Origin of the sequence: Nitrospira sp. CR1.1, from assembly GCA_014055465.1 — a bacterium.
In the GTDB taxonomy this organism is placed as follows: Bacteria; Nitrospirota; Nitrospiria; order Nitrospirales; family Nitrospiraceae; genus Nitrospira_A.
The window spans coordinates 1-115,343 of the sequence record WIAF01000004.1 but is presented as its reverse complement, the minus strand read 5'-3'; the positions used below and the strand labels follow the sequence as shown (position 1 = coordinate 115,343).

The 115,343-nt window shown below is 57.6% G+C and carries 96 protein-coding genes, 2 tRNA genes and 1 pseudogene (1 of these 99 running past the window's edge); 81 read left to right on the top strand and 18 right to left on the bottom strand.

Features of this window, described 5'->3' with window-relative positions; genetic code table 11:
* From xerD to GDA65_09460, 17 genes are all read left to right on the top strand, one after another.
* Positions 1-1,023: the 3' portion of a site-specific tyrosine recombinase XerD gene (gene xerD / locus GDA65_09540; protein MBA5862935.1), read on the top strand. 9 nt of this gene lie to the left of the window's left edge; only the last 1,023 of its 1,032 coding nucleotides appear in the window; the start codon falls outside the window, past its left edge; the stop codon is at positions 1,021-1,023.
* A 142-nt stretch (positions 1,024-1,165) separates the two neighbouring features.
* A tRNA-Val gene (locus GDA65_09535) sits at positions 1,166-1,241 on the top strand.
* Between the two features lie 133 nt (positions 1,242-1,374).
* Positions 1,375-1,452, top strand: a tRNA-Asp gene (locus GDA65_09530).
* Positions 1,453-1,524: 72 nt separating this feature from the next.
* The gene (locus tag GDA65_09525) at positions 1,525-2,244 is read left to right on the top strand and encodes a hypothetical protein (protein ID MBA5862934.1); all 720 of its coding nucleotides are present in this window, start codon (positions 1,525-1,527) and stop codon (positions 2,242-2,244) included.
* On the top strand, positions 2,244-2,696 hold the full coding sequence (locus GDA65_09520) for a protein TolR (protein ID MBA5862933.1): 453 nt from the start codon (positions 2,244-2,246) through the stop codon (positions 2,694-2,696). Before GDA65_09525 ends, GDA65_09520 begins: the two co-directional genes overlap by 1 nt.
* A gap of 92 nt (positions 2,697-2,788) precedes the next feature.
* Complete coding sequence (locus GDA65_09515) at positions 2,789-3,979, top strand: TonB family protein (GenBank protein MBA5862932.1); 1,191 nt, start codon at positions 2,789-2,791, stop codon at positions 3,977-3,979.
* Positions 3,976-5,307, top strand: a complete 1,332-nt coding sequence (gene tolB, locus GDA65_09510; protein MBA5862931.1) for a Tol-Pal system beta propeller repeat protein TolB — start codon at positions 3,976-3,978, stop codon at positions 5,305-5,307. The genes GDA65_09515 and tolB overlap by 4 nt, the downstream gene beginning before the upstream one ends.
* A gap of 52 nt (positions 5,308-5,359) precedes the next feature.
* The gene (locus tag GDA65_09505; GenBank protein ID MBA5862930.1) at positions 5,360-6,136 is read left to right on the top strand and encodes an OmpA family protein; all 777 of its coding nucleotides are present in this window, start codon (positions 5,360-5,362) and stop codon (positions 6,134-6,136) included.
* A gap of 25 nt (positions 6,137-6,161) precedes the next feature.
* Entirely contained in the window at positions 6,162-7,871 is a 1,710-nt protein-coding gene (gene ybgF, locus GDA65_09500) for a tol-pal system protein YbgF (GenBank protein MBA5862929.1), read from the top strand.
* 2 nt (positions 7,872-7,873) lie between these two features.
* Complete coding sequence (gene ybgF, locus GDA65_09495) at positions 7,874-8,653, top strand: tol-pal system protein YbgF (protein MBA5862928.1); 780 nt, start codon at positions 7,874-7,876, stop codon at positions 8,651-8,653.
* Positions 8,654-8,725: 72 nt separating this feature from the next.
* Positions 8,726-10,522, top strand: a complete 1,797-nt coding sequence (mutL, locus tag GDA65_09490; protein ID MBA5862927.1) for a DNA mismatch repair endonuclease MutL — start codon at positions 8,726-8,728, stop codon at positions 10,520-10,522.
* Between the two features lie 19 nt (positions 10,523-10,541).
* On the top strand, positions 10,542-11,570 hold the full coding sequence (gene miaA, locus GDA65_09485) for a tRNA (adenosine(37)-N6)-dimethylallyltransferase MiaA (protein ID MBA5862926.1): 1,029 nt from the start codon (positions 10,542-10,544) through the stop codon (positions 11,568-11,570).
* Positions 11,567-12,466: an S-methyl-5'-thioadenosine phosphorylase gene (gene mtnP / locus GDA65_09480; protein ID MBA5862925.1), complete on the top strand. Its 900-nt coding sequence runs from the start codon at positions 11,567-11,569 to the stop codon at positions 12,464-12,466. Before miaA ends, mtnP begins: the two co-directional genes overlap by 4 nt.
* A 3-nt stretch (positions 12,467-12,469) precedes the next feature.
* Positions 12,470-13,387, top strand: coding sequence for a sugar kinase (locus GDA65_09475; GenBank protein MBA5862924.1), 918 nt, complete (start codon positions 12,470-12,472; stop codon positions 13,385-13,387).
* Positions 13,384-14,082, top strand: coding sequence for a tetratricopeptide repeat protein (locus GDA65_09470; GenBank protein ID MBA5862923.1), 699 nt, complete (start codon positions 13,384-13,386; stop codon positions 14,080-14,082). Before GDA65_09475 ends, GDA65_09470 begins: the two co-directional genes overlap by 4 nt.
* Positions 14,083-14,091: 9 nt before the next feature.
* A complete protein-coding gene (locus GDA65_09465) occupies positions 14,092-15,039 on the top strand; it encodes a DUF4115 domain-containing protein (protein ID MBA5862922.1) in 948 nt (315 codons plus the stop codon).
* A gap of 571 nt (positions 15,040-15,610) precedes the next feature.
* Positions 15,611-15,949, top strand: a complete 339-nt coding sequence (locus tag GDA65_09460; GenBank protein MBA5862921.1) for a c-type cytochrome — start codon at positions 15,611-15,613, stop codon at positions 15,947-15,949.
* Between the two features lie 194 nt (positions 15,950-16,143).
* Here the strand turns inward: GDA65_09460 and GDA65_09455 are convergent, their stop codons facing one another.
* Positions 16,144-18,006, bottom strand: a complete 1,863-nt coding sequence (locus tag GDA65_09455) for a hypothetical protein (GenBank protein MBA5862920.1) — start codon at positions 18,004-18,006, stop codon at positions 16,144-16,146.
* Positions 18,007-18,161: 155 nt separating this feature from the next.
* Here GDA65_09455 and GDA65_09450 point away from each other — a divergent pair, with 155 nt between their 5' ends.
* Complete coding sequence (locus GDA65_09450; GenBank protein ID MBA5862919.1) at positions 18,162-19,886, top strand: carbamoyltransferase; 1,725 nt, start codon at positions 18,162-18,164, stop codon at positions 19,884-19,886.
* Positions 19,883-21,424, top strand: a complete 1,542-nt coding sequence (locus tag GDA65_09445; protein ID MBA5862918.1) for a hypothetical protein — start codon at positions 19,883-19,885, stop codon at positions 21,422-21,424. The genes GDA65_09450 and GDA65_09445 overlap by 4 nt, the downstream gene beginning before the upstream one ends.
* 16 nt (positions 21,425-21,440) lie before the next feature.
* Here the strand turns inward: GDA65_09445 and GDA65_09440 are convergent, their stop codons facing one another.
* Positions 21,441-22,256 carry a glycosyltransferase gene (locus GDA65_09440; protein MBA5862917.1) on the bottom strand — a complete coding sequence of 272 codons (816 nt, stop codon included), beginning with the start codon at positions 22,254-22,256 and terminating at the stop codon, positions 21,441-21,443.
* Between the two features lie 188 nt (positions 22,257-22,444).
* On the opposite strand from GDA65_09440, the gene GDA65_09435 reads away from it, so the two are divergent.
* From GDA65_09435 to GDA65_09385, 11 genes are all read left to right on the top strand, one after another.
* Complete coding sequence (locus GDA65_09435) at positions 22,445-23,218, top strand: hypothetical protein (protein MBA5862916.1); 774 nt, start codon at positions 22,445-22,447, stop codon at positions 23,216-23,218.
* A 162-nt stretch (positions 23,219-23,380) separates the two neighbouring features.
* On the top strand, positions 23,381-24,919 hold the full coding sequence (locus GDA65_09430) for a Do family serine endopeptidase (protein MBA5862915.1): 1,539 nt from the start codon (positions 23,381-23,383) through the stop codon (positions 24,917-24,919).
* 80 nt (positions 24,920-24,999) lie between these two features.
* The gene (gene tatC / locus GDA65_09425; protein ID MBA5862914.1) at positions 25,000-25,947 is read left to right on the top strand and encodes a twin-arginine translocase subunit TatC; all 948 of its coding nucleotides are present in this window, start codon (positions 25,000-25,002) and stop codon (positions 25,945-25,947) included.
* Positions 25,948-26,027: 80 nt separating this feature from the next.
* On the top strand, positions 26,028-26,984 hold the full coding sequence (locus tag GDA65_09420) for a P-loop NTPase (GenBank protein MBA5862913.1): 957 nt from the start codon (positions 26,028-26,030) through the stop codon (positions 26,982-26,984).
* Between the two features lie 14 nt (positions 26,985-26,998).
* The gene (locus tag GDA65_09415) at positions 26,999-28,297 is read left to right on the top strand and encodes a molybdopterin molybdenumtransferase MoeA (GenBank protein MBA5862912.1); all 1,299 of its coding nucleotides are present in this window, start codon (positions 26,999-27,001) and stop codon (positions 28,295-28,297) included.
* A gap of 21 nt (positions 28,298-28,318) precedes the next feature.
* Positions 28,319-28,828: a molybdopterin-guanine dinucleotide biosynthesis protein B gene (gene mobB, locus GDA65_09410; GenBank protein ID MBA5862911.1), complete on the top strand. Its 510-nt coding sequence runs from the start codon at positions 28,319-28,321 to the stop codon at positions 28,826-28,828.
* Positions 28,821-29,525, top strand: a complete 705-nt coding sequence (locus GDA65_09405) for a cytochrome C (protein MBA5862910.1) — start codon at positions 28,821-28,823, stop codon at positions 29,523-29,525. The genes mobB and GDA65_09405 overlap by 8 nt, the downstream gene beginning before the upstream one ends.
* Before the next feature lie 21 nt (positions 29,526-29,546).
* A complete protein-coding gene (locus GDA65_09400) occupies positions 29,547-30,275 on the top strand; it encodes an ATP-binding cassette domain-containing protein (protein ID MBA5862909.1) in 729 nt (242 codons plus the stop codon).
* 44 nt (positions 30,276-30,319) lie between these two features.
* Complete coding sequence (locus tag GDA65_09395) at positions 30,320-30,796, top strand: hypothetical protein (GenBank protein MBA5862908.1); 477 nt, start codon at positions 30,320-30,322, stop codon at positions 30,794-30,796.
* A complete protein-coding gene (locus GDA65_09390) occupies positions 30,797-31,594 on the top strand; it encodes an ABC transporter permease (protein ID MBA5862907.1) in 798 nt (265 codons plus the stop codon).
* Entirely contained in the window at positions 31,551-32,309 is a 759-nt protein-coding gene (locus GDA65_09385; GenBank protein MBA5862906.1) for a hypothetical protein, read from the top strand. Before GDA65_09390 ends, GDA65_09385 begins: the two co-directional genes overlap by 44 nt.
* A gap of 181 nt (positions 32,310-32,490) precedes the next feature.
* Here the strand turns inward: GDA65_09385 and GDA65_09380 are convergent.
* A pseudogene (locus tag GDA65_09380) lies at positions 32,491-33,190 on the bottom strand (ABC transporter ATP-binding protein).
* 1,048 nt (positions 33,191-34,238) lie between these two features.
* On the opposite strand from GDA65_09380, the gene GDA65_09375 reads away from it, so the two are divergent.
* Positions 34,239-34,559: an RNA-binding protein gene (locus GDA65_09375; protein ID MBA5862905.1), complete on the top strand. Its 321-nt coding sequence runs from the start codon at positions 34,239-34,241 to the stop codon at positions 34,557-34,559.
* A 204-nt stretch (positions 34,560-34,763) separates the two neighbouring features.
* Here GDA65_09375 and GDA65_09370 read toward each other — a convergent pair whose 3' ends face one another.
* The 9 genes from GDA65_09370 to GDA65_09330 all read right to left on the bottom strand — a co-directional run bounded on the left by GDA65_09370 (position 34,764) and on the right by GDA65_09330 (position 45,310).
* Positions 34,764-35,423: a hypothetical protein gene (locus tag GDA65_09370; protein MBA5862904.1), complete on the bottom strand. Its 660-nt coding sequence runs from the start codon at positions 35,421-35,423 to the stop codon at positions 34,764-34,766.
* A gap of 199 nt (positions 35,424-35,622) precedes the next feature.
* Positions 35,623-36,519 carry a tetratricopeptide repeat protein gene (locus GDA65_09365; GenBank protein MBA5862903.1) on the bottom strand — a complete coding sequence of 299 codons (897 nt, stop codon included), beginning with the start codon at positions 36,517-36,519 and terminating at the stop codon, positions 35,623-35,625.
* 191 nt (positions 36,520-36,710) lie between these two features.
* The gene (locus GDA65_09360) at positions 36,711-38,228 is read right to left on the bottom strand and encodes an efflux transporter outer membrane subunit (GenBank protein MBA5862902.1); all 1,518 of its coding nucleotides are present in this window, start codon (positions 38,226-38,228) and stop codon (positions 36,711-36,713) included.
* Entirely contained in the window at positions 38,225-39,217 is a 993-nt protein-coding gene (locus tag GDA65_09355; GenBank protein ID MBA5862901.1) for a biotin/lipoyl-binding protein, read from the bottom strand. Before GDA65_09355 ends, GDA65_09360 begins: the two co-directional genes overlap by 4 nt.
* Complete coding sequence (locus GDA65_09350; GenBank protein ID MBA5862900.1) at positions 39,214-39,966, bottom strand: ATP-binding cassette domain-containing protein; 753 nt, start codon at positions 39,964-39,966, stop codon at positions 39,214-39,216. Before GDA65_09350 ends, GDA65_09355 begins: the two co-directional genes overlap by 4 nt.
* A gap of 5 nt (positions 39,967-39,971) precedes the next feature.
* The gene (locus GDA65_09345) at positions 39,972-41,102 is read right to left on the bottom strand and encodes an FtsX-like permease family protein (protein MBA5862899.1); all 1,131 of its coding nucleotides are present in this window, start codon (positions 41,100-41,102) and stop codon (positions 39,972-39,974) included.
* Positions 41,099-41,506, bottom strand: a complete 408-nt coding sequence (locus tag GDA65_09340) for a hypothetical protein (GenBank protein MBA5862898.1) — start codon at positions 41,504-41,506, stop codon at positions 41,099-41,101. Before GDA65_09340 ends, GDA65_09345 begins: the two co-directional genes overlap by 4 nt.
* 183 nt (positions 41,507-41,689) lie before the next feature.
* The gene (locus GDA65_09335) at positions 41,690-43,750 is read right to left on the bottom strand and encodes a GAF domain-containing protein (GenBank protein ID MBA5862897.1); all 2,061 of its coding nucleotides are present in this window, start codon (positions 43,748-43,750) and stop codon (positions 41,690-41,692) included.
* A gap of 102 nt (positions 43,751-43,852) precedes the next feature.
* Entirely contained in the window at positions 43,853-45,310 is a 1,458-nt protein-coding gene (locus GDA65_09330) for a DUF814 domain-containing protein (GenBank protein ID MBA5862896.1), read from the bottom strand.
* A gap of 327 nt (positions 45,311-45,637) precedes the next feature.
* Here GDA65_09330 and GDA65_09325 point away from each other — a divergent pair, with 327 nt between their 5' ends.
* Entirely contained in the window at positions 45,638-45,865 is a 228-nt protein-coding gene (locus GDA65_09325) for a hypothetical protein (GenBank protein ID MBA5862895.1), read from the top strand.
* A gap of 242 nt (positions 45,866-46,107) precedes the next feature.
* The gene (locus GDA65_09320) at positions 46,108-47,655 is read left to right on the top strand and encodes a hypothetical protein (protein ID MBA5862894.1); all 1,548 of its coding nucleotides are present in this window, start codon (positions 46,108-46,110) and stop codon (positions 47,653-47,655) included.
* A 444-nt stretch (positions 47,656-48,099) separates the two neighbouring features.
* Here GDA65_09320 and GDA65_09315 read toward each other — a convergent pair whose 3' ends face one another.
* Positions 48,100-49,221 (bottom strand): hypothetical protein, encoded by a 1,122-nt coding sequence (locus GDA65_09315; protein MBA5862893.1) that lies wholly within the window; start codon positions 49,219-49,221, stop codon positions 48,100-48,102.
* A gap of 2 nt (positions 49,222-49,223) precedes the next feature.
* The gene (locus GDA65_09310) at positions 49,224-51,038 is read right to left on the bottom strand and encodes an amino acid permease (GenBank protein MBA5862892.1); all 1,815 of its coding nucleotides are present in this window, start codon (positions 51,036-51,038) and stop codon (positions 49,224-49,226) included.
* Positions 51,039-51,385: 347 nt separating this feature from the next.
* Between GDA65_09310 and GDA65_09305 the strand changes: the two genes are divergently transcribed.
* From GDA65_09305 to GDA65_09170, 28 genes are all read left to right on the top strand, one after another.
* Positions 51,386-56,251 carry a multicopper oxidase domain-containing protein gene (locus GDA65_09305; protein ID MBA5862891.1) on the top strand — a complete coding sequence of 1,622 codons (4,866 nt, stop codon included), beginning with the start codon at positions 51,386-51,388 and terminating at the stop codon, positions 56,249-56,251.
* Between the two features lie 154 nt (positions 56,252-56,405).
* Positions 56,406-57,314: a carboxypeptidase regulatory-like domain-containing protein gene (locus GDA65_09300; GenBank protein MBA5862890.1), complete on the top strand. Its 909-nt coding sequence runs from the start codon at positions 56,406-56,408 to the stop codon at positions 57,312-57,314.
* 80 nt (positions 57,315-57,394) lie between these two features.
* Positions 57,395-58,276 (top strand): carboxypeptidase regulatory-like domain-containing protein, encoded by an 882-nt coding sequence (locus tag GDA65_09295; protein MBA5862889.1) that lies wholly within the window; start codon positions 57,395-57,397, stop codon positions 58,274-58,276.
* 82 nt (positions 58,277-58,358) lie between these two features.
* Positions 58,359-58,922, top strand: a complete 564-nt coding sequence (locus GDA65_09290) for a hypothetical protein (protein MBA5862888.1) — start codon at positions 58,359-58,361, stop codon at positions 58,920-58,922.
* 30 nt (positions 58,923-58,952) lie between these two features.
* The gene (locus GDA65_09285) at positions 58,953-60,350 is read left to right on the top strand and encodes a hypothetical protein (GenBank protein MBA5862887.1); all 1,398 of its coding nucleotides are present in this window, start codon (positions 58,953-58,955) and stop codon (positions 60,348-60,350) included.
* 215 nt (positions 60,351-60,565) lie between these two features.
* Positions 60,566-61,363 carry a hypothetical protein gene (locus GDA65_09280; protein MBA5862886.1) on the top strand — a complete coding sequence of 266 codons (798 nt, stop codon included), beginning with the start codon at positions 60,566-60,568 and terminating at the stop codon, positions 61,361-61,363.
* Positions 61,364-61,638: 275 nt separating this feature from the next.
* On the top strand, positions 61,639-62,634 hold the full coding sequence (locus GDA65_09275; protein ID MBA5862885.1) for a methyltransferase: 996 nt from the start codon (positions 61,639-61,641) through the stop codon (positions 62,632-62,634).
* Positions 62,635-62,636: 2 nt separating this feature from the next.
* The gene (locus GDA65_09270; protein MBA5862884.1) at positions 62,637-63,353 is read left to right on the top strand and encodes a DUF420 domain-containing protein; all 717 of its coding nucleotides are present in this window, start codon (positions 62,637-62,639) and stop codon (positions 63,351-63,353) included.
* Between the two features lie 34 nt (positions 63,354-63,387).
* Positions 63,388-63,882 carry a hypothetical protein gene (locus GDA65_09265; protein ID MBA5862883.1) on the top strand — a complete coding sequence of 165 codons (495 nt, stop codon included), beginning with the start codon at positions 63,388-63,390 and terminating at the stop codon, positions 63,880-63,882.
* 80 nt (positions 63,883-63,962) lie between these two features.
* Positions 63,963-65,048: a hypothetical protein gene (locus tag GDA65_09260; GenBank protein MBA5862882.1), complete on the top strand. Its 1,086-nt coding sequence runs from the start codon at positions 63,963-63,965 to the stop codon at positions 65,046-65,048.
* A complete protein-coding gene (locus GDA65_09255; GenBank protein MBA5862881.1) occupies positions 65,045-66,913 on the top strand; it encodes a hypothetical protein in 1,869 nt (622 codons plus the stop codon). The genes GDA65_09260 and GDA65_09255 overlap by 4 nt, the downstream gene beginning before the upstream one ends.
* A gap of 25 nt (positions 66,914-66,938) precedes the next feature.
* Positions 66,939-67,601 (top strand): DUF3047 domain-containing protein, encoded by a 663-nt coding sequence (locus GDA65_09250; GenBank protein MBA5862880.1) that lies wholly within the window; start codon positions 66,939-66,941, stop codon positions 67,599-67,601.
* Positions 67,602-67,634: 33 nt separating this feature from the next.
* Positions 67,635-68,027 (top strand): hypothetical protein, encoded by a 393-nt coding sequence (locus tag GDA65_09245; protein ID MBA5862879.1) that lies wholly within the window; start codon positions 67,635-67,637, stop codon positions 68,025-68,027.
* A gap of 15 nt (positions 68,028-68,042) precedes the next feature.
* Positions 68,043-68,957 (top strand): SUMF1/EgtB/PvdO family nonheme iron enzyme, encoded by a 915-nt coding sequence (locus GDA65_09240; GenBank protein ID MBA5862878.1) that lies wholly within the window; start codon positions 68,043-68,045, stop codon positions 68,955-68,957.
* Between the two features lie 11 nt (positions 68,958-68,968).
* Positions 68,969-69,922 (top strand): SUMF1/EgtB/PvdO family nonheme iron enzyme, encoded by a 954-nt coding sequence (locus GDA65_09235; protein MBA5862877.1) that lies wholly within the window; start codon positions 68,969-68,971, stop codon positions 69,920-69,922.
* A gap of 511 nt (positions 69,923-70,433) precedes the next feature.
* Positions 70,434-72,353, top strand: a complete 1,920-nt coding sequence (locus GDA65_09230) for a hypothetical protein (GenBank protein MBA5862876.1) — start codon at positions 70,434-70,436, stop codon at positions 72,351-72,353.
* Between the two features lie 87 nt (positions 72,354-72,440).
* A complete protein-coding gene (locus tag GDA65_09225; protein MBA5862875.1) occupies positions 72,441-73,754 on the top strand; it encodes a nitric oxide reductase in 1,314 nt (437 codons plus the stop codon).
* 51 nt (positions 73,755-73,805) lie between these two features.
* Positions 73,806-74,843, top strand: a complete 1,038-nt coding sequence (locus GDA65_09220; GenBank protein MBA5862874.1) for a cytochrome c — start codon at positions 73,806-73,808, stop codon at positions 74,841-74,843.
* A gap of 47 nt (positions 74,844-74,890) precedes the next feature.
* Positions 74,891-76,675, top strand: coding sequence for a c-type cytochrome (locus GDA65_09215; protein MBA5862873.1), 1,785 nt, complete (start codon positions 74,891-74,893; stop codon positions 76,673-76,675).
* A 102-nt stretch (positions 76,676-76,777) separates the two neighbouring features.
* The gene (locus GDA65_09210; GenBank protein ID MBA5862872.1) at positions 76,778-77,386 is read left to right on the top strand and encodes an NTP transferase domain-containing protein; all 609 of its coding nucleotides are present in this window, start codon (positions 76,778-76,780) and stop codon (positions 77,384-77,386) included.
* 35 nt (positions 77,387-77,421) lie between these two features.
* On the top strand, positions 77,422-78,402 hold the full coding sequence (locus tag GDA65_09205) for a hypothetical protein (protein ID MBA5862871.1): 981 nt from the start codon (positions 77,422-77,424) through the stop codon (positions 78,400-78,402).
* Positions 78,403-78,499: 97 nt separating this feature from the next.
* Complete coding sequence (locus GDA65_09200) at positions 78,500-80,254, top strand: arginine--tRNA ligase (GenBank protein MBA5862870.1); 1,755 nt, start codon at positions 78,500-78,502, stop codon at positions 80,252-80,254.
* Between the two features lie 13 nt (positions 80,255-80,267).
* The gene (gene tgt / locus GDA65_09195) at positions 80,268-81,425 is read left to right on the top strand and encodes a tRNA guanosine(34) transglycosylase Tgt (protein MBA5862869.1); all 1,158 of its coding nucleotides are present in this window, start codon (positions 80,268-80,270) and stop codon (positions 81,423-81,425) included.
* Between the two features lie 20 nt (positions 81,426-81,445).
* Positions 81,446-81,766: a preprotein translocase subunit YajC gene (gene yajC, locus GDA65_09190; GenBank protein ID MBA5862868.1), complete on the top strand. Its 321-nt coding sequence runs from the start codon at positions 81,446-81,448 to the stop codon at positions 81,764-81,766.
* A gap of 35 nt (positions 81,767-81,801) precedes the next feature.
* The gene (gene secD / locus GDA65_09185) at positions 81,802-83,451 is read left to right on the top strand and encodes a protein translocase subunit SecD (GenBank protein ID MBA5862867.1); all 1,650 of its coding nucleotides are present in this window, start codon (positions 81,802-81,804) and stop codon (positions 83,449-83,451) included.
* Positions 83,452-83,463: 12 nt separating this feature from the next.
* The gene (gene secF, locus GDA65_09180) at positions 83,464-84,381 is read left to right on the top strand and encodes a protein translocase subunit SecF (GenBank protein MBA5862866.1); all 918 of its coding nucleotides are present in this window, start codon (positions 83,464-83,466) and stop codon (positions 84,379-84,381) included.
* 76 nt (positions 84,382-84,457) lie between these two features.
* Positions 84,458-87,634: a PAS domain S-box protein gene (locus tag GDA65_09175; GenBank protein ID MBA5862865.1), complete on the top strand. Its 3,177-nt coding sequence runs from the start codon at positions 84,458-84,460 to the stop codon at positions 87,632-87,634.
* Positions 87,631-89,082 (top strand): response regulator, encoded by a 1,452-nt coding sequence (locus GDA65_09170; protein ID MBA5862864.1) that lies wholly within the window; start codon positions 87,631-87,633, stop codon positions 89,080-89,082. The genes GDA65_09175 and GDA65_09170 overlap by 4 nt, the downstream gene beginning before the upstream one ends.
* 1 nt (position 89,083) lies before the next feature.
* Here GDA65_09170 and GDA65_09165 read toward each other — a convergent pair whose 3' ends face one another.
* Complete coding sequence (locus GDA65_09165) at positions 89,084-90,190, bottom strand: hypothetical protein (GenBank protein MBA5862863.1); 1,107 nt, start codon at positions 90,188-90,190, stop codon at positions 89,084-89,086.
* A 196-nt stretch (positions 90,191-90,386) separates the two neighbouring features.
* On the opposite strand from GDA65_09165, the gene GDA65_09160 reads away from it, so the two are divergent.
* The 13 genes from GDA65_09160 to GDA65_09100 all read left to right on the top strand — a co-directional run bounded on the left by GDA65_09160 (position 90,387) and on the right by GDA65_09100 (position 104,117).
* Positions 90,387-91,418: a hypothetical protein gene (locus tag GDA65_09160; GenBank protein ID MBA5862862.1), complete on the top strand. Its 1,032-nt coding sequence runs from the start codon at positions 90,387-90,389 to the stop codon at positions 91,416-91,418.
* Positions 91,419-91,430: 12 nt separating this feature from the next.
* Entirely contained in the window at positions 91,431-92,036 is a 606-nt protein-coding gene (locus GDA65_09155; GenBank protein ID MBA5862861.1) for a 4Fe-4S ferredoxin, read from the top strand.
* Positions 92,037-92,244: 208 nt separating this feature from the next.
* A complete protein-coding gene (locus GDA65_09150) occupies positions 92,245-93,222 on the top strand; it encodes a hypothetical protein (protein MBA5862860.1) in 978 nt (325 codons plus the stop codon).
* A gap of 98 nt (positions 93,223-93,320) precedes the next feature.
* Positions 93,321-94,274, top strand: coding sequence for a nitrite oxidoreductase, gamma subunit (locus GDA65_09145; protein ID MBA5862859.1), 954 nt, complete (start codon positions 93,321-93,323; stop codon positions 94,272-94,274).
* 275 nt (positions 94,275-94,549) lie between these two features.
* On the top strand, positions 94,550-96,331 hold the full coding sequence (locus GDA65_09140) for a radical SAM protein (protein ID MBA5862858.1): 1,782 nt from the start codon (positions 94,550-94,552) through the stop codon (positions 96,329-96,331).
* Between the two features lie 82 nt (positions 96,332-96,413).
* Positions 96,414-97,535 carry a hypothetical protein gene (locus tag GDA65_09135; protein MBA5862857.1) on the top strand — a complete coding sequence of 374 codons (1,122 nt, stop codon included), beginning with the start codon at positions 96,414-96,416 and terminating at the stop codon, positions 97,533-97,535.
* Positions 97,535-98,380: a tetratricopeptide repeat protein gene (locus GDA65_09130; protein MBA5862856.1), complete on the top strand. Its 846-nt coding sequence runs from the start codon at positions 97,535-97,537 to the stop codon at positions 98,378-98,380. The genes GDA65_09135 and GDA65_09130 overlap by 1 nt, the downstream gene beginning before the upstream one ends.
* A 24-nt stretch (positions 98,381-98,404) precedes the next feature.
* Positions 98,405-98,701, top strand: a complete 297-nt coding sequence (gene tatA, locus GDA65_09125) for a twin-arginine translocase TatA/TatE family subunit (protein ID MBA5862855.1) — start codon at positions 98,405-98,407, stop codon at positions 98,699-98,701.
* A 45-nt stretch (positions 98,702-98,746) separates the two neighbouring features.
* A complete protein-coding gene (locus tag GDA65_09120) occupies positions 98,747-100,000 on the top strand; it encodes a hypothetical protein (GenBank protein MBA5862854.1) in 1,254 nt (417 codons plus the stop codon).
* 78 nt (positions 100,001-100,078) lie between these two features.
* Entirely contained in the window at positions 100,079-100,921 is an 843-nt protein-coding gene (locus tag GDA65_09115) for a hypothetical protein (GenBank protein ID MBA5862853.1), read from the top strand.
* 144 nt (positions 100,922-101,065) lie between these two features.
* Positions 101,066-101,485 carry a hypothetical protein gene (locus GDA65_09110; protein ID MBA5862852.1) on the top strand — a complete coding sequence of 140 codons (420 nt, stop codon included), beginning with the start codon at positions 101,066-101,068 and terminating at the stop codon, positions 101,483-101,485.
* A gap of 15 nt (positions 101,486-101,500) precedes the next feature.
* Positions 101,501-102,811: a hypothetical protein gene (locus GDA65_09105; protein ID MBA5862851.1), complete on the top strand. Its 1,311-nt coding sequence runs from the start codon at positions 101,501-101,503 to the stop codon at positions 102,809-102,811.
* A gap of 58 nt (positions 102,812-102,869) precedes the next feature.
* Positions 102,870-104,117, top strand: a complete 1,248-nt coding sequence (locus tag GDA65_09100) for a hypothetical protein (protein MBA5862850.1) — start codon at positions 102,870-102,872, stop codon at positions 104,115-104,117.
* Positions 104,118-104,214: 97 nt separating this feature from the next.
* On the opposite strand, the gene GDA65_09095 is transcribed toward GDA65_09100, so the two are convergent.
* The gene (locus GDA65_09095; GenBank protein MBA5862849.1) at positions 104,215-104,469 is read right to left on the bottom strand and encodes a hypothetical protein; all 255 of its coding nucleotides are present in this window, start codon (positions 104,467-104,469) and stop codon (positions 104,215-104,217) included.
* Positions 104,470-104,813: 344 nt separating this feature from the next.
* Between GDA65_09095 and GDA65_09090 the strand changes: the two genes are divergently transcribed.
* From GDA65_09090 to GDA65_09070, 5 genes are all read left to right on the top strand, one after another.
* Positions 104,814-106,868, top strand: a complete 2,055-nt coding sequence (locus tag GDA65_09090) for a sodium-translocating pyrophosphatase (GenBank protein MBA5862848.1) — start codon at positions 104,814-104,816, stop codon at positions 106,866-106,868.
* A gap of 180 nt (positions 106,869-107,048) precedes the next feature.
* The gene (locus tag GDA65_09085; GenBank protein ID MBA5862847.1) at positions 107,049-107,246 is read left to right on the top strand and encodes a ubiquitin-like protein Pup; all 198 of its coding nucleotides are present in this window, start codon (positions 107,049-107,051) and stop codon (positions 107,244-107,246) included.
* Between the two features lie 203 nt (positions 107,247-107,449).
* Complete coding sequence (recJ, locus tag GDA65_09080; protein MBA5862846.1) at positions 107,450-109,156, top strand: single-stranded-DNA-specific exonuclease RecJ; 1,707 nt, start codon at positions 107,450-107,452, stop codon at positions 109,154-109,156.
* A 2-nt stretch (positions 109,157-109,158) separates the two neighbouring features.
* Positions 109,159-111,342 (top strand): RelA/SpoT family protein, encoded by a 2,184-nt coding sequence (locus tag GDA65_09075; GenBank protein MBA5862845.1) that lies wholly within the window; start codon positions 109,159-109,161, stop codon positions 111,340-111,342.
* Positions 111,343-111,390: 48 nt separating this feature from the next.
* The gene (locus GDA65_09070; GenBank protein ID MBA5862844.1) at positions 111,391-112,905 is read left to right on the top strand and encodes a mechanosensitive ion channel; all 1,515 of its coding nucleotides are present in this window, start codon (positions 111,391-111,393) and stop codon (positions 112,903-112,905) included.
* A 14-nt stretch (positions 112,906-112,919) separates the two neighbouring features.
* On the opposite strand, the gene GDA65_09065 is transcribed toward GDA65_09070, so the two are convergent.
* On the bottom strand, positions 112,920-113,429 hold the full coding sequence (locus GDA65_09065) for a hypothetical protein (protein ID MBA5862843.1): 510 nt from the start codon (positions 113,427-113,429) through the stop codon (positions 112,920-112,922).
* A 137-nt stretch (positions 113,430-113,566) separates the two neighbouring features.
* Here GDA65_09065 and GDA65_09060 point away from each other — a divergent pair, with 137 nt between their 5' ends.
* Both GDA65_09060 and GDA65_09055 read left to right on the top strand, forming a co-directional pair.
* On the top strand, positions 113,567-113,752 hold the full coding sequence (locus GDA65_09060; GenBank protein ID MBA5862842.1) for a hypothetical protein: 186 nt from the start codon (positions 113,567-113,569) through the stop codon (positions 113,750-113,752).
* Between the two features lie 140 nt (positions 113,753-113,892).
* On the top strand, positions 113,893-114,525 hold the full coding sequence (locus GDA65_09055; GenBank protein ID MBA5862841.1) for a flavodoxin family protein: 633 nt from the start codon (positions 113,893-113,895) through the stop codon (positions 114,523-114,525).
* 15 nt (positions 114,526-114,540) lie between these two features.
* Here GDA65_09055 and GDA65_09050 read toward each other — a convergent pair whose 3' ends face one another.
* Complete coding sequence (locus tag GDA65_09050) at positions 114,541-114,747, bottom strand: (2Fe-2S)-binding protein (GenBank protein MBA5862840.1); 207 nt, start codon at positions 114,745-114,747, stop codon at positions 114,541-114,543.
* Between the last annotated feature and the right edge of the window lie 596 nt (positions 114,748-115,343).

The following is a 115,343-nucleotide window of genomic DNA, read 5'->3' as shown; positions in this document are numbered from 1 at the left end:
TTGTGTTCAGATCGAGGCTTGGCTATAGTCGATCAAGCATGCTCCGAGCCATCCCTCATGAGGGCGTCCTTGAAGGACCGTGATGTGGCAGGCCGCGCTCCGCAGGAGTCGGAATCGCTTCCGTTGGAGCCGCTCGTCGCGCGTTATTGTGACGATGTGCGGATTGTGCGCGGACTCTCACGACATACCTTGTCGGCCTACCAACGGGATGTGAAAGTCTTTCAGCGCTATCTTCGCGATCAGCATGTCGATGATCCTTGCCATGTGTCTCCTCCGTTGCTCGCGGCGTTTCTCGAACAGTTGCATCGCGGCGGACTTGCCGCTTCCTCGCGCGCGCGGGCATTGGCGGCGGTGCGCGGCTTTTTCCGTTTTCTAAAGCAGGAAGGCATTGTCAGCGCGAATCCGACGGTCAGTCTACGGAGCACGTCGCGGGTGCGACGCTTGCCAAAAACATTGAGCCTGGAAGAGGTGACCAGGCTTCTGGATCTCCCGCATCGCCTGGCGCCCGAAGATCACCGTGATCGCGCAATGGTGGAAGTGCTCTATGCTGCGGGGCTGCGTGTGTCGGAGTTGATTGCCTTGCGGATGGATCAGTGCAATCTTGAGGTAGGGTATGTTGGCATTACGGGAAAAGGCGACAAGCAGCGGGTGGTACCGATCGGACGGCCGGCGGTGGCGGAGGTGCAGGCCTATGTGTTGGGTGCGAGGCCGATGCTGTTGAAGCAACGATCGTCACGATTTGTGTTCGTCACCCGCCGCGGCACGCCCTTGACCCGGCAGGCATTTTGGAAACTCTTGCGCGCGCGGGCTCAGCGGGCGGGAATTGCGCGCCTGCCATCACCGCACATGCTGCGCCATTCGTTTGCCACGCATCTTTTGCAGAGGGGGGCCGACTTGCGCTCTGTGCAGGCGATGTTGGGGCATGCCGACATTGCGACCACGCAAATTTATACCCATGTCGATGCGGCACAGTTGAAAAAAGTCCACACGGCGTGTTTTCCGCGCAACAAACCCCGTCGTTGAACGGGCGATGGGGCGATCAGTGTCCGTCAGAGGACATTCACTTGCGCAGGACAAAAATCGTGCAAGAATAATGCATGTCTTGGTTGACACTGCAAGGTGGAGTTGATAGCATCCCAAAAATCTGCCGGGAGCGAGAAAAAACGGGCGGATAGCTCAATTGGGAGAGCGCTGCCCTTACAAGGCAGAGGTCACAGGTTCGATCCCTGTTCCGCCTACCAATAAGAAATACAGGAAATTGCGTGCTGGGCATTGCCTTATCCATTAGTAGTGATGTACAAGAGTACGCGCTACAGTATTTAGACAGTTTGATTCTGAAGATCTGAATTCTTCTTCCGCCATCTTGGGTTGCGTGGGGCCGTCGTTCAGCCTGGTTAGGACGCCAGATTGTCAATCTGGAAGTCGCGGGTTCAAATCCCGTCGGCCCCGCCATTCCCCCAGCTTTTGGTACAATCCATGCTACCGTTTTCATGCGACGCCATGTGAAGGGAAAGGTCTAGGCTCATGTTCCAATCAGGCGTGATGGGGTTGCTGGGCTCGCTAGGAGCGGTGTCGAAAATCGTGCTCCTGCTCCTCTTGGTCGCCTCGATTCTTTCCTGGGGCGTGATTTTGTATAAATGGCGGACCTTCAAGGCGGCTGATCGTGAAGACCAGCGGTTTTTTAATGCGTTTACGAAGATCCGCGATCTGGATGAATTGTATCGGCAGTCCCAACGCGCGGAGGGTAGCCCGAGTGCGCGCGTGTTTCAGGGCATCATGGATCGTGTGGTGTCGACCTCGGGGGACGGCCTACTGAGCGCGTCCCACGCAGGGGCTGGATCGAAGGAGTCGGGGCCGGCTTTCGATCACCAGTACATGGATAAAACCGTCTCGTACCTCGTGCAGAATCAAGTCTCCCAATTGGAGTCTTACCTACCGGTGCTGGCGACCACGGGAAATATTACGCCCTTCATCGGCCTGCTCGGCACGGTGTTGGGCATCATTGATTCCTTCCGCGAGATCGGCATGCAGGGAACGGCCAGCATTGCGGCCGTGGCCCCGGGCGTGTCCGAAGCCTTGGTGGCGACGGCCGCCGGCTTGTTCACCGCCATCCCTGCGGTGATCTTCTACAACTATTACCTGACCCGTATTCGGAAGACGGTGTTTCGAATTGAGTCATTTACCGTTGAAGCCACGCGTTCGTTGCAGACTCGCTTGAAGCAGCCCCAGGCCGGAGTTCAGTAATGACGTCGGAAACCCGCCACCGCCGGTTCATGGCCGAGATCAACGTGATTCCGCTGGTGGATGTGGTGTTGGTGTTGCTCGTCATTTTCATGGTGACGGCGCCGATGTTGTATCGCGGGATGGACATCAATCTCCCCAAATCGGCGAGCAATACGATTAAGCCTGAAGCGAGAGCGGTTTTGTCCATTGAGCGCGATCAACGATTGTATTTGGATAAGGACCCGGTCAGTGTGGTGCAGTTGGAGCGAAAGCTTCGGGCGCTCAAGGATCAGAGTCCGGATGTTTCGCTGTATCTGCGGGCGGATCGAGATGTGCCGTACGGGATCGTGGTGCAAGTGATGGATAGTGTCAAAAAAGCCGGCATTGAAAAGCTTGGTATGGTGACGGAGCCCACGGGGGCCGAGCGGGTGAGTGACTCGGTCGCGACTCCCTCGCAGCCACGCAAGAAGTAGCGGCGCCGCGACTCGCGCGCCTCACAGTCGTATCGCAAGTCATGACGTTCCAAACCCTGCCAAGACATACCGCGCTGTCCCTGATCGGAGATATGGGTGATGCCGGAGGTGACCGTCTACGCAAGACGGTGGTCGTGTCCCTACTGCTGCACCTGTGTCTCCTCTCCATCATTATGGGCGCCAAGTTCTTGAAGAAAACAGAACGCCCTTTGTCGGCTGTGGAAGTCTCCCTGGTGACCCTTCCGCCGATGGAGGCGAAGCCTGAGCCCAAGGTCGAGAAGGTTGAAAAGCCCGTACCGAGACCGGCGCCGAAGCCGGTGCAGTCCGCTCCGATTCCCGTGCCCCCCAAACCTGTGCAGACTCCGCCTCCCCCGCCGGCTCCGACTCCCATGCCGGTTCAGGCGGCTCCGGTTGCCAAGGCTTCTCCACCAGCTCCTGCTCCGGTGCCTGCACCCCGATTGCAGGCTCCCGTGTTGGCGGCGCCGCAACCGATACCACAGGCAGCCAAATCGCCCTCTTCCGCTCCCGTCACCAAGAGGGCGGATGTGCTTCGAGATGTGATGAAGGATGTGGAATTGCCGACGGACGCGCCCAAGTATGGGGACCTCGCGCCCATGAAGCCGGCCGAGGTCAAAAAAACCGCCCAGCCGAAATTGGGCGCGCCTGAACGATCAGATCTGGATGCCATGTTAAAGAAGCTCAATGTGCCTGACATGGCCGCTCCTCAGGTTGCGCCCCCACAAGAGCCCCCGAAACCGAATGTCGCGCCCCCGAAGCGCGCATCACTGTCCGAGGAAATGACCAGTGATCTCGACCGCGAGCTCCAGGATCTGAAGAAACTTCAGGCGCCTCCGCCTGTCAAAGCGTCCGAGCCGGTGCGAGAGGTCAAGCCGATGTTCCGCGAGCCACAGCCTCCTGCGGCGGCGCCACCGGTCACGGCGAGTATTCCCCGAACCAAGCCCGTTCCCATGCTGCGGATGCCGGGAGTGTCCGGATCCAATCCGTACTTGGCCCGGGTTCAGGCGCGGATCAGCGCATTTTGGACGGCGCCGCCGGTTGATATTTCAGGCAAGGCGCTGACGGTGACCGTGCGATTTCGGTTGGAGCGAGATGGTCGGGTTGGAAGCGTGATCATCGAACAGTCTTCCGGCAATGACTACTACGACATGGCTGCGCAGCGCGCCGTGCAAAGCGCGATTCCGTTGCCGCCCTTTCCGCCTGATCTGACAGAATCGTATTTCGATGCCCACTTCACTTTTGCCGTAGGCGAGGCTGCAGGATGAATCGTGTGATCATCGGTCTTATGATTGCCCTTTGCGTCATGGTTGGAGCCGGCTTGTTCGGAATTCTGGACTCCCGCGCCACTGATGTCTTTCTTGAAGCGACCCGGCCGGATTTTCAAAAAATTCCCATCGGGGTGTTCGGGTTTCAGAACGGCGGCGGTCCGGAATGGCTCGGCGGCCGGCTCGAAGAAGTGTTGAAGGCCGACCTGCAACGATCCCTGGTGTTTTCACTCGTGGATTTGCCTGGAATCGGCGTCAAAACACGCGAGGTGACGACGACGGATAAGGCGGTGTTCAAACAAGCTGCCGAGAATGGGGTGTCAGTACTGGTATGGGGGAAATCCGGGCAGAAGAACGGCAGCAAAGACAGTGAGTTGCTGATGGACGGCTTTGTGTATGACAGCGGCAGCGATGAAGTCGTCGGAGGCAAGCGTTACGTCGGGTCCACGTCGGTGGTCCGGTTGATGGCGCATCGGTTTGCCGATGAGCTGGTCTTTCGTTATACCGGAGAACCGGGGATCGCCAGAACCAAGATCGTCTATGTCGCAGAGCACGGGAATGCCCGCGAATTATTTGTGATGGACTACGATGGTCACGAGCCCAAACAGATCACGGCGGACGGTTTTCTGAACCTCATGCCGAGGTGGTCGCCCGATCGCCGGTTTATTGTGTTTACGGCCTATCGGAGCCGGAATACCCAGGACATTGATATCCTGGAGCTTGCGACGGGCAAACGCTGGACGCTGGTGTCCATGGCGGGGCTGAACATCACCCCGGCCTTGTCGCCGGACGGGAACTATCTGGCATTTGCCAGCAGTCAGGACGGCAATTCGGAAATCTATAAGCTCGATACGAGAACCAAGGCCCCCCAGCGTCTGACGGTCAATCAGGGAGGCGATTTGTCACCAACCTGGTCTCCCACCGGACGGGAAATTGCGTTCACGTCTGATCGTGGCGGAGCCCCGCAGGTGTTCGTCATGAGCGCTGACGGTTCCAACGTGCGCCGTCTGACCTATGAAGGGGATTACAATGCCGCTCCGGCGTGGTCGCCGCGAGGAAACTGGCTCGCGTATGTCTGTCGAACGGCCCAGCGGTTATACAAGTTGTGCATCGTGTCGCCTGACGGTCAAAAACGGGTGCAGGTCACGACAGGCCCCGGGATCGACGACTCGCCGTCCTGGTCTCCTGACGGCCGGCACCTGACCTTCAGCTCGACCGTTGACGGCAAGAGCCACATTTACATGGTAGATACGGACGGAAAAAATCTGGAACGCATTACATTCGGCGGCACACACAATAGTTCGCCGTCCTGGTCTCCGGCACTTTAGGATTGAACACGCGATTGACAGGATCTACGGACATACTAACCATTCACCAGCGATGAGGAGTGACGATATGAGGATACGGGTAGCGACAATGGGCCTGACCATGGTAGTCGGGATGCTGTTGGTCATTCAGGGAGGGTGTTCCAAGAAATCGATTCAATCCGGCGGCGATGCCCAGTCCTCGGAGCGCGGGATGGCGAAGTCGGGCGGGCCTGCTCCAAGCGCGATGGGCTCGACGGGGTCAATGGGAGCAAGCCCGAACCTGGATGCTCCCAGCGCCACGTTCCCGGACTTGTCTCTCTCCACCAAGCCGGAAGACCCTGAGACCGGCGGCCTGCGCGGATTCGATTCCGTGTCGGGCGGCAAGGCCCCGTCCGAGGAACGGCTCGGCGGCGGCGGAACGATGTTGGCCAAGGTCGAACCGTCGGAAAGCACGGCGCGCCAGATCGAGGAAATTCGCCGGGAGCAGGCGAAGGAGCAGGCGGCATCGGTGGAAGCCGGATTGCGCGATGTGTTTTTCGGCTACGACAGCTGGACGATTACGGAAGATGGCCGGCAATCGTTGACGCAGGACGCTCAATGGATCAAGGCGAATGCCGGGGCGTTGGTCAAGATTGAAGGTCATTGTGACGAACGCGGCACGCTGGCCTATAATCTCGTATTGGGCGAAAAGCGAGCCAAGGCTGTGCGGAACTATCTGGTCGAACTCGGCATCGGCGCTAACCGGTTGTCGGTGGTGTCCTATGGAAAAGAACGGCCGTTCTGCAACGAGCGCAATGAAAGCTGCTATCAACAGAATCGTCGCGGGCATGTGGTGGTCCGCTCGAAATAACTGTTCCAATCATGGATGATGTGACATGATTCTCCGGAACAGACGCCGGTCAAGGAGACCTGTCATGAACAGTGAACGGCCTTATCGAAAGAAGATGACTGATCAACCGTCGAAGGCAAACCGTGCGGCGATTGGTCGCTATGCTGAGCCGGCGCGGCTCGGCATGTGTGCGTTGGTCGTGACCGGCTGCGCGTTGTTGTCGGGATGTGTGGCGCAGCAGGCTGACCTCAAACAGACCGAACGGGAGCTTCAACGTCGTATCAAGCAACAGACGGAGGAGCATGCCCAGAACAGGGCTCGCCAAAATCAGGAAATCGTTTCGCTGCGCGAGCAGGACATTCCGTCCCTGCGCGGCGACGTCGATAAGGCCCTCCACCGCGCGCAGAGCTTAGATGCGCGGCAGGATGATTTGCTGGCCAAGCTGGCCTCCCAGGAAGGGAAATTTGAGCGTCGTATCGGAGAAGCGGAAAAGCGGTCGACCGAGGAAGGGAAGCGCCTGGGCTGGGTGGAAAAACAGCTGGTCGATCAAGACGCCATGCTCAAGGGGGAACGGGACCGCAGCCGGGCGGAGCTTTCAACGGTCACGGCGCGTTTGGATCAAATCAACAGTCACATCGAGGCCATTCAGAAGAACGTCCTGGACGCGATGCAGAAAACCACGACGGGCCTCGCGCAAAAAGTCGATTCGCGCTTGGACGAACAGCAGAAATTGCTGCATGGGTTGGAAACTCGGTCGCAGAATATTGCCCAGCTCGACTCGCAAAACAAAGTTCTGGCTGATCAGGTCACCAGGTTCAATCAGGCGCTGGTGGACTTCAAGCAAGCGCTGGGCAGCCTGGGTGAACGCGTCGTGCAACAGGACCAGACGGTCAAGCATTTGGCCGCGACCCTGGAGCAGGATACGACCACGTTGAGCAAACGGACCGATGTGCTGGCCGGGAAAATCGATGCCGATAATAAAGTCACCGCGGACCACTTCAATGAGGTCAATCGGAGTGTCGCCTCGGTGGCCAAGGCGCTGGAAAACGCCGGCGGCAAATTCGTATCTCGCGAGGACGACCATGAGCGGCGTCTGGATGACACGACGCGCGAACTGACGCACGTCCAAGCGCAAATCCAGACGCTCGATAAGAATCTCGAAAATCAACATGCGTTCTTGAAGCAGGTCGAGCAGCACTTGTCCGCCCTGCGCGCGAGCGCCTCTCAGCGAACCGAACCGGCCCCGGCCATCGCCGAAGCGACTCCGCTTCCGCAAGCAGCCCCTGCCCCGGGTCCATCGCTGTCCCCGGCGCCGGACTTTGCGTCGGCCGCTGCCAGTACTCCCCGCGCAGAGAATCGTAGCGCGGCGTTAATGGCGGATCGGGAGTCGTACGAACGGACGTTGACTCGGTTCAAGGATGGTGATCTGGAAGGCGCTCGCCAGGGCTTTGCGGAGTTTCTCGTTCAGCATCCGCACTCTGACCTGGCTCCCAACGCCCGCTTTTGGTTGGGCGAATCGTTTTACGGCAAAAAGGATTATTCGCGCGCCATCGATGCCTATGATCAAGTGCAGTTGAATCATCCTGCCAGCGAAAAAGTGCCGGCGGCCCTCCTGAAAAAAGGGTATGCCTACCTGGCGCTGAAGGATCGGAAAAAAGCGGCTTCCGCTCTGAAACAGGTGATCGACCTCTATCCGAGATCTCCGGAGGCCAATAAGGCCATGGACAAATTGAATCAACTAAAGGAGTTGCACTAACGATGAAGCTCCGATTTGTGAGGGTAGTGCGGGTGAGTGCCACGCTGGCCTGCGGACTGGTGGTGGCGGGCTGTGCAAAACATGCCGATTTCCTAGAGATCCGGGATCAGATCTCCATCATTGCTCGGGCACAGGATCAGGAACAGAAGCGATTCGAGGCGATGCAGCGCCGGCTGGAATCGCTTGAGCGGGTGCGCGAGCCGGAAGGCGGGAAATTGCGTTTGGACGAGGCTCTGGCCCGACTTCAAAAGCTGGAGGGGCGGTTGGCCAAGATAGAGGAAGCGCAGTTGGCGCAAGCAGCGTCTATCCGGTCAGATGTGGCGCTCGCAGAAGCCAGCCGTCAGGCACGTACCTCGAAGCCATCGGGACCAATCGAAGTTCCATCCATCATACCGGGTGTCCCGTCGATCACTCCGACCTCGGCGTTCAACCTGGCGTATAACGACTACCTCAACGGGAAGTTTGATTTGGCGGTCGGCGGGTTTCAGCACTTCATCAAGGATTTTCCTTCGACCTCACTGACACCCAATGCGCATTATTGGCTGGGAGAATCGTATTACGGTCAGAAGGATTACATCCGTGCCATGCAGTCGTTTGAGCACGTGGTGAATGAGTATGCGGGCAATGAGAAGGTGCCGGCCGCGCTGTTTAAACTGGGCCTCTCAGCGGCTGAAACCGGAGATACCGCAAAATCTCGCAAGTATCTCAAGCGGGTCATTGAGGAGTATTCCACATCGGACGAAGCCAAGCTCGCGAAGACGAAGATGGCCGAGATTCGATGACCCTGCGGTTTTGGGCCGCTCTCCTCTCCGCTGAGCCATCCTCCACTCACCTCGCAGGGGGCGCTTCCTCCCATGGACATCGCCAGTAACGTGGGAAAGATTCGGGTTCTCCCAAGCGACGTCATCGGACGCATCGCGGCCGGCGAAGTCGTCGAACGCCCGGCCGCAGTGGTGAAAGAATTACTCGAAAACAGCCTCGATGCCGGCAGTAGCTCGATTACCGTTGAGATCAAAGACGGAGGCCTCGGGCTGATTCGGGTCAGCGACGACGGCGAGGGCATGTCGCGTGGTGATGCCTCTCTGGCCTTCGAGCGGCATGCCACGAGTAAACTCCAGTCGGATCAGCAGCTCGGCGCTGTTCGCACGATGGGATTTCGAGGGGAAGCCCTCCCGAGTATTGCCGCCGTCTCGAAAATCCGTCTGACCACAGTGGCCCGCAATGATCACGTGGGCGCCCAGCTCTGGCTCACGGGAGGAACCATCACCCGTGTAGAGGATGCGGCGGCGATCCCCGGCACCTCGATTGAAGTGTCGGAACTGTTCTTCAATACGCCGGCCCGCCGGAAGTTTCTCAAATCCACCACGACCGAGTTTTCGCATATCAGCCATGTGGTTCAGCAGGCCGCGTTAGCCTGGCCGCAGGTGTATATGCGCCTGGTACACAACGGATACGAAGTCTTTGCCCTGCCCGCCGTGTCCTCGCCGCGTGATCGAGTGCTGCAGGTGTACCGAGCCGCGTTTGGTGAGCGGGCCTTAGCCGTCGATGTCGAGCGCAACGGCCTGTCGCTGAAGGGGTTCATCGTCGATCCGGTCCGGGCCCGCGCTGGCCGGACGCCGCAGGAGTTATTCGTCAATCGTCGTCCCATCAAAAACAGCACGGTGCAACACGCCGTCGTTGATGGCTACAGCTCCTTTCTGGCCAAGGGCCATGCGCCGCTGTTTGTGTTGTTTCTGGATGTGGAACCCCACCGGGTGGATGTGAATGTGCATCCCACCAAACGCGAGGTTCGCTTCGCGGATACCGAGCAAATCCACCAGTTGGTCCGCTCCGCCGTGCGCCAGACGCTTGGCCGGGCACAGGTGGAATCGTCGATGGCAGGGGTTGTCCATGCTCAAATGACCGGAGTAGTCCCCTCGATCACATCGTTACCTGAAAGCGGACATACTGAATCCATCGGCACCCCCCATGAATCGATGGCGAGGCCACAGGCCTGTGTGACGCCGCCTGCCTCACGGGAGAGCCAAACCTCTTTTGTGGGAGAGGGGAGCACAGCGTACGCGTCGAGTGCCTCTTCGGATATTCTTGCCCTCGGGCAAATAAACCGTACGTATCTGATCGCGCAGGTCGGGAACGAGCTTCAAGTCGTCGATCAGCATACGGCGCATGAGCGCGTGCTGTTCGAGAGGCTCTGGCGAGCTTGGCAAGGGCGCACGGTCACTTCCCAACCGTTGCTGTTGCCGGAAACCCTGGAGTTGCCGGTGCAGCAAGCCGTCATTTTGCAGCGGCATGTGCCGGAACTGGAACGGCTCGGGTTGCTCATCGAGCCGTTCGGGCCCTCGTCGTTTCTGATCCGCAGTCTGCCGATCATGTTAGGACATCCCGATTTGGCCGCCTTAGTGCAAGACCTGATTGATGATCTCGAACAGTGGGATTCAATTTCCTCGCTCGAGACGAAGGTGAAACCGATCCTGGCATCGCTGGCGTGCCATGCGGCCGTTCGGGCCGGCCGATCCCTGGCGTTACCCGAAATCACACAGTTGGTGCGGGATTGGGTTGCAGAGGGACTGATCATGACCTGTCCGCATGGACGGCGTGTGGCGTTCCGGCTGTCAGGCGACGAACTGGCTCGGTTGTTCGATCGCGCCTAAGCGGAGGACGCAGAGACGTATGGTCCGGCTTACCGAATCCGTCCTGGCGTCGCGGCCGCTGGTGGTGCTGGTCGGGCCGACCGCCGTGGGGAAAAGCGAGATCGGGCTCCGGCTGGCCCGCAGCTTGGAGACGGATCTGTTGACGGCGGATTCGCGCCAGGTCTATCGCGGGATGGATGTTGCGACGGATAAGCCGACCGTGACGCAGCGGCAGGGGGTGCCGCATCGCCTCATCGATCTGGTCGATCCTGACGGGTCGTTTAATGCCGGGCAATATCGCCAGCTGGCCTTGCAGGAAATAGAACGGCTGTACGGGGAACGGCGGCTGCCATTGATCGTTGGCGGGACCGGGCTCTACGTGCGGACGTTGATTCACGGACTCTGTGATGCGCCGCGGGCGGACCAGGCGTTTCGCGCCTCCCTGTTGCAGAGGGCCCAGGGGCAGGGACGATCCTTCCTGCATGCCGAATTGGCGCGGGTCGATCCCGAACTGGCAGCGCGGCTGCATCCCCACGACGAGGTGAAAATCGTGCGGGCGCTTGAAGTGTTTCATCTGTCGGGACGACGGCTGTCGGATGTTCAGCAGGAACATCGGTTTGCCGAACAACCGTTCTCCGTGCTCATGATCGGATTGAACCGCGAGCGCGCACAGCTGTACCGGCGGATCGACGAGCGGGTGGAGGCGATGTTTGCGCGAGGAGTCGTGGAAGAAACCGCGCAGTTGCTCGCTAAGGGATACAGGCGTGAGACGGGCGCCATGAAGGGGTTGGGGTACCAGCAGGTCGCGGGGTATCTGGCCGGCGACTATGGTCGCGCCGAAGCGTTGCGTCTATTGAAGCGCGATACCAGACATTACGCCAAACGTCAGTTGACGTGGTTCCGGAAGGAGCCGGGTCTGCAGTGGTGGTTGCTGAGTGAGCAGGAGGCACCGGAGGACGTGGCCGGGCGTCTCATGGAAACCGTTCATTCATTTGTCCAGAAATTAGATCAGCGGCGCTCGCCGGATAGGCACGCGTCGCTGACCATAGAAATGGAATCGGCATCATGAGGAAATCGAAGAAGGCCGTTCAGCCGGCCGTCGGTATCATCGGCGGGAGCGGGTTGTACCAGGTCGAAGGACTGGAGCAGGTCCGCGAAGTGCGTCTCCGTACGCCGTTCGGCGCGCCGTCGGATGCCATCGTGGTCGGGGTCCTGGGAGGCATGGGAGTGGCCTTTCTATCCCGGCATGGACGCGGGCACCGGATCAATCCCGGTAGTATCAATTATCGCGCGAATATTTATGCGCTGAAGTCATTAGGGGTGACGCAAATCATCTCGATCAGCGCCGTCGGAAGCATGAAGGAAACTATTCAGCCAGGCCACGTGGTGTTGCCCGACCAATTTATCGATCTCACGAAGCGGCGGGTTTCGACGTTTTTCGACGAGGGCATCGTGGCGCATGTTGGCTTCAGCGAGCCGGTCTGCTCCTCTTTAGCCGATGTGTTGGAGGCGGCGGGACGATCTGTGGGTGCGACGCTTCAGCGCGGTGGGACCTATGTGTGTATGGAAGGCCCGCAGTTTTCGACCAAGGCGGAATCTCGCTTGTATCGGCAGTGGGGAGTGGATGTCATCGGGATGACCAACATGCCGGAAGCCAAACTCGCCCGCGAGGCTGAACTGTGTTACGCCACAATGGCGCTGGCGACCGACTACGACTGCTGGCATGAGACCGAAGAGGCGGTCACCGTTGAGGCGATCCTGTCCACGTTGCATCGGAACGTGGCCTTGGCCAAGGATGTGTTGAAGGTTGCGGTGCCCAAGCTGGATCCAGCCCGGGCTTGCGGTTGCCGGCGAGCGTTGGCCACGGCGCTGGTCACCGCTCCGGACAAAATGTCTGCTTCAGCAAAACGACGCTTGAATCTCTTGATCGCTCCCTATGTGCGGACGCAGAAAGGAAAACGGTGAGGCATGGGTAAATTGCTGGTAGTGGGCTCGGTGGCGCTGGATACCGTGAAAACTCCTTTCGGCGAGGTCGCCGAAGTGCTTGGCGGATCCGCGACGTATTTTTCAACGGCGGCCAGTTATTTCACGTCGGTTGATCTGATCGCAGTCGTCGGCGAGGATTTTCCGGAACAACATGTCGCGTTTCTGAAAAGCCGCAAGATTGATTTGACGGGATTGGAGCGGCGGCCTGGCTCGACGTTCCGCTGGAAAGGCGCCTATTCGCATCAATTAAACGAAGCGCAGACGCTCGATACCAAGCTGAACGTCTTTGAAACCTTCCGTCCGAAGATCCCCCCCCAATACAGCACGCCCGATGTGCTCTTTCTGGGAAATATCGATCCGAATTTACAACTTGATGTGCTGCAGCAGGTGAAGCGGCCGGCGCTGGTTGCCTGCGATACGATGAATTTCTGGATCAACGGGAAACGTGACGCGCTCTGGAACGTCCTGCAGCACATCGACATTCTCATTATCAACGACGGCGAGGCGCGGGCCCTGGGTGAGGATACCAATCTGGTCAAGGTCGCTAAGAAAATTCTGGCGCGTGGGCCCAAGCACCTCATCGTCAAGCGAGGCGAATATGGTGTGTTGATGTTCAACGACAAGCAGGTGTTTGGCGCGCCGGCATTTCCGCTGGATGACGTGCGTGACCCGACCGGCGCCGGCGATACCTTTGCTGGAGGGTTTCTGGGATATCTGGCCGCCACGGGAAACCGTTCAGCCGATGCCATGCGGCAAGCGATTATCTTCGGTAGCGTGATGGCCTCATTTACGGTAGAAGCCTTTAGCCTTGACCGATTGAGGATCCTAGATTACAAAGAGATTGAGGCGCGTTTCAAAGAGTTCAAGCGGCTCACGCATTTTGAGGATATCGGCGCATGATGGTCGCTGATCGACATCGGAATCGGACAAGCAGGGCCTGGGGCATTCCGGGGTCTTCCTGTATCCTGCTGTTGCTGGGACTGTCTGTCTTTGGCGGGTGCGCTAACGAAGAGAACCTGCGTAAGTCGAAAGGATTTTACCAAGAAGGGGTTGCCCGGCTGAGTTCCGACCAGCAGCAGGCCTATGTGTCGTTTCAAAAAGCTGTGAAGCTGAATCCTGAGAATAAAGAAGCGCACTACGGTCTGGGGCATATCTATGCCTCGCAAGGACGACTCAAGCTCGCCGAAGAATCCTTCCGCGAAGCCATTCGCATCGACGGCGACTATGCGGAGGCCAATACCTACCTCGGCCAGGTCCTGGCCAGTCAGGACCGGTGGAAGGACGCCATCGCGGCCTACCGGCAAGCTCTCAGCAATCCTCTCTATCCCACGCCTGACCTGGCGCGCTTCCAGCTGGGGAAAGCCTTGATGCACGAGGGTGATCTGCAGGGGGCGATGGAGGTCTTGGAAGACGCGACGACCGTCACGCCGCCCAATGTGCCGCCCGCGATGCTGCAGTTGGAACTGGCGCGCGTGTACCACAAGCTTGGATTTGATGTGCGGGCGCGTGAGGCCCTGTCGAAGGTGTCGACGCTGGATAAAGGCGGAGAGCAGGCAGCTGCGGCGCAGGAACTCCTCGGTAAGCTCAAACCATAGGCGGAAATCATGGAATCAGTGGGTGAATTTTTTCGGCAGGTTCGTGAGACCAAAGGTCTGACCGTGGATGAGGTCGCCTCGAAGACCCGAATCCGCACGGACTTTGTCAAAGCCCTCGAAGAGGGAAATTTTGCCAAATTGCCCGACCAGGTCTTTGCGCGCGGATTTGTCCGGTCCTATGCGCGGTCACTGGGGCTGGATGAAGAAGATGCCATCCATCGATTTGTTCAGTCCGCCGGGGCATTTTACGAAAAGCAGGGTGAGCGGGAACGGTTGCGGCAACGGCAGGTAGAAGAAGAGCGCCGCCGCAAAGCCAACCGGAAGGCGGTGGGGGTGGCGATCGCGGTTGCCATTGCGACGTTGGTATTTTTGCTGAGCCGTGAACAGACTTCTACGTTGGTGCGGCGCTCCGGGTCGGACGCGCCGACTGTCAGTAAAAAGAGTGCCCCGTTTGCCAAGGATTCGAAGGAACCGGCTTCACGCCCGGCTGCCGAGCTTCCGCCTCCCATTGCTCCACCCCCGAAGCAGGTTGAGCCGGCCGCTGTTTCTGTGAAGCCCGCACAAGAAAAAGTAACGACAGCTCCGCAGGTTCCAGCGCCGGTTGCCGTGGCCAAAGAGCCGATACCATCGGACACCGCCACTCCTCTGCCCCCTGCTTCCATGGGGTCGGAAGGTCCGCTTGCCGGATTGTCGGTGGATGGACCGGTCGAGTCGGATGGTCCGCTGGTCCTCGATCTTGCCGCCACGGAGTTGAGCTGGGTTGTGGTGCAAGTCGACTCCGGTAGCCACCAGGAGGCGTTGCTACGCCCTGGGGAAAAGGCTCAGTGGAAGGCTCAGGACCAGTTCACGGTGACGCTCGGCAATGCCGGGGGAGTGCGCGCCGAACTCAACGGCAAACCGCAAAAGCCTTTTGGCCCCAGCGGCAAGGTCGTACGAGACGTCGTGATTAAACGTTGATTGAATTGTCTGGATACCCCTGACCCCTCCCTGGCCTACAGGCGTGTCTTTCATTCCCGCTCCCGCCGCCTTCTTCTTTACCATCTATGACATGTAGAAATCGTGAAGCGACTTGTCGCTGTCCTCTCCGCGCTCGAATGAGGCGAGGCGGAGGCGTCTGAGGCGCAAAGGTGTCACGGCTGGATGTCAGTACGTACTTGCCGAATCGGTGAGACTTCTGAATATGGGGATTTCATGTGGTTTTTTCAATCGCGCCGCTGGCACAGCCCTTGATTCTCCCTGATGCCAGCATGGATGAAACAGACAAGGCCGAGGCGGGTCGTTCGCTTGACAAGACAGAAAACGCGTTGCTATAGTTCGCCTGCTTTATCGGCCTTGTCATGATTTTTTGTCCATGCTGCTTGAGACCAGACAGTTATTGTTCACGCGGTGGGTTCAACACAAAGGAGGAGTTCTGATGGGGTATTTTTCTAAGTTAGTCGGAGTGTGTGCGGCCGTCACCTTGTTGTCCGTGGCGGTGGTGGGCGCAGAAGAAAAGGATCCGCTGAAGCCCCGTGTTGCGCCGGATCAGATGGCGGACGCGAAGGCAATGAAGAACCCGGTTGCTTCGACCCCGGAAAGCATTGCCAAGGGCAAGGCATTGTATGAGGGCAAGGGCACCTGCTTCAATTGTCACGGGAAAGAGGGGAAGGGCGATGGCCCTGCCGGCGCGATCCTCAATCCGAGCCCGCGCAACTTCACCAACTGCAAGTTCCACAAGAAGCGGAAAGATGGCGAGCTGTTCTGGGTGATCAAGAACGGCAGCCCGGGCACCGGCATGGTTTCGTTGGTCCCTGCGGCAATCACCGAAGAAGAAGCGTGGACGATCATCAATTATGAGCGCAGCTTCTGCAAGGGTGGCGAAGAATAGTCGCGAGTATCGGCCGATAGGCTGAATCGGAAAGGGGCGGCGAGGATATCCTCGCCGCCCCTTTTCTTTTGTGGTCAGGTCCCTGGTCTCGACAGGCTCATATCGTGATACAGGAGCAACCTGAGAAAGGAAGGCCCATCCCGAACCATCGCGGCCCACTACCGTGATGGCTGAAGGAGAGGTCGGCTGTTTGTTTAGGGTTGGTCAGCGGAAGGGGGCATCGCTGGTTTTGTGAGCACGGTGTCGAGGCTCTTCTCCGGCACACGCGGCGTCGGCAGGATCTGCGGTTGCTGGTCCTGCTTAAAGGTACTGCGTGCGGCGGCTGGCACTTTGCGAGCGACATAGGCCGTGACCTCCCCGATCGTGACCTCGCCGTTGCGATTCATATCGGCTTCCCCACGCAGGCCTCGGAGAAGATAGTAGGTCAGTAATCCGTGATGCCACGTATCGGATTCCAGGCTTTTGCCGAATCCGGTGGTTGAAATGATGTGAACGACCGATCCCGCCGTTGCCGCCCATTTGGGTGGCGCGACTTTTGTGCGGCCCTCCGCCCCATTCTTGAGCACAGTTCCGTCAAACACGAACAAGACTTGTTTCGCTTTTAACCTTCCCAAGGCGGTTTCCAGATCTTTGAGCGGATAGAGGCGAGTGGGTGATCCCAGCGAGCCGTCGTAAGGGATCAAGAATGTCTCTCCCGATGGGGTGACGAAGGCCTGGCCGGCGAAATACACCGTGACTACCGAGTCTTTGGTAACTTTGGAAGGGAGCCAATCGAGTAAGGCCTCTTCAATGTCCGGGCGAAGTGCGCTCCAGTCCTTCAAGAGGCGGACATTATTGCGTGGCACTCCTCCCAGCGTCTGAAGGTAGGTCGCCACCATTTCCGCGTCGAGGGTGGCATACTTCCGCGCGCCAATCTCCTGTTCGCGGTAGCTGCTCAGCCCGATTGAGAGGAGATAGTCTCCAGGCCTCTGAAGTCCGATTGCCGCAGGAGGAACGTGATCCACGTCGTCGCTGTTGGCCGCGGACGATTGTATGGACGCGACTAAGGTCTGGACGGGTGACACCTGCTGGCCCATTCCATTCAGGATCGCCACCTGAAATTCGGCCTGCTGGGCGGACGGCGATTGCGGCAGAGTCGCGACGAATTCAAGAGATTTGGAGCCGCCTGGTGCGATGGCTCCCGTGGGCAATGTTGTGGCGGGGAACTGAGCGATCAGCACCGGCGGACCAGTCAGCCGCACGGCCATGTCAGGGGTTGCCTGTTGCCCGGTATTGACGATGTCGACTCGGACGCGGATTCGTTCGCCACTTTCAAGGACCAGGTTGCCGTTTTCATCCAACAGTGTGGCTTTGAACGGAAGGGGCTGAACCGGCGCTGCAGCAGGCGCAGCTGGCATGGCAGGGGGTTTCGAGGCGGCCTCGGACGGCGCGACGGTCGCGGCAGTTGCCGCCGTTTGTGTCGCGGGGGCGAGGAGCACCCGGGCTTCTTGCATGAATTGCGTGGCCAGCATGGTGGACGTATCCTGCAGCAGAGGATCGACGACGTAATCGCAGCGCTGCTGAGTCAGTTCGAGTTGCAAGCGTTCTTTGCGAGCGGCTTGTAGCGGCCGCTCGCCAAGCGGTGCGCCGGAGGCATCGAAAAATTCCGCCAGAGCATCCAGGCTGAGTTCTGCGGGGGCGCGATCGTAGAGCGCATCGGTTTGCAGCTTGAAGCGCGGGTCCAGCATCCGCACGCGTATCGTCACGTCGGGTTTTCCCCCGGCCGCATGACTTCCCGGCATGTTGACGGAACGAAACGTTTGATGCGCGGCCTGTATCAACGTGTCTTCAACCGTCGGGCCGATCGAGAAGACATGGATGCGGCTGCAGTTATCGATATACTCCGTCTTGGCTTTCGAGAGCGACGGGTCGATGTCCATTTGAACCGTGAGCGGAACCGGTGGCCCGAGGTCCGGCAGAGCCTGTCGGGAGAATCGTGATTTAATGGTCTCGCAGCCGACGGAGGCCAACAGGGGGATGAGAATCATTCCAACAATAAACGCGCGGTTCGTCTTCAAGCCGAGGCCTCCTCTAGGGCAGATTTCGGAGGGGAAACGGTACAGGAATGAAGGGGGCATTGCAACCAACTCCCGTGCCGGCTTGCGACCCTCACCAGCCTCGTTTATCCTACCGCGCATCCCCCGTCGGTGGATCGAAGGGACGTTGAATTATCGTGGTGGTGTTGGGTTTGTCCAATATGCGCGATGCTGCGGCCGCGCTGGTCGCTGACGGCCGCATTGTGGCCGCAGCGGAGGAGGAACGATTCGTTCGCCAGAAGCACGTGACGGCTCTGCCGGTCCATGCGATTCAGTATTGTTTGCGCGAAGCCGGAATGGCTCTGCGCGATGTCGAGGCCATTGTCGTGCCGTGGAAGTATTGGCAAGTCGGCCGGCGTCTACGGCTTGCGCTGACGGCCATGATGCGCTCTACGCAACTGTTCCGTGTGAAAGGAACACGGTCGCTCGAGCGCGCCGGTCAGGAGTGGAAGGAACTGTTCCGCCTTCGCCAGGAGCTGACCAGGAGGGTTGCGCCGGGAGCCGCTCGGCCGGTGTTTCTCGACCATCATCTGTGCCATGCGGCCAGTTCCTTTCTTGTCTCGCCGTTTGAGCGGGCGGCCATTCTCGTCGTTGATGGGGCGTCAGAAGCGGATACCACCTTGCTGGCCTGCGGTGAGGGCAATCAGATCACCGTGCTCGAGCGTACTCCGCTGCCCCACTCGCTGGGGCAATTCTATGCGGCGATGACGGCGTTCTTGGGGTTTCGCCCGGATCAGGATGAATATATCGTGATGGGCCTCGCCTCCTCCGGCGAACCGTCGTTCGCACCCGCGCTGCATCGTGAAATTTTGCGATTGCTGCCCGATGGACGATTTGAATTGAATACCCGCCTGCTCGATTTTCACCTAGCCAGGGCGGGCTGTTTTGTAGACGAGTTTCTCCGCCACTTCGGTCCTCCGCGGCGTTCGTCGGACGCCATCACGCAGCGACACCGCGATCTCGCGGCCAGCGCGCAATTCGTGTTGGAAGAGACCCTGCTGCATCTGGGGCGCCGCCTGCGGTCGCTCACTCAGGCGACGTCGCTCTGCCTGGCGGGCGGAGTCGCCTACAACTGCGTGGCCAACGGTCGTCTGCGGGCCGAACTCGGGTTTGATCATGTCTATGTGCCGCCGGCTGCCGGAGATTCCGGGGCGGCGCTCGGAGCGGCCTTGTGGTGGACGGCGAGGCGCGCAACGGCGGCGGGAAGATCCGTGCTGCCCGATGCGTACCTGGGGCCACAGTACGATGAAGCCGCCTGCCGAGCCGTGCTGTCACAGGCGGGACTGGTTGCCGAATGCCTGCCTGATGACCGGTTGTATGAACGGGTGGCATCGGAGTTGGCCCATGGCCGATTGGTGTTCTGGTTTCAGGGACGGATGGAATGGGGGCCCCGGGCGCTGGGGAACCGTAGCCTGCTGGCAGATCCTCGACGTGAAGATATGCGGGAGCTGATCAATAGCAAAGTGAAATGCCGGGAGGCCTTTCGGCCCTTTGCGCCTTCAGTGTTGGCCGAGCGCGCGGAGGAGTTTTTCCATGTGCCGGCCTCGTCTCCTTTCATGCAGTTCACGGTGCGGGTGAAGGCGTCTGCGAAAGGAATCCTTCCGGCCGTGACGCATGTCGATGGGACGGCCCGGGTGCAAACGGTGACGCGGGAGGCCAATTCCCGCTTCTACGATCTCCTGACGACCTTTGGCAGACTGACCGGCGTCCCGGTGCTCCTGAACACGTCCTTCAACGTGCAAGAACCGATTGTGTGCAGCCCTGATGAAGCCGTGCGTTGTTTTCTGCGCACGCAGGTTGACTGGTTGGTTCTCGGCAATCTTCTGGTAAGACGGCCACCACCGGCGACGCCGGCCTCATGAACGCCGAGCCGGTTCGCCCCGCATCTTCCTCCCTTCAACCTGCCGTCAATCTCTTGCTGGACGTGTTGTTGGGTGCGTTTGTCTTGAATCTTGCGCTACAGCCCTTAGTGGAACCGGATCTAGGATGGCATCTCCGGGCCGGACTGGATTTCATCGCGCATGGGTGGCACCTGCCGGATACGGATCCCTACTCCCATACCATGCCGGATTGGCATTGGGTGGAGCACGCCTGGTTGACCGATGGGGTGCTGGCAGTCATCTATCGCGCGCTCGAGCCGTTCGGAGGATTGGGTCTGATTAGTTTCTTTGGCGGAGTGACTGCTCTGGCCTGGTGGATCGCCGCAGGACTGGCTCCTGTCCATCGCACCTGCCGGCTGGCGACACTGGTCGCGAGCCTCTGGGTGGCATTGCCGTTTCTTGGGGCGCGCACGCAGTTGATCAGCCTCCTCGGCGTGGCGGTCGTGCTCACGATATGGAACCGCATGCAGCGGGGACAGCGGCAATGGGTCTGGGTGCTGCCGCCATTGTTTCTCTTCTGGGCGAATCTGCACGGAGGGTTTACGGCAGGTCTCTTTCTCCTCACGGTGTTGCTGTCGCTTTCCTTTCTGATGAAGGTCTGCATCGAGTGGCAACTCTGTCAGGCCCCGCGCGATGAACCGGTGCTGACCTGGGAGGATCTCCGGCATTGTACCATCGCGATCGTCGTGTCCATGGCCGTGACCTGTGTGAATCCCTACGGCTGGCATCTCTACGTGGAAATTTACGAGTCTCTGACGGATCGCTTCATGATCGACACCCTGCGGGAATGGCAACCGGTGTCGTTCCAGGGGTGGGCCGGCCGGGCCTACGGGCTCTACCTTCTGGGGCTTATCGGTTTGATCGCCGGATGGTATCGACGAGTGGAGCCGGTCCGGTGGGTTCTGCTGGTGCTGATGTTGGGACTCTCTTTGCTGCACTGGCGGAATGTCGCCTTGTTTTTGATCGTCAGCCTCCCGCTGGCAGCAGAACTCAGTGCGCTGGCGGGGGAGTCCTTCCTGCGTCGCGTTCCTGTGTTGAAAGCCCACGCTGCCGGAGGTGTCCTTGTGTTGGCCATGATGGCGGCGACGGCTCTCTATGCCCTGGGCGCCGAGCACCTGGAGCATGTCTGGCAATCAGGCCGCACTCCCGATGTGTATTTCGAACGGACAGAGTATCCCATCGAAGCGGTGCGGTGGATCCGGACCCATCGCGATGAAATTGGGACGAGGCTGTATAACGACTATGCCTACGGTGGGTTTCTTCTGTGGCAACTTCCCGGCGAGCGAATTTTCATCGACGGACGGATGCCCGCCTGGCGGATTAAGGACCGGTGGATCTTTCACGATTATGTGGCGCTCAATCGCGAGGATTCGCCGCAGTTGGGACTGTTGGATCGATATGGCGTGGATTGGGCGGTGATTCCGCGAGGCAGCGCGTTGGCATCGGCGCTAGAGATGCATCCGGCCTGGAAGAATATCTATGCCGATGCCAAGGTGGTCATCCTGCGCCGGCACCCGTAAAGCCAGGCGATATTGCCTAGGAATGCGTTGGTTCGACAGTGGCCAGAGCCGGTTCGATGCCGCCTGAAGTCGGCTGGCACCGGGGCTGGTAGAGGCCTTGCGCGTCTCGCTTCCGGATAGCCACAAGTTCCCGCAACATGAGGGAGCCGTCGCGCCAAGGACGGACTTTCGATCCTGGCTGATCGGTCCAATTAATGGGAACTTCCGCGATACGGTAGCGTCGTTGGTGGGCGATGTACAGCAACTCCAAATCAAACGCGTAGCCGTCGACACAAGACACGGCAAACAGGTCTTGGGCAACCGATTGCCGGAATAGTTTAAACCCGCATTGCGTGTCGGCGATGTGGTGCACGCCCAGTTGCCGTACGACGTTGTTGAAGAGGCTTCCCAAGACGCTCCGGTGCCATCGGGCGTGAACAGTGAATGCCGGGTTGTGGGAAGCCAGAGCCCGTGACCCGATCGCGAGGTCTGCCCCGGCGCCGAGGGCTGCCTCCAAGCGTTCCAGTTCTTCGATCGGGGTGGCCCCATCCGCATCGGCAAACAGCTGGATGGTTCCGCGCGCGGCCTGCATGCCGCGTCGAACAGCCGCCCCCTTGCCCATGTTGCACGTCAATTGAATCAGCCGCACAGAGGGACACGTGTGCGCCGCCAGCGTCACGGCCTGGGCGGTCTGGTCCTGACTCCCGTCGTCCACCACGAGAATTTCATAGGGTTGGCCCCGCTGCGCGAGATGAGCAATCACGCGCTGCAAAAACAGCGGGAGCCGTCGCGCCTCATTGTAGGCGGGAATGATGACGGAAAGGTCAGGCGTCTGGGTCGGGCACAGAGTCACGTTGAGACCGCCCCCTGCGGGAGTGTGACGCGACCGCTTCGTCCGGGGACGAAGGGTGCATCACGGTAGCTGAGCCATGATCGAAATGCAAGCAGTGGTTGGCCCATCTTGACAGGGGGAGAGCGCGGGAGTGATCGTATCTCAAGCACCTCGATATCCGTGGCGTCGATCCGGCCTGGAGGAATGTCATGAGGCGCAACAGGAATTGGTGTGCCTCACTCCTCGGTGTGTTGGCCCTGACGGGCTGTGTGGTTGCCAGTCCCCCGACTCGCCTGACGCAGTATGTCGGGCCCGTCGTGACAGATGAGTCAGTGACTGCGAGACTCCCCAGCTCCCGTCCTTTGCGCGCCGCCCTAGTCGTGGTGGCGGATAGGTCGGCCCCGGACTCGGCGCCGGCGCTTCCGGATGAAGCCCTGGCGCGTGTGGGAGAGATCCTCGCGGGGGAGATCAATCGTGGTTTTCCCCTCGCCGTTGAGCAGGTGGTGACGCTTGATGGAGTGTTGCCCGGAAGATCGACTCCGGATTGGACCGAGGTCGCCAGGCAGCAAGGGGTGGAGTATCTTTTGGTGACGGTTCTGTCGAGCACCGAGCAGGAATATCCGGTGTCTCTCTTTCTGGGCTGGACGACTCATCGGCAGCCGGGATTCCGGCGCGATAATTGGTCCCTCGCCGAGGCGGCCTTGATTGGGGGATCGACCGGAAGAACGTTACTGCGTGCGGAAGGACGGGCCATGGCATCGCTGGATAGCCCCACGGCGCCGGGGATTTCGCAATGGTATCCCGTCATCTATCTGCGCCCACAGGACCCGGAGCGACGGATGTGGCCGCCCAGCTACGACGGGGCGCCCCTGATGCTTCGTGTGGTCTCGATGGAGCAGGCGGCGAAGCGGTTGGCGGGGAATCTGCAGCGCGCATGGGTCGAACGGCGGGATCTGGAACTGGCATCGACGGCAAGGCCCTGAGGCGTGATTGGCGGTGGTGCCGTACTGGACGAACTGGTGTGGAAATCGAGTTCGGTCCTGCGTTTTCCTCTTTGAAGGCGATTCTGTGATTAGTGTAGAATAAAACGTTCAACGTTGGCGCGGAGGATGGTCCCTCAATCTCAGGTTCCCAGAGGAGTTCACATGGCGTATCGACACGAGCGCAGGAGAGTGCTGTCCGTACTCGCGGTGACCAGCATGGTTGCTGCCACATTCTTGTCCGGTGGATTGCAGACCCGGGCCGATCAGGCCGAGGCTGCCGGTGTTCCGCCGGCATTCGCGCAAGGGTTTTCTGAAATCGTGAAGGCGGTCACGCCTGCAGTGGTGAACATTGCGGTGACTGGTGGGGGGGAAGGGCGTCGTGAAGGTCGTCGTCAACTTCCTCCGGGGGGTCCCTTCGGTGGTCCGCCTCCCGGTCCCGGTGGTCCCGGTGAGGAGCCCCCCGGCATGGAGCCCCCGGGCGGTCCCGGCGGCCCTCCAGGCGGCGGTCCTCATCGTCCCGAGCAAAGCGCAGGGTCCGGTGTGATCCTTGATCCGAACGGCTATATCGTCACCAACAACCACGTGGTCGAAGGGGCAACCCAAATTACAGTGACCCTGTCGGATCGCCGTGAATTCCCAGCCAAAATTATCGGAACCGATCCTAAGACGGATTTGGCCATCATTAAGATCGAAGCAAAAGATCTCAGCTCGATGAAGTGGGCGGATTACGATGAGCTGCAGGTCGGCGATGTGGTCCTCGCCGTGGGGAGCCCGTTCGGCCTCAGTTCGACCGTCACCCTCGGCATCATCAGCGCCTTGGGGCGCGGGAACGTGGGCATTGCCGATTACGAAGACTTCATTCAAACCGATGCGGCCATCAATCCCGGTAATTCAGGCGGCGCGTTGGTCAATATGCAAGGCAAGTTGATCGGCATCAACACGGCGATCTTCTCCCGCACGGGCGGATCGGAAGGGATCGGCTTTGCCATTCCCAGCAGCATTGCGACGGATATCGTCGACAGTTTGACGAAGACCGGCAAAGTGGTGCGTGGATGGATGGGTGTGGCCATTCAGGAAATCACCCCGGCGCTGGCCAAGTCTTTCAAGCTGCCCGAGCAACGGAAGGGCGTGTTGATCAGTGACGTGAACGAGAACGGTCCATCCCACACGGCGGGCGTGCGGCGTGGTGATGTGGTCATTTCCTTCAATGGGAAGGACGTGCAAAGCGTCAGCCAATTGCGCAACCTGGTCGCGCGCATGGGTGTCGGCAAGGATGCCGATATCAAGATTTTGCGCGAAGGCAAGGAGCAGGTCCTGAAGGTGAAGGTTGCGGAACGTCCGTCGGACGAAGTGCTGGCGAAGCGTGAGCCTGCTCCCGCCACTGCTCCCTCAGAAACCGTGAAGCCGCCTGACAATGTCCTGGCGGCATTGCGCGTCCAATTGCTGGATGCTGCGATGCAGAGCCAGCTGAATATTCCGGCTAAAACCACCGGGGTCGTGGTCAGTTCCGTCGAGGCGGGAAGTGCCGCCGAATCGGCGGGCTTGCAGCGCGGCGACGTCATCCAGGAAGTTAACCACGAAGTGGTGAAGAGCCTGGAGGATTACCACAAGGCGTCAGCCAAGGTGAAAAAGGACGAAATGGTCGTCCTCCTGCTGAGTCGGCAGGGGAACAATCTCTTCGTAGCCGTCAACCCGAAATAGAGAGCAACCAGCGGACAGCTTTCAGCTATCAGGCCAATGCTGGCTGATGGCTGAAAGCCTCTGGCTGAAAGCGATTGCGAATGGCTGACGGGTTCAAGTTTCAGGAGTGGCTGCAAGACACGGTCTTTAAGCCGCTTGAAGATAAAAAAATGCCGGTCATGGAGCATCTGGTTGAGCTCCAGGTCCGGCTGACCCGTGCGGTCATTATCACGGCGATTATTTTTGTCGGCACATTCTTCTATGCCGACACCCTGGTGAAGTGGATCAGGGTGCCGCTCCAGAATATGTTTGTGCCCGGGTCCCTTTCCTGGATACCCACGGATCTGCCCACCGTCCCATTCGTGTTTCTCGCGCCGGCCGAAGCGTTGTGGCAAAACGTCAAGGTCGCGGGTTTGTTTGCGCTCGTTCTGGGCACTCCCTATATCCTCATAGAATTTTGGCATTTCGTGGTCCCGGGGCTGCACGCGCAGGAACGGAGATTCGTCGGTCCTTTTGTGATCCTCAGCACGCTGGCCTTTTATCTCGGCCTGTTGTTCTCCTTCTTTTTCGTGCTTCCCTTCGCGTTGAACTTTCTCATTTCCTACGGCGTGAATGCCGGGTTTATTCCGCAACTCTCGATTGCGCAATATGTCGGATTCGCCTTGTGGTTTCTGCTGGTCTTCGGTCTCATTTTTGAAGTGCCGCTGGTGATTACCCTTTTGGCCAAACTCGGCTGGGTGGATGCCCCGCTGCTGAAGCGTTATCGCAAGTGGGCCTTCCTGACGGCGTTTATCTTCGCCGCCATTCTCACCCCGACGCCGGACCCCTTCAATCAGTGCCTGATGGCGCTGCCCATGTACATTTTTTATGAAGTCGGCATCGTGAGCGCCGGCATCTTCAATAAAAAGAAGGCTGACGCGCAAGAAGAGGCGTTGGTGCCGGCGGTCGTTGCGGCGGGACCGGGCCTTGGGAAAACAGGGCCGTCCATTCCGTCAGGCGGGGGAGAGGATGAGTATGTCGGCGTGCCGACCGGCGGTCGCCGAGGGTAAGCAAGGCCTGAATTCAGCAAGGCGGCGAAAGAGCGCTTTCGTCTTACGCCGCATGATCTACGTTGTACGAGGAGTCTAGGATGCCACGCGAGTTAAATGTCATTTCACAGCCCGGTTCCAGCAGCGGCGGAGATGCCTGCACCTATATGTGGGCCTGCGCCATTTGCGACGAAAATGAAACTTGTCAAAAGGACAAGGAAGGCCACAGCCGCTGGCTGGTCGCAAAGCGCATGGAACGGATCGAATATAAAGTGCTGGTCATGAGCAATAAAGGCGGAGTGGGAAAAAGCACCTGCACCACGAATCTCGCCGTCAGTCTCGCGCTGAAGGGCTGGCATGTCGGCATTTGCGACATGGATATCCACGGCCCCAATATTCCCAAGATGGTTGGAGCAGAGGGACAAAAGCTGAAGATCAGCACATCGGGCGGGATCATCCCGTTTCAGGCCTATAATATGAAAATTGCCTCGATGTCGTTTCTATTGCAGAACTCCGACGATCCCATCATCTGGCGCGACGCGTATAAGTATGAATTCATTAACCAGTTGCTGGGAGGAGTGGAGTGGCAGGATCTGAATTTCCTGCTGATCGATCTCCCTCCCGGGACGGGCAATGAGTCGGTGACGACCATCGATCTGCTGGGCGGTGTCAGCGGAGCGGTCATCATCACGACGCCGCAAGAGGTGGCCCTGCTCGATTCCCGCAAGTCCGTTACGTTTTGCAAAGACAGCGAAGTGCCGATTATCGGCATCGTTGAGAACATGAGCGGGTTGGAATGCCCCCACTGCCATAAGGAAGTGAATGTCTTCCGCAAGGGTGGAGGAGAGGCCTCGGCCGCGGATATGGGGGTTCCATTCCTGGGGAGAATCCCTCTGGATCCCGACGTGGTCACGCAAAGCGACGCGGGTGAACCGTTCGCGTTGTTCAACTCCGATGCGGCGACCGCGCAGGCCTATCATGATATTGCCAACCAGGTGGAAGCCTTCTGCAAGAAAAGCGGGTCGCTCATCAAAGTGGCGCCGCGACAGCAACCTTGAGGGGACGGTGACGTGTGAAATCTGCCGATGCGACAGTCGGATTGACGCCGCTTCATGAAGCCCAGCGCATTGTGCTGGACGCGGCGGCTCCATTGGGGCTTGAGAAAGTCTCGATTATGGATGCCTTGGGCCGCGTGCTCGGCGAGGATATCATCGCCGAGCGATCGAATCCGCCGTGGGACAATTCCGCGATGGATGGGTTTGCGGTGCGAGCTGAGGACATCGCGCAGGAACATGCGATCTCCAAGCCGGTCACATTGACCGTCATCGAAGATGTGCCGGCGGGGAAGATGCCTGCCAAGTCCGTGGGAAAGGGCCAGGCGATTCGGATCATGACCGGGGCGCCTATTCCCACGGGCGCCGATACCATCATCAAAGTCGAAGATACCGAACACTCACCTGATTCCGTGCGCGTGTTCAAGCCGGAGCCTCGCGGCTCAAATATCCGTCCGCAGGGTGAGGATGTGCAAAAGGGCGACTGCATCATTCCCAAGGGGACGCAGATTCGCTCCGGTGAAGCGGGCATGCTGGCTATTCTGGCGAAGTCTTTCGTGCCGGTCTATCAGCGCCCGCGAGTCGCGATTTTGTCGACCGGCGATGAACTTGCCGATCTTGATGAGCGATTCAGCGAAGAAAAAATCATCAATTCGAATAGTTACGGCATTGCCGCGGCGGTGCAAGAAGCCGGCGGCGTGCCGATCTTGCTGGGCATTGCCCGGGATACTCCCGCCGCGTTGAAAGAGAAGATTTCCCATGGATTGAACGCCGACATTCTTGTGCTGTCCGGCGGGGTGTCGATGGGGGATTACGACTTCACGAAAGCGGTGTTCCGTGACCTGGGCGCCGAGATGAATTTTTGGAAGTTGGCCATCCGGCCCGGCCAGCCGCTCGCGTTCGGGAAAATCCAGGGCAAGCTGGCCTTCGGTCTTCCAGGAAATCCGGTGTCCTCGATGGTGACCTTTGAGCAGCTCGTTCGACCGGCCATGTTGAAACTGTCCGGGGCGAGGAGTTATGGGCGTCCGCTGCTTGAGGCGGTCTTTCAGGAGAAATTCTCGAAGCGGACCGATCGCCGCCATTTTCTGCGTGGGGTACTGTGGCGCGAAGACGGGGTCTTCAAAGTCAGAACGACCGGCGATCAGGGATCGGGCATACTGACCTCCATGGTGAAAGCCAACTGTTTGATCGATATTCCCGTCGAGGTCGAACGTCTCAATCCCGGTGATCCGGTGACCGTGCAACTTCTCAGCGGGTCAGTGTGGCTGGACCACCCCGCTCCGGCTGCATCTGCCGGCCACCGCCCCTCCTGCTGTTGAAGGCGCGAAAGGAACGTCGTCATGTCCGTGCCCATTTTGTCTTTTGTCGGCCGATCCAATAGCGGGAAGACCACGCTGATCGAGCGTGTGATCCCCGAGCTCGTGCGGGCCGGGTATAAGGTGGCGACGGTCAAACATGCCGGTCATGGATTCGATCTGGATACGGAGGGGAAGGACAGCTGGCGGCACAAGCAAGCCGGAGCGAGCAGCGTCGTAATCATCTCGAAAAGCAGTCTGGCCATGTTCGCCGACGTCTCGGATCATATGAATGTGGAGGATGTGCGCGAGCGGTTTCTCGATCCTTCCTATGACCTCATTCTGGCCGAAGGATGGCGGAGCGAGGGGTATCCCAAGATCGTCGTCGTGCGCGATCAAATCGGCGAGGTGCCGGTCACGCAGGATGGCTTGCTGGCGGTCGTGTCCAACAAACCGGTCCAAACCTCCGTCCCGCTGCTGGACCCAGATGATGTGGCGGCGGTGGCGGAGTTGATCATCCGGCATTTCCCCAAACCCCAACGGGATGATGCGTAGAACTCCCGCCATTGTGTTCGGAGCGATCCTGGCCGGCGCAGTGGCTTTCGGGGGAGTTGCGATTCCGCTGACCAACCATCCGAAATTCTGTGCCAGTTGTCATACCATTCGACCGGCCTATGAGCGTTGGTTGCAATCGTCCCATAAAGAGGTGGAATGCGTAGCCTGTCATGTCAGGCCCGGCGTAGTCGGCTGGTTGCAGGATAAGGCCTGGCACGGGACAAGAGATGTCGCGATCTATCTGTTCGGCAAACCGACGGAGCCTCACAATCTCAGTGCTCACGTCGATTCCGCTGTGTGCCTCGGATGCCATCGCCACATCATGCGTGTGTCGGAAGTTGCGCCTCGGGATCTGCCGGCGCCCGTGAAGGACGTGGGACTGATCATGAGCCATCGCAAGCATATGGCGGCGTTCGATCAGCGCGCGCAAGGCGAGGGGTGCACCACCTGTCACGCGGCGGTGGTGCATGAACAACCGATCAAAGGATATCCGATCGTCATTCCCCGCGGGCATGTGTCGGCTGATAGTCGTCCGTGGAACTCGGACCATCCGGAAGGCTCGGTCCTGCACAAACGGGCACAGGCGGATTGCTTTCGGTGCCACGATAACACAACCGAGTATGAAGGTAGAGTGTTGAACCGGAAGTGCGAAACGTGCCATCTGCCTGAAAAACTCGCGGAATTCCTGTCGTTCTAGCCCGCGGAAGTCATGAACCCCATGTCATCGCCGGTGGTCGAAGTACGCAATCTGTGCAAACGATTCGGCGGATTCACCGCGGTAGACGGGATTTCCTTCAATATCGGGCGGGGCGAGATCCTCGGCTTGCTGGGGCCCAATGGCGCCGGGAAAACCACGACCTTTCAAATGATGCTGGGGCTGGTGACGCCCACTTCCGGTTCGATCCGGATGTTCGATCTCGACTTGCAGTCGAATCGGGAAGCGATTCTCCAGCAGGTCAATTTTTCTTCTACCTACATCTCGTTGCCGTTTTCCCTCACGGTTGAGGAAAACCTCCGGGTCGTCGCCCGATTGTACGGCATGTCCGATATCGCCGCCCGTGTAGACGATATGGTAAAGAAACTGGAGATGGGTGAATGGCGGCACAAGCTGACGCGCAAACTCTCGTCCGGGCAGATGACGCGCTTGACACTGGCCAAGGCACTTCTGACGGAACCCCGGGTATTGTTTCTGGATGAACCAACTGCGAGTCTGGATCCTGATATCGCGCACAAGATCCGCGCGATTCTCTTGGAAGAACGGCAGGCTACCGGGCTCAGCATCCTGTATACCTCGCACAATATGCGGGAAATGGAAGAGATGTCGGATCGCATTATTTTCCTGCAGCGGGGCAAGATTGTGGCGGAAGGCACGGCCAAGGACATCGTGGCCCGATTCGGGCAGGCGGACTTGGAGGATGTGTTTCTGAAACTCGCGCGCGAACAGTAGCGCAGCGCGGGATCGCGTGATGGGCAAAGGGAGTAGGCGCAGTCATGGTTGATGCAGGATTGTCGTTTGGCATGGGGTTGCTCATCGGCGGGCTTGGCCTGATGTTGGGATGGGGATTGCTGTGGCTCGTCGTCGGAGCGATCGGCTTGGCACGGCAGACGAGCGGATGGCCGATTTTCATGAGCAGTGTCAGCAGCACGGCGCTTGCGGGACTGGCCCTGGCGGTGGTGTTCTGGACCGCCGATGCTGCGAGGCTGAGCAGCCCCGCCTTGCACGTTGGCCTGGCAGGGATTCCGCTGGCCTTACTCGCGGCGTCAGCCTGTCGCCTGCGAGATGGCCGGCGAATCGGTCCGGCCTTCGTCGAGGGCAGCCGATTGATGTTGCATCAACTCCTTGGCATGCATCAGGAGGGCGGAGGGTGCGGCCATTGTCACGAGCAGCCGGTTGAGGAGCACCCTTGTCATCAGAAGCCCTGTTTCGAACAGTCCTGTCACGAGAAGCCTTGCGAAGGAAAGTTGTAGCTGCCGATGGCCTACCACCGTATTGCCGCCCTGGTGATCCGCCATGTGTACCTCTACCGCCGCAGCCTGCCGCGCGTGATGGAGATTATCTATTGGCCGTTTCTGGATCTGGTGGTGTGGGGCTTCATCACGGTCTACCTTGCGACATTTCAAGGCCAGATGCCGGCGGTTGTGACGTTTTTGCTTGGTGCGCTGATCCTCTGGGACGTGTTGTTCCGGTCGCAGCAGGGTATTACCATTTCGTTTCTCGAAGAAATCTGGGCACGCAACCTGATGAATCTCTTCGCCAGTCCGCTCACGCCGAGCGAGTTTCTCGCGGCGACGATGGTCATGAGTCTTTTTAAGGTCACTGCCGTATCGATTGTCATGTCCCTCTGCGCCTGGCTATTTTACGGCTACAATATCTTCATTATCGGCCTGTGGCTCATGCCGTTCATTATCAATCTCGTGTTGACCGGATGGATCATCGGTGTGTTCACGACGTCGCTGATCATGCGGTTCGGGCAGGAGGCGGAGGTGCTCGCCTGGAGCATGGTGTTCTTATTTCAGCCGATTTCCTGCGTGTTCTATCCGATGGACGTCCTGCCGGCCTGGCTGAGGGGAGTGGCCTCGATCAATCCGGCGGCGCATGTGTTTGAAGGGATGCGGGGGTTACTCGCCACGCAGGCGGCCCCGCTCACCAGCCTCGGTCTGGCGAGCGGACTGAATTTGCTGTATCTCGGCGGGGTGGTCCTGTGGTTTCATCATACGTTCAATGTCTGCAAGGAGCGTGGCTCATTGGTGCGAGTGGGCGAGTAGTTGCACGCACCCGGACTGTTCGGTTTCCAGGAGTAGAAGCATGAAGATTGTGTCAGGGCAAGTCAGTCACGCGCGATCACCGGCGGGGTTGGAAAATTTTTCCTTTCACAAGACGCCGGTGCTTGTCATCGAGGATTTTTGGTCTGCCGAAGAACGAGGCCTGTTTCGGCAGGCCATGGCGCGCGCCAATTGGAATCGCCTGCAAGACATGTCTCACGTCCTGCAGGACTTTCCGAATTCCGGGAACTGGGCCAAAGCCGAGATCGCCCAGCCGCAGGGGCGTCTGCTTTTGAGCCGATTGGAGTTACCGTGCATTCAGCAGTACATCGAATCGTTTCCGAACATCATCCGCCGTCACATGGGATTCAGCTATTATTCCTATGGGGTCGGTGATTGCTTGCTCACCCATGATGATACGGATCAGGGTCATCCGGTCGCCGGGCGGCCCGCGCCGCGTCGGCGCATCGCGCTCGTCAGTTATTTTCATGAACGGTGGGATTGTGACTGGGGTGGTGAACTGATGATTTATGCGCCGGCGGGTGAGTCACAAGACGGAAAACCGGACCTGAATATCACGCATTGTATCGCGCCGAAACCGGGATCGTTGGTCATGTTTACCGTGCCCCGTTTTCATCGGGTGTGCCGGGTGGATCACACGGCTGGCGACCACAAGCGCCTGTCCATCGCCGGATGGTTCATGACCGAACATCCCTAGCAGGATGTTGAAAAAGCCCGCCCGCCTCGTTCTCACAAGACACTGCCGTCTTACCGTCTCGGCGGCGTTCTCAAACGTGACGCTCATTCTTCTTCGCGTCGCGGACCTCGCTGTGGCCTTGCTGGATGGCCTGTTTGAACCTCCTGCAGACCACAGCACACACGCCGCTCCAGCACGTCCATCAACTTAGCTGCACACCGCACACCTGTTCAAAACGCGTGCGCCATTCCAGGGTCGGCCTGATCACCCCAGGCCACCGACCGTGAAAGTGACCTCGCGCCGAGTCTCCGTCCGCGCTGTCATCCACCCGGAACCCGAAGGCTCGCGGCGCATGCGCATGGAGACGAAACGGATCCTCGGTCATCATGAGGGCGCTCACGGTCATCATCCCTTCCGCGAGAAGGTTTCCCGGAATTCTCGCCATGGAAACATGCCGGGTCTCGATCATGCGCGATGAATACGGTGACATCTTCCTCACTGTGGATATTAAAGACCGGGACAAAGACTTGTCGCGGCTTGATGACGTCAAATTCTACGTCGAGATCAATCGACCTCCGGATATCAAAGCGATCCATGATCAGTCCTGATTCCGTTTGTGCTCGTACTGCGCGGAGACGGACGATCTCATTGCCCGGGGCCTGAGCCGGGTCCGGCCATTCGGCACAGGGCTGGATATGGCCGGCATGCAGATAGTGATTCACCACGTCATGCGCCGGCCCGGCCTCCACCACCGTCCCCTTGTTCAGCAGAATGGCCCGCGAACACATGCGCGTGATCGCCGGCTTGTCGTGGGAGACGAGAATCATTGTCCGTCCATGCTGCCCCACATCCGCCATCTTGCCCATGCACTGCTTCTGGAAGCGCACGTCACCCGCGGCGAGCCCCAGCGGTCGACCACCTGCCTATAATTTTCAGCCCGAGGCGCATAGGCGCCCGTCATGCGAGTCCCAGGGAAGAGGGTTCCTTTGTTTCGGTCCGCCGGCTCAGTCGCACAACCTATCTCCGGGAACAGCATTGATTCAACATCACGTTGTCCCGACATGGCGGAATGTTCCCAGCATAGGCATTTCGGTCGGATGGAGAAGTCTCGCTAGTACGTTCATAGAGCCTCATGCCGGCGCACTGCCGCTCACGCACGGTTCAAGATCACGGTTGGGCCGACGGTGTGGATCGCATCCCGGCCCTGTCTGCATTCGATGACAGTTGTTTATCTCGGAATCTGTGCGTGAACCGCGGGTCTGCTTTGGTCCATTGCGAGCCGCAAGGGGCAAAAACCACACTCTGTCATCGACAGATTTACGGGATACGCTCGGTAAGCCGCCTGGCATTGCCAGCTGGCTTCTCAATGTAGTCAATTTTACCGTCTGTCCAGCATTACTGGACAAGCTCAACACGGTATCGGAGGGGGAAGTCAGCGAAAGATTTTTGTGTAGATCTGGCAATGACAGCCCGTCATGTGCAACCAGCAAGCCCTGTAGCCGGCACGGAGTCTGGTCCGATAATCGGGCCGCGCGTGAGGCGCATTGGGCAGATGGACTCTCTTGCACTAGGGATATCCCTAGTGCAAGAGGGCAGATCGTGTCCGTTCTACTGCCGATGCACGGATTTATCGGATTATGCTCCGATTACGCTGCAATGAGGGGCCAAATGAAGGGCCAGTGGTTGCCCAACAACCACCAAGCAGGCCTGGGCCGAAATACCTATTTCATGGCTTGTATGGCGGATACACGCGTGGTACTATTCCGCGTCTCCCGCTGGGGCCTGGTGAGGGATGCGTTGAAATAGTTCAGGCCTGACTCGATGTTGCCTTGCCCGGGAATCTAATCGAAAGCCAGACCCAAGTCGCCCCGTTACGTCGCGTCTTCGGCCCGTCCTTTCCCTTTCTTTCCTTCGTTCAAGACAATGTCACTACCCAAGAGGAGGACCCACATGGGTTCTAAAATTTATGTTGGCGGGTTGCCGTATTCGGCAACCGAACAGCAGTTGAGCGATTTGTTCGCAGTGCACGGGGCGGTTGAATCGGCCCGTATCATTACGGACAAATTTACCGGCCAATCGAGAGGTTTCGGATTCGTCGAAATGGCCTCTTCAGACGAGGCGCAGAAGGCGATTTCCGCTCTCAATGGGACGGACATGGGTGGCCGGACATTGACGGTCAATGAAGCGCGTCCGCAGGAGCCTCGTTCTGGCGGTCCTGGACGGAGCGGCGGAGGATTCAACGATCGTGGTGGCAAGCGCGATCGCTGGTAACGCCTGACATTGTATCAGCTTGTGGGGCAGTCATCCTGATGGTGGCTGCCCCATTTTTTTGGTTGTCCGTATGATATCTCTTACCCGCTGGGCCAGTGAGGAATGTGCGTTCGCTATCGATGGCGGTGGCTGTACGGACGACTCACGGAAAGTGCGCGGGTGACTCGTGTGCCGCACAGAGGGAGAGTGGAGAGCGGTGAACGGTTATTGGAGAATCTTGAGGATGAGATTGTCAAAATACGTGACTGCATCGGCTCTTGTCCACAGTCCGATCCGCCCACTCGTGTAGGTTTGGTCGCAGGCACGGAACAGGACGGATTCGTCGAAGAGGGCTTTGATCTCGCAGCCGCGCTGCACGATACGAAGCGTATGCCATCCCGTTGCGGGGAGCGGGCGGTCGATGTGTTTCACAATCTGCTGCACCCCGTTCACAACGCGATAGAGTCGAATCTTCTGTTCCACCAGACTCGCCCTCAGGAGATAGTAATTCCGATCATCTTTCGCCCGCCACAGTAACCCGCCGCCGAAGTCGGCTTTCCCGGCCACGGCGAGATAGGACACCTCAACATCGATGTTGGTGCTGTCGGTTCCCTCGAGAAGCAGGAGTTTGTGCGTCTGATCCGTCCCTTTTGGCTGCACTTGGGCGAGCACTTGCGAGGCGCTTTTTGCCCGGTCGGTAATGAGGATTTTCCATTCGCCGGCCGGCCGGCCGTCGAACAGCGTTCCAACGACGTATGAGCCCGGCAGCGTTCCCGGAGCGGAACTATCGAAGGTCCATTGCCGCTGATGGTGCGAATCGGCCTCTGGTTCTTCCGCTCCCGGTACTGTGTCCGGCCATACGGCTCCGATGCAGATCCCCAGCATGAGAGAACCTGCAAGGATCCCGAGACGAAGGCAAGGGGCTACAGTGTGGTGCCGGCGCATGAGAGTCCTGTGTGGTACACGCGTGGTGGACTGTACCCTAAACAGGGCGCTGCCGGCGAGAGGGAGAGGAAAAAACATTCTGCCGGCGATGAACCGCTGCGACGTAGTCCGCAGGTTTCAGAAATGCACGCCGCTTTGGCTACGGCATTTCCAGTTCACGCAGTTTGGCTTCGGCTTGTTCCAGCCATCGCCGATTGGCGGGCGTATCGAGTTCGAGGCGGAGGTATTGCCGTAATTCCTGGGCCGCCTCCATGCGTTGCCCCAGATCGGCCAGCGCATGGCCAAGGTTGAAGCGGATCTTCGCGTCGTTGGGTCGCAGGTGCAGCGCCGTGCGGAACTCGTTGATGGCGGCTTCCGGTTGACGCTTTTCCATCAGTCCGAGCCCCAGATTGAAGTGCGCGTTCACATCGTTCGGTTGCAGGCTGGCAGCGGTGCGATATTCTGCGATCGCCCCGTCGAGGTCACCCATGGCTTTGAGCGCCACGCCCAGGTTGTTGTGAGCATTCACATCGGTGGGATTGCGGCGTAACACGGCTCTGAATTCCGCGATGGCCCCTGCCGGATCTCCCATCTCCTTGAGGGCCACCCCCAGATCATTGTGCGTTTTTGGATCGTCCGGTTTGAGCCGCAAGGCTTCCTTGAATTCAACCATGGCCGCATCATGCCGACCGATATCGAGCAGCGTATTGGCCAGGTTAAGGTGCGCGGCAAAATAATTCGGTTGCAGTCGAAGCGCGTGTGTAAATTCGTCGATGGCTTGCCCAAGATCCCCCTTAAAGACGAACGCAACGCCGAGATCGTTGTGCCGCATCGCCTCAGCATCGGTATCAACCGGTTGCGTGATCTTATCGGTGGTGGAGAGAATCTGCTCTTCTTCCAGGATCTTCGCGCCGGGCATCCCGGATTTGGCCGCAGGGGTTTCCGGCGAGGCAGAAAAGACTTGTGCGGCGAACAGGAGGACAAGGCCCCCTGTCAGAATGATGAACGCCGGGTAACTAGGGCGTGCCGGAATCTGGCCGCGGACACCGTCTCGCATGGGAGGCTCCTTCCGAGAAGTCACAGGGGCAGTCGTGTGAAAAGGCTGGGCCGGGCCTGGCCCGCCGTCTGATCGGGGTTACGGAATCGCACAACGTCAGATAGCCCGATCCGACCGGAAAATTCAAGTTGAAAGTCCGCCGCTCAGCGGGTGCTATTTGATGTGTATCAAGGGGGAGCGAGAGGAAGGACTCACCGTGGCATCGATCTCGACGTCGGAGTGGAAGGAGTCGCGGGAAGCTGCTGCCATCCGCCGCCGAGCGCTTTGTAAAGGCTTACCATATCGGTTAGCCGCGCCCGCTCTGTTTGCGCGAGTTGCGTTTCCGCCGCCAGCATCGTCCGCTGGGCGTCCAGGACATCAAGGTAATTCACGAGCCCCTTTCGATAGCGGACTTCCGCCAACCCGACGGCGGCCGTGGCGGCTAGGGCCTGCTCCCGTTGTCGCGTCAGTTGCTCGGCGCGGGCCTGGATCGACACCAATAAATCTGCGACCTCCCGAAAGGCGAGCAGAATCGTCTGTTGGTAAGCTTCCAGCATTTGTTGATAGCGTGATTCAGCCGCATCCAGCCTCGCCACATTGGTTCCACCGAGAAAGATGGGCAGGGTCACCGATGGGCCGATGCTGAAGTTGGCGCTGTTGCCTGTGAACCAGTTGGCAAACTCGGCGCTTTGCAGCCCTCCCTGACCGGTGATGGATAGGGTCGGGAAAAAGTAGGCACGCGCCTGGCCGATGCGAGCATTCGCGGCGATAAGGGTGGCTTCAGCCTGCAGAATGTCGGGTCGCCGTTCCAGCAACTGTGACGGAAGGCCGACCGGAATATCCGGCTGGACAATGACTTTTCTCAACGACATCGGCGCCAGTGCCACACTGCCGGGCGCCGATCCGGTCAGGACTTCCAGGCGATGCAATTCCATCGCGCGCAGGCGGGTTAAATCGGGAATCTGTCCCGCGCTTTCGGCGACCAGCACTTCCGTCCGTTTCACATCCAGGTCGGAGGCCAACCCCACGGACGCACGTTTGCCGATGATCTCCAGCGAATCCCGGCGCAGGGCCAAGGCGCGTTGGGCGATCTCAATCTGCTCGTCCAATTCGCGAATGCGGAAATAGGCCTGGCCCACATCTCCGATCAGGGTCAGGGCGATCGCGCGCGCATCTTGTTCGATGGCCTGCGCATCGGCAGAGGCGGCTTCCATCCCGCGACGAATGCGGCCCCAGACATCGAGCTCCCAGCGCAGGTCGGCCGCTCCGTTCCAGAGGTCGAAACTGCTGCCGGGTCTGGCGAAAACCTGAGGCCCGGGTTGTTGTCCGGTCGCCAATCCGAGTCCCGCGAACGTATTTTTGGAGATGGAGATGTTGGTGTAACTGCCCTGCACGTTCAGTTGGGGATAGAGCCCTGCGCCGGCGGTGGTGACCGACGCGCGGCCTTCGATCACGCGAGAGACGGCTCGACGCACATCGTGATTTTGCGCGAGCGCGCGTTCGACGAATTGTGTGAGTTCCTCGTTCCGGAACGCCCGCCACCAATCGGCTTCCGGTGTTTTTCCGGAGTCGCCGGCGAGCAGCGGCCCGGAGGCCACGCGAGTCCAGTCGGCGGGCGTCTCAACCGGCGGACGTGTATAGGGCTGGCCTTGCAGGCACCCGGCCAGTGCAATGGCCAGCATCACGAAGACTGCCGGGGCCGCATGTGTTACGAAGTCCGGCCGGTTCATTTTGGCGACATCTCGCCGGAAGGTTCGCCGGCCTGTGCTTGGGCCGGCCGGCCGGTTGAGGTTCGTTCGATGAACACATCGACCTGTTGACCGGCATAGACGGGGAATCCCGGGCGATCAAACCGGTAGATGATCTGAAGGACGCGCGTGTCCACCCGTTCGGTGTTGTCGCCGGTCAGGGATTTTTTGGGAACAATGTATGGTTCGATGCGAACAAAGGTCAGGGGAATGGCTTGCGCCGTATTGCCCTTCAAGTAGGCGACAGCCGGCCGCTGCGGGGCGACGAGCGGGGCGTTAACCTCATCCACTTCTGCGCGGACCTGTAATTGCTGCATATCTCCCAACAGCATGAGCGGTTCGGCGGCGCCCGTCGTCAGTGCGAATTCCCCGGCCCGGATATTCACCTGCAGGATCGTGCCGGCGCGCGGCGCGCGAACGGTCAGCCGGTCCAGCAGCAGTTGCGTTTCGTCCCGTTGCGCGATGACCTGTTTCAGCGCCGCCTCAAAACGACTCATGGCGCGTTTCGCCATTTCCGCGGCATACCAGGTGCGTTTGACATCGTCCTCGCTGACGGCCCGACTATCGCGAACGGATTTCAACCGCTTGAGTTGCGTGTCCAGATCGCCGATGCGGTATTTCTGTTCTTCCATTTGCGCTTCTGCCGGTGGAATGGCTGCCTGCCGGGCCACGAGTTGCGCGCGAAGGTCGCGATCGTCTAACTGCAACAGCGGATCGCCCTCTCGCACCCCGTCTCCGACCGCGACAAGGACCTTGGTCACCAGCCCCGCGCTCGGCGGGCCGATACGCACATTCTCGTTGGCTGCTTCGATGATGCCGCTGGCCGCGACGGTGGTCGCAAAGGGGGAGCGGGGTGGTTCCACGACCGGTGTCGGCATGGGAGCGGTGTTGCCGGCGGTCAGGACGGACCAGGCAGCGAATGCCGCGCACACAAGCGCGAGCCAGACACTGACACGATTGAGAATCATCATGCGGTTGCCTCTGCGTGAATCGGATGGACGCCCACAATGCGGCCGTCCGTGAGTTCCGCCATGCGATCACCGAAATGAAAGACCCGGCTGTCGTGGGTGACGACGATGACGCAGCGGTTTGGCGCCCGCCCGACGTCGCGAATCAACTCCATGATCTTCTGTCCGTTGGGCCCGTCGAGCGCGGCAGTCGGTTCGTCGCAGACGAGGAGCTGCGGATCGTTGACCAATGCGCGCGCGACGGCAACGCGTTGTTGTTGTCCGCCGGAAAGATTCCGGGGCAGAAATTCGGTGCGATCGCCGAGCCCCACGCGTTCCAGCATCAGCCGCCCCCTCGAAATGGCCTCGGGTCTCCGCAGGCCCTGAATCAAGAGCGGGATGGCGACGTTTTCCGCTGCCGTCAATGCGGGCAGGAGGTTGAATTGTTGAAAGACAAATCCCATTCGCTGTCCCCGAAAACTGGTTCGAGTGCCCGCTGTCATGTTGGTGAGCGAGGCGCCCAGCACCTCGAGTTCGCCGGCGTCGATATCGAGAATTCCGGCAATGGCTGAAAGCAAGGTGGTCTTGCCTCCACCGGATTCTCCGACCAACAGCAATAATTCGCCGAAATGCACATCAAGGTCGATGCCCTTGAGCACTGTCACGGTGGTTTCGCCCGTCCCGAAGGATTTCACCAGGCCTCGCACCTGGACTGCCACAGGGAGGCGGGGCGGTTCCTGCGCCGTTGCTGCATTGTCTGCCGGACCATCCATCGATATCATCGAAACACAATGGCCGGTTCGAGTCGCGCGAGTTTGGTAATACTGATCAACGCCGACAGCGTGCAGATGCCCAGGAGTGCCACGAGCACCAGGAGCAGCAACTGCCAGGTCTCTACAAAGGGCAAGCCCCCGCCCCTGGCTGAAAGAAATCCGAACCCCGTGGCAAGACCAATCCCGACTCCGTAGCCGGTCAGTCCCACGGTGAAGGCTTGCAGGAGGATCATCCGCGCGAGCGTGAACGTGGACGCTCCCATCGCCTTGAGCGCGCCGAATTGTTTGAGGTTTTCCACCGTAAACAGATAAAACGTTTGTCCCGCGATGGCCATGCCGACGATGAACCCCAGCAGGATCGTGGTGCCGAAGTTGATGCCGATACCGGTATTTTTGAGAACCCATCTGATGGTCTTCCAGCCGAATTCTTCGGCGCTGAACGCGCCCAGTCCGGTTTGTTCATGAATGCGGGAGGTGACCTCGCTCACGGGCGCTTCGTCAATGGCTTTGGCCAGCACGTAGGACAGCGTCCGGCGCTCACGGGGTACATAGCGAATGGCGCGTTCGTAAGTGGTATAGACCACGGGGATGTTCGTGAAGCTCTTCTGTGTTTTGGCAATCGCGACGACCCGGGCCAATTTGTCGTTCAACTCGAATAGCGTGCCGACCCCGATCACCGAGGGCCCACCCATTCGTTCAACTGCCCATTGATCCAGGACGACGGCGTCAGGTTCCAGAATATCTTCAAACCGGCCTTCCAGCACTTCGGCGGGACGCCCGATGAGCGTGGGAGCATCCAATCCGGTCAGGGTGATCTGGTGGTAGTCCCCGTTGGCGAGGCGAGCCCGTAACACGCCTTTATACAGGGGGACGGCCCACTCCACTCCGGATACGCTGCGTACCCGGTCCACCGCGGTATCGGCGATGGGTTTAACTTCGTCAACCTGACCGATTCCGGGGTCGGTGACCCAAATGGGCACATTAATGTTGCTGATGCTGGATTGCGACCACATCATGAGGCCCCAGAAAATCGACCCCTGTTGCACGATCAGCATGACGGCAAAGGTCAGCCCGCAGAGTAGCATGAGGTATTTCGCGCGATCGCCGAAGAGCATTCTGAGCGCCACGTAGCTCATTCGGCATCCTCGCTTGCCTGGCGGTGCGTGGCAAAGGCCATGACGAGAGGTGTCTGGGGAAGACTGATTTGATCGTGCCGATGAAAGAAGACGGTGCAGATTCTGGCAATCGGGCAACCCTGGTGCAGGGCGACCGTCCAGAACCGCCGCACATGCTGGCCATCGGGCTGCTGCACTTCATCCATCAGGCGCAGGGGGCCGGGAAATGGACTGCTGAAGGTAATGCCCAGAGAGGCGACACGCTCGGCCAGTCCTTCGGCCAGGAAGTCGAGAATGTCTCCGCACCAGGAGAAGCGGCGGCCATCTCTGCTGGCTTCGCCTGAGGGGAGCAACTGGCCCTGCCGTTCGGCGACATAGGCCTGAATCTCGCGACTGACAGACTGTGGTGTCGGTCGTGAAGTCATGAATTTCATGGAGGCAGACAAAAGCAGGAGCAGTGCCAGCGATAAAACCCCAAGCTGCGCGTGTGTATCGTATTGAAACGTCGTGAGAATGCTGGAAGGCCCGAGGATTGTACGGGAGAAAATCGCTAGTGGTATCTGCCGAGATATTGGCAGACCTACATGGGCATGCCCATATGCGGGCATTTATGAGGCATGTCTGGGAGGGCGGTTGATATCCAATTTTTTCATGCGGTGCTGCAGCGTCGAACGTTTCATGCCCAGTTTTTCGGCAGCGCCCTGCTTTCCCGCCAATATCCAGTTGGTCCGAACCAGCACCTCCATAATGTGCGCGCGCTCCGCCTCCGCCAAGGTGCGAGGCGGGGAGGTCCGCTCATGGCTGAGACCGAGTCCATCCAGTTCATCGATCGTAAGGATAGACCCCCGACTGACGATTACCGCGCGTTCCATAAGATGCTCCAGTTCCCGAACATTTCCCGGCCAGTCGTATGCGGACAGGGCCTTGAGTGCGGCGCTGTTGATGCGGGTCACCGGCTTACGATGACGGAGGCCATATTTTTGGGCAAAGTGGCGAGCCAGCAGCGGAATGTCGTCGCGGCGTTCCCGGAGGGTCGGCAGGCGAAGCGGGAAGACATTCAGGCGATAGAAGAGATCGGCGCGAAAGGCGCGGCGTTTGATGGCTTGTTCCAGATCGACATTCGTTGCCGCCAGGACGCGCACGTCCACGCGGATGGTGTGGCTTCCACCGAGCCGGTTGAACTCCTGCGCTTCCAGCACGCGCAGAAGCTTCATCTGGACATCGATGGGGAGTTCCCCGACTTCGTCGAGAAAGATCGTGCCGCCGTGAGCCAGTTCGAATCGGCCCAGTTTCCGGGACGTCGCGCTGGTGAATGCGCCTTTTTCATGTCCGAACAGTTCGGATTCGATGAGCGTCGGCGGGAGCGCCGCGCAGTTCACGGTAATCAGCGCGTTCTGGCGGCGCGGAGACAGCCGATGAATGGCTTGGGCCACCAGTTCTTTGCCGGTTCCGGTCTCTCCCGTGATCAGCACTGTGGAATCGGTGGGCGCGACCATTTCAATCGCTCTGAGCGATTTCTGAAGTGCGGGGCTGTCGCCCACGAGGCTTTTCAGGTCTAATGAGGCGCCCATTTCTTCGCGCAGGTACACGTTTTCCTGCTCCAGTTGGTCCTTGAGTTGCCGGATCTGGTCATAGGCCGAGAGATTGGTGATGGCATGGGAAAGGTGAAAGCCGATTTGTTCCGTCAGGGCCAGGTCGCGTTCGGAGAACGCATTCCGCCGTTTGCTTCCGATGGCAAGGAAGCCATAAGGGGTTCCTCGAACGAGGAGGGGGCAGAGCATGGCGGAGAACACTCCAAGCGATTCGAAGTACCGGTGTTCGGCAAATCGGTCCTGATTGTGTCCGGTGAGAAGGAGCGGCCTGCGGGTGGCCAGAATTTCGGCAGCGGCCATCTGCTCGAACGGAAATTGCCGCAAGATGCCCTGGTCGATATCAACGCCTTCGCAGGCCACGATGTCGAACCAGCGGTTGTGGGGTTCGCCGACAAAGCGCACGAAGCCGATCACGTCATGATGGATGACGTCGCGGAGAATCGGTTGAATCGAATGGATCAGGTTGTCGAGCGTGATGGCGCCCAGCACGACCTGGTTGTTGATGGCCACCAGCGTGTCCCGTTCTTCAGCCGCGAGGACGGCGGTCAGGACCGGTGCGATGTGCCGGCTCAACAGGTCGAGGAATATGCGGTCCTCCTCAGAGAAGGCTCCCGGTTTCCCGGGCGCGGCAGCGACGATGACAGCCAGCGTCTTGGTGGTCGAGCCGGTCACGGATTCGAGGGGCATTCTAATGGGGGAGACCAGCACAGACGTGGCCCGGCAGATGTGCGGCGCGATCGCTTGGGCTTCGGCCCAGGGAGAATGGCTGAGATCGTCGGTCAGGATCGCCTGTCCGGCAAGGACCGCTGCTTCCTTGATGGTCCCGGCCGCGGGTAATTGCGCAATCGGGTAGGCGGGGGAAGCCGGGTCGCGCAAGCTCTCGGAGACCGGTGAAAACGCGGCAGTCGTCTCGCTGTACAGGTAGAAGGCGATGGCCTCGCAGTCCAGAAGGCGGGTGAGTGCTTGCTGGAGTTGTTCGTCGAATTGGCGCAGTGTTTTCACCTGGAGCAGAGCGCTGAGTGTGGGAAACCAGTCGCGCGTGTCAGTAGGGGTGCCCATATGTGGGCACTCTAGCATGTCCTGATTATCGATGGGAAGGCAGAGAAGTGAATGGCGGGACAGGATGACGGCACGGGACTCAGTATCGAGTGACGATTCGCCATCATCCCTGAGTCTGTGTCATCCGTGCGCGCTTCTGGATTTGAGTGCATCCAGGCGTGGTTTATCGAGCGTGACGTAAATGGACTTTTCCTGCGTGACGGTGACGGCGCCCGGTGCTTGCCCTTTGGCTTTCTTGACCCACTTGCGGCGGGTATAGATCACATCGCCCTTCCCGCTTTTTTTTAAATTACTGTACAGGAGGGCCAATGTCGCCGCGTCTCGGATCGTTTCTTGAGGCGGCTCCGTGCCTTTGTCCAATCGCACGACGACATGTGAACCGGGCGTGCCGCGCGCGTGAAGCCAGAGGTCTTCGCTTTTGGCGAGTCCGAAGGTGAGGTCGTCATTCTCGCGGGCATTGCGACCGACTAGAATGGGATGGCCGTCCGATGAGATAAAACGCCGGAATGGCCCGCGGGATTCGACGGCGGCGGCGCGATTGCGTCTGGGGGCCGGCGTCACTCGTGACGAAGAGCGTCCTTCCGTACTCGGTGGCTGCCAAGTTCCCTGTTTGATCGCTTCCAGTTCGGCTTGGGTCTGTTGAACCTCTGTTTCGATCGAAGCCAGGCGTGGCGAGATTTCCCGCTGCGCCGACACGAACTTACGATACTTGGCAAAGTACGCATCCATGTTGGCCTGCGGCCCCTTGGTGGGATCGAGCGGAATCGTCAATTCAGGCAGGCGTTCGTCGTAATAGTCCACGACTGAGACCGTATTCCGCCCCTTCTTGAGCAGGCCGAGATTCGCCTTCAACAATTCCCCGTACCGTGCATAGGGTTCGTACCGTCCAGCCTGTTCAAGGTCCTGGCGGAGCGCGGCCATGCGGCGCAGGAGCTTTTTGAGATGTTTTCGCAGTCCCGATTCCCGCGCGCGGGCTTGAGCCTGGTGGGATAACTCCGCTTCGCGTTCCCGATAGAACGCTTCGAGTCTGGATGAAATGGGGAAGCGATGATCGCCGACCAGCGGTTGCGTGTCCGGCCCGGATGCCGGCACTTCATGAGGCGAGAATCGAACAGATGTCGCCGTCGGAGCCTGATACACCAGACCGATGCGGTCTTTATTGTGCCGAAGCGTGGCATGTGTCAGGCCTTCTCCATCAAGAAAGAGGAGATCCGCGTTGCGGCTGAAGAGTTCTGCGATGAGTGATACCGGCCCATCCCGGCTGGTGAGGTCAAGGCGGACGATCCGGTCGCCTGCAATGTGGCCAATGGTGTCGATGCGCGCGCCCTGGATTCGAGCCCGTAGCAGCTGGCAGAAGGAGGGCGGGGTCGGAGGATTGGGGAGGGGCTGATGTGCGAGATGTATCCGCGCCGTTTCGTCCCGCAGGGAGCAGAGCAGCCGGCGAGTATGCCCGGGGACGCGAATTTCTAAGATGAGGGTGTCGGGGAGTGGTTGAGAAATTTTCTGAATCCAGCCTTCAGCCAGCGCCGGCGCCAGTTCTTGGACAATGGAACCAATTTCTGTCGCAGTGAGAGCCATTTTTTGTACGCCACGACAATCCCGCGACGCTCGATTTGGACGGTCTTATTCCACGGGCCTGAATGGGGAGGGAACGTTTTCGCTTGCTTAGCCGATTGTACCCATTTTTGTCCCATGAGACCAATTCGGTCACAAGGAAATCAATTCGGCCCGAGCGGACCGGTTTTGGCGAAGTCACCCCTCCCGCCAATCAATGATCTGCGCCGGAGAGCCGGTGGCATCCACATTGCTTCTCTTCACATCATCTGGTTGGTGAGTGGTACGAGTGGGCAACAGATCGTCCCGTTTCGACGGGGATCTCGGAGGCTGTCCGAAGGGAGGCGACTCATGACATGCACGAGATGTGAAGGCTTAATGGTGACGGACGATTTGGTCGATCTCCAGGAAAGTTATCATCCCATGCGGTTGCGTGGTCACCGGTGCCTGAGTTGCGGCAATGTGGTGGATACATTGATTCAACGGCACCGGATGGTGCAGAACTCCCATCTCCATCCAGTCCGGGGTGTCGTCCCGGAGAAGCCAATTCTGTTTGATTTGATCAGGCGCACGGCGTAATTGCTTGCCCCCGCGAAGACGGTGCTGGTTTCGCGGGGGGTGTTCGCCACCATCACGTACTGCCAGCTCATTCCGCCGCCTATCTGGTTCTCTTCTGTTTTGCTGCCACCTACAATCCAGCGCTTTCGCGATCTGTGACCTATCTTTGCCGTCGATCGTCATACGATGCGCTTGTCAGCGTCTAAGCAGTCGCGTAGAGTGCGCGCGCGGCACTCTCTTTGACTCAGAAAGGCTGTGGAGCGATGACGGTTCTGGATGCGCGGATGCTTGAGCGGGTGATGGAGGCGCTCCAGCGATCGATGCGTGGGTTGTTGAAGGATGTGTGCCGTGATTTCGCGCAGAACTATGCCGACGCCGTCTGCACGTTTGAGCTACCGATCGACTGGTTCTTGTCGCTCGGACGGTCCTTCACGCAGGCCGAGTACAGCAACTGGAAAGTGGTGGGCTGGATCGAGTCGCTGAACGACCTGCTGTATTTCGTCGACCTTGTGACGCAAGTGCGGCAGGAGCGGTCCCGAGGGGATATTGCCGAACAGTTGCGCGGCGAGTTTCGAGAGAAGTTCTACGAGCACGGCTATGCCGATGAGATTTTCCCCAACGGTAGACCGGAGCCGCGGTTGCTGCTCGGGCGTTTGACGGCGCTTTGCCGCCGGCTGGCTCGGGAAATCACGCAAGAGTCCGTCTGTCTTGCCCCGCGGCTGGCCTGCGCCTGGGTGGCGCAACAACGGCGGGATGCCTGGGTGGTGCCTTGTGATCTGACGGCGAACGTTGAGCGGGTCGAATTGCCCTGGGGCTGCGCAATCGGCACGGCGGGTGTCTTCTATGAGGCGACCGGCGCGGTCCGTACCGCGTTGCAACGCGCGGAGGGCCAGGGGGAATTTCTGATCACGGCGTCCGGGATGGAGTTGCTGGTCGGCGATCGCGCGTATCCCATGGTGAAGTGCGGCAGCCATGAGCGTTGGCGTTGGCGCCGCCTCGCACCGTTGCGGCTTCGAGAGACCCGATACGGATCGCTTGTCCTCGGGCCGACGCTTGTCTATGGAAAGGATAGGACGCCGGTTGGCGTGCGGCCGACGAGGCCGGAGGCAGCAAAACGCATGCGCCGGGCCTTATCTGCCATAGCCGCCGCCTGGCCGGAAGGGGATCGATTGCTGGCGTTGCTGACCTCGCGCATTGTGCCGTTGAAAGCCGCCGGGGTGGTGAGCTTCAGTTACCGGCACCGGCCGGGATTATCCGCGATCAATTGTTTTGATCGGGATCAACTGGACCTGATCGACGATCTGATCCACGAAAACAGTCATCATCACCTCAATCTCCTGCTGCGTAAGGATGTGATGTATCAGCATGATCACAATCAGGAGATTTTCTATTCGCCGTGGCGGCGCACCCTGCGGCCGCTGCGCGGAATTCTGCACGCCACATTCACATTCACCATGGGCGCCATGCTGTTCGAGCGGCTCGTGGTGTGGGGAGTAAGTAATGCGGGGAAGAGCGGATGGAAAAAGGCCGGCCTCAGCCGGCGCGATCTCGCCCGGGCCCGATACCGGTGCCTTGAGGAAATTGAGTCAGTCCGGTATTCGCTAAAGGATCTCGAGTATGCAGGCAGTCATCTCAAGTGGCTCACCGGCGGAGGCAGGCAACTGGTGAAGCACTTGCGCGATGCCCTCACCTGTATGGAGCGCGGAATCCAGGAGTATGAATTGGAAGTAGGCCGCTCATCATTCGGTTCCGCCTTGCGCCGGCATCGAGCCGAACTAGCCCAGGCGCGCGAAGCGTTAAGTCTGATGTAAATCCCTCGTGAATGAATGGCTATGATCGGTCGCAAAACCGGCCCTGGCTTCAACAGAAGCCGGGGCCGGTTTGTTAATCGAGCAGCCGCATGGTTCTCCGGCCTTATTGCGCGGGTCGGTTTTTCGCCGCTGCGGCAGCGGGCGCACGGTTTATTGGAATGCGGCAATGATGCATCCATCGAGAGGGCTGGATATGTCTGTATCTGAGAAGATACGGAAGTATCTCGGAGGATACGAGGCGAGGCATGAACTGAACGCTCTCCTAAAGGCGCCGTAGGTGGATTCGGCCTGATAGCAGGGGCGGCCTTAAGCATGTTCTGTAGGCTGCCCCAAAAGGTCCCCAGCAAAGCCGCAGGCAAGAAGCAACCGGAGGCGTAGCCTCTGGCTACGTTGAGGATTGGTTCGAGCCGAGAACGAAGCTGGGGATCTTTTTGAGCAGCCTAACTAAGGTTCGACGGTCACGTCGACATAGGCCGGCGCACTGTCGGCGCCCTTCTTATCCGTCACACGCAGCTTGAAACGAAACGTGCGCGTTTCGGAGACGTACGGCGCGGTAAACGATGGCTCCGCCATGTTCACATCCAGCATGGCCACTTTGCTCCCGCGCACCTGCCCCCAGGCATAGAACAGGGCTTCCCCTTCAGGGTCGCGACTCTGCAGTCCGCTCAAGCGCACCTTCGTGCCGGCCTTCACCGTTTTGGCGGCGCCGGCATGAGCAATGGGCGGTTCGTTCGGTTCGGGATTGACCTCCACGCGCACGTCGAGCGTGGCCTGTTTGCCGCGGTTGGTGACGGTGAGAGAGGTCTTGCCGATACCGACAATCTGCAGCAGTCCCTCGGGCAGGACTTTGAGGATCTGATCGTTACCGGATGTGTACACGGTGCCGGAACCGGGTGAGGAAAGGGGGCGGCTGATGCCGTCTGCGAATTCGCCGACCACCGGAAGTTCGAAGATTTTGCCGAGCGAATCGACGTGGCCGTAAGCGGAGGATTGTCCTGTTCGCCCGAGTTGTAACGGTTTCTCCGTTTCAAAGTCGATAGAGACCAGCTCGGCTGTCGGCTGAACGGTGACGAAGACTTCATCGAAAACGGTTTTGCGCCCCAGGCGGCCTTGGGAAATATCAGCGATGGCCAGGAGCCGCATGCGGCCGACGGCGTCGGGAGGAACCGGCAATGCCCCCCCGTAGGGCGGCACGCGGTCCACGGTGGACGTGAGCGCCGGCAATGCGACGACAGGCGCTCCTGTGACGCTGTCTTTCTGCCAATACTTTTCTGTCGACATACTCCCCTGGGAGCCTTTTCCTGCGGGCTCATCACCTTGTTCCACCAGAGATTCGGTCTGTTCAGGGTACCAGTAATAGCGCACTTCGACGAGGCCTGCCTCACGGCCGGCTTCGACCTCGACAGTGATTGGCTGGCCGGAGGTCAGCGTGGCGCCGTTTGCCGGAGAGACAATGGTAAATGCCAGCCCCGGATCGGGGAGGGCGCTAACCAGGAAGGCAACGGCCAGCAAGTGAGCGCCTGCGCTCCAACTCTTCCGATGTATCGTAGAGGGTGTCCTTCGCATGCTCACCTCGTCAGGTGATAGGGCACGTCAGTTAAAATGACGCGATCTTTAAACAACAGGGCGCCTTTCAACATAAAGGCCCGTTGATTGTGCAGGATATTTTGCCACCACCGGGCCGGAAGAATTTCCGGGATTACCACCGTGACCCAGCATTCCTGATCCTTCTGGAGCACCTGTTCGAGATAGTCCAGCAGAGAGCTCAGGACGGATCGGTAGGGAGACGGCAGCACCGTGAGAGGAACACCGCAACCCCACTGGGCCCATTGAATTTCCACCCGGGCCGTTTCCTCCGGGTCGACATCGACGAGGACGGCCCGAATATCTCCGGATCGACTCCGCGCATAGTCGACCGCGCGAATGACCGCGCGATTGACCCCGCCGATCGGCAACACCACGATATTGCGCCGCGGCATCGGAGGGCGATGTCCCCGTGCAAGCGCGACCTGCTCCGAGACGGCCTTGTAATGAGAGCGGATCGCCCGGAAAAACATGATGAGCATCGGGATAAGTACGATGACGATCCACGCGCCATGGGCGAACTTGGTGCTGGCGATAATCAGGGTGGCAATGGCAGTCGTGACGGCGCCGATGCCGTTGACCAGCAGCTTCTTTTCCCAGTGCGGGCCCTTCTTGACGAGCCAGCGCTTCACCATTCCGGCTTGCGAGATGGTGAAGGAGAGGAACACCCCCACGGCGTAGAGCGGAATGAGCGCATGGGTGTCGCCGTTGAAGAGAATGATCAGCAGGCATGAAAACACACCGAGAATGATCACGCCGTTGGAGAAGACCAGCCGATCGCCCATCATGGACATCTGGTGCGGCATGTAGCTGTCACGCGCCAGGATCGAAGCCAACCGGGGAAACCCGTTGAAGCTGCTGTTGGCGGCCAGGATCAAAATGATCATGGTCGATGCCTGGACAAGGAAGTACAGCGGGCCGGTTCCAAAGGTGGCGCGTGCGATTTGAGAGACGACGGTCTCGTCGGGTCTCGGCACGATGCCGAAGTAGTAGGCCATAGCGGTGATGCCGATGAACAGGGTGCCGAGGATCACTGCCATGCCGATCATTGTGAAGGCGGCGTTTTGGGGCTCAGGTTTCTTAAACGCGGAGACACCGTTCGAAATAACTTCGACGCCTGTCAACGCCGTACAGCCCGAGGAAAAGGCGCGGAGGAGGAGGAACATCGTCAAGGATTCCGTCGGAGCAAGGCTCGGCAACGGTTCGATCTGTGTCGCATGGCCAAGCAGGATTTGAATGGCGCCCACGCCGAGCATGGCCGTGAGTGTGGCGATGAAGATATAGGTGGGGACGGCAAAAAACTGTCCCGATTCACGGACACCGCGCAGGTTGACGACCGTGACAAGGAGAATGGCGGCGACGCAGAGGGCCTCCCTGTGGGCAAGCAGGTCCGGGAAGGCAGACGTGAGCGCGGCCATTCCGGCCGCGACGCTGACGGCGACGGTCAAGACATAATCGATCATCAAGGCTGCAGCGGCGACCAGGCCAGGCCATTCGCCGAGGTTTGACTTGCCTACAATGTAGGCGCCGCCGCCTTCCGGATATTCGAAAATAATCTGGCGATACGACATGGTCAGAATAGCGAGCAGGCCAATGATCGAGAGGCTGAGCGGGATGGAATAACCCACCATGGCGGTGCCGGCCAGGGTGAGGACGAGCAAAATCTCCTCGGTGGCGTACGCCACCGAGGACAAGGCGTCAGAGGAAAAGACGGCTAGGGCGAGTCGCTTAGAAAGGCGTTCGTGAGCGGCTTCCTTCGTCTTGAGTGGCAGGCCGACAAGCCAGCGTTTCAAGATCATGCGACATTATGCCTCAACTGGCAGAAGAGAGACAATGGAGCGTAGCGGGCACCGCCATGTCATCGAACGATGTCCGATGAGTCCAACTCCGTACCTTGCGCCGAGCGCGTGAATCATTGATGGAGAAGGTGGTATTCAGGTTCACGATAGGGCAAGGGGGTTGACAGAGACTTGTGACTTCAGTAATCTCCGACACTTGTTTTTAAGGAGTAGCCTGCGCGCGTGATGCCGTAAGGTTCTAGCCGGAAGGCGTGTGTCAAGGTCTGAGGTTGTCATGGTGTAATTCATAGGCGCTCACGACATTTAACTTTTGTTTCATTTCCAACTCTATCCAAGGAGGCCGGTCCATGGATTGTCAGTGGTTCACTCGCGTCACATCGCGCGCTCTCAGCGTCATCGCTGGTGGTGCGCTCGTGTGTCTGCCGCTAGCCGCGTCGGCTGAAAATCAGCTGCACGCGGATCATGCGGTGCCTCAACAGACAGCAATGTCCCATCAACTTCCGTCTTGGGCGGAAAAGTTGAAGGGGCAAACGATCGTCGAAGATGCGATGGCTGGAAAGCCGGAGCGGTCTGCGATGGTCGAACAGCAGCACCAACGGATCATGGAACATTTGACCAATGATCCGCAGGCGCAAGCGGTCAACACGGGTATGTTCAATACCCAGACCATGATGCACCAATATGGGGCAGGCGGTCAGGACCTTCTTCTGATGTCTGACCCGCGAGTGGAGCCAGTGGCAATGACGGGCGGCGGGAAGTGCCCGGCCTCTGCGCCAGTGCGGCAATTTAATGTGTCGGCGATCAACGTCGAGATCACGCTCAACCAGTGGCTCGATTTTTATCCCGGCTACATGTACACGCTGGATGAAAACCTCGACAAGGTACGGGCGGAAGAGACGAAGAACCGTGAAGCCCGTGATAAGGAGGGGTTTGACCCTGGTGCGGTGATTCCCGGAGTGCAGGCCCAGTGGATTCAGCCCTTGACGATTCGCGGTAACCAGGGCGACTGCGTCAAGATCAAGCTGACCAACAAGTTGGAAGGCGGCGAGGACGTCAGCCTTCACATCCACGGCTCCAGCATGGTGGTGAGTGCCACCGGCGCCGCAGCCGCGACCACAAACTCCGACAGCATCGTTCAGAAGGACAAGAGCGGTGAGTTCGAGTGGTATATCCACCCGAGCACGCAGGAAGGCGTCCGGCAGTTCCACACGTTCGCCAATGATCGCGAATTGACCGTGATGGGTCTCTTCGGCTCCTTCGTCGTCGAACCGCGTGGATCCGAGTATCTGGAAGCCTTGGGAACCGGCGATGCGACTCCGACCGCGAGCGGTTGGCAGGTGATCATCCGGAACGGCACCGGTCCGGATTTCCGCGAATTCGTGTTGTACTATCACGAAGTCGGCGACGAGGCCTTCCGCCCTCTCAATAAGAAGGGCGACTTCCTCCCTCAGCGTGATCCGCTGACTGACTCTTACCGTCCGGGTGGCCGCGCGATCAACTATCGCAGCGAGCCGTTTGGCATCAACAACATGCACGTGCAGCACGAGTACTTCGGCTTCGAAGACGAGTCGATGGGGTACAGCTCGTACACCTTCGGGGACCCGTCTCCCACGATTCCTCGCTCCTACATGGGCGATCCGGCAAAGTTCCGGCTGGTGCATGGCGGATCGGAAGTATTCCATAGCCATCATCCCCATGGCGGCACCATCCGGTGGCCGCGCAGCCCTCGCGCCATTGATGACATGAATCTGTGGACGACCGCCGGAAACGGACCGGTCAAGTATCCTGTTATCCGTGCCAAGACGGACCGTGTTGACGTCGAGGTCATCGGGCCGTCAGAAGCCTTGGATCTTGAGACGGAGTGCGGGTCCGGACTGTGCCAACAGCTGGCGGGCGATTTCCTGTTCCATTGCCATGTGGCCCACCATTATGTGGCGGGTATGTGGGGATATTGGCGCGTCTATAACACGCTGCAACAGGGTGACATGCGCAATGACGTCATGCCTGACTTGCGCGAGTTGCCTGATCGAAAGGGGCGCATCAAGGGCCCTGTGACGTCGGACAAGTTAGTCGGCCAGACGGTCGATTGGTTCGGCAAGTCTTTCAAGATCGTCGAGAAGGGGAAGAGCGATTGGAAGTCCAATCCAGCCGTCGTCACGATTAAGGACTGGGTTGAGATGCAGCTTCCGACGATGGGCAGACCAGGACACAAGAACGACGAAAAAGGGCAAACCATTTCCTATGATGCCACGGTGTTGGATTGGGCCTGGGAAGGCACCCGTGCATTGAGCGAACCGGAGAGCACGATCGACAATCCCAAGTACAAATCAGCGCATCCTGGGAAGCGGCATCCGATCACGTTTGAGCCGTTGACCGGGAAAGTGGCATGGCCGCATTTGACCCCGCATTTTGGGAGGCGTGTCCCGTTCGCCCCGAACCATGTCGGCGCGCCCTGGCTGGAGATGATCCGCCGGAATGCCGATGGCTCCGAGAGCGTCGATCAGGCAGTGCCTGGTGAAAACGGCAACTGGAGCCTTTGCCCGGAGAATGCCGGACGGAAGCACTATAATGTCCACTTCATCAAGCTGCCGATCACGATTGCGAGGAAGATCGGCAAAGAACCGCCTGTCGTCGATCCGAACGGCTTGATCTACGTCTTGCACGAAGAGGAAGCTGAGATCCGCAAGAACGACGATTTGAAGTATCCGTTAGTCGTTCGTGGCAACATCTACGATTGCGTCGACTGGACCTTGACCAGTGAGTGGGACGACGACGACTACACCAACTTTCAGGCGTCGAAAATCAACACCCATTGGCATTTTCTGCAGTTCGACAACCAGGCATCCGATGGCGTAATCACCGGATTCTCCTATGAGCAGTCCGTCCGCCCGTTCACGATGCTGGAGAAGAAGAACAACAAGGGCCTTCCTGTGCCGATGAATACCGTCGTGACCGCTGCGGCCAAGAAGGGCGCGACGTCGATCACGGTGAAGAATGCCAAGCAGTTCCATGTCGGAACGCTTCTGCTGGTCGGCGCCGATAATGTGAAGGGAAACGAAATCTCCCGCATTAAGGCGATCAAGGACAATACGATCACCCTGGCGCAGGCGTTGAAGCACGATCACCCCGCCAATGACATTGTCACGGTGGAATTTGTGCGTCAGCGATTCTGGGTCGACGCGGACGTGGGGACGGTGTTCTGGCACGACCATGCGTTCGGTGCGACCACCTGGCCGCACGGCGGTTTCGGCACGTTCATCGCCGAGCCGGTCGGCTCAACCTATCATGACCCGAAGACCGGAAAGTTGATTCGTAGCGGACCGATCGCGGACATTCACACGAATGAGCCGGTTGGTCATGGTGTGAACAACAGCTTCCGCGAATTGATGGTGCAAGTGCACGACACCGTGCCGCACACCGTCAATATCGTCACGGCGGGTAATCCTCCCGGGCAGCCGATTGAAGTGGCGCTCGAGGCGGGAAAGACCGTGTCCTTCATGATGCCGGAGAAAATCTACATGACGCCAATGCCGTTCTTGAACGGTGGGACGCATACCACCGGGAGCGGCTTGAACTTCAGGGCAGCGCCGATCGCGCAGCGATTGGCGACCAATCCTGACGTGTCGCAGATTTTCAATAGCCAGGTACATGGCGATCCGTATACGCCAACCTTGCGTGCCTATGTCGGTGACACAATGGTGTTTCGTCTGTTGCATACCCTCATGAATGAGTCGATGGTTTGGACCCTGTCCGGCCACACGTTCTGGACCGAGCGGTATGCGTCGGATGCGAACCGGAAGAACTCGATCCATATCGGAATCGCGGAGCGGTACGATTTGGTGGTTCCTGAGGCGGGTGGGTCGCGGCATCAGGCCGGTGACTACATTCATTTCAACGGCCGGTCTTCGAAATTTTCGGAAGGCGGCTGGGGAATCATTCGAGTGCTGGATAAGGAGCAGGCCGATTTGAAGAAGCTGCCCGCGGGCTTCTCCCATAAGGGAGAAATGCCGAAGCCTCTGCCGGTATGTCCCGCGGATGCGCCGGTCAAGCAGTTCAACGTGGTGGCGATGGACTATGCCGGCATGAAGTTCAATGCCAAGGCGCCGGAGTCTATCGAAGTCGACTTTGAGCGACGGATTCTCATGACCAATGCGGAAGCGAAAATCTACGCATTGGAAGAGGATATCGCAAAAGTCGCCGCCGGCGCGCATCCGATGCCGCTGACGCTCCGCGTGAACCTGGGCGATTGCGTCAAGGTGCACTTGAAGAACAAGATGAAGGACAGCAAAGCTTCCTTCTCTGCGATCGGCCTGGCTTTCGATCCGAAAGACTCCATGGGCGCGAACGTGGGGAATAATCCGGGAGACCAGACCGTGGCTCCGGGAGGCGAGCGGGATTACACCTACTACGCTGATCCGTTCAACGGCGAAACGACCTCGTTAGTCTGGGATTGGGGCAATGTGATGACCAATCCTCGGAACGGGTTGTTCGGCGCCGTCGTGGTCGGTCCCAAGGGATCAAAGTATCGTGATCCCAAGACCGGCGCGGATCTGTCCAATAAGAATGCCTGGGCGGCCGATGTCATCATCGATCACTCGGTGCCGGGCAACGAAACGCGGGCGAATTATCGTGACGTGGCGCTGTTCTTCCAGGATGAAGACAACATCATCGGCACGAGCTTCATGCCCTACGTGCAGAACGTGGCGGGGTTGACCGGTGTCAATTACCGGTCGGAACCGTACAAGTTCCGCGAAGAGGAGGGGTGTTCGCTCGGCAAGGTGTTCCAGCCTTGTAAGGCGGACAAGCCGGAAGATCCGGTTACCCCGCTCATCGAGGCGCATGCCGGTGATCCGGTGCGCATCCACGTGTTGGGTGTGAGCAATGAACAGAACGGCATGTTCAGTGTCGAGAAGCACGAATGGCCGATCGAGCCGTTCATGCGCGGCGCTGACTTGATCAGTGTCGTGGAATTCTCCGGTTCCGAGACAATCGATGCGTTCCTCCCCTCGGCGGGTGGAACGTATCGGATGCCCGGAGACTATGTGTATAGCAACCAGCGGTTGCCATACTCGCAGTCCGGCCAGTGGGGCTATGTGCGGGTATTGCCGTCCGGCGATACCAGGTTACTGCCTCTGACCGGCGCCGGTGCCGCGGCAAAGAGTGCTGAAGTGGACCAACCGGCTGCGCACGCGATTCCTGTCGCGTCGAAGTAAGCTGGTCACATCTCACGCGAGGTGGGGAAGGGGGGAGCCCGAGAGGGCTCCCCCCTTTTGTTATGAGACGGGGATTGTGTATGATCAGTTCAGTGCCTGCAATCATGTCGACAGAAATTCCCTGACCAACCTACCATCGTTGGAGGATTGATACATGCGAATGGCCGGGATCGCTCTGTGTACCGCACTGATTTTTTTCTCTTCTACCTCATGGGCTTATGAGGAAGTCGCCGTGATGGATGGGGGCAGTATTACCGGTACGGTCACAATGACGGGGGAAAAGCCGACCCCGAAGGGCTATAACCTGATCACGTTTCCAGATCCCGTGTACTGCGGGCGTATTTCAACCGGGACGGGCTGGAGAATTCTGGATGAATTTTCAATAACTTCCGGAAGCGGATTGAAGGATGTTGTGGTCCTCCTGACGGATGCCAAGAGGGGCAAGCCTTTCATATTCGAACCGCAGACTATTGAGGCGCGCGATTGTCGGTTTCTCCCCTTTGTCACGGTCGTCAGAGATGGGTCCGAGGTCGTGGTGATGAACATGGACCCGGTCATGCACGACATTCAAGCCTATGAAACCTCCCACCTGGGGCCACGCGTGCTGTTTAACACGCCGCTGCCGATGAATCCTCATCACAAGCGATTCGTCACTGCGGAAAGCCATGAGCATTTGGCTGGTGCGCCGGTGAAAGAAGAGATTCACATGACCAAGGGCCGGCGGATTTTCCTGATGCAATGCGGGTTTCACGCCTATATGGAAAGTTGGGGCCTGGCTGTCGATAATCCCTATTATGCCCTAACGAGTGAGGGCGGTACGTTTACGCTCACCGATGTGCCCCCCGGCGAATACACCCTCATGGCCTGGCATCCGGCCTTGGGAACCATGTTGCAGAAGAAAGTCATGGTCACAGAGAAGGGGATGTCTACGGTCGATTTCGCGTTTGGGGCTCCGCAAGGGCGGCGCAGCGTCCACGAGATCGAGCATAATCCGCATTATGGACCGGAATCCCTCGGTAAGGTCGTGGATATCCGCCCGACGCTAGAACGGCAGGTTCCGTAGCAGCGCGTGAATCGCAGACAAGGAAGGTCATGATGCTGAATCGAACGCAGAAGATTCATTCCTTCGCAGCGGCAGTGTTGATGTGGCTGGGGCAGATGGTGTCGCCGGTTGGGGCCTATGATGTGATCGACGTGCAGCACGGTGGCACGGTGGGGGGGACTGTGACGCTGGACGGAGCGATTCCCGATCCTAAAGCATTCAATCTCATCACGTTTCCAGACCCCACGTACTGCGGGCGGATTTCAAACGGGAGGGGCTGGCGCCTGCTCCGCGATTTTATCGTCTCCCCGGAGGGGGGGCTCAAGAACGCGATTGTCACGCTGGAAGGCGTTGAGTCAGGGAAGGCATTTGACCTGTCTGTGCCGTTGATTGAGGCACGCGATTGCATGTTTCAGCCCTGGGTCACGATCGTGCGGAACGGGCACGCGGTAGAGGTCGTGAATATGGATCCTGTGATGCACGACATTCAGGGCTATGAAACCTCGCCGGAAGCGGGGGCGCGGGTCTTATTCAATACCCCATTGATCCTCAACCAACAGCATCAGCGCGGCAATATGCGCGCCGTGCACGATCATGCTCCCGGCAAGTCACTCGTCGGGCCGGTCTATTTAAATAAGGGGCGGCGGACGTTTTACATGCAGTGCGGCTTTCATGCCTACATGGAGAGCTGGGCGATGGCCGTCAATAATCCCTACTATGCGGTGACGGACGACCAGGGGGCCTTTCAGATTGATAACGTGCCGCCGGGCACCTATCAAATGGTAGTGTGGCATCCTCAGGCCGGGCCTGGGGTGACGCGGACGATCACGATCGGTCCCGATGGAACGACGACCGAAAAAGTGGCGTTACCGGCTCCGAGAGGAATCCGTACTGCCTACAGGGCCATGGATAATCCCCGGTTTGGTCTTGAATCGCTCGGGCATCCCGTTGAGATTGAACCATTGGTGGAGCATCAGCACTAGTCGCAGTCGGGCCGGCTTCTGGCACTGGTTCCTGAGAGGGTGCTTCTGCATAAGCTTCTGCCTGCAGGCGAATACTCCTGTCTTGGCGGAAGTGTCCTCCACTGGGCCACGGGCTTCAGAGGCCATTGAATTTTCTGCCTCGCTTGTGAAACGGGTGGAGGGGCGCCGCTTTGAAGCCCAGGTGTTTGCCAAGAGTGATCGCATTCGATTGGAGTATAAGTATGCGATCAAGACCGAGCTGGGCTATTCCAGCATAGAAATTCTTCGATTGGATAAGCGTGAGTCGTGGTTTCTGCTGGCGCAACGCCGGCAAATTCTCTCGGTTCCTGTCAAACCCGAAGAAATCCTCCCGATTCAACCTACACTGCCGGGAGAGCAAGACCGGACTCTGATAGGCGATGCCACCACCATCGGGCGCGCTTCCAGGCTGTACGAAGTGCGGGTGGATTACAATGGCCGGAATGAGCGGTTTTATGAGTGGGTGGATGTTGAGACGGGGGTCGTCTTAAAATTGGTGAGCCAGGACCGGGATTGGGCGATCGAATATCTTCGTTTCCGGCTCACCCCTCAACCGGATTATTATTTCGAGGAACCCACCGGGTATCAACGCTGGGTTCCAACATCTACCACGCAAGAACGAGGATGAGCGTCAGTGGCACGATCAGGAAGGGGTGTCATGGTATCGCAGACTAAGAGGCGCTGGATTCGCACGGTCAACATAGGCATGGCCGCAGCCATCTTGTCGGGGCTGTGTGTCGGTTTCTCACCGGTTCACGCCAGTGCGAATTCTGTGAAGGAGGCGCAGGCCGCTTTCGACAAAAAGCAATACCAGGAAGCCTTGGACATCATCGAGCAGGTTACGAAAGAGAAAGGTACTCAACCGGAGACCAGGCGGTTGAAAGTTCGGTCGTTGATATTTCTGGGAAAGCCGAAGGACGCGCTGGTTGAGTACGAACGGCATGAGCAGGAATTGAAACAGGAGGATCAACCGCTTTTAAGGGACGTCGCGCTGGGCTTCATCTATGTTCTCGTGAAAGACATGCGCGAGCAAATGCGCGGCGCGGCGTATACGGCGTTGAAAGACGTGGATTCACCGGATACGATCCCCGCGTTGGAGGATGGCTTGAGTGATGGGTCCGGCCTGGTGCGCGCCCTGGCCGCCGAGGCTTTGGGAAAGCTCGATGCCGGGCGGCGGTCGCCGCGATTGCGCAATGCGCTGGAGGATCAAGCCGGGCTGGTGAAGGCCACGGTCATCAAAGTATTGGGAAAAAGCGGGGATCGTTCCGTGATTCCTCTCCTGGAGAAGGCACTGAAAGACGAGCAGCCGGCCGTGCGCCTCGCCGCGGCAGGGGCCCTCTATCACACCGGCCAAACGGCGATGTGGGACACGATACAAAAGGCGGCCGCAGCGCCTAACCCGGAAGAGCGCGCCACGGCGCTGAGGATGGTGGGAGATCTGAAGGATGCGCGAGGGCTGTCGATTCTCCTGGAGGCGATGACCAACACGCAGCCTTCCGTGCGAGGAGCGGCGGCCTCGGCCTTGGGAGACCTCGGCAAGGTGCAGGGGATTCCCGCATTGGAAAAGGCCCTCGACGACAAGATTCCGGCAGTCAAAACCTCGGCGGCGATTAGCTTGGGTGAATTGGGCGTCAAAGAGTCGCTGGTGGCGCTGAGAAAGTCTCTGGCTGATCCGAACCCGGTGGTCAAGGCAGCCGTTGTTTCGGCGCTGTTGCGGGTGGAGGAGCCCTTCGAGTCCGTCGCCGGGGCGTTGTATGAATTGGCGCAGAACAATGATCCTGGAACACGGTCTGCAGCCGGAAAAGCGGCGGGGCGAGCGCACGGGGCCAATAGGCAAGCGGCCATCGAGTTTCTTGCCGGACTGCTGAAAGATTCCATCCCACGGCCTCGTATCGCAGCGGCCCGCGCCCTCGGACAAATCGGAGGGGCGGAGTTGTTGCCGATGTTGAAGGCCGCATTGCATGACGAAGATGATGCCGTGCGAGCCACGGTGGCCGGATCAATTGCGCGGATCCTCGGTCACGCGAAATTCTTGCCTAATCAGGTGAAATCATAGGCAGAACCAATTGGACGGATTTCAAGTTGACAGTGTGGCTGACATTCCAGTATAGACAAAGATTCAGAGGCCTGAACGCAGTCCTTTTAGGGCTACGTCCTGATTGGAGAACTGTCATAACAAGGGGCAATGGTCACCAGCCCTTGTGATCGAGTGGTGACGGAATAGTTGTCCGGTTTCGGTTGGTTAATGTTCATTACTAAGGAGGCAGTGACATGAAAAAGGGTGCGATGAAAGCAGTATTCGGCGTTGCGGCCGCAGCATTGTTGGCTGCGCCCCTCACCTCGTTCGCTGGAGGTACGATCGCCGGGAAAGTGACGTATCCCGGGAAAGCCGAGCAGAAGGAATTTTCCTTCGCCAAGTTCCCGAACCCCAAGTTTTGTCCGAAGAATCCGAACAAGAGCCTCATGGATGGCGATAAGCGCTTCCTCAAGACCATTGAAGTGGGCAAGGATGGTGGCTTGAAGGGTGCGGTTGTGGCCGTGGTCGATATTGAGGATCAGGCCTTCCAGGACGGTTTCAAGGGCACCGACGTGGTGGCCGAGTTCTGCGAATTTTTGCCGTTTAGCGGCGTCGTGGTGAACAATAAGAGTTTCCGCGCTGAGAACAAGGATGCCGATCCTGATGATCCCAAGTCTGTCCTGGGCGTGTTGCACAACCCGCACAGCTTCACGGTGAAAGGTTCCAGCTCGGCGACCGGGTTTAACATCGGTCTGGCAAAGAAGGGTGACAAGTTGGAGAAGCCGGTGCAGTTCCGTGGCGGCGCCGAAAAGTCCGGGTACTATCGCTTGCAGTGCGACCAGCACGAATTTATGCAGTCCTTCTTCCTCCCGGTGTGGAATCCGTACCATGCGGTGGTGAAGGATGACGGCTCGTTCGAGATCCCGGGTGTGCCTGCCGGCAAGCACAAGGTGGTTGTGTGGCATCCGTTCGTCGGCAAGGGCAAGCTGAACGAATTCGATATCGAAGTGGCCGAGGGCGGTACGGCGAACTTGAAGGCCGAAATCAAGTAGTCTTCTCTCCTTTGGCGGGATAGCCTGCTGACGAAAGGGCAGTGGTTCAATCGAACCACTGCCCTTTTTGTTTGTGGAGTCTCTCCAATTCTCGCGCAACGACCTTCAAATAGTCTGGCAATCTCCCGCGCCATCTTCCTGTATTTCCTCGCCGGAGAATCCTCGTAATCACTCGATGTTCTGAGTCGTTCCCGCCCGCTGCTCGCCTTGCGTTTCCCTTTCTGAACTGGGTAAGATGACCAACTTTAACGCTGTAATTTCTGAGTGGGGGATCTGTGCCTCGCGAATTGTCTCTCGCCGAAGTCTTCCAGTTGGGCTATTACTGGGAGACGAAAATCCTGTTGACTGCCGTGAAGTTAGAGGTGTTTTCCGTACTCGACGGTCAGGGTCGTTCCGCGGCGGAAGCGGCTCAAAAACTCAGTGCTGATCCTCGGGCGCTGGAGTTGCTTCTCAACGCGTTGGTGGCCATCCGGTTGCTGACGAAAACCGGAGCGGTGTATGCCAATACCTCGGTGGCCACGACCCATCTCGTCAAGCATGGGCCGCAATACGTCGGCCATTTGCTCCTGCTCCACGATGCCGAGTGGGGAAATTGGGGCAAGTTGGAAGAGGCCATCAAAACCGGCCGATCTCCCGTGACTCAGCATGTGTTCGAGACGGATCCGGCACTCGGCGCCAATGTCCTCTCTGTATTGCACCGGATCGGCCAGCAAAGCGGGCCGGATCTGGCGAAGCGACTCGGGCTTGGTCAGGCGAAGACCATGCTGGATCTTGGGGGTGGCGCCGGGACCAATGCCATCGCATTTTGTCAGGTGTATCCGGCTCTCTCGGCAACCGTATTCGATCTCCCCACCACCCTCACCCTGACTGAACGAACAGTCAAAGACGCGGGACTTGAGGGGAGAATTGCCTTGAAGGCCGGTGACTTTAATCGCGATGCGCTCGGCGGCCCCTATGATGTCGTGCTGATGTCGGACATCCTCCACTATCAAGACCTTGCGACCAATGCGGCCCTGGTGAAGAAGATTCATGGCCATCTCAATCCCGGCGGACGCCTGATTATCAAGGATCGGTTCCTGGATAAGTCTGGCACGAGCCCGGCCTGGACCGCTGCGTTTGCCGTCCATATCCTCGTCAATACGGAACAGGGCGGATGTTATCGCACCGCAGAGGCCATGCAGTGGATGCATGATGGAGGATACGTGTCGGTGGAGGAAATTGAGCGGACGGCCGTGGTGCAAGGAGTCAGGCCGGGTGCCGGCAAGAGCTGACGATGTTTGAATTCCTTCGACAGCCGGGGTTTTTCGGGACCCATGCCACGATGGGGGCCGATCTCAGCCAGTTGATGGCCACGCTGTTCACCTGCCTCTTCATCGTCGGGTGGCTTCAGGCGAAGCAGCACCGCGGACATCCTCATCATTGGTTGATGCTGGGCGGCATGATCACAATGGTGGGATTCTTTACCGCCTACTATCTGTTTCGGCAATTAGGGGTGCTGGCCTTCGAGGGGAAGGAGGGATTCGGCGGGTCGCAAGCCTTGTACGACTATGTCTTTATCCCTGTGCTCACCATCCATATCATTCTGGTGATCATCGGCCTGGTCATGGCCGTGTATATGATTGTGTTGGGATTTCGATCTCAACAGTTCATCGGCGGAACCCGCGTGCTGAGCGCGTCGCTCCTGCAAACCTCCTGGAAGAAAGTCGGACTGATCTTCGCGGCACTCCTGACGGTGGTGGTCGTCCTCTTCGGGACACGGGTGATGTCTGCCGGATTTTCCATGCGCAAGCTAGAGGTCTACCTCGGGTTTCTCGTTCTGGTGGCCATTGTATTTGCGGTGGAGATGGGCATCCAGCGGATCTGGCCTGATGGCGGCCAGCGGCACCGGGCGCTTGGCCGGTTCACGATGATTGTGTATTGTATCTTGTTCCTGACAGGAACCTTTACTTACGCGATGTTGTACATTTTGTACCCTGGGAAAATCGGCTAGCGACAGAGAACCGGTTTGAAGGGTTGAGCGTCTTATGCTTGTGTGCGGCTGCGGCGGGTGGATGCATACCGAGGGTATTGAGGAACGGCTGTCGAATGACGGCGAAGCGACATGGTTTGTCCGCACGGAATGTCGTCCCTGCCGGTGGCTGATCGGGATCGATGTGCCGGCCGGACAGGTGGAGGGATTCGTCGATCGGTTGCTGTGGTCGGATGATGCCAAGCATCGGATGGATCGTGTTCCGCCCTATGCCGCGCCAGCCCTGCGTGACTTGGTGGAAGGGTTCGCCAGGGCCAGGCGGAGCCGGGTCATCACCTACGAGTTGATCGACCAGGCGTTGACCGGGGATATCGTGGCCTGGGATGCTGACGCCGAGCAGCGCCTCGCTAATGTGCCGGCGCCCGTTCGCGCCATGGCACGTATCGAACTGGAACGGACGGCGGTGGATCGTGGTTTACACTCGGTGAGCGTCGCATTGATGGAAGAAGTCAAAGCGCGATACTTCGGCATGGCGGCGCAGCGAGCATAACGGTAGGCGTTGAGGCGGTTGCAGGAGGTCACCGAGTGTCCCTCCCGTGCCTGACTCTTTAGATTCGGGTGGATGACACAATGTTGCATCGGTTGGCCCTACGAGTACTTCCGAGTTTGACGCTGGCCGTCACAGAAGATTCGGTTCGCAAACGCAAGCGTTTCGTCATGTTTGTCCCCGGGCTGGTGGCCTTTGCGGTCTACCGGGCGGCCAAGCAGGGTTTCTCTCTTGCTGATCCACTGACATTGCTGTTGTTGTGCGGACTGGTGTCGATGGCGACGGCACTGTGCGCCTATCGGGTCGGACGCGCGGTGCCATTCATGTGGCTTGTCGCCGCGGATGGATTGCAGCGTATCGGGTGGATCCTCGCCTGGATCGGGTTCGTGTACGGCATTCAGTTGTCTCTGCTGGTGTTGGCCCTGTTATGGCTGGTGGGGTACGACTATGCTAAGCACCCTGACGGGCCGGCCATGATGGCGCTGATTATTCCCAGTACAGCCGTTGCGCGCGACGCCTTTGAAATTGGTTATGTTCGTTGGCTCGAGGCCAGTGGGCGGCCGCTGGTCACCTTTCCCGATGGCATGGCGTTACGAAGCCTGCTGCAACGGTTCGATCAGGCGCTTTTGACCTGGGTCATGGCAGGCGCCCTCGGTTGTATAACCCTGTCTGCAGTGACGGCGACTGTTGTGAGCGGCGACCTCGCGGTGTTGGCGCAAGGGGGCATCGTGACCATGGCGGCTGGCACTGTTGGTCTCCTCGCATTTTTCGCCGGTCAGGGAGATCACGCCGCCTTCACGTCCAGGCTGGCGTCGACCCGTTGGGGTGAACTGGTGAAATTTTGGTGGTGGCCTGGATTGGCCTTTGCTTCGACCTATTATCTGGTGCTGGTCGGGGGCTGTCTCTACGTATTGAAGCAGCCGATGAATTCGGCGGTGTTGTTTGCCGGGGTGGCCGGCCTCGTCGGCGGCATCATGCCGTTGTATTGCTACTACTTGGGATATCGGCGAGACATTGAAAATCGTTTGCCCGGTGGCGTGCCGAGTGCGCTGCTCCGTTGCCCGTTTGTGATGGGCATGCTCGGCAAGTCTCGTGAAGCCATTGTCGGGTCAGCTTTGAGTGAATCTGCGGCTGTCTTTGAGAAGAACAGCCAGAGAGTGTCGTCATGACCACACGTCCTTCGCTTTCGTCCTTGATCCTTCTCTTTGTCGGCGGGATGCTAGCAGTCGTCGGTCTCATCGCGCTGAGCCCTCCGCCCCTCATGGCTGCAGACCCGTCGAAGGATGTCTACTTCCATACGCCCGGCATTCCCAGCGGCCCGTCCGCGCCGACGGCTAATGATAACCAGTATCCGCAGGTCGGCTCACTCGATAGCCGGTTATTGATGTGGTTTATCATCCAGCAGCACACCTACTTCGGCGGTTTTGTGTTGGCCCTGCCGGTTTTTTGCGTCCTATTGGAATTTTTGGGGTTGGTCGCCAGAAACCCTGCGTTGGCCTTGCGGTATGACGGTCTAGCTCAAGATCTGCTGAAGGTGGCCTTATTGGCACTCTCGGTCACGGCCGCAGTCGGCAGTCTGATGTTGACGATGTTTATCATGCTCTATCCGAGTTTCATGCAGTACATGGGGGGGACCTTTAAAGGCATGATGCCGCTCTATGCCCTGGTGTTTGTCGGCACCACCTTCCTCACGATCGCGTACTACTACAGTTGGGAGCGAATGGCGGCGCCGGGTTCCAAATGGGTCCATCTTTCGATTGGTCTGCTCGCCGTGGTGTGCGGGACGTCCTTGCTCCTGCTGGCAAACTCCTGGTCCGCGTTCATGATGGCGCCCTCCGGTGTCGATGGGCAGGGGCGATATCTTGGCAACCCTTGGCACCTGCTTCGCTCTGCCCTGTGGAATCCGCTGAATCTGCATCGGTTTCTGGCTGACATTATGTCTGGGGGCGCGGTCGTGCTTGCCTATGCCTGTTACCGGTTTTTTTCAGGCAAGAGCCGGGAGGAGCGAGCCTATTATGACTGGGTCGGCTACGTGTTTTTGTTCGTGACGGTCTGCGCGTTGCTGCCGATGCCCTTTGCCGGCTATTGGTTGATGCGCTCCGTCTATGCGTACAGTCAGAGCATGGGCGTCACCATGATGGGCGGTTTGCTGACGTGGCTGTTCGTCGTGCAGGCGCTGTTGATCGGCGCCCTCTTTCTCGGCGTGAATTATTATCTTTGGCAGAGTATGGGACGTATTCAGGGTGGGGAGCGGTATCAGCATTACTACCAATATCTCCTGCTGGCGCTGACGGGGTGCTTGTTTATCTGGCTGACTCCGCACACGCTCTTGATGACCGGCACCGAAGTCAAAGCTATGGGCGGGGCGCAGCATCCGGTGATCGGTAACTATGGGGTCATGTCGTCGAAGAACGGGGCCGTCAACGTGATGATCTGCATCACGGCCTTGAGCTACATCTACTATCGCCGCGCCAACCGGACGATGACCATTTCCTGGGCGAGGACGGGGAATGTCGTGCTTGGGGCCTTATTCGGTCTTGGGGCGGCGCATATCATCGGGTTATCGATCTATGGATTTTATCTCCCCGCCAGTCTCCGGGTGGGTCTGTCCGGACCGCAAGCGGTGACGACGCTGCTGGTGGTCACTTTGGGCTTGTTGCTCAATCGGCGCATGCTGCGTGGGGCGACGGTTCATGGTCCGGTGCAGTGGGGACAGATCTCGGTTCGTGGCATGGTCGGCCTGTTCGGCCTTGCGGCGGCGTTTACCTGGGTGATGGGGTTGATGGGGTACATTCGTTCTTCCGGCAGGTTGTCTTGGCATGTCAATGAGTTGATGCCGGATACGTCGCCCTGGGCATTTACCCCCTCGTTGGGGTTTGCGGCGAAGATGGTGACGATCAATATGGTGCTGTTTTGGGGGGCGGTCTTCTTTCTGTTCTGGGTATGCCAGCGTGGACAGCAGCCAGTGATGCATGAAGATGTGAGCGCGGAAAAGGAGGCGGGGTTTTTGCCGTCTCCGTCGCACGAAGGCTAGGCAAGGTTCATTAGGGAGTATCGTGATGGGTATGAGGATATGTGCGGGTGCATTAGGCTTTCTGAGCGTGATCGGATTGTGCGTGGTTCTCGGTGGCGGTACGCCTGCTCGTGCGGCTGAGGCGGGGGTGTTGGTGTTGGAAGACTTTCAATCGGCCGATCAGGATGGGTTTCCAATTGATTGGCAACATGAGAATCAACGCAGCCAGGCGAAGGGGCGGGACGCATACAAAATTCAATCTGAAGAGAACGGGAAATTTCTCGCTGCCAAAGATGCGGGGCAGCGCATAAAAAAACGCAAAATCGACTGGGATCCAAAGGCGTATCCGGTCCTGACTTGGCGCTGGCGCCTGCACAAGGCTCCGAGCAATTCAGAGCCTGTTGCCGCCCTGTACGCGTCATTAGATACCGATCTCGTGTTCATTCCTGTTTTTACGAAATACATCTGGAGCGCTGGCAAGCCGGTGGGGACGTTTGTCGAAGGCGGCATGTTCAGCGGTTCGGAATTGGTGGTGCAAAGCGGCGTGTTGCCGGTCGGGGAGTGGGTTGAAGAGCGGGTCAATGTCTACGAAGATTTCAAGCGCATTCATAAACACGAGCCGGCGGAGAAGGCCTGGGGAATTTCGTTGTTTGCCGGTCCGGGGGTGGAGATTGATTTCGGCGCAGTGACGGTGGGTCCGGCCAAGTAGCTGCTGGGGCGCCTGATGTAGGATGCGAAGCGTATGAACAAACCGTCCGCCAGTGCATGGTTTGACGTGGTGTTTGGCATTGTGGTCATGGCCACGGTGGGCGCCCTGATTGGATCGTTCCTTGGTGCCTCGTCCATTCCGGTGACCGCTGGGTTGGGGGTGGCTCTTGGGGCGGTGGTTGGGTATCTGGGCGGACGGAGGTTTCTCGTCAGTATTTTGGTGGGCACTGTCTTGGGAGGCGCACTGGCCTGGATGATCGCCGGGAGTGAAAAGGTTTCCTTTGGGGCAGGAGCTGGTGCGGCGATGGGCGGCTTTCTCGGTGTGCAGATTTCGATGTTGCTGGATGTGCGGGCGGCCAGAAAAGCCGCACAGGCGGAGGAGAGTGGGGACGCAGAGGCAGTTCACTCCGCAGTGACCAAACCATGAGGTGCGAGTAAGGCGATGGAAAACCGAGGCGTACTCATCGGGTCGATTATTTTTGTGTTCGGGTCGTTCATTTTGATGATCGGGGGGTTGGTCTATGAATCGTATAAAGCCAAGCAGATGCGCCAATTGGCCCTCTCCATCGTGACGGAAGCCAAGCCTGTCGCCGCGCCGACAGCGCAGGATTTTTCTATGTATAAGACATTTATCGGAGATGATGGTCGGGAAATGGTGCAAGTCTCCGAGGGGCCGTTTGTGATGGGTAGCCGTGACAATGACAGTGATCCGGATGAAAAACCCGAGCACCAAGTCTATTTGAAGACCTATTTCCTGGATAAGCACGAAGTGACGCAGGATTCATATGATCGGTTTCTCAAGATGACGAAGCGGGTAAAGCGAAAAATCGAGGTCTTTGAAGACGATCCTGCCAAATTGCTCAAGCCTGAATATCCCGCAATAGCAGTGACATGGGATGACGCGGAAGCCTACTGCAAATGGGCCGGTAAACGGTTGCCCACTGAGGCCGAGTGGGAGAAGGCCGCTCGCGGCGAAGGGAAGCGCCGCTACGCGTGGGGTGATGAATTTGTTTCCGGATACGCAAACATCGACGGAACAGAAGATGGATTTCGTTACCTGGCTCCTCCCGGATCATTCGAATCCGGGCGCAGTCCGTACGGGATTTACGACATGACGGGGAACGTCGGCGAATGGGTTGCGGATGCGTATGACGAGAGTTTCTACAGGGCTTCGCCGTATCGGGATCCAAAGGGGCCGGACCAGGGCGAGCAGCGGATTATTCGCGGCGGTTCCTGGAGGGAAACGAAACGAAATGTGCGCTCGTCCAAGCGGTTTCAGGCGAAACCCTGGCGGCATGACATCACGGTTGGGTTTCGTTGCGCGAAGGACATTGATGCCGACATGGCCGTGAAGTAATCAGTCGGAACATGCTGGAAACGCGTTTCAAAGTGGTGTTTCTACTCGCGGTGCTGTTTGCCGCCAGTTTGCCTATCATCGCTATTCTCCGCGGAACGATTTCCACCCCTTTTGAGGCCGAGTCGCAACATTCGGAAGAGGATTTTGCGAGTGGTGCTCCAGACTCCTCCGTGGCGGAGCAGCCGTTGGAGGAAGAGCTTGTCGTCATTCCTGCCGGACCGTTCATTCGAGGAACGAGTCAGGGGGGATTCGATGAGCAGCCGGAGCGAAAAATCTATCTCGACGAGTTTTCCATCGATCGATACGAAGTGACCAATGGGCAGTATGCAGCTTTCGTGAGGGCTACCGGCCATCGCAAGTCAGGGCCACCTTCGCGATATGCGAAAAATACCGGTCGCATGCGAGGGGTCAATCAACCCGCGGTCTATGTCTCCTGGGATGATGCAAAAGCCTATTGCGAGTGGCGGGGGAGGCGTTTGCCGACTGAAGCTGAATGGGAGAAAGCCATGCGAGGGACTGACGGTCGACTATGGCCCTGGGGCAACGTGGAAATGCCGGGTGGCGCAAATTGGGCCCGTATCAACGATGGTTTTGAGGTCGCTGCCCCGGTGGGGAAAGTGCGAAGCGATGCCAGCCCCTATGGGGTGATGGACGGGGCAGGGAATGTGATGGAGTGGGTGGAGGATTGGTATCTCGAGGGGGCCTACGAGGCAGCTTCAGACCGGAATCCAGAAAGTCCCGAATACGGGACGTACAAAGTATTGAGGGGAGCGGGATACACGAGTTCAGGATCTGACCTGCGTATCACCGCTCGAAGCAAAATGATGGCGGACTTTCGTGACGAAACGATTGGGTTTCGTTGCGCCCGATCCAGTGCGGGCAATGCCTTTGAGTCTGCGGGCGTGAGGAGTGAGAAAATTACAGGAAATCAAAGTAGTAGAGGATCAGAAACACGGCCAAAATGATATTGACAACCATTCCGGCCAAAACTATAATGTCGAACACTTTTGAGTTTTTCGCCATAAAAATCCCTTTAAAAATCAGTTGAGTGAGGGATTTTGATTAACACAGCATAGTTGGTGTGTCAATTTAAAATACGTACTTAAACCGTTGGGGGAATCAAGATGGAAGCTGCTCAGGACGACGTCTCAATCAAGATCGGGAAAATGATTTTCTACATCACCCTGGCAGTCAGCATCTGGTTTTTTTACTGGTTCGGAGGGATTCAGTGTCCTTGCTGATCCTCGTCCCGGCCTCGGAAAATGTTTATCAAGTTGAAGGGGGATTGTGATGGGCCAAACAATTGTGTATTTCGTCGTATCGATCTTGATCTGCGTCTCGTTCTTTGCCGCTGTTGATCACTTTTTGATGGATGCGCAAGGCTTGGACTTTTGGTATCTCCTTCGTAAGTAAGTGCTGGGAGATAAGGCTTTTGACTTTGTTGTTCACGTACGCGATGTATCAAGGAGGTAACCCATGGGCTCTGTAACCCGCACGAAGTTGATGTCGATCATGGCGCTATGCGCGATGATCGGCCTCCTCCTCCTGCCCATTCTGGTTGCGATCCCCGCCCTTGCCGGTGACAGTGGCGCTCCAGCTGCTGACGCCAAGAAGGAGGGTGGTGAAGCAAAGGTTGAGAAGGGCAAGGATGTCTATTACAAAACGGAAGGTATTGTCTCTGGGCCGCCGGCGCCAAAGACAACGGACAGTGAGAAGGACTACCCGCGCTACAACTTTGAGAGTCGCGTGCTTCTCTGGTTCGCCAACCAGCAGCACCTCTACTATGGAAGCTTCGTTTTGGCTGTGCCGATTTTCTGTATGGTCATCGAGTTCATGGGCGTGGTGAGTAAAGACAAGGCAATGGCCAAAAGATATGATCAGCTGGCCTACGACTTTATTAAGATCAGCTTGACGGCCTACTCGCTAACCGCGATTTTGGGCGGAATCCTGATCTTCACTTTTCTGACTCTCTACCCTGCCTTCTTCCAGTACCTCTCCGGTATCTTCAGGCCCGTCATGCACATCTATGCGTTGATGTTCGTGGCTGAGAGCGGTACGTTGTACATTTACTATTACGGGTGGGACAAAATGAAGGAGGGCTTCCTTAAGTGGATTCACCTCAGTATGTCGGTCGTCCTGAACGTGATCGGTACAATCTTGATGTTCCTTGCGAATTCGTGGATCGGCTTCATGATGTCGCCTGCCGGAGTTGACGAGCAGGGCCGGTATCTGGGTAACATTTGGCACGTAATCCACACTGCTCTTTGGAACCCTCTCAATCTACATCGAATCCTTGGCAACATGGCTTTCGGTGGCGGTGTGGTGGCCGCGTATTCTGCTTACCGATTTTTATCTGCCAAAACTGATGAGGAGCGCGCGCACTATGACTGGATGGGCTATATCGCCATGGCCCTTGGCGTCGCGTTCTTAATTCCCCTTCCGTTCGCTGGCTACTGGCTGATGCGTGAAGTGTATGCCTATCGTCAGCAGATGGGTATCACGTTGATGGGCGGTTTGCTGGCTTGGTTGTTTATCATCCAGGCAACCATGATCGGCATTTTGTTTCTTAGCACAAATTACTACCTCTGGCAGGCGCTTGGCCGGATGCGTGGTGCCGAAAAATACCAACGCTACATTAAGTATCTTGTCTTTCTGCTCACGTGTGGATTCCTGGTGTTTATCACTCCGCACACCATTGTTATGACTCCGGCCGAGTTGAAGGCGATGGGTGGCCAGCAGCACCCCGTGCTCGGTAACTACGGGGTTATGTCGGCCAAAAACGGCGGCATTAACGTGATTATCACGACTACGGTGTTGAGCTTCGTCTGGTACATGCGGGGCAATAAGGTCTCGACCGTGTCGTGGTCGAAGTTTGGCAACATATTTATGGGATGCTTCTTTTTCTTTGCATACCTCAACATCATCATGTTGGCCATATACGGGTATTACATTCCCGCTAACGTGCGCGTCGGATTGTCGGTGCCGCAGGTGGCCACCACCCTGTCATGCCTGTTCTTCATGTTCGCGCTCAATAGCGTGATGATGAAGGGTGCAAAGCAGATGGGTCCGATCGAGTGGGGAAAGATTTCTGCGCGATCGCAATACGCGCTCATCATGCTAGCTACGGCCTTCACGTGGATGATGGGACTGATGGGATACATCAGGTCGTCAGTCAGGCTCTTCTGGCACGTCAACGAAATCATGCGTGACAATTCACCGTGGGCCTACACGCACACCGTAGGTTTTGCGGCAAACATGATTTCAGCCAACGTGTTGTTCTTCTGGATCTCAATTATGTTCGTGTTTTGGTTGGGGGCCCTTGCTGCCAAGAAGGCGCCGGTTGAAGCAAAAGCGGCTGTGCCTGGAAGGGCGGCAGCGCCGGCAGTTGGTCACTAATCGAAGCGCAAGAAATGAATCAATGAGGGGAGGTGTCTGTGTTGTTCGAACAACCAGAGCCTTCCCCTCTCCCAGGAGGTTTGAGCTGTGATTGAACTCATTAAATCGGCCTTAGCTATGGGATGGCCAGCATTGGGGCTTCTCGTTGCCCTGATGTTCTATTTTAAGGCCTCCATTTCAGACCCTGTTGCAAATAAGCGTGCGGTCTTCAAGACGTTCATTGGGATCATCGGCGCGATGCTGCTGTTTATGGCAATCGCAAATTACAAGATGAATTTCTTCGCCGAGTCTCGGTTGTTGCCGGTTTCGCTTGTCTTAATCACATCCATGACCTTCATGATGGCCCTTTATTTTACGAATATCAGCGCATTGCTGAAAATCGGGGGCTTCATGTTTTTCATTGCTGCGGCGCTCTCTGGCTATGGGAATTGGCTGCCTCAGGTGGAAGGTGGATTTCCGCCCATCGAAGAGAAAAAAGACTTCAGCAATATGCCCCAGACCGAATTGGCTGACGAAGGGGAGAAGATTATTTTTGGCGGCGTCGGTCAGAACAAGGTTCAGGGTGCGATCGGAAAAGGTCAGTGCCCGTTGTGTCATGCTTTCCATAAAGGGATGCTGGGTGAGCGAGCGCCAAACCTTGATGGACTTCCCGAGCGCGCTGGAACTCAAATTGAAGATCCGAAGTACCATAAGGGTAACCCGGCGGCGCGCGATTTCGATCAGAAGGAGGCATTCCCAGGATCAGGAACCGCTGAAAACGCCCAGGAGTATATTGCCGAATCCCATTCATGCCCAAGCTGTTTCGTAGTTGCAGGTTATGGGGTGAAGGGTACGAATGACAAAGTCAGTCCTATGCCGTCCATTCACAAGCCGCCGATTTCATTATCATTGCCAGAGCTTGCTGCAGTAGACACGTGGCTCTATGTTCGAGAAGGTCGGGATGCGCCGAGCTTTGATGAAATTGTCAAGTCATACGAGAAATTTATTCCTGAGGCTGACCGTCCCAAGCCACCTACAGAGGGTGATGCGAAGCCTGGTGCTAGTGCCTTGATGGCTGATGGGACTGAGCCAGTCGACCAGATTTTTGCCAAAGGTCAGTGCGTGGCTTGCCATACGATTCCGGGGATCGCAGGGGCGACCGGAACGATCGGTCCGAAATTGGTCGAGGGCACTAATGCTCCCCTTCGAATTAAGGACAAAGATTACAAGGGCAAAGCGAAAAGTGTTCCTGACTACATCATGGAATCAATCGTTGAACCCAGCGCGTATGTTGTTAAGGGATTTCCCGATAATACCATGCCGAAAGTATTTGGCCAAAAGCTTAGCGCTGGCGCACTCAAGAAGCTTGTAGACTATCTGTCGCAGGTTCAGGAAGGTAAAGAGCCTCCCAAGGCTTCCTAAATCGGCGAAGAGGGATCTGGTTGCTACTGCGGAAGAAAGGGAGATGAGGACATGAAAGCATTAATGTCAGTCGGGGCACTGATTGGCGTCCTGGGACTGCTCATGTTGATCGGGATGATCTTCGGAGTCGTTCCCTCGAACACCGTCAGGCTCGTTGAGGGCTACATGCCCATGCAGGTGTTGAGCGAGCTGGCTGTTTTTGTGGCCGGTTTTGCTGGCCTGAGTTATCTGCTCAATTCAATGGGAATAGCTTTCCCGCGGTTTTGGCAGGGCGTACTGTTTTGGGTATTCGTTCAGACATATCTCAAGTTCCGTATATATCCGCCGATCCCCTTCAGCGTGCGTGCTATGTATGGGACCGTCTCGTTTGTGGCCGTATTTATGTGGGTTTCAGCCAACGAGGAGGATTGGAAGAAGTTTCGCCAACCTATCCTTAATGTGCTTGATGCCAACACGGGCTTTCACAAAGCTCTCCGCACCATGTATCTGATCCTCTTGCCCTTGCTCATCGGGGGATTCTCCTTTCTGACCATGAAGCCTAGCGTCGATGAGCCGATCGAGTTGCGAACGGTCCACCCGGCGCCTCCGGCTAGCACAAAGGTTCATGGTAAGACCTATACTCTGCAAACCTCGCAGAACCCTTACCGTGTCAATCTCGAGGGTAAGTATGATCAGGCCTACAGCAATAAGCTGATCGTTGAGCAGGGAATGGGACGGCTGATGGCTCCAAATGCCAACCCCTGGGATGAAAAGGCTGAAGGATATTTGAAGTATGTTCGGGAAGGCGGAGAAATCTTCTTCCAGAATTGTCACTTCTGCCACGGCGACAATCTGAACGGCCGTGGACTTCATGCGTTCGCGTTCAACCCGATCCCCGCGAATTTTACTGACCCGGGAACGATCGCGCAGTTGCAAGAGACATTCATTTTCTGGCGCGTCGCTAAGGGCGGAATTGGTTTGCCGAACGAAGGATTCCCTTGGGCATCCGTCATGCCGCCATGGGAACAGCACCTGACCACTGATGAAATTTGGAAGGTGATCTTGTTCGAATATTGGCACACGGGATACTATCCTCGGACATGGGACTAATTCTGAATCTTACAAACAACCTGGGAGAACAGGTGGTGAGGTTAACAATGAGCAAACTTCGTATGAACGTAAAAGCATCCCCGATCATCGGGGCTGCCCTTGGTGCGCTTCTCCTTTCCGCAAGTGCGGTTGGGATCGGCCAAGCGGCAGATCTTCCTGAGGGTTTTGCAAAAGGGGATTTGGCCCCGGCTCCGCCGGCAGATATGATTGAAGCCGGAAAGCGCGTGTATTTCACGAAGTGCGTGTGGTGTCACGGCGTTGATGGGGCCGGTGACGGCCCAGGTGCCGATCGACTTTGGCCGCGTCCGAGAAACTTTAATCAGGGGACATTCAAAATTCGCCATACGGCGAGTGGAGAATTGCCTCTCTTCAATTACAATGAAAAGACCCCTGATTCCGGTAAGAACGACTTGTTCGATACCGTTACTCACGGTCTCCCAGGCTCTGCAATGCCACCATGGGAAGGTATCTTAACCGAAGAGCAGCGGATTCAAGTGCTGTCGTTTGTGACGACGCAACTAGTGAAAGACCGCAAATTTACGGACAAGCAGTCTGAGAGTCAGACCATTCTTCAGCTCGGCACGATCAAACCCGCCGAGGCTACAGAAGATAGCATCAAGAAGGGCGCGCAGTTGATCGTGGATAAGAAGTGTATTGAATGTCATGGCGTCGAAGGGCGCGGAGACGGCAATGCCTTTAATCTAAAGGATGACTGGGGGTTTTCTATTCAGCCAGCCAATTGGCACAAATGCTGGAACTTCCGTGGAAGTCGTCAGGATCCGTACAACGTCCGGAATATTTTCCGTACGTTCTCAACCGGTGTCAATGGAACGCCGATGCCGTCATTTGCGGATAGCACGTCAGTAGAAGAGCGTTGGAATATTGCGAATTTCGTGAACTCTTTGTGCGAACGCGATGAGGAAGGGAAGCCTCTCGGCATCGATCCTTTGACTGACAAGCCAAAAATCAATTTCGTGGTTCCATCAGCTCCCGTCGAAGGGGAAATTTCGAGCGATCCTGAGAACGAAATGTGGAAGAAGCAGGGTCGTCGGTATGTTGCCATGGGTGGTCAAATCACTCATAAGCCACGTAACTTCGTGAATCGTATCGACGATATTTGGGTCAAGTCGCTCTATAACGAAAAGAGCGTCGTGTACTTGATCCAATGGGATGACCGGACGAAGAGCATTGCAGAAGGCAAGCTTCCTTGGGCTCCGACCCAGGTGAACGTCGAAAGCTTCGGCGTGAAGGAGCAAGCACCAAAGACGGGTGAAGAAGGGTCCATCGCTGCGGCTCAGAACAATTATGCCGTCTATAACGATGCCATTGGCTTCCAGTTCCCGATCAAGTGGCAGGAAATCCCTGCTCCATTTAAACCACGATATTTGTGGGGAGATGCGAAGTTCAACGCCGACATTCTGAAGTGGGAGGCGGACGGCTCGTTGCGTTCCTTCAAGGGTACTGGATGGGATCAGGATTTTGAAGAGCGTGATGACTTCGAAGAGAAGGTTAAGTTGTTAAAGTCAGAGTGGAAAAACGGACAGTGGACTGTCATGATCTCCCGCCCACTCAAGGGCGACAAGGATGATTATGATGAGTACACCCGGTTTGATATCGGTAAATACATTCCTATGGTGTTTTTCGCCTGGGATGGACATAACGGTGATGCAGGACGCAAGATGGCCGTATCGGCCTTCTATTACACGATCCTTCAACCTCCGATTCCACAGGAAGTGTACATTTACCCGGCCGTTATTGCAGTTGGCGTGGTGTTCCTTGAGGGTTGGATGTTGACCCGCCGTGCCAACAAGAAAAAAGGCAAGGTCCTTTAAGCGATAGCAGCGAGTGTATGGTGTGATGGCGAGGGGGTGAGGCAACTCACCCCCTCGTTGTTTTTGGACCTGTTGTGTTACGTGCAGTGGGGCAGGAGTGTCATGATAGACGATGTCTCAGGTATCCTGATCGCCGGCGGTAGGAGCCGACGAATGGGGCAGGATAAACGTTTCATGCGGGTTGGGGGCGAAAGTGTGTTCGAAAGAACGTTGTCGCTGTTGCGTGTTACCTTTGCGGAGAACATTGTTGTTCTTGCTGAGCCTATCGAAATGCTTGATGTGCAAGGCTGCCGTGTGGCCTATGACCTGGTCCCCAACACGGGTAGTTTGGGAGGGCTATATACAGGTTTGATGAGCGCATCACGACCGAGGGTATTTGCTGTAGCGTGCGACATGCCATTTTTGGATCCAGAAGTCATCCGCTTCATGCTGTCCCATGATGAGACAGCTGACGTGATAGTGGCTAGATTGGCAGGGAGGTTTCAGCCAATGCAGGCGGTGTATTCGAAGCGCTGTGCCCCGTTTCTTCAAGCGATGGCCCAGCGAAAGGAACTCAAGATTCAGAGATTGTTTCAGCGGAAAGAACTGCGTATGACGATATTGACTGAAAATGATTTCCTGGCATTCGGCCCAGGGTTCCGCTCGTTCCAGAATATCAATACTCCGAACGACTTGGCTTTGGTCCAGTCGCCACGTTCTGCTCGTCCGTGACAGTTCGCGCAAATAGTGGTGGTGATTCAATAGGGGTGTTGGTCATTCATCCTGGGGCCTTGGGTGATGTGTTGTTGGCCCGCCCTGTGCTGTACACACTGCGCTGCCAATATCCTCAACATGAAATCGCACTGCTCTCGGCAAATGCTGTCGGCTCCCTTTTGTGCGAGAGCAAGGAGGTCGACCGGACGTTTCCTCTTGAAGGGATGTACCTGAGTCAATTGTTTGCGGGCCCCGAAAGTCTCAGTAGTCCATTCAAGACTTGGTTAGGTACATGCGAGATAGTGGTGGGATGGCTACGAGATGCGGAAGCGGCCGTGACCAATACGTTGCGCGCTGTAGGGGTTCGACACATCAACTTACAATCCCCGTTCGCCTCTGGTTTAGTTGCGGCCCATCAAGCAGATCGCTATTTCGAAGCTATCGGAATGGAGAGTGGCTCGCAAGGCTTCACCCGGACCTTGATCCTGCCCACCAAGCTTGCGAAGGGGGGGGAAGAGATCCTGCAATCGTGGAACTGGTGTGGCGAATCGCCATTGGTCCTGATTCACCCGGGAAGCGGCAGTGCTCACAAGTGTGTGGACGCCTGGCGCCTTGCAACGGTCATTGAGTGGTTGATCGAGGCCGAGATGACTCCCATGCTCCTCGAAGGGCCAGCTGATTGTCAGCAGGTTGCGAAGGTGCTTTCATCTCTGACCAGGCCGGTACCCGTCATTCGCCAGCTGAATTTGTCTGTGGTCGCTGGAGTTCTGGCGAAGGTGGCGCTGTATCTTGGACACGATTCGGGCATCACGCATCTCGCTGCCGCATTAGCCATTCCCACCGTAGCGTGTTTCGGTCCGACTCAGGCTTCCCGCTGGGCTCCACTTGGTTCCACGGTATCGGTCATAACCGGCATGCCATGCGCCTGCTCGAATTGGAGTGAAGTTGAAACTTGCCATGAGCAAGCCTGTCTTCAGATCCCTCCGGATCGCATGATTGAGGCCTGTCGTACCCAATTGATGAGGCGGTCATAGTTCTCTCGGACATCTCGTCATCTTGTCTCTCGCATCCCGGTGTGTTAGATTTCGAGATTAATTTTCGCTGTTTCCACGCAGACTTAGAGGGGTTCTTGTGGCTCAGGGAGTGGTGCAAGAGAAGGTTGCCCGAGCGTTGACCGGCGCGCTTCGCCTGGCTCAACAACGAGGAGTTCTTACGATTGAGCAGATGCCGGTGATTAACCTTGAGGCGCCAAAGCGGCCCGAGTGGGGGGATGTGTCCTGCACAGTGGCCATGTCCTTGTCTGCCTCCGAGCGACGGCCTCCCTTCGAAATTGCTCAGATTATTGTGGATCACATTCATGAACGAGAAGCTCTGTTCGCTCGAGTGGATATCGCGCGTCCGGGGTTTCTCAATTTCACGCTCAAACCTGATCTCTGGTTAGAAGTTCTGCGACGCATTGAAGCCCAGCGGGCAGAGTATGGTCACAGCCGGGTGGGACTAGGACGCCGGGTATTGGTGGAATATGTCAGCGCCAATCCGACTGGCCCCTTGCATGTTGGCCATGGACGTGGTGCTGCCGTTGGGCAGGCGCTCGTTCGCCTCCTCCGTGCCACAGGACATGAGGTCGTCAGCGAATATTATATTAACGATGCGGGCCGCCAAATGAAATTGCTTGGAGTGTCGGTCCTCGCGCGATACCTCGAATCGTGCGGACAGGCAGTCCCGTTTCCTGAAGATGGATATCAGGGAGAGTATATTCGCGCGGTCGCAGCGCACGTGAAGGCAGAACAAGGTGCGGCGCTGCTCTCCCTGCCTTCGAGTGATGCAGAGCAGCGAAGTAGGGAATTCGCATACCGGGAACTCCTGGCTCTGATACGGCAGGATTTAGAAACCTTCGGCATTACGTTCGAGTCCTGGTTCAGTGAAGCCTCATTGTTGTCCTCGGGTGCGGTCGAGCAGGTATTGGACGAATTGAGAAACCGGGACCTTCTTTTCGATCAGGACGGCGCGCAATGGTTTCGCTCGTCAGCCTACGGTGATGAAAAAGATCGGGTTGTCCGCAAACAGGAGGGGGAGTACACCTACCTCGCCTCCGACATTGCCTACCATCGCGACAAGCTGCGGCGTGGATTTGATCTCCTAGTTGATGTCTGGGGCGCCGACCATCATGGCTATATCCCGCGGATGCAAGCCGTGGTGCAGGCCTATGGCTATCCGAAGGAGCGTCTGCGGGTCGTGTTGGTGCAGATGGTGAATCTTCTCCGAGGCGGCAGAAAGGTCGAAATGTCCAAGCGGGCCGGAGAGTTTATTACCCTCCGCGAAGTCATGGACGAAGTTGGCGCGGACGCGGCTAAATTTTTCTTTCTCATGCGCGACTCCAGCACGCACCTGGATTTCGATCTGGAGTTGGCCAAGCAGCAGTCGCAGGAGAATCCAGTTTATTACGTGCAGTATGCGCATGCGCGGATCGCCAGTCTTTTGCGTGTGGCGGTCTCGCGGGGCATCGATTGCCCGCTTCCGAATGAGGCCGACCTAAAGCTGTTGGAAGATCCCGATGAACTCGCGATCATTCGAAAACTGTCAATATTTCCGGTGGTGCTGGAGGCCGGCGCCGTGGAGCTGGAGCCGCATCGGATGGCCTACTATCTCCGGGAGCTGGCGGGCCTGGTGCATCCTTACTACAACAAACACCGGATTTTGCCTCCGGCAGCCGACCTCGACGCGACCCCTGCCTCCCCAACCGAGCCACCGGCGTCTACCAGGCGGGTGTCCGAGGCGATGCCGCCAGGCCTTACAGGGGCGCGGCTGGCCCTCATGTGGGCGGTGCAACAGGTGGTCCGCAATGGATTGACGGTGCTGGGTGTCTCGGCCCCGGAGCAGATGTAGGACTGCCGATCGGATGTTGTCGTTTCGTATTACCCATGAGGACGCAGGCGGGGGGGCGCGGGTCGGTGTTCTTACCACCGGGCGCAGCGAGGTGGCGACGCCCGCTTTCATGCCGGTCGGATCGCTCGGCAATGTGCGCAGTGTCGATGGGGAAGAACTGCTCAAGATGGGCTACGGGCTGATCTTGAATAACGCCTATCACCTGTATCTGCGTCCCGGCCACAAAGTCGTGGAGGAGTTGGGCGGCGTTCACGGCTTCACGGCTTGGCCAGGCGCTATTCTCACCGACAGCGGCGGTTTCCAGGTGTTCAGCTTGGCAAAGTTTTGCAAGGTGACGGACGAGGGCGTGGTGTTCCAATCGCATATCGACGGGTCCTCACGATTCATCAGCCCCGAAACTTCGATTGAGATTCAGGAAGCGTTGGGCGCGGACATCATCATGGCATTCGACCATGTCGTGGCCTTGCCCTCGTCTGTCGATCAGGTTCGTGACGCCGCCAAACGGACCTCTCTCTGGGCGCGTCGTTGCGTGGAGGCCAAGCGTCGAACGGATCAGTCGTTGTTCGGTATCGTGCAGGGCGGATTGGATCAGGGCTTGCGGGTGAAGTCCGCGCGCGATCTGGTCTCGGTCGGGTTTGATGGCTATGCCGTCGGCGGCTTATCCGTTGGGGAGGACAAGGCCGACATGTACGCCATGTTGGATGTCACGGTACCCGAGTTGCCGTTCCTCAAGCCGCGTTATTTGATGGGCGTAGGCATGCCGGAGGATTTGGTTGAAGGCGTTGCGCGCGGGATCGATATGTTCGATTGCGTGGTGCCGTCGCGGCACGGCCGTACCGGGTGGCTCTTTACCTCCTTTGGACGTGTGGTGATCAAGCAGGCCCGGTATGCGCGGGACGAACAGCCCATCGATCCGGCCTGCCGGTGTCCGGTCTGTACCCGATACACGCGGGCCTATCTGCATCATTTGTTCGGCGTGAAAGAAATGTTAGGCGCGCGTCTCAATACGATTCACAATTTGTGGTTTTTTGCGAAGTTAATGGAAGAAATCCGGAGCGCCGTGCGGGGCGGAACATTTCAGGAGTTTCGCCGCGAGTTTCACCGGACGTATATCGTGGACCGGCCGGGCGGCGAGGGGCGGTCAGAAGTTGACCATACAAACGTGTCGTAAGGGCACAAGCAGGGGGCTGTATGTGGGATTCGGTGGCATGGGCACAGGGAACGTCGGGGAGTACGGGTGCGGGGGGAGGCCTCTTGTCGCTGGTCCCCTTCGTTCTGATCTTCATCATTTTTTATTTTATGCTGATTCTTCCGCAACAAAAACGTCAGAAGCAGGCGAAGGCGATGTTGGAAACCTTGAAGAAGGGCGACAAGGTGGTGACGGCCTCGGGCATTTGGGGCACGATCACCAACATGGGAAAAGAGACGGTGACGCTTCAAATTGCGGATACGACCAAAATCAAAATCCAGAAAGAGCATATTGCTCGGCTGCGCGGTGAAGAAGAAGACTGACGCACGCGACGGAGACGGGAAGGATTGGCGCACGTATGAAAAAAGTCGGCGGACGGTTGTTGGCCTTAGTGGCGATGGTGGTCGCTTCGATCATCTTTTTCTTGCCCTCCTACCAACCTCTTTACAAGGAATTGCCGCGGTGGATTCGTGAGGTTCTGCCGGACAAGGGCATTACCCTGGGGTTGGATTTGCAAGGCGGCATTCACCTGGTATTGGAGGTGGAGGAAGATCGAGCGGTTGAAATTGCGGTGGAACGAACGGCAGCGGGTCTTCAAGACCTTCTCGTCGAAAAGAAGATTCCCGCCGAATCGGTCAAGCGGACGGGAGCCTCGCAAATCACCGTCGGATTTCAAAATGCTGAACTGAAAGCGCAGGTGCAGAAGCTCCTGGATGACTTCCCGACCTATGTGGAGGTCGAGGCCGCCGGCTCTGCGAACAAAGTCGTGTGGGAGTTGCGGGATGCCGAGATTAAACGCATCAAGGATTCCGCCATCAACCAGGCGCTTGAAACGATTCGCAATCGTATCGATCAGTTCGGTGTGGCGGAGCCGTTGATTCAGCGCCAGGGGTTGAAGCAAGTGGTCGTGCAGCTGCCCGGAATTAAGGACGCCAAATTGGCGAAGGACCTCATCAAGCAAACCGCCCTGCTCGAATTCAAACTGCTGGACGATGAAAACCAACTCAAGCTGGATCTGCCGGGCCGGATTCAGAAAGGCAAGGAACGTGAGGACGCGTTTCTGAAGCAAGTTGAGGGGAAGGTTCCGGAAGGCGATCAGATTCTGTTTGAGCGGATCGTCGAAAAGGAGAGCGGACAAGAATGGTTGGCCCCTTATCTGGTCAAAAAGCGGGTCATGCTGGCCGGCGATGTATTGAGCGATGCCCGGGTCTCCATCGGCCAGTTCAATGAACCCTATGTGTCCGTGACCTTCGATGCGAAAGGGGCGCGGGAGTTTGATCGCATCACGGGCGAGAACGTGAAGAAGCGGATGGCGATCGTGCTCGACAATACCATCTACTCGGCGCCGGTCATCCAGGAGCGCATCAGCGGAGGAAGAGCCCAGATTACGGGAACGTTCTCCATGGAAGAGGCCAACAACCTGTCCATCGTGCTCCGGGCCGGAGCCCTGCCCGCTCCGCTGAAGATCATTCAGGATCTTACGGTCGGTCCTTCCCTCGGGCAGGATTCGATTGAGAAAGGCGTCAAAGCGACCCTCTTTGCGGGACTTCTCGTGATCGTGTTTATGGCGGCCTACTATCGATTGTCCGGAGTCATCGCCAATTTGGCGTTGATGCTGAACCTCATCTGTCTGATCGGGTCTCTGGCCGCGTTGAATGCGACGCTGACCTTACCAGGGATAGCCGGAATCATTTTGACGATCGGGATGGGCGTTGATTCCAACGTCTTGATCTTCGAGCGCATTCGCGAAGAGTTGCGACAAGGGAAAGCGGTCCGGGTGGCAATTGATGCCGGGTACGATAAAGCCCTTTTGACCATCGTCGATTCGCACGTCACGACATTGATTACCGGCTTTGCGCTGTTTTTGTTCGGCACCGGACCGATCAAAGGTTTTGCCGTGACGTTGTGCCTTGGCATCGCGATCAATCTTTTTACGGCGTTGGTCGGCACCAAGGTGGTCTTCGACCTCTTTAATCAGCGCAAGAAAATTGAGCAGCTCAGCATTTAGGAAGGAGCCGGTATGTTCGAGATTTTGGGAAGGACGAATATCGATTTTATGGGGAAGCGCACGATCGCCTTTGCGCTTTCCGGCATCCTGGCTTTTCTGGGCGTCATCGCGGTGCTGCAAATCGCGCGCGGGGCGGCCAATCTGGGAATCGATTTTGCGGGCGGGACGGCGGTGCAGCTCAAATTTGATCAGGCGATCAGAATTGACGAAGCCCGGCGCGCGCTGGAAACCAATGGTCTGGGATCGGCCGAGTTGCAGGAGTTCACGCAGGACAACAAGCTGCTCATTCGCGTGAAAGCCTCGACGACGATTGAAGAGAAGGTTGCGGAACGGGTGATGGCGGTGTTCAGCAAGGAATTTCCCGGCAACAAGTTTGTGGTCGATTCCAGCATGGAGATCGGCCCGACGATTGGAAAGAAGCTGCAAGAAGATGCCATGATTGCCGTGTTGATCTCGTTCGTCGGAATCGTGCTCTATATTGCGGTCCGGTTTGAACTGCGGTTCGGAGTGGCGGCTGCGCTGGCGACATTCCACGATGTCCTGGCAGTGTTGGGCGTGTTCTACATTTTGGATAAGGAGATCACCTTGTTGGTGGTCACGGCGCTGCTGACGCTGGCCGGGTACTCGTTAACGGATACTGTGGTGGTATTCGATCGGATCCGTGAGAATTTCCGCACGCGCCGGCGGGAAGATGAGGAAACGATTATCAATCAGGCCATCAACCAGGTCCTGAGTCGCACCATCGTCACCAGTTTGACCGTCGTGATCGTGCTCATTCCGCTGGTGCTGGCAGGCGCCGAGGTCTTACATGATTTCTCGCTGGCCTTGCTCGGGGGCGTGATGTTCGGCACCTATTCGTCCATTTTCGTGGCAAGCCCGTTGCTGCTGTTGTGGCCCGGCAGCGCCGGAAGCCTCCTCAAGCGTCGTTAGGCCTCGGCTCGTCCGAGCCGGGCCTAGGGCCCTACCTCCTGTGATGAGAGGGCCATTAGTCAGGGTACCAGCACGCATGCTGTTCTGGAGCCGGTCACACAGCCTCCAGCGGAAAATCATCACAGCCATTGTGATGGTCGGCCTCCTGCCGTTAGGTCTTTCTCTCATTCTGACCTATCTCGAAGAACGCCGGGCTTTGCGCGAGACCATCGGCGCCAACTTCAAGGAAGTGGCCGTCGAGGCCGCCCGGCGGATCGAGATGCAGGTCACGCGTGGAATTAACGAAGCGCAGCAGCTCGCCGCCACACCCTTTCTCCGCACCTCGGTGACCGAATCCAACCGCACCTATCTGGACAAGGACGAAAAGACCGTCCAGTCAATGATCAAAGCCTGGCAACAGCGGTGGCGCCAGCGGGACAAGCAAAGCGAGTTTCCGCTGTTCATCAACCGCATTGTGACCAATTACTTGATCCGATGGCACGATATCAGGAAAGCCGATTACGTGGGCATTTTCGTGACCGACAACCGCGGCGCGCTTGTGGTCAGTTCCATTCCACAAGTCGAGTACTACTATGGCAAGACGGCCTGGTGGCAAGCGTTCATGAAGCGAGGAACGGGGAAGGTCTTTGTCAGCGACATCTTCTTCGACCCCGCCTTCGGCACGCATGTGGTCAATGTATCGGCGCCGATCGTCGATGATGAACAACATACGACGATCGGCGCGGTCACGGTGCTCCTCCGCCGGGACACCCTGTTCCACTCCGTGTCTGAGGCAACGGTGGGTCAGACGGGGCATGCCATGTTGTTCACCTCTGACGGCGCGCCGATTGTCTGTCCGATCTTGTCACCAGAGGAACATGTGGTCAAACCCGAGTTGATTAATGCGATCAACGCGGCTGCGGCCGGCTGGACGACCGCCGAGAATGATTCTCATGGCGGAATAAATTCGATTGTGGGTTTCGCGCCGGTTCGCTTGGGGGCTGATCTCACGCCGGAAAGTCTGGGCGGCAAACGGTGGGTGGCCTTTGTACGGCAGGATCCCGCCGAATCCTACGCGCCGCTCTCGCGGCTCGTGGTAGAGGTCGCGGTGTATGGACTTGGGGTATTTGCCGCGTTGTTACTGACCGGTCTGACGGTCGCTCGTCGCATCGCCCGTCCCATCGGCCTGTTGCATGAGGGCGTGCAGAAAATCGGGAGCGGCCGTTTAGATCAGCAGTTGGACCTTAAGACCGGTGACGAAATCGAACAACTCGCTGACGCGTTCAATAAGATGGCGGCGAACTTACGCGTGTCGTTCGAACAGATCGAACACCGAATGGAGGATGTTCGCCGGTTGGAGGCGCGCTATCGCGATCTCATCGAGCATTCTCCGGAGATGATTTATCAGCTGAACAAGGCCGGCCAATTCGTGCATGTGAATAAAACCGGGTTGGATAAGCTGGGTTATTCGCTGGAAGAAATGCTTCAGATGCATCTCTGGGATCTGGTTCCCAAAGGGCGCGAGGCCGAGGTGCTGGCGTATCTGGAGCGCCTGGTCTCGCAAGGCCGCAGCACGATTGAGACGGTGTTTGTGGCGGGAGACGGGCATCCGATCGACGTAGAAATCCATTCGACGGCATTGTTCGAAAGCGGCGGCGGACTGGTCCATTCGCGTGCCTTTGTCCGCGATGTGACGGAGCGGCGCCTGCTGGAAGAGCAAATTCATCGCTACACCACCCGGCTCGAGCAGGCGGTGAATGAGCGAACGCAGCAGCTGGTGGCGTCGCAGGAGCGATATAAGGCGCTCTTCGATCTGGTGGCCGACTCTGTGTTTATGGTGGGCGAGGACGGTGTGATCGTCGCTGTGAACAAGCGTGAGGAGCAGGCGCTGGGGTATTCCGAGCAACAGGTGGTGGGGAACAGCATTCTCGAGGTGATCCTGCCGACGCATCACGAGGAAATGCGTTCGTTGCTGGCAAAAATCCACTCCGGCGAACGTCAGGTGCCGACGCAGGAAATCACGGTGCGTGATGCCGGCGGCAAGGAAACGCCGGTGGAGATGGATGTAATCTTGGTGCGCGGCAGCGATCATACCTGGGTGATGGTGCAGCTTCGCGACATTACGGATCGAAAGCGGCTTGAGCGGCAGATGCATACCTATCAGCAGGAGCTGGAAACGAAAGTCAGCGAGCGTACCCGCGAGATCGAAGAGACCAAGCAGTACCTTGAGAACCTGCTGGAAAATGCCAATGACGTCATTTATACCCTCGATAGTGAACAGTGTTTTACATATGTCAACAGCAAGGTTCTGGCCTGGGGGTATGCCAAGGAAGACCTGTTGGGGCGGCCGTATTTGGGGCTGCTGTCGAAGCGGCACCGGGGCCGCCGGTTGAAATCGACGCTGGATATTGGTGTGAAGCAGGTTTATGAGGTGGAGGTGCTGACGAAATCCGGAGAGCCCCGTTCTGTCATGGTGAGTGTGTCGCCGCTGCATGGGGTCGACGGGGAAATTCTTGGAGTCCTTGGTATCGCCCGTGACATGACCGACACGAAGAAACTCGAGCAGCAAATCAGAAATTCCGAGAAGCTGGCATCGGTGGGCAAATTGGCCGCAGGGGTCGCCCATGAGATCAACAACCCGTTGGGTGGCATTCTGAACTGTCTCTACAATATGCGTAAGGGGACACTGTCACCCTCACGCCAGGAAGAATATCTCGCGTCGATGGAAGACGGATTGCGTCGAGTGCAGCGGATTGTCCGGCAGCTCCTCGATTTTTCGCAGCAGCACAATCCAGAGCTTGCGCTGGCCGATATGAATCAGGTGGTCAATCGCGTCTTGTTGCTGATCGACCACCTGTTGGTGCCTCACCGGGTGCGGTTAGAGACGGACTTGGCCGTCGACATGCCAGAAATCATGATCGATCGTCATATGATGGAACAGGTCTTGATGAATCTCGTGTTGAATGCCATTCAGGCGATGCGCAACGGCGGCGTACTGACCATCCGCACGACAGTGCAAGAGGCCCATTGTCTGGTGCGAGTCCAGGATTCCGGGTGCGGCATTTCGTCATCTGTTCTGCCGCGGATTTTCGATCCGTTTTTCACCACCAAAAATGAGGGCGAGGGGACCGGGCTCGGATTGTCCGTCAGTTTAGGCATCGTCGAGCGGCATGGGGGGCGGATTGTGGTGGAAAGTGAAGTCGGAAAGGGCACGACCTTTATCGTCTCGATTCCGCTCTCGACCGAACGTTATGCCATTGGGAGGTTTTCGTGAAGGGGCTCAAAATATTGATTGTGGATGATGAACCGTTGATGCGGCTTTCTATGCTGGACGCCCTCGAAGGGGTCGGTTGCGAGGTCATGGCGGCGGCGACCGGCACAGAAGGACTGGCGGTCCTGGGCACGCGTCAGTTCGATATCGTGATTACCGACTTGCGTCTTCCTGGTGCCGATGGATTGACGATCCTCAAAGCATGCAAAGAACGGAGTCCAACGACCGAGGTCATTGTGATCACGGCGCATGGATCGGTGGATACGGCGGTGGGGGCCATCAAGCTTGGCGCATACGATTACATTACCAAACCGTTTCAAATGGAGGAGTTGCTGTTGATCGTCGAGCGCGTAGGCAAGTTCCTCGGACTGCGGCGGGAAAACCTTGAATTAAAGGAAGTGCTGGAAGACCGGTTCAGTTTCGGTGGCATCCACGGGCGCAACCATCACATGCGGGCGCTCCTGGAAAAGATCAAGCTGGTCGCGGCCACCGATTCGCCGGTTTCCCTGGTTGGAGAGCGTGGAACCGGGAAAGAACTGGTCGCGCATGCCATCCATTTGAACAGTCCGCGACGGGATCAGCCCTTAATCAAAGTGTGTTGCGCCGATCTTCCGGATCATCTGCTGGAGGCGGAACTTTTCGGCCATGAAAAAGGGGCGTTGTCCGGTGCCTTGCGCCGCCGCCGAGGCCGCTTCGAACTCGCGCATAAGGGGACCTTGCTGCTCGGTGATGTGGATGCGCTCTCTTCTGTCCTGCAAAATAAATTGTGGCGGGTCCTTCAGGAACGGAAATTTGAACGTGTCGGAGGGCGAGAACCTGTTGAGGTCGATGTTCGAATCCTCTGCGCGTCGCGGCAGGACTTGACGGAGGCGGTGGTGCAGGGGCGGTTTCGACAGGATCTCTGTGAGCACCTTGCCGCTGTTCAGGTGGTTGTGCCGCCCTTGCGCGAGCGACGGGAGGATGTCCTGGTCATTGCCGAGCATGTCCTGGAGAGAAAGTCAGGGAGCCTCAATAAATCCCCGAAGGGCTTTTCTCAGCCCAGTCGCGAGTTGCTCCTGCATTTTTCGTTTCCAGGCAATGTCGGAGAGTTGGAGCAGATGGTCGAGCGTGCCGTGGGATTGGGACGAAACGGAGAGCCACTGCAGCCGTGGGATCTGTGTGGATTCCAGACCTGTCCGTATCTCGGAGGTGCGCCTCAGCCGGATTGTGGATTCTGCGCGGAAGGTTTGTCGGCGAAGGCCGGAGCGCCTGAGGGCAATCCCGGTGCGACGCTGGCCGCTGCACGGGAAGCATTTGAGAAGGAGTACATTGAAGCGGCGTTGAAGCAGGTGGACGGCAGCCGAACCACCGCAGCCGCTGTGCTGGGGTTATCTAGGAAAGCTCTGTGGGACAAGTGCAAGCGCTACGGCATCTCCTCCGCCAAGGGCGAGGCGGAGGAGAGAGACGAGTAACTTACTCTACCGGCTCCTGACCGCCTTCCCACAGCTTCACCGTGCGATCCCAGGACGCGCTGGCCAGTCGTAGTCCATCTGGCGAGAGGGCAACTCCGCGTACGGGGCCGGTGTGGGTTTTGTCGGTCCTGAAGTTCCGGCCTGTTGCAATGTCCCAGAATCGAATGGTGTTGTCGTCCCCGGAGCTGATCAGGACTTTGCCGTCCGGTGACACGGTCAGGGAACGCACCCAGCCATTGTGCCCGCGAAGGACGCGGAGTTCATTCATCGTCGGCATTTCAAAGAAGCGAATGGTGTTGTCGCGGCTGCCGGTGATCAGAATCTTGGCATCGGGCGTGAAGGTCATCGCCCCGATCCAAAACTCCATCGGTTTTTGAAATCCGCCGTCGTCTTCAATGAAGAAGCCGCGGGTTTCCGTCGAGTCTTCAGCCGTTTCCTCCCAATGACCGTTATGGAGGATTTTTTCTTCTCCGCTCGGTAACACTTCCCAGATACGAATTTTCCCGATGTCGGACCCGCTGGCGAGATGCACGCCGTCCGGGGAGAACGCCACACAGACCGACCAATGGTGATCGTATTGATCTTTGCCCAACAGGGTCATAAGGTCGGTTCCGGTCGTGACCTCCCAGATCTTGATGTCTTTATTGTGACTTCCTCGGGCCAGCATCAGGCCGTCAGGGGACAGCGACAAACTGCACACGTTGTGATCGTAGCGAGTAAATAAGAGCTTGGTCGGTTCTCCAGTCTTCGGATTCCAGAGGCGAATCGTTCGGTCTTCGCTGCCTGAGGCGAGCGTGCGGCCGTCCGGCGTGAAGACGAGGGCGCGGATGTCGGCGGTGTGGCCGCGTAATGAACGCAGGAGACGTCCGGTTTCAATATCCCAGATACGGACGTATCGATCGACGCCGCCACTGACGATGGTCTGGCCGTCTGGCGCATAAGCAACCGTCCACACGCCATGTGAATGCCCGCGGAAGGTCTTGAGTTCCCGGAACCCGGTTTTCCAATAATCTAAATGGTCGACAGCCGGTGTCGCCGGACTTCCCCCTGCGGTTGGCATCGGTGCTGCGGAAGGAATTGTCGGGGGCGTGGTCGTTGAGTTGCTCATAGAAAGTCTGTGCCTCGTCCCTGGTGTGAGCGGGGCCAGCTGGCCCCGGCCTGCCCTCCGCGGTTTGCAAACAACGCCGAGGGGTTTGTATAATCGGCCGTTATTTTTAGGATCGTAAGAGAAGGACCGTGAGCAAGTCAAGCGCAGTGCTCATGCAGGTGTTATCCCTTCATTGTAACCGAAGATGTGAGGTCTTATGACTACCGGGGTAGAAGTATCCAAGCCGTCGATGGAAATCCGATTTCAGCCGGCCTTACTGCAGGAAGTCATCGATTCGTTTATTGAAAAAACGGAGCGGGAAGGGGACCCGACGTACTATAAGGAATTTCACGAACTGGCTGATCCGATCTATGAGAAATTCACGCTGGATGATCGCGAAGCGGAGTTCAAGAAACTGTACCAGTACCTGTTCGGTATCTGGGGTTTTTCCGATATCATCCGTGACGCATTCAACGAGTTTCCCGACCTGAAGGCCCGAGTCGGGGTCGTGTTGGTCAAAGGAGTGCTGAAGGAAGATCAGGAGGGCGTAGACGTGCTTCGCAAATGGGGTTCCGTCGAGCACGATCTGGCCAAGCAATTCGAGGAAAAGGGGCTCAAGGGCGTTGGCATTAAACTGATTCCACGGCGCTTCTATGATCCTGCGTTGACTCGGTATTGCCGTCACGAACTCATGCACATCAACGATATGCTTGATCCGGCCTTCGGGTACGATCCTGACACCAGGGTTGGACAAAATCCCGGCGAGGAAACCCTCATTCTGCACCGCTACCGCATCCTCTGGAATATCAGTGTCGATAGTCGGCTGATTGCGCTCGGGAAAGAGCCGATGCTTCAAAAGGAGGATCGGTTCAAGGAGTTCCGCTCCTGGTATCGCAAAATTCCGCCTGCTCAATTGAAATCAGTATTCGAAGGGTTGTGGCAGACGAGCTACTTCACCCATTCGGAACTGGTGGAGATGGCAACCGATACCCTTCGCATTTTGGATCGCGCCGTCGATGTCGAGGGCGGAGAAATCCCGGAGACTCAAAACAAGGTCATGTTGATGCCGGGGTTCCCATGCCCCTTGTGCCGGTTCCCGACGTATACCTGGGTGGAAGACATGGAGACAAAGTTGGAGCCATACATTTTGGACTTCATCCGCGAAAACCATCCGGGGTGGGACGTCGAATATGGGGCCTGCGATCGTTGCGTGGAAGTGTATAAGTTGCGTGCCGATGGGGTCATGTAGTCGGAGAGCAACGTGGCCGGTGATCCCACATACGGGCGTCGTGATTTTCTGAAAGATTCCGTGGTCTCGGTGGCCAAGGCGGCGAGGGAGTTTGCCATCCATAAGGATGCGCCCCGCGAGCAGCCGGCCGCTCCCCTGCGGACGGACTGGCTGCGTCCGCCGGGCGCCGTCGATGAATCCGCCTTCCTTGAACGCTGCACGCGTTGCAGCGATTGTATCAAGGCATGTCCGCCGGGGGCGATCGTAAGTGATCTTTCGAACGGCACTCCGGTGATTTTTGCCAATCAAGTGGCCTGTGAGCTCTGCGAGGATTTTCCTTGCATTGCCGCCTGCGCGACGGACGCGCTTCTGCCGGTTGCCGATAGTGTTGAGGTGCGCATGGGCATCGCTACGGTGTCTCATCGTGTTTGTACAGCTGGGCAGGGGTGCCATGCCTGCGTATCAAAGTGCCCCGTCGAGGCGCTCTCGATGGATTTCCATGCGCTCCGTCTTGTCGTGGAGCAGGAGCACTGTGTCGGATGTGGGATGTGCGAGCAGATCTGCAAGACCGTCAATGATCGCATTGCAATCAAGGTCATCCCAGCGAGAAATCTTTCTGCGGGCAGCATTAGCTACTGAGTCAGTCGTGTGTTAGAGGGCTGAAACGTGAGATTCATCATGCAAATTCATGAAACAACTGCACAGAGGCGGCGGCAAAGGAGAGAGACTTCATGCTTGACATCCCTCCCTCCTTTACCTATCATACGCCTCCTGTGCCGTAGGACTCAGATGTTGCGTAGTGTGCGGAAAAAATGCGCAACATGTTGAGGTGAGGAGCAAGATACGTATGACATCGAAACAAGTCGTGCAGCCTACCTCCCCGGCCTCCACCGCAATTGCTCCCCCCAAGGCAGTTCCGATCAAGGATTCGCCTGCGGTCGAGCGAGCGCTCAACCGTAGCAAGATATATCTTCTGTTCTCCTGGAGTTTGTTGTATCCGGAGGACGAGGAGTTTTTGGATTACCTGCAGTGCGGTGAGTTCGTCGAAGACGGAAGAGCTGCCTTAGACGGGTTGCGGCTCGCGTTGGACGGAATCGGGGGCGACCGTGCCGCTCAAAAGATCGCCTTGATGAAGAAGCAATTCGATCAGATCGAGAAGTTGGTCTCGGCGGAGTGCGTCAATTGGCAGATTGGCGATCTGCAGACCGAGCACCGTCGGGTATTCACCAATGTGATCACGTTGGATTGTCCGCCCTACGAGACCCTTTTTGGTAACGATCACGTGTTCGCGCAATCGCACGTCATGGGCGACATTGCGGGATTCTACAAAGCGTTTGGTGTCGAGCTTTCAAAGGACGTTCACGAACGGCTGGATCACTTGAGTGTCGAGCTCGAGTTCATGCATTTCCTGACCTATAAAGAGTCCTATTCCCGTTGCCACGATGGTGTCGATAAGACCGAAATCGTAGTCGATGCACAAAAGAAGTTCGTGAAAAATCACATCGGCCGATGGGTGCCGTTGTTCTGCCGGATGTTGGCAAAAAAATCCGATACCGGATTGTTCAAACTCATTGCCGACTGTATGTCGGAATGGATGGATTTTGAGGTCGCCTTCCTTGGAGTAACCGTGCAGCCTTACTCCGAGGCGGACTACAGACCAGCTACCTTCAATGCTCCGGAAGGTCAAACCTACGAGTGCGGGGCGCAGGACAAGGGAAATGAGCTCAGTATGTTGCTGAGCGAAGTCGGCGCTGAGTCCTTCATGGATCAGAAGACAAAAGAGAAGGACGGCGAAAAGAGCGAGGGCCCAGTCGGGACTGCGTAGGAGTTCTCGGTTTTCGGGCGGTGCAGTATCGGTTTTCGGTAGACGTTATACGTTCCTAGTTCTTTTTCTTATTAATCTTTCAGAGGAGGGCATACGCAATGAGACTGGTGCAGACACGCAACAAGCGTTTGGTGTTTGGCATTCTGTTCTCTGCGCTGATCGTTGGCATCATGTTGACGATCGGGCAGGTGCCTCTCGCGGTCAGCCAACCGGTGACCATTCCCGTGAAGGCGATCAAGGGGGCAATCCCGATGGACGGTGCAAACCCCATCTGGGAAGGAGTGCCGGGTGTCATCATCCCGTTGAGCGGGCAGACCATCACAACCCCGATGCACCCGAATATTTCGGTGAAATCGGTGTTTGTGAAGGCGGTCAGCAATGGGAAGGATTTGGGGTTGCGCCTTGATTGGAGCGACCAGACCAAGAACGATACGGCGATCGGTCCGCAGGATTTTCGTGACCAAGTAGCCATCATGTTCCCGGTCAACACTGCGGGCGCGCCGCCCTTCCAGTGCATGGGCCAGTCCGGCGGGACGGTCAATATCTGGCGCTGGAATGCGGAGTGGCAGAAGGATCTCGGCAAGGATAGCGCCGGAATGTGGGATGTGGATGACCAGTATCCCGGCATTTTCTGGGACTACTATTTCGAGGAGCCGGCTGGTGGAGTTACCTATCCGGATCGTATCGGCCGGAGCCTTGGGCCATTCAATTCCGGTATCTGGTCCGGTAACATCATGTCCGACCCGACCCTGCGCGTCAGCTCCGTTGAGGATCTGAACGCCAACGGGTTTAGCACCTTGACCACCCAGGCCCATCAGGATGTGATCGGCAATGGCGTGTGGGAGCCGTCAGGTTCCCTCAAGGGCGGTGGATATACCGGTCCGACCTGGCGCGTAGTCGTGAAGCGTTCGCTGGAGACCGGCGATACGAACGACACCCAGTTCAAGGCGGGAGCATCTGTGCCCATCGCGTTTGCGGTGTGGGACGGCTCCAACATTGAACGGAACGGCATGAAGTCTCTCTCCACGTGGTTCACGCTGAAGTTGCCGTGAGCTGAGCGGGCTGAAGAAGCCTGCCCCCGCCCTTGTGCCGGGCGGAGACGTGTTGAGGATTTAAAGCAGAGGGCCCCGAGTTCTTGTCAGAGATGGCAAGGTGACTCGGGGCCCTCGTGCATTCTGAGGAGACGTGCGTGCAGTCTGGGTGAGGGTGGAATTTCTTGTGGCTTGCAGGCGGAGGGTTGCTTTCGGGCTGGAGTGGAGTGTATAAACCGATACGGTGCAAATCTCCTGAAAACACTGATTTTCCTGCTTAATATAAAGATAATTTTATGAAGGTTTCTCTCCTATTTCCACCAACGTGGCACCCTTCGCAACCGTACCTGAGCCTCCCATCTCTCACAGGTTTTCTCACCCAAGCCGGAGTGAAAAATGTCTCACAGCGCGATCTCGGCATTGAGCTGTTAGACAAGGTGCTCACCCAGTCCTTTGCTCACGGTCTCTATCAACAGCTGGTAGAGAAACAGCGGAGTCTTGAGCGGGAGCGTACGGGAGACACCGGGCCTGGAAGTGCGGAGCAGCTCGCGCGGGTCATCGAGTCCCTTGATCGCTTCCCCTATTTATTCGAGCGTATCGAACTGGCCAAAGAGACATTGCGCGGAGAAGGCTTCTATGACATAGAAGCCTATCGCAACAGCTTGTTTCTGATTGATAAGTGGCTTGAGGTGCTCTCATCACTCTATTTTCCGACCAGAATGACGGTCGTTGACAATCAATTTGGTGACTATTCGATCTACTCCTCGAAGGATTTGGTCAAGGCCATCCGTGACGAAGGACAAAACCCCTATATCAGTCTCTTCCGCGAGCACGTATTGCCTTCTCTTTTGACCGATCGCCCTGATTTGGTCGGGGTCTCGATCACGGCCACGTCGCAAATTATTCCGGGGCTCACGCTCTGTCGATTGATGAAAGAGCATGCGCCGGAACTGCATGTGACCGTCGGGGGCAGTATCTTTACGCGCCTGGTCGATAATCTGCGCCGCTGTCCCTGGCTTTTCGATCTCGTCGACGATTTCGTGGTGTTCGAGGGCGAGACTGCCTTGCTGGAGTTGGTGAATCAGATGGACGGCAAGCGTGATTTCAGCAAGGTGCCCAATCTGATTTATCGTCAGAACGGCAAGATCACGGTTAATCAGCCGTTCTATTCAGAAAATATCAATCAACTTACTGCACCCAATTACGACGGATTTCCACTCGATCTGTATTTGTCTCCGGAACCGGTTCTGCCCGTGCAGTTTTCTCGAGGCTGTTATTATAAGGACTGCGCGTTTTGCGCGTTGACGCTGGATCACCAGAACTTCCGGCAGCGCGATCCGGGCAAGACGGTGGACGATCTGGTCTGGTTGAAAGAGCGCTATGGCGCGCAATCGTTTTTCTTTACCGACGAATGTTTCGCGCTGTCGCCCACCAAGCGTCTTTGCCAGCAGATGATCGATCGTCAAGTTAATGTGAGGTGGACCTGCGAGTTGAGGTTCGAAAAGAATCTCTCGCGTGAATTGCTCACACAGATGCGGGACGCCGGTTGCCTGAAAATCGTATTCGGCCTGGAGTCGTTCAATCAGCGGGTCATGGATTTCATGAAAAAAGGGATCAAGCAGGAATCCGTGCGCCGGATTGTCGATGACTGTGTCGAGTTGGGCATCGCGGTGCATTGCTACGTGATCGTTGGCTTCCCCACTGAGAAGGAAGAGGAAGCGCTGGAAACGATGAATTTTGTGGTGGGAAATACCAAGCTTCACGAATCGTACGGCTTCTCGTGCCAGCCCTGCCTCTTCGACTTGGAAAAAGAAGCGCCGATCATGAGTGATCCGGGAAGTTATGGCATTCGGCGGATCATGCGGCCGGCCACCGAAGATTTGAGTCTCGGATTTTTTTACGAAGTGCAGGAAGGTATGACGCCGGCTCAGGCCGAACAGTTGTACCAGCAGGTGTACGAAAAGATCAGCGAAGTCGTGTGCGAGTTGCCGTTTAACTATTCTATGGCCGACGGGCTATTGTATATCGCCCGGGCCAAGTCGCAAGCGGTGCAGGTACCACAACCTACCGTGTCGTAGATCGGAAGGCGGGCCGCGCGGATTGATGCCTTGGGCGCGGTGTGGTGACTAGGTTGAACACGTTTGCCAGGGGGGGCTGGAGATGTCTGCTATAGCCGCCGCCGTCGAACGGCCAACAGGACGAGTTGACGATCAGGGATTGCTGTTCGAATACACCATTAAGCTGGTGCTGTTCGTCGGATTCTTTGAGCTTGTTCTCTATCGCCTGGTTTCTCGTCTGGGCATGCATATCAGCAAGATTGCCGCTCAGCACGAATGGATCGGAACGGTGTTCCAGCTGCTCACTTCCATCGGGTTTGCACTGTTAAATGTCGTGGCCATTTTTGTCTTTCTCGCGCTCGTGGTCTTGCTGGTCAATCGCGCCCGCGTAAGAGGGATCACAGGTTTTAACGTCGTGACCATCCCCAGTGTGGCGCTGCTGCTGATTTTGACGGTTGCCTTTCTCATCGTGCAACCGGCCATGCTCGGTTCCATTGCCTACAATGTTGTAACCATCATCGCACTCACCGCCCTGATGCTGGAGTATCTCTCACAGCAGCAGGAGTGGTCCAAACGCGTCATGGGTATCGTCTATTATTTCGGGATTTCCGGATGGCTGTACTATCAAATCTTCTCCACCACCTACGGATGGATGGGAGTGATTGCGGCGCCGCCGTTTGTCTATGAAGCCAATCGCATCGGCGAAGCGCTGATGGTGTTGGCCAGTATCCTGGTCTTTTGGGCATATGGGCGCGGGGTGTCGTTCCGTACCAGGAATAAGCAACAAAGGCGCCGTGCTATCTGGTTCGGGGCGGTTTCGGCGGTGGTGTTTTTTGGCCTGTTGTTTATGGATTATTTCCTGGGCCTCTATAACCCGGCTCTGGCCCATTCCATCCGGAAGGCCGGCGAAGGGATCAGCTGGATCTTTCAGATGGGCATGGGCTACACTTTTTATTTACCCTTTGCCTTTTATGTCGCCGGACTGCTGTGCTGGTCCTACACGGTCATCAGGCTCGTGACAATGGGACGTCTTGCGGGATACGGCCTGGCATTGATGTTTATCGCCGGCTATGCGCTGTTGTTTTCCAGTTTGACGTTAATGGTCATTCTTGGGGTAATGTTATTGACACTCGACCGCCCGAAGGGAACGGTTACTGAGCAGGCGACACTGAGCAGGCCGCCACTCGTCGGCACGCAGGAGTCTCTCGTTGGCGGACCAATTTAATGGTTGACTCACCCAGATTAGGACACGTTGTTATGGACGAACACACACAGACTGGCGGGGCGGAACAGGGGAGTGCGGCAGTGGATCCCGGCGATCAGCCGTTAAATCCTGATGAGGAAATTGCTGAGATTGAAAAGCTGCTCACAACCGAGCCAGATGATTTTCAGGCACGTTGCCGATTGGGTGAGCTGTACTTCAGTAAAGGGCGGTTGGACGACGCGCTGACGGAAGTGAAGAAGTCAATTGAGATGGCCGAGGGGCTTAGAACGGAAATGAATCGCTCGTTGGCGATGTACTACTCCAACCTCGGGACCATCTATGCGACGAAGGGCATGATCGACGAGGCGGAGGCGGAGTTTAAGCGTGCGCTCGACGTGCATGCCTATGATGTCTTGGCGCTGTTCAATCTCGGCCGGGTGCAGGCGGACAAGCGAAAGTACATGGAGTCGAAGAACTATTATGAACGGCTGGTTGAGATCACGCCGGACGATCCGATGGCATGGTACAATCTTGCCGGCGTCTACGTAGAGCTCGATAATCCCCAAGTCTCCGACTACAACACCATGGACATGGCGATTCAGTGTTATCTGCGCGTCCTCGAACTGGACCCGAAGCACTTAGAAGCGAGCTTCAAGCTCATGGAAATCGCCCTCAATCACCGAAAGACAGATTTGGCGATTAAGGTGATGGAGAGCGCGGTGGAACACAGTCCGGACGAGCCGCTCGCCTATTACAATTTGATCAGCGTCTACGATAAGTGCAAAATGTTCGAGCAGGCCGAGCAGGCCAGGCAGCGTTTGAAGGAACGATTTGCAAAGAAGGCCAAAGAGGGACCCGCATCCTGAACATGTGAGCAAAGGAGACACACCATGTTTGGCAGCCTTGGTTTTACAGAGTTGATCTTGATCCTGTTTATTGTCTTGATTATCTTCGGGGCCGGGAAGTTGCCGCAGCTTGGTGAGGGAATCGGCAAGGCCATCAAGGGCTTCAAGAAATCCGTTCATGAAGCGGATGCGATCGAAGCCGAAGCGCAGGCGCAAGCCCAGCAACAGGCCGAACCCGTGCAGGCACAGTCTATCGCCGCGCAACCCACGGCTCCAATGCCCACACCTGTTGTGGAGCAACAAGTCGCTGCGGCGCCTCCTGCCGCGCGCGCGCAGGCATAAGATTTTCGACAATTCGGGCCTAGCCTAGAACGGACGCACAACGTTATGGAAACAGATGTTCAATTAGCTCCCGGATACATCGAAACCTTTGCCGGAAATGGAAAGGCCAGGAGTACGGGGGATGGCAAGCGCGCCGTGAAGGCCGGCATTCCCCTCCCGCACCACGTTGCTCTGGATCGGGAAGAAAAGTGGCTGTACTTCGCCGAGTCAGGATCTGATCGCGTTCGCCGCGTCAGTCTGGCAGAAGGCACCGTCCATAATTTCGCAGGTATCGGGGAGACCTGCTACAGCGGAGACGAAGGGCCTTGTGGGGAAGCAGGGTTGTATCTGCCGCTGGATGTGGCCTGTGATTCCAGGAACGACCTGTATGTGTGCGATTCAGGCAGTAACCGGATTCGGAAGATTGATCGTGAGACTGGAATCATCACGACCGTGGTGGGGACCGGCGAGCATGGCTTCAATGGGGACGGACCGGCGTTGGATGTCAATCTCACGTGGCCTGCCGCCATTGCCTTCGACGCGGACGATGTCATGTATATCGCCGACACGCAGGCACACCGGATTCGCCGCTACGATTCACGGACAGGTCGCGTGGAAACCATTGCGGGCACCTGGACGGCTGAGGATGAGGCCAGGGAGCAGCCTCTGGTTGCGCGTAATCTGGTCGTGTTGTCCGGGGATGCGATCGGTATCGATTTCAGCGACGATAACGGCTGGCTCATGCCTGTGTGCTCGGATGGGCTCAATCTCTCCATGTATCTGGATGATGGTCGGCCAGCTCTTGAGGCGCGGCTCTATGATATCGTCGGAATCGCCGTCGACAATGCCGGCGATGTGTACGTTGTGGATAAGGGCAGCAATCGCGTACGCAAGATTGATCACCAGACCGGACTGATCTCTACGCTTGCCGGTGTGTGCCGCTATGGGTACGATGGCGATGGAAAGCCGGCGGCCAAGTCGATGTTGCACGCGCCGGAAGCTATTGTGTTCGATCAGCACAACCATGCCTACATCTCCGACACCGGCAACCATCGCGTTCGCAAGGTCGAGGCCGAGACGGGAATTATCAGCACGGTGGCCGGGAACGGGGATAGCGGATATGACGACAAGAATATGGGTGGCTGCGGTGCCGCTCGTTTTGTCGCCAAAGACGCAGCCGGCGCACTCAAGCATGGAGACGGACTGCTGGCTATTGAGGCGGTGGTGAATGCTCCGGTGGGGTTGACGCTCGACTCCCAAGGATGTTTGTATATCTGCGAGCGGGGTGAAAACAAGATTCGTCGCGCCAAGTTGTGGTAACGCTTGGAGGACGGAATCAATGCTCCCGTACAGGGAACGGGCGAGGGCGTTTTCACGACTAAGGCCACGCGCCGGGACATGAGGCGAATGACGTCGGTCCACACATCCCGCACCAGGTTGTTGAGTCTTCTTTCCGTTCTGCTGGTTCTCGCCCTCATTCTGGGTGGTCTCGGGATTCCCATCGTCAGCTCCGAAGGCATGATTATCCGAGCGCAGGTTCACTCGGGAGATATTCCCGTGGCCCCGGAAGATCCGCTCTGGCAAAAAATCGCGCCGATGACCCTGCCGTTAAGCGGCCAGATCATTACCCGTCCGGTATGGCCGGAACCAACAGCTCACGCATTGACGGTACGCGCCCTGCACAACGGCACCGATATCGCGTTCTTGCTGGAATGGCAGGACAATACGAAAAACGATCGGTTGACGCCCGGCACATTTCGAGATGGAGTAGCCTTGGGGTTGCCGCTCGGTGATGCTCCGGCGTTTTTCTGTATGGGACAATTGGACCATTACATCAATATCTGGCACTGGAAAGCCGATTGGCAGAGCGACATTGACCGGCGGGCAGCGAGAACCACCGAAAAGGATAAGGCCGGCGGGAGTGAGCCCAGGCGGTTCGAAGTGATTCCGCGGCGGGCCTCCTCGGTGGAGGATTTGATCGGAGGCGGATTCAGCACCCTGACCACGAAAGAAAAGCAGGGGCGTGTTCAGGGAAAGGCGACCTGGAAGGACGGCATCTGGCGCGTCGTGATGCGCCGTCCCCTGTCGAGTGAGGAGCAGGAGAATGAAGCGAAGCTGATTCCTGGGCGTATCCAAGTGGTATCCTTCGCAGTCTGGAATGGTGAGAATAAAGAACGCAACGGGCAAAAGGCGATTGCCCCTTGGTTTCAACTCGCCTTGGATCCGGTCACAAAGACGTAACTCTTCCTGGTAGGATGAGGGAAAAGCCCGGCGCCATCGGCGCCGGCTTGGTAGGCGAAAGCGAGAGGCGCTCTCTTGGAGGACAGGTTTCAGATCCATCGCGTGATTCACAACAGAGCCCTTTCCCTCGGAAGGGCTCTTTGTGTGTGTGGCCTGGGAGTGTTCCTTATTGCCGCAGTCTGGAATACTCCAGCCGCCGCAGACCCGGGCAGCAATGGCGACATGACAGTGGAGGAAGCCATTCAGCTCGGAGAAGAATTCGGCATCGCGGTTGGTGAAGTCGACGAAGAGGTCCAAAAGGAGCTCAAACTTCAGCGTGCGGAAGGCGTCGCCGTCTTTGAGGTCATCGGAAATTCACGGGCCGATTATGCCGGAATTAAGGTCCGGTCCGTCATCAAAGAGATCGATAAAAAGGAAGTCCGCAACCTGATCGATTTCGGCAAGGCCGTCAAAGTCGCGATGAAGGAATGTAATTTTACCGTCGGGACTTATGAGCCGGCTGATCCAGGCAATCCGGTGGGATGGGGCGTGAACTTTCATTTCGTCGGCTGCAAACGGGATTAATGGAGCGAGCGACACGTGACCGGTAACGGGCGACCCATCCAGAAATTGGCCATGAGCGGGCTCCTGTTGATATTTGCAGTGCTCACGGTCACGTTTCATGAGCGGGCCATCGCGCAGAAGACGGATGGCCAGGCGCCAGCCGATTGGGTGGCGGAGATTGAAAAGGTCTTTATCCGTTCTGAAGATTGCAAGCAATGCCATGACCGGCACTACGAAGAGTGGAAGGGGATGCGGGAGCAGACGCCTGACCTCAAATCCTTCGGTCGAGTGGATGCGGCCTTATTGCACGGCACATCCTTTGAATCGCCGGTGTTCCGCACGGTGTTGGGCGTATGGATGCAGACCAATCCCTCGCTGGATGAACGGCAGCGGTGCCTGTCCTGCCATGCGCCGGCAGTCACGGTTTTTCCTCAACATGCCGAAAAGATTGCGGCGCAAGTTCTGTCAGGCAAACCGCAGGTCGAGGGTATCGGCTGCGCATCCTGCCACCTCATTAACGCGGTGGAAACGACGCCCCTGCCGCCGCCAACGTACAAGGTGAAGCCAGGCGAGATGCTCTATGGTCCTTACACCGATCCTGAGGAAAACCTGGTGCATCCGGCAACACAGGTGCCGCTGTTCCGTGGCGCGAATTTTTGCACCTCTTGCCATTTCGACAAGGTCAAGGATGTCACGCAGAAAGACCTCCCCGGAGAAATTCTGCATGGCACGATTTGCCAGGATTGCCACATGGAGCCCTCCACAGGGAGCTCAACGTCGAGACGTGGCGCCATGACTCGCGCCATCGGGCGGCATTGGTTCCGCGGAGTCGTCATTCCGGGCACGCTGCTGAAAAATCGTAACTTGCAAGCCGAATGGATGCCGCGTATCGATATCGATGCGGGGAAGTCCGGAGCAGGGGTGGAGGGAACGGTGCTGGTGAAGGTCGGCAGTCTCCCGCATAGTTTTCCCGACGGTGACCCGGTGTTAAAGCAATTTTTCCTCTCGATCACGACCAAGGATGCGCAAGGCCGGGTATTGGGAGAAGAAATCAAACAATTCGGATTGCCGTACGAGAAGATTTTGCGCGGTCCGATTCCTGATCCCTTTATCAAGGGCGGCAATACCAGGCGGGTGCCTTTCTCGCAGACCCTGCCGGCCGACGGAGGAGAGCCGGCGACGATTGAAGTCGTCCTCAGCTACGCGTTGATTCCGGAACCTGAACCGGAACTGAAAGCAAAGTATCTGGCCACGCTGCTCAATGATCAGGAGCGGGCGGTCGCGAAGAAGGTCATCGAGGAGTATATTCAGCCTCGCGTGCTGACCTATCGAGCCAAATCACTGTAAGGCCCCCTGCCGGTTCCAGCCACGACGGGCAGCGAGGTGCGTACCATGTGCGGAGGATATGCGAACGGTGACACATCGACGAGGTCTGTTGCAGGGGCTGCTCATCAGCGCGTTGCTGATGGTGGTCGGGTTGGCAGGTTATGGTGTGCAGCAAGGGCTGGCCCAGGATGCCAACGCTCAGCTGACGATCCAAAAATCGTTTCCCAGTTCCGGAAAGTGCAAGCGCTGCCACGAGCGGGTGTTTGAGGAATGGGAAACATCGCCCCTCTCCAAGTCGATCCATACACCGACATTTCGCGCCGCCCTGGATGTGTATCTCACTTCTCCGGCCGGAAAAGATAAGGCCCTCTGTTTCCGCTGTCATGCTCCCCATGTCCGGGAGTTCCCCGACCAGGTTCAGTTATTTGTGACTCAAGCGCAATCCGGAGAGCCCTCCTTGGATGGCGTGGCCTGCGCGCAATGTCATCTCATCAAACAGGTCGATCGGACGAAGCAGTCGCCGGAACCGAAGTATGATCTCGGCAACAAAACCATGTACGGGCCGTACAAAGATTTCGCCGCAAACCTGGCCCATCAATCGATGGAGTCGACCCTTTTCCACAAATCGGATTTGTGTCTGAATTGTCATCAGGTCGTGCCCGTTGCGGCTGACCTTGGCAAAAGGAACGATCTCCTGGGCAATTGGGACCAAAGCAAAGCCGTGAAATCCGGAAAGGAGTGCCAGACCTGTCATATGCCTGAACAGGTCGGAGAGTCGGCCAATGGCGAAGCCAAGCGGAAGGTCGCCAACCATACATTCCCTGGACGTATCGGTCAGCTCAGGCAGGAGGCCGCCAAGCTGGATGTTGTGACAAAGGTGGATGGCGACAAGACCTCTGTCACGGTGGGGGTGCAGAGCCTGGTGCCCCACAATCTGCCGACGACCCATCCCGGGTGGGCGAGCGTAGTGCTGGAATTGACCGTGAAGGGGAAGAATCTGAAGACGGTTTTCAGCGACAAGCGCATCTATGGCCGGACCTATGCTGATGCCAAAGGCCAGACAACGGTGTTTGATTTTGAGGCGGTCAAGGTGCTCGACGAAACGGTCCTCAAGCCGGAGGAGAACCGGGTGGAGACCTTCAGCTTTCCGACACCCAAGGACACCAAAACTTTTGATGTCGAAGCGGCGCTCAGTTATGCTCCGGTGACAGGACCGGCAAGCTTTCTGCAGCGTATTGAGGCGGAGTCTTCAAAGGGCGCCCAGGACCCCGTCTTTCAGTCCATCCCGATCGCGAAGTTCAGCGAGAATATTCCGGTTGCGAAGTAGCTTCTGCGCGTGCAGCGTACGCGCAGAAACGAGAGGCATCGGAGCGAAGGCCTCTGAGGACTTCGCTCGAACTGCTCTCACGTCCCATGTTCACGAATTATTCGGAGATGATGCTGGAACCCGGGGACTTCATCTTGAAGATCTGAATCGCGCTGTAGATGCCTTTGGCAGGATGGTTTAGGATCAGTCGCGAATTGGTGATATGCGTGTCGATTAATTCGTACTGCCCGCCGCTATAGTACACATCGCAGTCGTCGATCTCACAATTTTTGTAGACGTGGTTGTCCAGCGACAGCTTGGCTTTGCTGAACTTCTGCTGATCGATCAGGATGTATTCCGGCGCGAATCCCATCACAGCCCTCCCCAGTTCGCGCGCACTATAACAAACTCGATATCCTTGCGCAAACCGCCCTGGTGGTGCTGTCCCGTTTCTTCTTCCACGATCTTTCGCCTTGATCAGCCTTGGCCAGCCCTATAGAATGGCGCCACTTTTCCTCTCGTTCGCGACCGTGTCAGTTGTCGGGCATGCGGCGGTGATTCCCGCTGCACAATCAGTCCGCGATGGGTTCATGCCGCGAAGCACCTGTGACATTCATCAATCATTGCGCGTGATGAGGTCATCTTCACGGCGAATCTTTACCGTAACACGTCAGCTGGATTCTCAGTTTCACCATCTGTTAACAGGAGGAGAACACTGTGAGCGACTCAGCGATTGTGACCTTTGCTCTGGTTGCGGCGGTGGCTGGTATTGTGTATGGCCTGTATCTCGCCATGTGGGTGTTCAAGCTGAATGCCGGCAACGCGAAGATGCAGGAAATTTCCAAAGCCATTCAAGAGGGAGCGGGCGCCTACATGAACCGTCAATATAGGACGGTAGGTGTGGTGGCCGCGGTGTTGTTCGTCGGGCTGTGGGGCGCGGGCGCCGTGTCGGATAAGTTCGGCATGCTAACGGCGGTCGGTTTTCTGATCGGCGCCGGAGCGTCGGCCCTCGCCGGATATGTCGGGATGATTATCGCGGTTCGAGCCAACGTGCGGACTGCGCAAGCAGCCTACAACGGCATGAATGCCGCTCTCACCGTAGCGTTCCGCGGCGGCGCGGTCACGGGTTTGCTGTTGATCGGACTGGGGTTGTTGGCCATCACCAGCTTCTATACCATCGCCTCGCAGTTGGCGGGTCAGGAGAAAGCGATTCACGCGTTGCTCAGTCTGGGCTTCGGCGGCAGTTTGATCTCCGTATTTGCGCGCGTCGGCGGCGGAATCTATACGAAGGCAGCCGATGTGGGCGCAGACCTTGTTGGTAAAGTCGAGGCAGGGATTCCCGAGGACGATCCCCGTAATCCCGCGGTCATTGCCGACAATGTCGGCGACAATGTCGGTGATTGCGCGGGGATGGCGGCCGACTTGTTTGAAACCTATGCGGTCACGACCGTCGCGGCGATGGTGCTGGCGTTTACGATGTTCAAGGGCGTCAGCGCCCCGATTTTGTATCCGCTCGCCTTGGGCGGCGTAACGATCTTTGCCACGATCATCGGCATCCTCTTTGTCAAAGTCAGTCCTGGCGGCGAGATCATGCCGGCGCTTTACAAGGGTTTGTTTGTTGCCGGAGGCATTGCGGCGGTGGCCTTTTTCCCGATTACCTCACACATCATGGAGGGGGTCGGAGGTGTGAGTGGCGTCAGTTATTACCTGGCGGCATTCATGGGGCTGGCGGTGACCCTGGCGCTGGTCTTCATTACGGACTACTACACCTCGAAGTCGTATGCGCCCGTGAAAGATATTGCCAAGGCCAGCGAGACGGGGCATGCCACGAATATTATTGCCGGATTGGCGGTGGGGATGCAGTCGACGGCGGCGCCGGTGGTGGTGATTGGCGCGGCGATTCTCGGCAGCTATTGGATATGCGGCGGGGCGGCATCAGGCGGGTTGTATGGCGTTGCCGTCGCGGCGGTTTCGATGTTGTCGATGGCCGGCATTGTGGTCGCAATCGATGCATTCGGGCCCATTACGGATAATGCCGGCGGCATCGCGGAAATGGCCCATCTCGGGAAAGAAGTGCGCGATATTACGGATCCTCTGGATGCGGTGGGCAACACGACGAAAGCCGTGACGAAAGGGTATGCGATCGGTTCTGCCGGCCTTGCGGCAGTGGTGTTGTTTGCGGAATTCGCCAGAGAAGTCGCCAAGGGAACGCAAGCCAGCACATTCGACTTGTCTAATCCATCGGTCCTGGTCGGGCTTTTCTTGGGAGGAATGCTGCCCTTCATTTTTGGCGCGCTCTGTATGAAGGCAGTCGGTCAGGCGGCGGGTCTCGTGGTGGAGGAGGTACGGCGCCAATTCCGGACGATCAAGGGCATCATGGAAGGCACAGGGAAACCCGAGTATGGCACCTGCGTCGATATTGTCACCCAGGCAGCCATTGCGAAGATGATGATTCCCGGTCTGATCCCAGTCGTGGCCCCGATTCTTGTCGGAGTGATCCTTGGGCCGCAAGCGTTGGGCGGCGTGCTTGTCGGGAGCATCGTCACCGGGCTGTTCGTCGCGATTTCAATGACGAGCGGCGGTGGTGCCTGGGACAATGCTAAGAAGTATATCGAGGAGCAGGGCTTAAAAGGTACGGACACGCACAAGGCTGCGGTGACCGGTGATACGGTCGGCGATCCCTATAAAGACACCGCAGGTCCGGCGATCAACCCGATGATCAAAGTCATCAACATTGTGGCGTTGCTGATTGTCTCGCTGATCGTCAAATAGACGGATGTTGAAAGTGGCCTCCGGCTTCTTGCCGGCAGGTGGTACATTGTTGCGGGCCTGGTTTGGTTGATGGGAGGAGGCGGCATCATTCGCCGGTCGGCTTGACGCGTTCAAGGACCCTAGAGTAAGGTGACGGAAGCGGGTCCTTCGAATGCGTCCGAATGAACTGGAGGTGCTCCGATGGAGAAACAGGAGAGGAGACCGGAATCCAGAAAAGAGTCGCACGCCAAAGAAGAGGTGAAGCCGAACCCGAAAGTCGTCGAATCGGGGAAGAAGATGAAAGAAGACATCGACAAATTGGTCGATGAAATCGATGACGTCCTGGAAAAAAATGCCGAAGAATTTGTAAAGAACTATGTGCAGAAGGGAGGGGAATAGTCCCCCTCCCTTTTTATTCAGTCCCCAGGCGCCCACTCGTAACCATTCTGGATTCCCGTCCGCCCACCTTCGCGATATCAACATCACTGAAACGCTATGCCGTCGTCCTGCTGATGCCCTGTTTGACAAAGGCGGGGTGAGTCGATACCATTCCCCTTACTTCTCAGTAACTTCTGAATGTTCCAGCTCTAAACAGAGGGGCCATGCTCGAAAAACTCTGGGTGTTCAGACCGTCTGATGCGGTCTTGCAGAGCAGTCTCGCCAGAACGCTGTCGATCTCGCCGGTGACCGCATCGATATTGCTCGCTCGCGGGGTGACGACTCCCGACCAGGCGACTCGTTGGATGTCCAGTGCGCAGGACGGGCTCCACGACCCATTCTTGATTCCTGATATGGACATAGCCGTCGAGCGACTTCATCTGGCGCTCGCTCGCCAGGAACGCGTGTGTTTCTATGGAGATTACGATGTGGACGGCGTGTCGGCGACGAGCCTGTACCTGTCGTTTTACCAGGGACTCGGGGGAAATGCTTGCGGATACATTCCTCACCGGGTGCGCGAGGGATATGGTCTCAACGAGGGGGCAATCAGGAGATTGGCGCTGGAAGGCATTACGTTGCTGGTCACGTCGGACTGCGGGACGACATCGCATCATGAAATTGCGGTCGCCAAAGAGCTTGGTATGGATGTGGTGGTGACGGACCACCATCAAACCGATGCGACGATGCCCGCTGCCCTTGCTGTACTTAATCCGCATCGGTGCGATGCCAGCTATCCCTTTACAGGACTCTGTTCCGCAGGCCTGGCGTATAAGGTGGTCTCGGCCTATCAGAGACGATACGGGTCAGGTGAGGTGGATCCGGAATCCTGTCTCGATTTGGTGGCTCTGGCGACGGTGGCCGATATCGTGCCGCTCCAGGATGAGAATCGTATTTTAGTGCGGGAGGGGCTGATGCAGATTAATCGCGGCGCCCGCTGCGGAATCCGTGCCTTGAAGCAGGTCGCTGGTATCACGAAAGCGTGTACCAGTGAAACGATCGGGTTTCGCTTGGGGCCCCGGCTGAATGCTGCGGGTCGGCTAGATCATGCGATGCGTTGCGTGCAACTGCTGACGACCGAATCCGACAGGGAAGCGATGCAAATTGCCGAACAGTTGGAACAGTTGAATCGACAGCGCCAGCAGATCGAGGAGGGGATTACCGCGGAGGCCGGGGCTCAGCTCCAACAGGACGAACCGGCTGCCGCGATTGTGCTGGGCTCGCGTGACTGGCATCTGGGTGTCGTGGGGATTGTCGCCGCCAGATTAGTCGATCGCTTTCATCGCCCGAGCATCGTGATCGCGGTGGATGAGAAGGGAATCGGTAAAGGCTCCGCCCGGACAGTGGAGGGTTTTGATCTGTATCAGGGATTGTCGGCATGCCGGGATCTCCTGGAAGCCTTTGGCGGCCATCCGAACGCCGCGGGGTTGACCATTCGGGAATCGCGATTAGACGAGTTTCGCCGGCGGTTTTCTGACGTGGCGGCACAGTGGGCTACCGGCAGCCTTGTCAGACCGACCGTGCACGTCGATGCGGAGGTGAAGCTGACGGACGTGAATTTCGATCTCATCCAGGAACTTGAGTCCTTGCATCCTTTCGGAGCAGGCAATCCGGAACCGACCTTGGCCGTTCGCGGTCTCGATGTGGTAGAGGCGCGGGTTGTCGGTGAAAAACATCTGAAGCTGCGCGTACGGCAGGGCCGCTCATTCATTTTCGATAGCATCGGCTTTCGCATGGGATCATTTGCAGAGCTTGGGTTAAAGGCAGGGAGCCCTGTCGATCTGGCCTTTAGTCCTGAGCGGAATCAGTGGAACGGGTATGACCGCGTGCAACTGCGCATCAAGGCGGTACGCATGAGCGGCGAGGTGTCCTAAGTATGCCGCACGAGACCGTGACAGAACTCGATCAATTGATCGAGCGGGTCAAGAGCTATAACGTCGAGGCGGATGTGGACCTCGTGCGCCGGGCCTATGACTTTTCGGCCAAGGCCCATGAAGGGCAAATGCGCCGGTCCGGCGAGCCGTATTTTCGCCATCCCCTGGCGGTGGCCGGGCTGTTGACCCATCTGAAAACGGATGTGACGGCCATCGTTGCCGGTCTTTTGCATGACACGCTGGAAGATACACTGGCGACTCCGCTTGAATTGGAGCAGCGGTTCGGGAAAGACGTGGTGCACCTGGTCGATGGCGTCACCAAGATCGGCAAGATCACCTTTCGGAACTATGAGGAAAAACAGGCGGAAAATTTCCGCAAGATGGTGTTGTCGATGGCGGATGATATCCGCGTCGTCCTCATCAAGTTGGCGGACCGGCTCCATAACATGCGGACCCTGGAGTATCTCAGCGAAGGGAAGCGACGGCAGATTGCCCAAGAGACGCTGGAGATTTATGCCCCGTTGGCCAATCGCTTGGGAATCGGTTGGATCAAAAACGAACTTGAAGACCTCTGTTTGAAGCACCTCAAGCCCGAAGTCTACGAACTGCTGCGTGTGCGCGTGGCCAAGAGGGATGAAGATCGGCAGCAGTACATTCTGGAAGTCATCGACATGGTCAAGAAGGCCATGGCGGAGGCCGGATTGCATGGGGAGGTGTCCGGTCGACCCAAGCATCTCTATGGCATTTATCAGAAAATGGAGAAGCAGTCGATCTCGTTTGAGGAGGTGTACGACCTTGCCGCGTTACGCATCATCACCGATATCAAGATGAACTGTTATGCCTTGCTCGGGGTCATCCATTCGTTGTGGCGTCCCCTGCCTGGCCGTTTTAAAGATTACATCGCTATTCCAAAATCGAATATGTATCAGTCTTTGCATACCACGGTGGCAGGGCCTAAGGGCGAGCACGTGGAGTTCCAGATTCGCACGGAGGAGATGCATCGAGTTTCCGAGCAGGGGATTGCCGCGCATTGGAAATACAAGGAGCACGGACGCATCGACGAGAAAGACGGGAAAGTCTTCAGCTGGCTGCGGCAGTTCGTGGAGTGGAATCAAGACCTGCCCGATAATCGCCAGTTTATGGATTCGGTCAAGCTCGATCTTTTTCATGACGTGGTGTATGTGTTTACTCCGCAGGGTATGGTGAAGGAACTCCCGAAGGGTTCCACCCCGGTCGACTTCGCCTATTCCGTCCATACGGAGATCGGAGACCATTGTGTGGGGGCCAAGGTCAATGGCAAGATTGTGCCGCTCAAGCATGCGATGGAAAGCGGAGACATGGTGGAGATTTTGACCGCGGCGAATCAAACGCCCCACCGGGATTGGCTGAAGTTCGTCCGCACCTCCCGCGCGAAGACAAAAATCAAGCATTGGATCAAAGCAGAAGAACAGTCTCGCAGCGTCGAGATCGGCAAGCGGTTGCTGGAGGCTGAGTTCCGGCGGCATGGACTGGCGCCTGCTCAGATGATGCGGTCGGAGCAACTCCTCGCCGTGGCCAAACAGGTCGGATATGAAACGCCGGAGGAACTTGCCGCCGCCGTGGGGTTCGGGCATGTGCCGACCTCTCAGGTGATGAGCAAAATCGCGCCTCCTTCGCAGGCGGAAGGTCCGACCATCACGCCGGAAGCTCCGGCGCCGCATAAACAAGCGGCCGGTCGCGCCGATGATACCGGTGTTCAGGTGAAAGGTGCGCGCGACCTCCTGATGCAACTCTCCCGTTGCTGCAATCCCGTTCCCGGGGACCGCATTTTGGGCTACATTACCAGGGGGCGCGGGCTCACGATTCATACCGTCGATTGTCCCAATCTCGAAGCGTTGGATTACGATAAAAACCGGTTGGTCGAAGTTGAATGGGATCAGTCTACGCCGAGCACCCACTCCGTGAAGGTCTCAGTGATCGCGGTGGACAAAACCGGAGTGTTAGCGCATGTCTCTACGGCGATTTCGGAATGCCAGGCCAACATCAGTCGAGCTGAAATTACGACGCGCGAAGATCGGAAGGCGATGCTGGATTTCATCGTCGAGGTGGTGGACACGGCGCATCTGTCGAGGGTGTTCAAGGCGATTGAACAGGTAGAGGGTGTGATCACCGTGCGCCGGATGCGTTCCTGGCAGGAGCGCGCGTAGCCCGAAAGGTTTCTCTGTGCGATCCTTCCCTCAGTGGATGATGTCCGCATGAATCCGGGAACCCTTGTCGGCGCCATTCTGGCCATCCTCGCTTGCGCGGCTGTCGTGTTGATCGGCCTGATCCACCTGTTCAGCCGGCGCGGCAAGCCGGTTCCGGTCCTGCCATTGTATGCCGGTGGTGTGGGCGTATTTTTCGTCATTGCGGCGCTGGTCGGCCACAGCGGTCTCGTGACGCCCGTTCCCCATCTCGTCCGGGCCTGTCTTGATGTGGCGGCCTGGCTGGGCGCTTCTTTCTTCCTCTTCACGATCCTTGATGCCCTCATCATTGGCGAATGGCTGATCGAGCGAGGTCAGCGATACATTCCTGACATCGTCCGACAGTTACTCATCGGCGCGGAAGTCGTGGCAGCCGGTGTGGTGATTCTGTGGTTGGTCATGGGGATCAACCTCGTGGCGCTCGTGGCGCTCCCAACAGTGGCGGCGGCGATGATCGGGGTGGCGTTGAAGGATACGTTGACGAGATTTTTTTCCGGCATTGAGCTTGGAAAGATCGTCAAGGTGGGGGATTGGGTCACGGTGCTGGATCGAGAAGGAGTGGTCTCTCACATCGGCATGGAACACGTCAGCTTGTTGACTCGATCTCACGATCTGGTGTCGTTGCCCAATGATCTGGTGATTCAAAGCGGAGTGACCAATTTCACCAGACCGACCACGACGCATTTTTGCAATGTCTTTGTCGAAGCCGCGTATCGAACCCCGCCTGAACAGGTCTGCGCTACGCTGCTTGAGACCGCGGCTGCGGTATCGGGGGTGTTGCCGGATCCCAAGCCGTCCGCTTTCGTCGCGGCATTTAATGAATCGGCCATTCAATATCGTATTAAGTTTCCAATCGGAGATTTCTCACAACGGGACTCGATCGAGAGTGTCATGCGCACCTATATCTGGCATGCCTTCGCGCGCAAGGGTATCGAAATTCCCTTTCCGCAACGCGTGGTGCATCAAACTGTGAATGGGGACGGCACTCCCAGCAGCTACTCAGTCGAACGGATCATGGGGCAACTGACGGCGGTTGATTTTTTGGTCACGCTCGATACAAGGCAAATCGAAGTGTTGGCACAGGGTGCGAGATGGGAGTTGTACTTGCCCGGTGAGCGAATCGTTCGCCAAGGGGATTCTGGAGATGTGCTGTACGTTATTGTCTCCGGAAGCGCCGATGTCCGATTGGAGCAGGGAGAGCTGACTACCACTGTGGCGACGCTTGAGGCGGGAAAGTTTTTTGGTGAGATGTCTTTATTAACCGGCGAGCCGCGGTCGGCCACGGTGGTGGCTGCGACGGAGTTATCGGTCATTGCCGTCGGGAAGCAGGCCTTATTGCAAGTCATTCAGGAGGACCGGCGGCTAATCGAGAGGATCGGAGAGATCGTTGCCCGTCGACAGGCTGCGACGGCGTCGGCGAAGGCGCAGCTCTCGCGCGATGCGGCGGCCTTGTCGGTTGTCACGCACACTCGCTCTCTCGTGGAGCGCATTCAGAGGTTTTTCTGCGGAACGCGCAAGACGACGTGACCGTTTGAGTTCGATCAGGGTTGTTTGAAGCTCAGCTTGACGCCTCGTTGAAGTTGCAGTGCTGCCGCCCTTCCAGCCCCGAGTTCAAGAACATACAGCGCTCCCTCTTCGGAATGGTATTGCGGACAGCCGTCGTCCTGTCTGGTGCAGATCGGGGTGTGGCGTTCGATATGAATGATTGTCTTTTTTGCATCCATCCAGATGATATCGAGAGGAATTTTAGTATTTTTCATCCAGAAGGTCCACGGCTGGGCGTCGCCAAAGATAAACAACATTCCCCGATCGTCCGCGAGGTGCTCACGAAACATCAGGCCTTGTGCTCGTTTCAGCGCCGTATCGGCTAATTCTGCCTGAATCAGTGTGCCATTCGGCGTTTTGACCGTAATGAGGGTTTCAGGTGGTGGATCAGCGGCCCAGGTTGAACAGCTCATCGCCAGCACGACCAGGCCCACTAAGCCACCTGCCAAGCGGCTAAAGCCTGTGGAATGGCGTGTTTCATAAGGATCATGTGTCGAGTGTCTCATGGCCGCATCCTAACGGGCCGCTTGTGAGCCGTCAAGATAGCGGAAGTCGAGTCCGGAGGGTCAGGATGCCGCCTTGCAATTCCGCCGGCCCCTATGCCATCCTCGGCATATCAATTAGACTTCGATGGAGGCTGTTCATGAAAGAAACGCGACGTGTGGTGTACATGCGAGGCGTGTTTGTCTGTCCGAAGTGTCGCCAATCATATGTGCAGGAAAAGTGGATCGAAGAATTTCGAATCCGCTGCCACAAGTGTGATTATCGCGGAACATTGACCCAGGTATCGGTTGAAGAGCATATGGATGAGGAAGTGATTCGTCGCTAGGTGTGCGGTTCGCGCATATCGTGTTCATAAAGTTCCCGTCTCCTATCTTCTGATCGGAAACATAGAGATTCCTGCCATGCCGTTCAGGGCTTGGCCCTGCCGATGCTAGCCTTGCTCTGGTAGTCACCAAGAGGTCGGTTATGGTTCTGATGTGGCGACTGCTGTTTCTCTGCACGGCCTGTATTCTGCCATGGCCTGCCATCGGCGCAGCGGCCGATAGTCCGACAATTATTCAGGTATTGGTGGCCTACCACTCACGCACCGGGAATACTGAGCGAATGGCTGCGGCGGTTGCCGAGGGGGTTCGAATGGTGCCTCACGCGCAGGTCGTCGTCCGGCGTGTAGGGAATGTGACGGCAGAGGAGTTATTTGCTGCAGATGCCATTGTGCTCGGGTCGCCGGTTTATTGGTCGAATATGGCCGGGGAGGTCAAGGCGTTTATCGATGACTGGCAGTTCAAGTTCGGCGTCTTTCCCGACTTTAAGCTGAAGAACAAAGTGGGGGCGGCATTCGCAACCGGCGGTCAGATTTCCAGCGGGAAAGAGCTGACGATGCTCTCTATTCTTGCCGCGATGCTGGGAAATTATATGATCACTGTTAGCGGCGGCGGTGCATTTGGAGCTTCTGCCACAACGGAAGGCAATAGTCCTGGGATTGATGAGCAGGAACTTTCCAGCGCGCGTGAATTGGGAAGACGTGTAGCTGAGGTCGCCGGCGCAGTCAAGCGCGGATTTGAATTGCAAGAAGGTCTGGTGCGGTCGAGCCCAAAATGAGTGACGTTTCAGCAGTTAGGATGAAACAGGGTTGCGGCAGGCATTCTCCAGATGGCTCTTCGCGAGTGCGACCAGTTCGTGGATATTTTTGGCACAACGACCACAGCAACCATTTTCTCGCAAACCGAACTCAGCGATAATTTGTCTTGTGGTTAGGGACCCCTGACGGCCCGCTTCCCGCACATCTGATTCCGTTAAGCCCTTACATAAGCAGACATACATGAGTGGCGTCTCCCACTGATGGTCGATTGTCTCGGCCGGGCAATGCGAACACTTTTCCGATACTGATAACCGTTCTCAACTATGGCCAGTATACCGGCTGTCCTGAGATCTGTCAACATTTCGGGTGATTGCCGTCCGCTGTCCAGGAGGTGGCAGCTTGGGCCTCCAAAGGTTCACCATTTGCTGGCCCATGTTGTTCGGTGTATGAGGGTGTTTCTTCGAGCCATTCTGCGGCCGGATCCAATGAGGTTTGTTCACAGATACTTGGGTACGCTGTGTATCCTGGCATTCTCTTGAGGCAAGGCTCTACGTCGTGCCGTGGGAGGGGAAGAAAGCAGAGTGGAGAGGATTGGCGCGTTGTTCTGCTGCAAAAATACGGAGGCAGGAAGCCCTTTCGAACTTCCTGCCTCCGTTGTGCTGTGGCTCTTCACCACTGAGAGCGGTTGCCCCCTCTCAGTGGTATGAGTCTTACAGCCAGTTCACGCGTTCGGCCGGCCGAATGTAGATCGGCTCTTCGACCTGGATCCGCGCCACTTCCTTGCCCGACTTGTTGAAGCCCAACACGGTATCGTTGTACATATCGAACCGCTTCCCGT

What these genes read in the sequence shown, in the direction of transcription:
- mobB (MBA5862911.1), top strand. Translation starts at nt 28,319, where the DNA reads ATGTCCGTGCCCATTTTGTCTTTTGTCGGCCGATCCAATAGCGGGAAG.
- GDA65_09230 (MBA5862876.1), top strand. Translation starts at nt 70,434, where the DNA reads ATGGGCTCTGTAACCCGCACGAAGTTGATGTCGATCATGGCGCTATGC.
- GDA65_09315 (MBA5862893.1), bottom strand. Translation starts at nt 49,221, where the DNA reads ATGCGAAGGACACCCTCTACGATACATCGGAAGAGTTGGAGCGCAGGC.
- yajC (MBA5862868.1), top strand. Translation starts at nt 81,446, where the DNA reads ATGTGGGATTCGGTGGCATGGGCACAGGGAACGTCGGGGAGTACGGGT.
- GDA65_09350 (MBA5862900.1), bottom strand. Translation starts at nt 39,966, where the DNA reads ATGGATGGTCCGGCAGACAATGCAGCAACGGCGCAGGAACCGCCCCGC.
- GDA65_09210 (MBA5862872.1), top strand. Translation starts at nt 76,778, where the DNA reads ATGATAGACGATGTCTCAGGTATCCTGATCGCCGGCGGTAGGAGCCGA.
- GDA65_09305 (MBA5862891.1), top strand. Translation starts at nt 51,386, where the DNA reads ATGGATTGTCAGTGGTTCACTCGCGTCACATCGCGCGCTCTCAGCGTC.
- GDA65_09240 (MBA5862878.1), top strand. Translation starts at nt 68,043, where the DNA reads ATGGAAAACCGAGGCGTACTCATCGGGTCGATTATTTTTGTGTTCGGG.
- GDA65_09445 (MBA5862918.1), top strand. Translation starts at nt 19,883, where the DNA reads ATGAACGCCGAGCCGGTTCGCCCCGCATCTTCCTCCCTTCAACCTGCC.
- GDA65_09325 (MBA5862895.1), top strand. Translation starts at nt 45,638, where the DNA reads ATGACATGCACGAGATGTGAAGGCTTAATGGTGACGGACGATTTGGTC.
- recJ (MBA5862846.1), top strand. Translation starts at nt 107,450, where the DNA reads ATGCTCGAAAAACTCTGGGTGTTCAGACCGTCTGATGCGGTCTTGCAG.
- GDA65_09095 (MBA5862849.1), bottom strand. Translation starts at nt 104,469, where the DNA reads ATGGGATTCGCGCCGGAATACATCCTGATCGATCAGCAGAAGTTCAGC.
- GDA65_09525 (MBA5862934.1), top strand. Translation starts at nt 1,525, where the DNA reads ATGTTCCAATCAGGCGTGATGGGGTTGCTGGGCTCGCTAGGAGCGGTG.
- GDA65_09345 (MBA5862899.1), bottom strand. Translation starts at nt 41,102, where the DNA reads ATGAGCTACGTGGCGCTCAGAATGCTCTTCGGCGATCGCGCGAAATAC.
- GDA65_09420 (MBA5862913.1), top strand. Translation starts at nt 26,028, where the DNA reads ATGCCACGCGAGTTAAATGTCATTTCACAGCCCGGTTCCAGCAGCGGC.
- GDA65_09215 (MBA5862873.1), top strand. Translation starts at nt 74,891, where the DNA reads ATGAGCAAACTTCGTATGAACGTAAAAGCATCCCCGATCATCGGGGCT.
- GDA65_09145 (MBA5862859.1), top strand. Translation starts at nt 93,321, where the DNA reads ATGAGACTGGTGCAGACACGCAACAAGCGTTTGGTGTTTGGCATTCTG.
- GDA65_09515 (MBA5862932.1), top strand. Translation starts at nt 2,789, where the DNA reads ATGGGTGATGCCGGAGGTGACCGTCTACGCAAGACGGTGGTCGTGTCC.
- GDA65_09160 (MBA5862862.1), top strand. Translation starts at nt 90,387, where the DNA reads ATGACTACCGGGGTAGAAGTATCCAAGCCGTCGATGGAAATCCGATTT.
- GDA65_09360 (MBA5862902.1), bottom strand. Translation starts at nt 38,228, where the DNA reads ATGAACCGGCCGGACTTCGTAACACATGCGGCCCCGGCAGTCTTCGTG.
- secD (MBA5862867.1), top strand. Translation starts at nt 81,802, where the DNA reads ATGAAAAAAGTCGGCGGACGGTTGTTGGCCTTAGTGGCGATGGTGGTC.
- GDA65_09340 (MBA5862898.1), bottom strand. Translation starts at nt 41,506, where the DNA reads ATGACTTCACGACCGACACCACAGTCTGTCAGTCGCGAGATTCAGGCC.
- GDA65_09505 (MBA5862930.1), top strand. Translation starts at nt 5,360, where the DNA reads ATGAGGAGTGACGATATGAGGATACGGGTAGCGACAATGGGCCTGACC.
- GDA65_09330 (MBA5862896.1), bottom strand. Translation starts at nt 45,310, where the DNA reads ATGGCTCTCACTGCGACAGAAATTGGTTCCATTGTCCAAGAACTGGCG.
- GDA65_09285 (MBA5862887.1), top strand. Translation starts at nt 58,953, where the DNA reads ATGGTATCGCAGACTAAGAGGCGCTGGATTCGCACGGTCAACATAGGC.
- secF (MBA5862866.1), top strand. Translation starts at nt 83,464, where the DNA reads ATGTTCGAGATTTTGGGAAGGACGAATATCGATTTTATGGGGAAGCGC.
- GDA65_09115 (MBA5862853.1), top strand. Translation starts at nt 100,079, where the DNA reads ATGAGGCGAATGACGTCGGTCCACACATCCCGCACCAGGTTGTTGAGT.
- GDA65_09375 (MBA5862905.1), top strand. Translation starts at nt 34,239, where the DNA reads ATGGGTTCTAAAATTTATGTTGGCGGGTTGCCGTATTCGGCAACCGAA.
- GDA65_09130 (MBA5862856.1), top strand. Translation starts at nt 97,535, where the DNA reads ATGGTTGACTCACCCAGATTAGGACACGTTGTTATGGACGAACACACA.
- tolB (MBA5862931.1), top strand. Translation starts at nt 3,976, where the DNA reads ATGAATCGTGTGATCATCGGTCTTATGATTGCCCTTTGCGTCATGGTT.
- GDA65_09070 (MBA5862844.1), top strand. Translation starts at nt 111,391, where the DNA reads ATGAATCCGGGAACCCTTGTCGGCGCCATTCTGGCCATCCTCGCTTGC.
- GDA65_09165 (MBA5862863.1), bottom strand. Translation starts at nt 90,190, where the DNA reads ATGAGCAACTCAACGACCACGCCCCCGACAATTCCTTCCGCAGCACCG.
- GDA65_09280 (MBA5862886.1), top strand. Translation starts at nt 60,566, where the DNA reads ATGAAAAAGGGTGCGATGAAAGCAGTATTCGGCGTTGCGGCCGCAGCA.
- GDA65_09395 (MBA5862908.1), top strand. Translation starts at nt 30,320, where the DNA reads ATGGTTGATGCAGGATTGTCGTTTGGCATGGGGTTGCTCATCGGCGGG.
- GDA65_09300 (MBA5862890.1), top strand. Translation starts at nt 56,406, where the DNA reads ATGCGAATGGCCGGGATCGCTCTGTGTACCGCACTGATTTTTTTCTCT.
- GDA65_09260 (MBA5862882.1), top strand. Translation starts at nt 63,963, where the DNA reads ATGTTGCATCGGTTGGCCCTACGAGTACTTCCGAGTTTGACGCTGGCC.
- GDA65_09320 (MBA5862894.1), top strand. Translation starts at nt 46,108, where the DNA reads ATGACGGTTCTGGATGCGCGGATGCTTGAGCGGGTGATGGAGGCGCTC.
- GDA65_09150 (MBA5862860.1), top strand. Translation starts at nt 92,245, where the DNA reads ATGACATCGAAACAAGTCGTGCAGCCTACCTCCCCGGCCTCCACCGCA.
- GDA65_09460 (MBA5862921.1), top strand. Translation starts at nt 15,611, where the DNA reads ATGGCGGACGCGAAGGCAATGAAGAACCCGGTTGCTTCGACCCCGGAA.
- tatC (MBA5862914.1), top strand. Translation starts at nt 25,000, where the DNA reads ATGGCTGACGGGTTCAAGTTTCAGGAGTGGCTGCAAGACACGGTCTTT.
- GDA65_09065 (MBA5862843.1), bottom strand. Translation starts at nt 113,429, where the DNA reads ATGAGACACTCGACACATGATCCTTATGAAACACGCCATTCCACAGGC.
- GDA65_09235 (MBA5862877.1), top strand. Translation starts at nt 68,969, where the DNA reads ATGCTGGAAACGCGTTTCAAAGTGGTGTTTCTACTCGCGGTGCTGTTT.
- GDA65_09405 (MBA5862910.1), top strand. Translation starts at nt 28,821, where the DNA reads ATGCGTAGAACTCCCGCCATTGTGTTCGGAGCGATCCTGGCCGGCGCA.
- ybgF (MBA5862929.1), top strand. Translation starts at nt 6,162, where the DNA reads ATGATTCTCCGGAACAGACGCCGGTCAAGGAGACCTGTCATGAACAGT.
- GDA65_09075 (MBA5862845.1), top strand. Translation starts at nt 109,159, where the DNA reads ATGCCGCACGAGACCGTGACAGAACTCGATCAATTGATCGAGCGGGTC.
- ybgF (MBA5862928.1), top strand. Translation starts at nt 7,874, where the DNA reads ATGAAGCTCCGATTTGTGAGGGTAGTGCGGGTGAGTGCCACGCTGGCC.
- GDA65_09310 (MBA5862892.1), bottom strand. Translation starts at nt 51,038, where the DNA reads ATGATCTTGAAACGCTGGCTTGTCGGCCTGCCACTCAAGACGAAGGAA.
- GDA65_09250 (MBA5862880.1), top strand. Translation starts at nt 66,939, where the DNA reads ATGGGTATGAGGATATGTGCGGGTGCATTAGGCTTTCTGAGCGTGATC.
- GDA65_09400 (MBA5862909.1), top strand. Translation starts at nt 29,547, where the DNA reads ATGTCATCGCCGGTGGTCGAAGTACGCAATCTGTGCAAACGATTCGGC.
- GDA65_09175 (MBA5862865.1), top strand. Translation starts at nt 84,458, where the DNA reads ATGCTGTTCTGGAGCCGGTCACACAGCCTCCAGCGGAAAATCATCACA.
- GDA65_09370 (MBA5862904.1), bottom strand. Translation starts at nt 35,423, where the DNA reads ATGCTGGGGATCTGCATCGGAGCCGTATGGCCGGACACAGTACCGGGA.
- GDA65_09120 (MBA5862854.1), top strand. Translation starts at nt 98,747, where the DNA reads ATGGAAACAGATGTTCAATTAGCTCCCGGATACATCGAAACCTTTGCC.
- GDA65_09245 (MBA5862879.1), top strand. Translation starts at nt 67,635, where the DNA reads ATGAACAAACCGTCCGCCAGTGCATGGTTTGACGTGGTGTTTGGCATT.
- GDA65_09365 (MBA5862903.1), bottom strand. Translation starts at nt 36,519, where the DNA reads ATGCGAGACGGTGTCCGCGGCCAGATTCCGGCACGCCCTAGTTACCCG.
- GDA65_09385 (MBA5862906.1), top strand. Translation starts at nt 31,551, where the DNA reads ATGTCTGCAAGGAGCGTGGCTCATTGGTGCGAGTGGGCGAGTAGTTGC.
- GDA65_09135 (MBA5862857.1), top strand. Translation starts at nt 96,414, where the DNA reads ATGTCTGCTATAGCCGCCGCCGTCGAACGGCCAACAGGACGAGTTGAC.
- tatA (MBA5862855.1), top strand. Translation starts at nt 98,405, where the DNA reads ATGTTTGGCAGCCTTGGTTTTACAGAGTTGATCTTGATCCTGTTTATT.
- GDA65_09100 (MBA5862850.1), top strand. Translation starts at nt 102,870, where the DNA reads ATGCGAACGGTGACACATCGACGAGGTCTGTTGCAGGGGCTGCTCATC.
- GDA65_09255 (MBA5862881.1), top strand. Translation starts at nt 65,045, where the DNA reads ATGACCACACGTCCTTCGCTTTCGTCCTTGATCCTTCTCTTTGTCGGC.
- GDA65_09465 (MBA5862922.1), top strand. Translation starts at nt 14,092, where the DNA reads ATGGAATCAGTGGGTGAATTTTTTCGGCAGGTTCGTGAGACCAAAGGT.
- GDA65_09475 (MBA5862924.1), top strand. Translation starts at nt 12,470, where the DNA reads ATGGGTAAATTGCTGGTAGTGGGCTCGGTGGCGCTGGATACCGTGAAA.
- GDA65_09265 (MBA5862883.1), top strand. Translation starts at nt 63,388, where the DNA reads ATGCTTGTGTGCGGCTGCGGCGGGTGGATGCATACCGAGGGTATTGAG.
- GDA65_09060 (MBA5862842.1), top strand. Translation starts at nt 113,567, where the DNA reads ATGAAAGAAACGCGACGTGTGGTGTACATGCGAGGCGTGTTTGTCTGT.
- GDA65_09270 (MBA5862884.1), top strand. Translation starts at nt 62,637, where the DNA reads ATGTTTGAATTCCTTCGACAGCCGGGGTTTTTCGGGACCCATGCCACG.
- GDA65_09055 (MBA5862841.1), top strand. Translation starts at nt 113,893, where the DNA reads ATGGTTCTGATGTGGCGACTGCTGTTTCTCTGCACGGCCTGTATTCTG.
- GDA65_09220 (MBA5862874.1), top strand. Translation starts at nt 73,806, where the DNA reads ATGAAAGCATTAATGTCAGTCGGGGCACTGATTGGCGTCCTGGGACTG.
- GDA65_09335 (MBA5862897.1), bottom strand. Translation starts at nt 43,750, where the DNA reads ATGCTAGAGTGCCCACATATGGGCACCCCTACTGACACGCGCGACTGG.
- GDA65_09430 (MBA5862915.1), top strand. Translation starts at nt 23,381, where the DNA reads ATGGCGTATCGACACGAGCGCAGGAGAGTGCTGTCCGTACTCGCGGTG.
- GDA65_09520 (MBA5862933.1), top strand. Translation starts at nt 2,244, where the DNA reads ATGACGTCGGAAACCCGCCACCGCCGGTTCATGGCCGAGATCAACGTG.
- mtnP (MBA5862925.1), top strand. Translation starts at nt 11,567, where the DNA reads ATGAGGAAATCGAAGAAGGCCGTTCAGCCGGCCGTCGGTATCATCGGC.
- GDA65_09355 (MBA5862901.1), bottom strand. Translation starts at nt 39,217, where the DNA reads ATGATGATTCTCAATCGTGTCAGTGTCTGGCTCGCGCTTGTGTGCGCG.
- mutL (MBA5862927.1), top strand. Translation starts at nt 8,726, where the DNA reads ATGGACATCGCCAGTAACGTGGGAAAGATTCGGGTTCTCCCAAGCGAC.
- miaA (MBA5862926.1), top strand. Translation starts at nt 10,542, where the DNA reads ATGGTCCGGCTTACCGAATCCGTCCTGGCGTCGCGGCCGCTGGTGGTG.
- GDA65_09140 (MBA5862858.1), top strand. Translation starts at nt 94,550, where the DNA reads ATGAAGGTTTCTCTCCTATTTCCACCAACGTGGCACCCTTCGCAACCG.
- GDA65_09050 (MBA5862840.1), bottom strand. Translation starts at nt 114,747, where the DNA reads ATGTATGTCTGCTTATGTAAGGGCTTAACGGAATCAGATGTGCGGGAA.
- GDA65_09435 (MBA5862916.1), top strand. Translation starts at nt 22,445, where the DNA reads ATGAGGCGCAACAGGAATTGGTGTGCCTCACTCCTCGGTGTGTTGGCC.
- GDA65_09085 (MBA5862847.1), top strand. Translation starts at nt 107,049, where the DNA reads ATGGAGAAACAGGAGAGGAGACCGGAATCCAGAAAAGAGTCGCACGCC.
- GDA65_09295 (MBA5862889.1), top strand. Translation starts at nt 57,395, where the DNA reads ATGTGGCTGGGGCAGATGGTGTCGCCGGTTGGGGCCTATGATGTGATC.
- GDA65_09470 (MBA5862923.1), top strand. Translation starts at nt 13,384, where the DNA reads ATGATGGTCGCTGATCGACATCGGAATCGGACAAGCAGGGCCTGGGGC.
- tgt (MBA5862869.1), top strand. Translation starts at nt 80,268, where the DNA reads ATGTTGTCGTTTCGTATTACCCATGAGGACGCAGGCGGGGGGGCGCGG.